General features: G+C 59.9%; 109 protein-coding genes, 1 other RNA gene, 1 pseudogene and 1 riboswitch (1 of these 112 cut by a window edge). Of the genes and pseudogenes, 67 read left to right on the top strand and 44 right to left on the bottom strand.

Features of this window, described 5'->3' with window-relative positions; genetic code table 11:
* The 3 genes from nadC to B060_RS0107795 form a co-directional block, all read left to right on the top strand.
* On the top strand, window positions 1-771 hold the 3' portion of the coding sequence (gene nadC, locus B060_RS0107785) for a carboxylating nicotinate-nucleotide diphosphorylase (protein ID WP_018081211.1). The gene continues 96 nt to the left of window position 1, outside the view; the window shows 771 of its 867 coding nt (coding positions 97-867); its start codon lies beyond the left edge, outside the window; the stop codon is at window positions 769-771.
* A 76-nt stretch (window positions 772-847) separates the two neighbouring features.
* Window positions 848-1102 carry a type II toxin-antitoxin system Phd/YefM family antitoxin gene (locus B060_RS0107790; protein WP_018081212.1) on the top strand — a complete coding sequence of 85 codons (255 nt, stop codon included), beginning with the start codon at window positions 848-850 and terminating at the stop codon, window positions 1100-1102.
* Window positions 1099-1353 carry a Txe/YoeB family addiction module toxin gene (locus B060_RS0107795; protein WP_018081213.1) on the top strand — a complete coding sequence of 85 codons (255 nt, stop codon included), beginning with the start codon at window positions 1099-1101 and terminating at the stop codon, window positions 1351-1353. The genes B060_RS0107790 and B060_RS0107795 overlap by 4 nt, the downstream gene beginning before the upstream one ends.
* Here B060_RS0107795 and B060_RS0107800 read toward each other — a convergent pair.
* The 6 genes from B060_RS0107800 to uvrC form a co-directional block, all read right to left on the bottom strand.
* Window positions 1350-2474, bottom strand: coding sequence for an acyltransferase family protein (locus tag B060_RS0107800; RefSeq protein WP_018081214.1), 1125 nt, complete (start codon window positions 2472-2474; stop codon window positions 1350-1352). The two genes, B060_RS0107795 and B060_RS0107800, sit on opposite strands and share 4 nt — an antisense overlap.
* 119 nt (window positions 2475-2593) lie before the next feature.
* The gene (locus B060_RS0107805) at window positions 2594-3583 is read right to left on the bottom strand and encodes an HlyD family secretion protein (protein WP_018081215.1); all 990 of its coding nucleotides are present in this window, start codon (window positions 3581-3583) and stop codon (window positions 2594-2596) included.
* 45 nt (window positions 3584-3628) lie between these two features.
* A complete protein-coding gene (locus B060_RS0107810; protein WP_018081216.1) occupies window positions 3629-4354 on the bottom strand; it encodes an ABC transporter ATP-binding protein in 726 nt (241 codons plus the stop codon).
* Window positions 4351-5490 carry an ABC transporter permease gene (locus B060_RS0107815; RefSeq protein ID WP_026172684.1) on the bottom strand — a complete coding sequence of 380 codons (1140 nt, stop codon included), beginning with the start codon at window positions 5488-5490 and terminating at the stop codon, window positions 4351-4353. Before B060_RS0107815 ends, B060_RS0107810 begins: the two co-directional genes overlap by 4 nt.
* A gap of 285 nt (window positions 5491-5775) precedes the next feature.
* On the bottom strand, window positions 5776-6402 hold the full coding sequence (pgsA, locus tag B060_RS0107820; protein ID WP_018081218.1) for a CDP-diacylglycerol--glycerol-3-phosphate 3-phosphatidyltransferase: 627 nt from the start codon (window positions 6400-6402) through the stop codon (window positions 5776-5778).
* A 75-nt stretch (window positions 6403-6477) separates the two neighbouring features.
* Complete coding sequence (uvrC, locus tag B060_RS0107830) at window positions 6478-8370, bottom strand: excinuclease ABC subunit UvrC (RefSeq protein ID WP_018081219.1); 1893 nt, start codon at window positions 8368-8370, stop codon at window positions 6478-6480.
* Between the two features lie 139 nt (window positions 8371-8509).
* Here uvrC and B060_RS0107835 point away from each other — a divergent pair, with 139 nt between their 5' ends.
* Window positions 8510-9709, top strand: a complete 1200-nt coding sequence (locus B060_RS0107835) for an XAC2610-related protein (RefSeq protein WP_018081220.1) — start codon at window positions 8510-8512, stop codon at window positions 9707-9709.
* A gap of 93 nt (window positions 9710-9802) precedes the next feature.
* Window positions 9803-10987 carry an acyltransferase family protein gene (locus B060_RS0107840; RefSeq protein WP_018081221.1) on the top strand — a complete coding sequence of 395 codons (1185 nt, stop codon included), beginning with the start codon at window positions 9803-9805 and terminating at the stop codon, window positions 10985-10987.
* A gap of 33 nt (window positions 10988-11020) precedes the next feature.
* On the opposite strand, the gene B060_RS0107845 is transcribed toward B060_RS0107840, so the two are convergent.
* Window positions 11021-11494 carry an NUDIX domain-containing protein gene (locus B060_RS0107845; RefSeq protein WP_018081222.1) on the bottom strand — a complete coding sequence of 158 codons (474 nt, stop codon included), beginning with the start codon at window positions 11492-11494 and terminating at the stop codon, window positions 11021-11023.
* A gap of 219 nt (window positions 11495-11713) precedes the next feature.
* Between B060_RS0107845 and B060_RS0107855 the strand changes: the two genes are divergently transcribed.
* Window positions 11714-12463, top strand: a complete 750-nt coding sequence (locus B060_RS0107855) for an SDR family oxidoreductase (protein WP_018081223.1) — start codon at window positions 11714-11716, stop codon at window positions 12461-12463.
* Here B060_RS0107855 and B060_RS0107860 read toward each other — a convergent pair.
* From B060_RS0107860 to B060_RS0107870, 3 genes are read right to left on the bottom strand one after another with little or no spacing between them, the layout of a single operon-like run.
* Window positions 12460-14016 (bottom strand): helicase HerA-like domain-containing protein, encoded by a 1557-nt coding sequence (locus B060_RS0107860; RefSeq protein WP_018081224.1) that lies wholly within the window; start codon window positions 14014-14016, stop codon window positions 12460-12462. The genes B060_RS0107855 and B060_RS0107860 overlap by 4 nt on opposite strands.
* Window positions 14017-14046: 30 nt before the next feature.
* Window positions 14047-15243 (bottom strand): acyltransferase family protein, encoded by a 1197-nt coding sequence (locus tag B060_RS0107865; RefSeq protein ID WP_018081225.1) that lies wholly within the window; start codon window positions 15241-15243, stop codon window positions 14047-14049.
* 6 nt (window positions 15244-15249) lie between these two features.
* Window positions 15250-16287, bottom strand: a complete 1038-nt coding sequence (locus tag B060_RS0107870; RefSeq protein ID WP_018081226.1) for a polyprenyl synthetase family protein — start codon at window positions 16285-16287, stop codon at window positions 15250-15252.
* 140 nt (window positions 16288-16427) lie between these two features.
* On the opposite strand from B060_RS0107870, the gene B060_RS0107875 reads away from it, so the two are divergent.
* Window positions 16428-17270 (top strand): tRNA1(Val) (adenine(37)-N6)-methyltransferase, encoded by an 843-nt coding sequence (locus B060_RS0107875; RefSeq protein ID WP_018081227.1) that lies wholly within the window; start codon window positions 16428-16430, stop codon window positions 17268-17270.
* Here the strand turns inward: B060_RS0107875 and B060_RS24055 are convergent.
* From B060_RS24055 to B060_RS0107890, 3 genes are all read right to left on the bottom strand, one after another.
* On the bottom strand, window positions 17236-19116 hold the full coding sequence (locus B060_RS24055; RefSeq protein ID WP_018081228.1) for an acyltransferase family protein: 1881 nt from the start codon (window positions 19114-19116) through the stop codon (window positions 17236-17238). The genes B060_RS0107875 and B060_RS24055 overlap by 35 nt on opposite strands.
* 92 nt (window positions 19117-19208) lie before the next feature.
* Window positions 19209-20303 (bottom strand): NADH:flavin oxidoreductase, encoded by a 1095-nt coding sequence (locus B060_RS0107885; RefSeq protein ID WP_018081229.1) that lies wholly within the window; start codon window positions 20301-20303, stop codon window positions 19209-19211.
* Between the two features lie 71 nt (window positions 20304-20374).
* Window positions 20375-21481 carry an Mrp/NBP35 family ATP-binding protein gene (locus tag B060_RS0107890; protein WP_018081230.1) on the bottom strand — a complete coding sequence of 369 codons (1107 nt, stop codon included), beginning with the start codon at window positions 21479-21481 and terminating at the stop codon, window positions 20375-20377.
* Between the two features lie 67 nt (window positions 21482-21548).
* Between B060_RS0107890 and miaA the strand changes: the two genes are divergently transcribed.
* The 3 genes from miaA to B060_RS0107905 all read left to right on the top strand — a co-directional run bounded on the left by miaA (window position 21549) and on the right by B060_RS0107905 (window position 26511).
* Complete coding sequence (miaA, locus tag B060_RS0107895; RefSeq protein ID WP_018081231.1) at window positions 21549-22430, top strand: tRNA (adenosine(37)-N6)-dimethylallyltransferase MiaA; 882 nt, start codon at window positions 21549-21551, stop codon at window positions 22428-22430.
* A gap of 74 nt (window positions 22431-22504) precedes the next feature.
* Window positions 22505-24484: an alpha/beta hydrolase family protein gene (locus B060_RS0107900; RefSeq protein WP_018081232.1), complete on the top strand. Its 1980-nt coding sequence runs from the start codon at window positions 22505-22507 to the stop codon at window positions 24482-24484.
* Between the two features lie 68 nt (window positions 24485-24552).
* Entirely contained in the window at window positions 24553-26511 is a 1959-nt protein-coding gene (locus B060_RS0107905; RefSeq protein WP_018081233.1) for an alpha/beta hydrolase family protein, read from the top strand.
* Window positions 26512-26513: 2 nt separating this feature from the next.
* On the opposite strand, the gene B060_RS0107910 is transcribed toward B060_RS0107905, so the two are convergent.
* Window positions 26514-27029 (bottom strand): hypothetical protein, encoded by a 516-nt coding sequence (locus tag B060_RS0107910; RefSeq protein WP_018081234.1) that lies wholly within the window; start codon window positions 27027-27029, stop codon window positions 26514-26516.
* Window positions 27030-27187: 158 nt separating this feature from the next.
* Window positions 27188-28183, bottom strand: coding sequence for an AraD1 family protein (gene araD1 / locus B060_RS0107915; RefSeq protein ID WP_018081235.1), 996 nt, complete (start codon window positions 28181-28183; stop codon window positions 27188-27190).
* Between the two features lie 146 nt (window positions 28184-28329).
* On the opposite strand from araD1, the gene B060_RS0107920 reads away from it, so the two are divergent.
* The 6 genes from B060_RS0107920 to B060_RS0107945 all read left to right on the top strand — a co-directional run bounded on the left by B060_RS0107920 (window position 28330) and on the right by B060_RS0107945 (window position 36537).
* A complete protein-coding gene (locus tag B060_RS0107920) occupies window positions 28330-29160 on the top strand; it encodes a FadR/GntR family transcriptional regulator (RefSeq protein ID WP_018081236.1) in 831 nt (276 codons plus the stop codon).
* Between the two features lie 224 nt (window positions 29161-29384).
* Window positions 29385-30578, top strand: a complete 1194-nt coding sequence (locus tag B060_RS0107925) for an aldose epimerase family protein (protein WP_035422771.1) — start codon at window positions 29385-29387, stop codon at window positions 30576-30578.
* Between the two features lie 9 nt (window positions 30579-30587).
* Window positions 30588-32387 carry an IlvD/Edd family dehydratase gene (locus B060_RS0107930; RefSeq protein ID WP_018081238.1) on the top strand — a complete coding sequence of 600 codons (1800 nt, stop codon included), beginning with the start codon at window positions 30588-30590 and terminating at the stop codon, window positions 32385-32387.
* Between the two features lie 31 nt (window positions 32388-32418).
* Window positions 32419-34074, top strand: coding sequence for a GH39 family glycosyl hydrolase (locus tag B060_RS0107935; protein ID WP_026172688.1), 1656 nt, complete (start codon window positions 32419-32421; stop codon window positions 34072-34074).
* Between the two features lie 179 nt (window positions 34075-34253).
* Window positions 34254-35549 (top strand): MFS transporter, encoded by a 1296-nt coding sequence (locus B060_RS0107940; protein ID WP_018081240.1) that lies wholly within the window; start codon window positions 34254-34256, stop codon window positions 35547-35549.
* Window positions 35550-35685: 136 nt separating this feature from the next.
* Window positions 35686-36537: an MCP four helix bundle domain-containing protein gene (locus tag B060_RS0107945; RefSeq protein ID WP_018081241.1), complete on the top strand. Its 852-nt coding sequence runs from the start codon at window positions 35686-35688 to the stop codon at window positions 36535-36537.
* 36 nt (window positions 36538-36573) lie between these two features.
* Here B060_RS0107945 and B060_RS0107950 read toward each other — a convergent pair whose 3' ends face one another.
* A complete protein-coding gene (locus B060_RS0107950; RefSeq protein ID WP_018081242.1) occupies window positions 36574-36972 on the bottom strand; it encodes a YccF domain-containing protein in 399 nt (132 codons plus the stop codon).
* 389 nt (window positions 36973-37361) lie between these two features.
* On the opposite strand from B060_RS0107950, the gene B060_RS0107955 reads away from it, so the two are divergent.
* The 8 genes from B060_RS0107955 to B060_RS0107990 all read left to right on the top strand — a co-directional run bounded on the left by B060_RS0107955 (window position 37362) and on the right by B060_RS0107990 (window position 43811).
* Window positions 37362-37559, top strand: a complete 198-nt coding sequence (locus B060_RS0107955) for a DUF4169 family protein (protein WP_018081243.1) — start codon at window positions 37362-37364, stop codon at window positions 37557-37559.
* A gap of 159 nt (window positions 37560-37718) precedes the next feature.
* On the top strand, window positions 37719-37952 hold the full coding sequence (locus B060_RS0107960) for a ribbon-helix-helix domain-containing protein (RefSeq protein WP_018081244.1): 234 nt from the start codon (window positions 37719-37721) through the stop codon (window positions 37950-37952).
* Window positions 37953-38168: 216 nt separating this feature from the next.
* Window positions 38169-40472, top strand: a complete 2304-nt coding sequence (locus tag B060_RS0107965; protein ID WP_026172689.1) for an ATP-dependent helicase — start codon at window positions 38169-38171, stop codon at window positions 40470-40472.
* A gap of 56 nt (window positions 40473-40528) precedes the next feature.
* Window positions 40529-41782, top strand: coding sequence for a cytochrome P450 (locus B060_RS0107970; RefSeq protein WP_081606814.1), 1254 nt, complete (start codon window positions 40529-40531; stop codon window positions 41780-41782).
* A 51-nt stretch (window positions 41783-41833) separates the two neighbouring features.
* Window positions 41834-42022, top strand: coding sequence for a hypothetical protein (locus B060_RS0107975; protein WP_018081247.1), 189 nt, complete (start codon window positions 41834-41836; stop codon window positions 42020-42022).
* A 3-nt stretch (window positions 42023-42025) separates the two neighbouring features.
* Window positions 42026-42631 (top strand): hypothetical protein, encoded by a 606-nt coding sequence (locus B060_RS0107980; protein WP_018081248.1) that lies wholly within the window; start codon window positions 42026-42028, stop codon window positions 42629-42631.
* Entirely contained in the window at window positions 42628-43446 is an 819-nt protein-coding gene (locus tag B060_RS0107985) for a peptidylprolyl isomerase (RefSeq protein WP_018081249.1), read from the top strand. The genes B060_RS0107980 and B060_RS0107985 overlap by 4 nt, the downstream gene beginning before the upstream one ends.
* Window positions 43410-43811, top strand: a complete 402-nt coding sequence (locus tag B060_RS0107990; protein WP_018081250.1) for a RusA family crossover junction endodeoxyribonuclease — start codon at window positions 43410-43412, stop codon at window positions 43809-43811. The genes B060_RS0107985 and B060_RS0107990 overlap by 37 nt, the downstream gene beginning before the upstream one ends.
* Here the strand turns inward: B060_RS0107990 and B060_RS0107995 are convergent, their stop codons facing one another.
* Together B060_RS0107995 and B060_RS0108000 are read right to left on the bottom strand one after the other, a co-directional pair.
* On the bottom strand, window positions 43812-46178 hold the full coding sequence (locus B060_RS0107995; protein WP_236621526.1) for a serine hydrolase: 2367 nt from the start codon (window positions 46176-46178) through the stop codon (window positions 43812-43814).
* Window positions 46179-46268: 90 nt separating this feature from the next.
* A complete protein-coding gene (locus B060_RS0108000) occupies window positions 46269-46811 on the bottom strand; it encodes an SspB family protein (RefSeq protein ID WP_018081252.1) in 543 nt (180 codons plus the stop codon).
* A 205-nt stretch (window positions 46812-47016) separates the two neighbouring features.
* On the opposite strand from B060_RS0108000, the gene B060_RS0108005 reads away from it, so the two are divergent.
* Complete coding sequence (locus tag B060_RS0108005) at window positions 47017-48354, top strand: globin-coupled sensor protein (RefSeq protein WP_018081253.1); 1338 nt, start codon at window positions 47017-47019, stop codon at window positions 48352-48354.
* 247 nt (window positions 48355-48601) lie between these two features.
* Entirely contained in the window at window positions 48602-49990 is a 1389-nt protein-coding gene (locus B060_RS0108010; protein WP_018081254.1) for an alpha/beta hydrolase, read from the top strand.
* Window positions 49991-50449: 459 nt separating this feature from the next.
* Here B060_RS0108010 and ssrA read toward each other — a convergent pair.
* Window positions 50450-50812, bottom strand: a transfer-messenger RNA (tmRNA) gene (ssrA, locus tag B060_RS26460).
* Between the two features lie 113 nt (window positions 50813-50925).
* On the opposite strand from ssrA, the gene B060_RS24060 reads away from it, so the two are divergent.
* Window positions 50926-51528, top strand: a complete 603-nt coding sequence (locus tag B060_RS24060) for a DUF4142 domain-containing protein (RefSeq protein ID WP_018081255.1) — start codon at window positions 50926-50928, stop codon at window positions 51526-51528.
* A gap of 70 nt (window positions 51529-51598) precedes the next feature.
* On the opposite strand, the gene B060_RS0108020 is transcribed toward B060_RS24060, so the two are convergent.
* Window positions 51599-51811, bottom strand: coding sequence for a DUF4287 domain-containing protein (locus B060_RS0108020; RefSeq protein WP_026172691.1), 213 nt, complete (start codon window positions 51809-51811; stop codon window positions 51599-51601).
* A 231-nt stretch (window positions 51812-52042) separates the two neighbouring features.
* Window positions 52043-52420, bottom strand: a complete 378-nt coding sequence (locus B060_RS0108025) for a VOC family protein (RefSeq protein WP_018081257.1) — start codon at window positions 52418-52420, stop codon at window positions 52043-52045.
* A gap of 127 nt (window positions 52421-52547) precedes the next feature.
* On the opposite strand from B060_RS0108025, the gene B060_RS0108030 reads away from it, so the two are divergent.
* Window positions 52548-53111 carry a TetR/AcrR family transcriptional regulator gene (locus tag B060_RS0108030; protein WP_018081258.1) on the top strand — a complete coding sequence of 188 codons (564 nt, stop codon included), beginning with the start codon at window positions 52548-52550 and terminating at the stop codon, window positions 53109-53111.
* Window positions 53112-53194: 83 nt separating this feature from the next.
* On the opposite strand, the gene exaC is transcribed toward B060_RS0108030, so the two are convergent.
* Complete coding sequence (gene exaC, locus B060_RS0108035; protein ID WP_018081259.1) at window positions 53195-54712, bottom strand: acetaldehyde dehydrogenase ExaC; 1518 nt, start codon at window positions 54710-54712, stop codon at window positions 53195-53197.
* Window positions 54713-54834: 122 nt separating this feature from the next.
* The gene (locus B060_RS27120; protein ID WP_157405625.1) at window positions 54835-55092 is read right to left on the bottom strand and encodes a hypothetical protein; all 258 of its coding nucleotides are present in this window, start codon (window positions 55090-55092) and stop codon (window positions 54835-54837) included.
* Here B060_RS27120 and B060_RS0108040 point away from each other — a divergent pair.
* The 5 genes from B060_RS0108040 to B060_RS0108070 all read left to right on the top strand — a co-directional run bounded on the left by B060_RS0108040 (window position 55069) and on the right by B060_RS0108070 (window position 59387).
* Window positions 55069-56052: a sigma-54-dependent Fis family transcriptional regulator gene (locus tag B060_RS0108040; RefSeq protein WP_236621525.1), complete on the top strand. Its 984-nt coding sequence runs from the start codon at window positions 55069-55071 to the stop codon at window positions 56050-56052. The two genes, B060_RS27120 and B060_RS0108040, sit on opposite strands and share 24 nt — an antisense overlap.
* Before the next feature lie 233 nt (window positions 56053-56285).
* Complete coding sequence (locus tag B060_RS0108045) at window positions 56286-57356, top strand: GIN domain-containing protein (protein ID WP_051081026.1); 1071 nt, start codon at window positions 56286-56288, stop codon at window positions 57354-57356.
* Window positions 57357-57461: 105 nt separating this feature from the next.
* Window positions 57462-57884, top strand: coding sequence for a hypothetical protein (locus B060_RS0108050; protein ID WP_018081261.1), 423 nt, complete (start codon window positions 57462-57464; stop codon window positions 57882-57884).
* Window positions 57885-58071: 187 nt separating this feature from the next.
* Window positions 58072-58236 (top strand): hypothetical protein, encoded by a 165-nt coding sequence (locus B060_RS27125; RefSeq protein ID WP_023447236.1) that lies wholly within the window; start codon window positions 58072-58074, stop codon window positions 58234-58236.
* A gap of 368 nt (window positions 58237-58604) precedes the next feature.
* Window positions 58605-59387 (top strand): EAL domain-containing protein, encoded by a 783-nt coding sequence (locus B060_RS0108070; RefSeq protein ID WP_018081264.1) that lies wholly within the window; start codon window positions 58605-58607, stop codon window positions 59385-59387.
* A gap of 4 nt (window positions 59388-59391) precedes the next feature.
* On the opposite strand, the gene B060_RS0108075 is transcribed toward B060_RS0108070, so the two are convergent.
* The 5 genes from B060_RS0108075 to B060_RS24065 form a co-directional block, all read right to left on the bottom strand.
* Entirely contained in the window at window positions 59392-59919 is a 528-nt protein-coding gene (locus tag B060_RS0108075; RefSeq protein WP_018081265.1) for a hypothetical protein, read from the bottom strand.
* Between the two features lie 102 nt (window positions 59920-60021).
* The gene (gene fumC / locus B060_RS0108080; protein WP_026172694.1) at window positions 60022-61422 is read right to left on the bottom strand and encodes a class II fumarate hydratase; all 1401 of its coding nucleotides are present in this window, start codon (window positions 61420-61422) and stop codon (window positions 60022-60024) included.
* Between the two features lie 264 nt (window positions 61423-61686).
* Window positions 61687-62079, bottom strand: a complete 393-nt coding sequence (locus B060_RS0108085; protein WP_018081267.1) for an energy transducer TonB — start codon at window positions 62077-62079, stop codon at window positions 61687-61689.
* A 50-nt stretch (window positions 62080-62129) separates the two neighbouring features.
* Window positions 62130-63992, bottom strand: coding sequence for an ABC transporter ATP-binding protein (locus B060_RS0108090; RefSeq protein ID WP_018081268.1), 1863 nt, complete (start codon window positions 63990-63992; stop codon window positions 62130-62132).
* A gap of 92 nt (window positions 63993-64084) precedes the next feature.
* On the bottom strand, window positions 64085-64876 hold the full coding sequence (locus tag B060_RS24065; RefSeq protein ID WP_018081269.1) for a hypothetical protein: 792 nt from the start codon (window positions 64874-64876) through the stop codon (window positions 64085-64087).
* A 122-nt stretch (window positions 64877-64998) separates the two neighbouring features.
* Between B060_RS24065 and B060_RS0108100 the strand changes: the two genes are divergently transcribed.
* A complete protein-coding gene (locus B060_RS0108100; RefSeq protein ID WP_018081270.1) occupies window positions 64999-65865 on the top strand; it encodes a 50S ribosomal protein L11 methyltransferase in 867 nt (288 codons plus the stop codon).
* 63 nt (window positions 65866-65928) lie between these two features.
* A riboswitch (yybP-ykoY riboswitch) is annotated at window positions 65929-66050 on the top strand.
* A gap of 81 nt (window positions 66051-66131) precedes the next feature.
* On the top strand, window positions 66132-67154 hold the full coding sequence (locus B060_RS0108105) for a sodium:calcium antiporter (protein ID WP_018081271.1): 1023 nt from the start codon (window positions 66132-66134) through the stop codon (window positions 67152-67154).
* Window positions 67155-67196: 42 nt separating this feature from the next.
* On the opposite strand, the gene B060_RS0108110 is transcribed toward B060_RS0108105, so the two are convergent.
* The gene (locus B060_RS0108110) at window positions 67197-68372 is read right to left on the bottom strand and encodes a hypothetical protein (RefSeq protein WP_018081272.1); all 1176 of its coding nucleotides are present in this window, start codon (window positions 68370-68372) and stop codon (window positions 67197-67199) included.
* Window positions 68373-68507: 135 nt separating this feature from the next.
* Here B060_RS0108110 and B060_RS0108115 point away from each other — a divergent pair, with 135 nt between their 5' ends.
* The 5 genes from B060_RS0108115 to B060_RS0108135 all read left to right on the top strand — a co-directional run bounded on the left by B060_RS0108115 (window position 68508) and on the right by B060_RS0108135 (window position 73148).
* A complete protein-coding gene (locus tag B060_RS0108115) occupies window positions 68508-68810 on the top strand; it encodes a 4Fe-4S dicluster domain-containing protein (protein WP_018081273.1) in 303 nt (100 codons plus the stop codon).
* 65 nt (window positions 68811-68875) lie between these two features.
* Window positions 68876-69454: a carbohydrate binding domain-containing protein gene (locus B060_RS0108120; protein ID WP_018081274.1), complete on the top strand. Its 579-nt coding sequence runs from the start codon at window positions 68876-68878 to the stop codon at window positions 69452-69454.
* Window positions 69455-69610: 156 nt separating this feature from the next.
* On the top strand, window positions 69611-71944 hold the full coding sequence (locus B060_RS0108125) for a glycoside hydrolase family 3 C-terminal domain-containing protein (RefSeq protein WP_018081275.1): 2334 nt from the start codon (window positions 69611-69613) through the stop codon (window positions 71942-71944).
* The gene (locus B060_RS0108130; protein ID WP_018081276.1) at window positions 71944-72372 is read left to right on the top strand and encodes a GNAT family N-acetyltransferase; all 429 of its coding nucleotides are present in this window, start codon (window positions 71944-71946) and stop codon (window positions 72370-72372) included. Before B060_RS0108125 ends, B060_RS0108130 begins: the two co-directional genes overlap by 1 nt.
* A complete protein-coding gene (locus B060_RS0108135; RefSeq protein ID WP_018081277.1) occupies window positions 72372-73148 on the top strand; it encodes a GDSL-type esterase/lipase family protein in 777 nt (258 codons plus the stop codon). The genes B060_RS0108130 and B060_RS0108135 overlap by 1 nt, the downstream gene beginning before the upstream one ends.
* A 34-nt stretch (window positions 73149-73182) precedes the next feature.
* On the opposite strand, the gene B060_RS0108140 is transcribed toward B060_RS0108135, so the two are convergent.
* Both B060_RS0108140 and B060_RS0108145 read right to left on the bottom strand, forming a co-directional pair.
* Window positions 73183-73509, bottom strand: coding sequence for a cell division protein ZapA (locus B060_RS0108140; protein ID WP_018081278.1), 327 nt, complete (start codon window positions 73507-73509; stop codon window positions 73183-73185).
* Entirely contained in the window at window positions 73509-73805 is a 297-nt protein-coding gene (locus tag B060_RS0108145; RefSeq protein ID WP_018081279.1) for a hypothetical protein, read from the bottom strand. Before B060_RS0108145 ends, B060_RS0108140 begins: the two co-directional genes overlap by 1 nt.
* Window positions 73806-73990: 185 nt before the next feature.
* On the opposite strand from B060_RS0108145, the gene tkt reads away from it, so the two are divergent.
* Window positions 73991-75985 (top strand): transketolase, encoded by a 1995-nt coding sequence (gene tkt / locus B060_RS0108150; RefSeq protein ID WP_018081280.1) that lies wholly within the window; start codon window positions 73991-73993, stop codon window positions 75983-75985.
* 306 nt (window positions 75986-76291) lie between these two features.
* Here tkt and B060_RS24070 read toward each other — a convergent pair whose 3' ends face one another.
* Window positions 76292-76756, bottom strand: coding sequence for an EF-hand domain-containing protein (locus B060_RS24070; RefSeq protein WP_018081281.1), 465 nt, complete (start codon window positions 76754-76756; stop codon window positions 76292-76294).
* A gap of 175 nt (window positions 76757-76931) precedes the next feature.
* The gene (locus tag B060_RS0108160) at window positions 76932-77387 is read right to left on the bottom strand and encodes an EF-hand domain-containing protein (RefSeq protein WP_018081282.1); all 456 of its coding nucleotides are present in this window, start codon (window positions 77385-77387) and stop codon (window positions 76932-76934) included.
* A gap of 209 nt (window positions 77388-77596) precedes the next feature.
* On the opposite strand from B060_RS0108160, the gene B060_RS0108165 reads away from it, so the two are divergent.
* The 5 genes from B060_RS0108165 (at window position 77597) to fba (ending at window position 83853) form a co-directional block, all read left to right on the top strand.
* Window positions 77597-78352 (top strand): response regulator, encoded by a 756-nt coding sequence (locus tag B060_RS0108165; RefSeq protein ID WP_018081283.1) that lies wholly within the window; start codon window positions 77597-77599, stop codon window positions 78350-78352.
* Between the two features lie 7 nt (window positions 78353-78359).
* Complete coding sequence (locus B060_RS0108170) at window positions 78360-79913, top strand: HAMP domain-containing sensor histidine kinase (RefSeq protein ID WP_018081284.1); 1554 nt, start codon at window positions 78360-78362, stop codon at window positions 79911-79913.
* A gap of 213 nt (window positions 79914-80126) precedes the next feature.
* On the top strand, window positions 80127-81149 hold the full coding sequence (gene gap, locus B060_RS0108175; RefSeq protein WP_018081285.1) for a type I glyceraldehyde-3-phosphate dehydrogenase: 1023 nt from the start codon (window positions 80127-80129) through the stop codon (window positions 81147-81149).
* Between the two features lie 224 nt (window positions 81150-81373).
* Window positions 81374-82549 (top strand): phosphoglycerate kinase, encoded by a 1176-nt coding sequence (locus B060_RS0108180; protein ID WP_018081286.1) that lies wholly within the window; start codon window positions 81374-81376, stop codon window positions 82547-82549.
* 266 nt (window positions 82550-82815) lie between these two features.
* Window positions 82816-83853: a class II fructose-bisphosphate aldolase gene (fba, locus tag B060_RS0108185; RefSeq protein WP_018081287.1), complete on the top strand. Its 1038-nt coding sequence runs from the start codon at window positions 82816-82818 to the stop codon at window positions 83851-83853.
* Between the two features lie 113 nt (window positions 83854-83966).
* On the opposite strand, the gene B060_RS0108190 is transcribed toward fba, so the two are convergent.
* A complete protein-coding gene (locus B060_RS0108190) occupies window positions 83967-85094 on the bottom strand; it encodes an RNA ligase (RefSeq protein WP_018081288.1) in 1128 nt (375 codons plus the stop codon).
* Between the two features lie 175 nt (window positions 85095-85269).
* Between B060_RS0108190 and B060_RS0108195 the strand changes: the two genes are divergently transcribed.
* From B060_RS0108195 to B060_RS0108210, 5 genes are all read left to right on the top strand, one after another.
* Window positions 85270-87042, top strand: coding sequence for an energy transducer TonB (locus tag B060_RS0108195; protein WP_081606815.1), 1773 nt, complete (start codon window positions 85270-85272; stop codon window positions 87040-87042).
* Between the two features lie 90 nt (window positions 87043-87132).
* Window positions 87133-87492, top strand: coding sequence for an ArsR/SmtB family transcription factor (locus tag B060_RS0108200; RefSeq protein WP_026172697.1), 360 nt, complete (start codon window positions 87133-87135; stop codon window positions 87490-87492).
* Window positions 87473-87766: an SRPBCC domain-containing protein gene (locus B060_RS27980; RefSeq protein ID WP_018081291.1), complete on the top strand. Its 294-nt coding sequence runs from the start codon at window positions 87473-87475 to the stop codon at window positions 87764-87766. The genes B060_RS0108200 and B060_RS27980 overlap by 20 nt, the downstream gene beginning before the upstream one ends.
* Before the next feature lie 39 nt (window positions 87767-87805).
* A complete protein-coding gene (locus B060_RS27985) occupies window positions 87806-87973 on the top strand; it encodes an SRPBCC family protein (protein ID WP_018081292.1) in 168 nt (55 codons plus the stop codon).
* 161 nt (window positions 87974-88134) lie between these two features.
* Window positions 88135-90240, top strand: a complete 2106-nt coding sequence (locus tag B060_RS0108210) for a TonB-dependent receptor domain-containing protein (RefSeq protein WP_018081293.1) — start codon at window positions 88135-88137, stop codon at window positions 90238-90240.
* A 2-nt stretch (window positions 90241-90242) separates the two neighbouring features.
* Here B060_RS0108210 and B060_RS0108215 read toward each other — a convergent pair whose 3' ends face one another.
* Window positions 90243-91352: a Fic family protein gene (locus B060_RS0108215; RefSeq protein ID WP_018081294.1), complete on the bottom strand. Its 1110-nt coding sequence runs from the start codon at window positions 91350-91352 to the stop codon at window positions 90243-90245.
* Window positions 91353-91520: 168 nt separating this feature from the next.
* Between B060_RS0108215 and B060_RS0108220 the strand changes: the two genes are divergently transcribed.
* From B060_RS0108220 to B060_RS26040, 5 genes are all read left to right on the top strand, one after another.
* Entirely contained in the window at window positions 91521-92051 is a 531-nt protein-coding gene (locus tag B060_RS0108220) for a hypothetical protein (RefSeq protein WP_155847847.1), read from the top strand.
* Between the two features lie 90 nt (window positions 92052-92141).
* Window positions 92142-92699 carry a 6-carboxytetrahydropterin synthase gene (locus B060_RS0108225; RefSeq protein ID WP_018081296.1) on the top strand — a complete coding sequence of 186 codons (558 nt, stop codon included), beginning with the start codon at window positions 92142-92144 and terminating at the stop codon, window positions 92697-92699.
* Window positions 92696-93052 (top strand): dihydroneopterin aldolase, encoded by a 357-nt coding sequence (folB, locus tag B060_RS0108230; protein WP_018081297.1) that lies wholly within the window; start codon window positions 92696-92698, stop codon window positions 93050-93052. The genes B060_RS0108225 and folB overlap by 4 nt, the downstream gene beginning before the upstream one ends.
* On the top strand, window positions 93045-93593 hold the full coding sequence (locus B060_RS0108235; RefSeq protein WP_018081298.1) for a DinB family protein: 549 nt from the start codon (window positions 93045-93047) through the stop codon (window positions 93591-93593). Before folB ends, B060_RS0108235 begins: the two co-directional genes overlap by 8 nt.
* Window positions 93594-93656: 63 nt before the next feature.
* A complete protein-coding gene (locus tag B060_RS26040) occupies window positions 93657-94064 on the top strand; it encodes a hypothetical protein (RefSeq protein ID WP_018081299.1) in 408 nt (135 codons plus the stop codon).
* Window positions 94065-94067: 3 nt separating this feature from the next.
* On the opposite strand, the gene B060_RS0108245 is transcribed toward B060_RS26040, so the two are convergent.
* The 3 genes from B060_RS0108245 to uvrB form a co-directional block, all read right to left on the bottom strand.
* Complete coding sequence (locus B060_RS0108245) at window positions 94068-94709, bottom strand: DUF3617 domain-containing protein (protein ID WP_018081300.1); 642 nt, start codon at window positions 94707-94709, stop codon at window positions 94068-94070.
* Window positions 94710-94872: 163 nt separating this feature from the next.
* Entirely contained in the window at window positions 94873-95253 is a 381-nt protein-coding gene (locus B060_RS0108250; protein WP_018081301.1) for a hypothetical protein, read from the bottom strand.
* Window positions 95254-95642: 389 nt separating this feature from the next.
* Window positions 95643-97853, bottom strand: coding sequence for an excinuclease ABC subunit UvrB (uvrB, locus tag B060_RS0108255; RefSeq protein ID WP_026172698.1), 2211 nt, complete (start codon window positions 97851-97853; stop codon window positions 95643-95645).
* A 655-nt stretch (window positions 97854-98508) separates the two neighbouring features.
* On the opposite strand from uvrB, the gene B060_RS24085 reads away from it, so the two are divergent.
* The 4 genes from B060_RS24085 to B060_RS0108275 all read left to right on the top strand — a co-directional run bounded on the left by B060_RS24085 (window position 98509) and on the right by B060_RS0108275 (window position 102902).
* Complete coding sequence (locus B060_RS24085) at window positions 98509-99618, top strand: cell wall hydrolase (RefSeq protein ID WP_236621655.1); 1110 nt, start codon at window positions 98509-98511, stop codon at window positions 99616-99618.
* Between the two features lie 346 nt (window positions 99619-99964).
* Window positions 99965-101689: a methyl-accepting chemotaxis protein gene (locus tag B060_RS0108265; protein ID WP_018081304.1), complete on the top strand. Its 1725-nt coding sequence runs from the start codon at window positions 99965-99967 to the stop codon at window positions 101687-101689.
* 218 nt (window positions 101690-101907) lie between these two features.
* Window positions 101908-102285: a hypothetical protein gene (locus tag B060_RS0108270; RefSeq protein WP_018081305.1), complete on the top strand. Its 378-nt coding sequence runs from the start codon at window positions 101908-101910 to the stop codon at window positions 102283-102285.
* Between the two features lie 242 nt (window positions 102286-102527).
* Window positions 102528-102902, top strand: coding sequence for a hypothetical protein (locus B060_RS0108275; protein WP_018081306.1), 375 nt, complete (start codon window positions 102528-102530; stop codon window positions 102900-102902).
* 88 nt (window positions 102903-102990) lie between these two features.
* Here B060_RS0108275 and B060_RS27565 read toward each other — a convergent pair whose 3' ends face one another.
* The gene (locus tag B060_RS27565) at window positions 102991-103131 is read right to left on the bottom strand and encodes a hypothetical protein (RefSeq protein ID WP_164468326.1); all 141 of its coding nucleotides are present in this window, start codon (window positions 103129-103131) and stop codon (window positions 102991-102993) included.
* 360 nt (window positions 103132-103491) lie between these two features.
* Between B060_RS27565 and B060_RS0108285 the strand changes: the two genes are divergently transcribed.
* A complete protein-coding gene (locus tag B060_RS0108285) occupies window positions 103492-104016 on the top strand; it encodes a retropepsin-like aspartic protease family protein (RefSeq protein WP_018081308.1) in 525 nt (174 codons plus the stop codon).
* On the opposite strand, the gene dusA is transcribed toward B060_RS0108285, so the two are convergent.
* A complete protein-coding gene (gene dusA, locus B060_RS0108290) occupies window positions 104000-105025 on the bottom strand; it encodes a tRNA dihydrouridine(20/20a) synthase DusA (RefSeq protein ID WP_031220993.1) in 1026 nt (341 codons plus the stop codon). The two genes, B060_RS0108285 and dusA, sit on opposite strands and share 17 nt — an antisense overlap.
* Before the next feature lie 123 nt (window positions 105026-105148).
* Between dusA and B060_RS0108295 the strand changes: the two genes are divergently transcribed.
* On the top strand, window positions 105149-106273 hold the full coding sequence (locus B060_RS0108295) for a site-specific integrase (protein WP_018081310.1): 1125 nt from the start codon (window positions 105149-105151) through the stop codon (window positions 106271-106273).
* A gap of 411 nt (window positions 106274-106684) precedes the next feature.
* On the opposite strand, the gene B060_RS0108300 is transcribed toward B060_RS0108295, so the two are convergent.
* Complete coding sequence (locus tag B060_RS0108300; protein WP_018081311.1) at window positions 106685-107002, bottom strand: putative quinol monooxygenase; 318 nt, start codon at window positions 107000-107002, stop codon at window positions 106685-106687.
* A 108-nt stretch (window positions 107003-107110) separates the two neighbouring features.
* Here B060_RS0108300 and B060_RS0108305 point away from each other — a divergent pair, with 108 nt between their 5' ends.
* Window positions 107111-107779, top strand: a complete 669-nt coding sequence (locus tag B060_RS0108305) for a TetR/AcrR family transcriptional regulator (protein WP_018081312.1) — start codon at window positions 107111-107113, stop codon at window positions 107777-107779.
* Window positions 107780-108145: 366 nt separating this feature from the next.
* On the opposite strand, the pseudogene B060_RS28415 reads toward B060_RS0108305, so the two are convergent.
* From B060_RS28415 to B060_RS28210, 3 genes and pseudogenes are all read right to left on the bottom strand, one after another.
* Window positions 108146-108436, bottom strand: a pseudogene (locus tag B060_RS28415) (hypothetical protein); the annotation flags it as partial.
* A 38-nt stretch (window positions 108437-108474) separates the two neighbouring features.
* Complete coding sequence (locus B060_RS26465) at window positions 108475-108756, bottom strand: ribbon-helix-helix domain-containing protein (RefSeq protein WP_081606816.1); 282 nt, start codon at window positions 108754-108756, stop codon at window positions 108475-108477.
* A 306-nt stretch (window positions 108757-109062) separates the two neighbouring features.
* Window positions 109063-109188 (bottom strand): hypothetical protein, encoded by a 126-nt coding sequence (locus B060_RS28210; RefSeq protein ID WP_018081314.1) that lies wholly within the window; start codon window positions 109186-109188, stop codon window positions 109063-109065.
* A 611-nt stretch (window positions 109189-109799) separates the two neighbouring features.
* Here B060_RS28210 and B060_RS0108320 point away from each other — a divergent pair.
* The 4 genes from B060_RS0108320 to B060_RS28420 form a co-directional block, all read left to right on the top strand.
* A complete protein-coding gene (locus B060_RS0108320; RefSeq protein WP_026172699.1) occupies window positions 109800-111272 on the top strand; it encodes a methyl-accepting chemotaxis protein in 1473 nt (490 codons plus the stop codon).
* A gap of 453 nt (window positions 111273-111725) precedes the next feature.
* Window positions 111726-112208, top strand: coding sequence for a GNAT family protein (locus tag B060_RS24095; protein WP_018081316.1), 483 nt, complete (start codon window positions 111726-111728; stop codon window positions 112206-112208).
* A gap of 153 nt (window positions 112209-112361) precedes the next feature.
* Window positions 112362-112862, top strand: coding sequence for a response regulator (locus B060_RS0108330; protein WP_018081317.1), 501 nt, complete (start codon window positions 112362-112364; stop codon window positions 112860-112862).
* A 463-nt stretch (window positions 112863-113325) separates the two neighbouring features.
* Window positions 113326-113480, top strand: a 155-nt coding sequence (locus B060_RS28420) for a transposase (RefSeq protein ID WP_157405626.1), incomplete at its 3' end; no start/stop codon positions are given.

The raw sequence follows: 113480 nt of genomic DNA on the forward strand, positions 1-113480 counted from the left end.
GCCGTGATTCAGCCCAAGGCGCGCTTCAAGGCGGAGTTCCGCGCGCGCAAGACCGGCATTTCCGCCGGTATCGATTGCGCCCGTCTGGCCATGACCATCATGGATCCGCAGATCCGTTTCGAGACCCTGTTGCCCGATGGCAGCGAAATCAAGCCGGGCGACGTGATTGCCCGCGTCGAAGGCAAGGCGCGCGCCATATTGGCCGCGGAGCGCGTGGCGCTGAACCTGCTGTGTCACCTCTCCGGTGTCGCCACCCTGACCTCGGATTACGTCAAGGTGGTCGAAGGGCTGAAAACCAAGATCGCCTGCACGCGCAAGACCCTGCCCCTGCTGCGCGGCCTGCAAAAGCACGCTGTGAAATGCGGCGGTGGCCATAACCACCGTTACGGCCTCGATGACGCCATCCTGATCAAGGACAACCATATCGCCATCTGCGGCGGCGTGGGCGAAGCCATGGAACGCGCCAAGGCCGGCGTCGGTCACACCATGAAGATCGAGATCGAGGTCGATTCGCTCGCGCAACTCAAGCAGGCCCTGCCCTATGGTCCGGACGTGCTGCTGCTCGATAACTTCACGCTCGATATGTACGCCGAGGCCGTAAAGCTGGCGGCCAATTCTGCCGAGACCTATGGCAAAACGATCCTTGAGGCTTCAGGTGGTGTCAATTTGGAGACCGTGCGCGCCATCGCCGAGGCCGGCGTCGATGTGATTTCGGTCGGCGCGCTGACGCACTCGGCGCCGAACTTCGATATTGGACTTGATGCGGTCTGACGACCGTTGGGGACTGGGCGCGGTTTGACATTTCCGCACGCTCATTGTACCATAATGCGTACAATTGAGGTTCGCCATGCAACATGTCACCTACTCCGCCTTCCGTGCCGACCTTGCCAGGATGCTGGACAAGGTAAACGATGATCATGCCCCTCTGCTGATCACGCGGCAGAATGGTGCGCCCGCCGTGGTCATGTCGCTGGAGGATTTCTCGGCATGGCAGGAAACGGCTTACCTGCGCTCCAGCCCTAAAAACGCGGCACGTCTGGATGCCTCCATCGCAGAACTCAACGCGGGTCGGGGCCTTCAGCGCGATCTGATTGAAGAATGAAGAAGACGTTTTCCACCCAGGCCTGGGAGGACTATCTTTATTGGCAAGCGACGGATAAGGCCGTCCTTAAGCGGATCAACGCACTTGTTAAGGATATCGACAGGCATCCTTTTGAAGGCATAGGCCAGCCAGAACCCCTGAAGCACAATTGGGCCGGCTATTGGTCACGCCGGATAGATCAGGAACACCGCCTGGTCTATGCAATATCCGACGACGCGATGCTTATCGCCCAATGCCGTTTCCACTATTAGATCCCCCCCTTGATAAAGGGCAGCTTCGAGACCCACTGGCTGAGCGGTTTATCGACAAGGGCGTCGAACAGGAAGGCCGTCACCAGGGCCGCGACAACGCCTGAGCCCCACAGCCCCCACTGTGCAGGTGTGCCCAGCGCGAAATGGTCGATCAGCTTCGGACACAGGCCAAACCAGATGGCGCCGACCAGAGAATGAGTCAGGAACAGCGCGAACGAGGCACGGCCCATGCGGTGCGTGACGATGGTTTCGTGGAAGGTGACGCCGCCCGAAACCGCCAGCACTGTGCCGAGCAAAAGCACTATAGCGTTATCGCTGTAAGGGTTGCGCGGCAACAGGCACAACAGGCTGATGCCGGTAAAGGCGCCGGCGAGGCTGAGCCAGAAAGCGGTTTTGGACAGGCGTAGGTCTGCCGTCATGCGTTCGATCAGATTACCCAGCATGAACAGAGGTATAGCGCGCAGCAAACCCCAGGCAAACGGCAGATCGACCAGCGGATGATACGCCAGCGTCAGAGCCAGAAGGTGCGCGACCAGCAGAACCCCGGCCGACATGGCCAGCATCACCTGCAGCGAGCGCTTATAGACCAGCGGCACATAAAAACTGAACAGGGCGTAGCAGACCAGCAGGGCCGACAAGGTCCAGGTCGGGGTGTTCCACGCTTCGGCGTGCATCATGCCCCAGCCATGCACCATGAAGGCCTGCGCGATAAAATCCACCAGGCCATATTTTTCCGCATGGTTGGGCGCGAAACCGGCTGCGGAAGACGCCAGCACAAAGACACCGAAGGTCAGGAGGACAAGAATATGCGACGGCCATAGCCGCGCGAACCGGCGCAGCAGGAAGTGCGAGCGGCGCATATGCGAGGTCACCAGACGCGAACCATAGGCACGCGACAGGATGTAGCCGGAAAGTAGAAGGAAGAAATCGGTGGCCAGCCAGCCCTGACTGAGCACGGGGAATAGCGTGCTCAGCGCGATCGGCGCGGTGCTGCCATAGTGAAACAGCAGGATGAAGCTGGCCGCCATGAAACGCAGCACATCAAGGCTGGCCCCGCCCGCTCTTGGCTGGGCCGTGGCCGCATGATGGATCGATCCAAAAGCAAAAGAGAAGGGCTTCACACGACCACGGTAACGTAGTTGCGTTAAAATTTGGGATATAAGGAAGTAAGACACCCACCACCGACGCGCTAAGGCGCGTCGGTCCCCCTCCCCGGCAAGCGGGGAGGTATAGGTTGGCCCTACTTCTTCTCAGGCGTGGCCGGCTTCGGCGCTTCGCGCTTGGCGCCCGCCACCTGCCCCGGCTTCATGAACTTCACCAGCACACGCTGGCCGATCAGGAAGGGGGTGTTGTCGGCCGAGACCACGACTTCGACGACGCGCTCATCACTGGCCTCGTTGCCGCCATCGGATTTCAGCTTGCGCGCGCCAAAGGTGGCAGCGATACGGATGACCTTGCCGGTGTAGAGTTTGCTCGGATCGGCCTCGGGGACGATTTCGACGTCTTGTCCGACCTTGACATCAGGAATCGAGCTTTCGACGATTTCCGAGCGGATGATGTGCGGGATCGCCGGTTCGAGATCGAACATGTTCGAAACGTTGAGGGTGGAAGCGCCGGCGCCCGGATTGGCATAACGGCGGATGATTTTGCCATCCATCGGCGCACGAATGATCGTCAGATCCTGTTGATATTCGGCCTGAGCCAGTTGCGAACGGGCCACGGCCACCGCCGCCTGCTGGGCCTCCAGCGTTGCCTTACCGCTTTCGATGGCGTCACGCGCCTGGTCGAGCTTTTGCTGCGCCACGAAATTGGTCGGGGCCAGCTTGGCCAGGCGGTCATATTCGCGCTGGGCGGTGCGGATATTGACGTTGGTCAGGGCCAGTTGGCTTTGCGCCTGCGCCACCGAGGCGCGGGAATTGTTAACGGCCAAAAGCGTGTCTTCATCTTCCTGGCGGGCCAGGATCTGTCCCTTGGTGACGACGTCACCTTCCTGCACGAAGACCTGCTCGACGATACCACCGCGGCGCGCCGCCACTTCGATGACACCGCCTTCGACATCGACCTTGCCGGCAGCGATGGCGGCATAGGGGCTGGGCGGAGCGACCACAGCGGGTTTGTCTCCGGGTTTGCCGCCCGGCGCGCCCGGCTTTTGACAGGCGGCGAGCGACAGACCCGTCAGGGCCAGAAGGCCGAAGGTCAGAGCGGTCGATGTAGCGAATTTACGAGACATGTGTTTTCTCTGTTTCCGTATTTTTTTAAGCAGGGCCATAATTTTTTAAGCAAGAACTGGCGGTTCCGAGACCATGTTGTCGCTCAGAATTTTACCGTCTTCCATGTGAATAACGCGGTCGGCATAGGCTTCGAGGCGCGGATCGTGGGTCACCACGACGACCGCCGCTCCGCGTTCCTTGGCCGCCTGATGCAGGAGCTTGATGACCACCTGACCGCTGACCGAGTCGAGCGCCGAGGTCGGTTCGTCGGCGAAGATCAGCGACGGCATCTTGGACAGGGCGCGGGCGATGGCGACGCGCTGTTTCTCGCCGCCGGAAAGCTCGGATGGCTTTTGCTTAAGGCGGTGACCAAGACTGACCGCTTCCAGAACCTCGACCGCGCGGCGATGGGCTTCGCTATGCGACACCTTCTGATATTTCAGAACCTGCTCGACCTGCTGCGTGGCGTTGAGCGCCGGGAACAGGTTGAAGCCCTGGAAAATAAAGCCGCAGTGATCGAGACGAAACTTGTCGATTTTGCCGCGCTTCTTCTTCCACAGGTTTTCGCCAAGCGCTATGACCTCGCCCTCATCCGGTTTCATCAGGCCGGACAGCGCCGCGATCAGGGTCGATTTGCCGGAACCCGAAGGCCCCATGACCATGGTGACCTGACCATGATAGGCGCTGAAATCGACGCCCTTGAGCACGGCCTGCTTGACCTTGCCAATCTTGTAGCTCTTGCCGAGTCCGGTGGCGCTGAGCGCCATTTTTCCATTATGTGTCTGGCTCATCGCAGCAGGTCCGCAGGTTGGCTCTTTTTCAGGACGCCGAGCGAGAACAGGCCCGACAGGATGGCGATCAGCATCAGGCCTATGGTCACCGGGATCACGATGAACAGAGGGAAATCCATCGGCACGGCGGCCGAGTGAGCGGCAAAGGCGACCAGACTGGTCAGGAAAACGGTCATTGTCAAACCGGCGACACCGACCCAGAAACTCAGTTCCATAATAATCAGCCGCAAGGCCCCCATCGAGACACCGAGCGCGCGCAGGCTGGCGAACTCCTTGATATTCGCCATGATGGCGCCTTGCAGGGTTTGCCAAGTGATGACGATACCGATGAAGATACCCACCAGAACGGCGAAACCGATCATCATCGAGATGCCACCTTCCTTAAGCATCGATTTCTGGCTGGACTTGGAAAGCTGGTCACGCGTCCAGGCCTTATATTGGCCATGGGACATGGCGTTGAGTTCGTCAGCGACCTGTTTGGCCTTGCTCGGGTCCTTGATCTTGACCACCAGCGGGCCGACGCGCTGACCTTCATCGACCACATAGATCAGCTTGCCCGTTTGATACGAGACGAAGACCTGAGAGTTGAACATGGAGGGATAGCCATCGACGACAGCACCAACCGTGACCGTGCGGCCGTTCATCTTGGCTTTATCACCGACCTTGACGCCGAGCTTGTTCAGGCTGGAGCGGTCGACCACAACGGTAAAGGGCTGCTGGAGCGCGGCAATGACCTCATCGCTGAAGTCCGTCGGCAGGGTAACGGCGCCCTTGACGGGATCGACCACGACCACCTGCACGCCGTCGCCCTTCGCGGGCTGGCCGTCCTTTGGGAAGTTGGACCAGAACGCCCAGCTACCGTTCAGCGGCTGCACTTCGAGCACATCCGGATGCTGGTAGATCGTGGGGATCAGGCGGCGCGGCTGGCCGGAATTGTTGCCGAACAGACCTTCGGCCTGCGGCGGCAGGATCATGACATGCGCCGGTGACTTATCCACCGTGGCGGTAAAGGACTTGGCCATCCCCATAAACATGCCGGACATGGCCAGAACGAGCAGGCCTGCCACGGCAAGGGCGATGACGGCTGCCATATACCGGCGCCATTCGTATAAAAGGGTCGATAGAGCTAGGGACATGTTACCACTTTTGAGTGCGCAATGCACGATGTTGGCAACATCTATAAGTTTTCGATAAAGGTCTAATTAAATCGGCGTAACCTAGATTACTGTGACCACATGTTGTGTTAGTGCCACCGTTTTTAGTGTTCGTTTCCGGACAGGCCGCGCGCCACTTTCCCTGAAATTTGAGGCTCAGGCGGTTAAAGTGTCAGCCTTGAGTTGAGGAGCAGCCGGCTAGCTGCCGCAGGTACATTTGCGTACCTGCAAGCGACGACGGCGCACGCATCGGCCAAGGAGGGCGCTTTAAATGTCTTTTTTGGCGGCGATGAAATAAGCAATGCCGGTCCACAGGGTGACGATGGCGGCGACACAGATCAGGATATAGGCGATGCTCTGCACCGGGCTGTACCAGACCGGGGGCAGATTGAAGGCAGCCCAGCTACCGGCCAGCAGCAGCGCTCCCAGAGCGATAAGCTGAATCGTGGTCTTGGCCTTGGCGAGGAAGCTGACCGGCACCTTGAAACCCTTGCCGGCGGCGGCTTCGCGCAAGGCGCTGACGGCAAATTCCCGGAACAGAATCAGGGCGCACGGCAGGCCAATCACCGGATCAGCGATATTGAAGGCGAACAGGCCAAGGATGGTGCCGCAGACGAGGATCTTGTCGGCGATCGGATCGAGGATAGCGCCCCAGGCGCTTTCGGCATTGAGCTTGCGCGCCAGCATGCCATCGAAGAAGTCGGTGACCGAGGCGATCACAAAGGCGTAGAAGGCCCAGCGCTGCATAGCGAACATATCGTCCGGCGCCAGATAGGTGCTGAAGAAGGGGATGCCGCCGGCCGATCCCGCCAGCAACAGGAACATCAGCACACCGAAAACCAGACGCAGCATGGTGAGGATGTTGGGGATCGGATTGACTTTTTCGCCGGTCATGAACGCATCGTTTCTTCAGTTAATCGTGTTGCGCGGCATACTAGACAAGAAAGGCGAGGCGCCAAAGTGTTTTATCTAACCGGCGTGGAAGAAATCATGGATCTTCTGCGCCAGAGTGGCGCTGATGCCCTCGATCTTCATCAGTTCGTCGACCGTGGCGCGGCCGACCTCGCGGCCTGAACCGAAGGCCGCCAGAAGGGCGCGCTTCTTGCGCGGGCCGATGCCCTCGATCTCATCGAGCGGACTCTTGGTGATAGCGGCGTCACGCTTCTGGCGGTTGGCGCCGATCGCGTAACGGTGGGCCTCGTCGCGCAGGCGCTGGAGGTAATAGAGCACGGGCGATTTCGGCTCCATCATGAAAGGCAGACGGCCCGGCATGAAGAAGCGCTCCATGCCTGCGTCGCGGTCAGGCCCCTTGGCGACGCCGACAATCGGAATATCCTCCAGCCCCAGATCCTTCATGACCGCCAGAACGGCATCGAGCTGCCCCTGCCCGCCATCGACCAGCACCAGATCGGGACGGCCGAAGTTCTTTTCACCTTCGGGTAAGTCCTTCTCCTTGATCAGCCGGGTGAAGCGGCGACGGAACACCTCGGACATCATGGCGTAGTCATCGCCGGGCATGGTGTCGAGATCGCGGATGGTGAACTTGCGGTACTGGCCTTTCAGAAAGCCCTCAGGCCCCGCCACCACCATGCCGCCGACCGCATGGGTGCCGCCCAGGTGCGAATTGTCGTAGACCTCAATACGCACCGGCGGCGCTTCCAGCCCGAAGGCCTCACATACACCCTGTAGCAGCTTCGACTGCGCGCTGCTTTCGGCCAGACGACGGCCCAGCGCCGCGCGGGCGTTGTTGAGCGCGTGCTGCACCACCTCGCACTTGTCGCCGCGCTGCGGCCGCAGCACCTGCACCTTACGATTAGCCTTGAGCGACAAGGCCTCCATCATCAGATCGGCCTCGTGCAGATCGTGCGACACCAGGATAAGTCGCGGCACCTGCCGGTCCTGATAGAACTGCCCCAGAAAGGCATCGAGGATGCTGCCGGCATCATCCTCCTGATCGACGCGCGGAAAATAGGCACGATCGCCCCAGTTCTGGCCGGCGCGATAGAAGACCACCTGCACACAGGCCGATCCCCCCTCGTTAAAGACGGCGAAGACGTCGGCCTCTTCCTCACGCAGATCGACCGAGGTCGACATCGAGACATGGCTGAGCGCACGGACGCGATCACGCAGACGCGCGGCGGTTTCAAACTCCATGTCATCGGAAGCCTGCATCATCTCCTTAGACAGGCGCTCGATCACGCTGCGGCTCTTGCCTTTGAGGAAGTCATGGGCCTGCCGGGCGAGGTCGTTATAATCCGCCAGAGCGATCACGCCGGTGCAGGGCGCCGAACAGCGCTTGATCTGGTGCAGCATGCACGGCCGCGTGCGACTGGCATAGACGCTGTCGGTGCAGGTGCGCAGCAGGAAAGCTTTTTGCAGGGTATCGAGCGTGTGGTTGACCGCCACGGTCGAGGCGAACGGGCCGTAATAATCGCCGGGGATCGTGTGGGCGCCGCGGTGCTTGGTGATCTGCGGCGCTTCATGATCCTTGCGCACCAGGATTTCGGCGAACATCTTGTCATCGCGCAGCAGCACATTGTAGCGCGGCTTGAGCGCCTTGATGAGGCGGGCTTCGAGCAGAAGCGCCTCGCCCTCGGTATCGGTGCGCAGCAGGACCATTTCGCGGGTGAGCGCCACCATGCGGGCGATACGCTGGGTATGGAAACGGCCTTGCGCATATTGCAGCACGCGCTTCTTCAGGCTTTTCGCCTTGCCGACATAGAGCACTTCGCCATCAGCGCCCAGCATGCGATAAACGCCCGGCTTATCGGGCGCCAGGGCGGCCTCGCGCCGGATCAGTTCCGCGCCGATCAGGGGGGCATCCAGGATAATCTCCTGCGCCGCACCGGCATCCGGGTTCATGTTGGAATCGCTGTTCACGCCGTACTCTATAATCAATGCCGCCTCGTCACAAATGGGATCGCCACGGGTGCGGTCAAGTCTTGTTGAAATTACATCGGTCATGGCCGATAAGGACCGTTCGTCCCCCAAGGAGTCCTCCATGTTTCGCGCCTGCCTGTCCGCCTTCTTCCTGTGCTGCCTTTTGCCCGCCGCCGCCCTGGCGCAAAACGAAAAGGTCGAATTCCCTATCTGGTCACGGACCTATGCCGGCACCCTCGGCAAGAAAACGGTGGAGGTGCAGTTAGAGCGCATAGCCGACACCATAAGTGGCAGCTACTGTTATGCCCCCTGCAAGGACGAGACACGCTACACCCTGCAACTGAAGGGCACGGTGACGGGACAGGTGGCGCAACTCAGTGAAACCATCGGCGTGGCCGCAAAAAGCGGCGCCTGGACGCTTTTTCTCACCGACGGCAGCGCCAAAGGCGCCTGGAAATCGCCCGACGCCAAGCGCGTTCTGCCGATGGTGTTGAACGAAACCAGCACGCCCCCTCCCTATGATATCCGACTGGTGGCCGACACCTTGCCCGACACGGACAACTCTTGCCCCACCCCGCCCGTGGTCCACGAAATCCGGCTCTACCGTAAGGGCAAGCTGGTTCAGGCCTTGCCGACCGAATCGCAAGGCACCTGCTCGATCTTCACGCCGCGCTTCGTCGATATGAATTTCGACGGCCACCTTGATCTGATGATCGCCCAGACTCTGCCGGCCGGCCCGAACATCCCTTACGATATGTGGCTGTTCGATCCGGCGACGCAGACCTTTGTCGCCGCCCCTGCCTCGCTGCTTGATGTCACCTCGCCGGAGTTTGATGCCGAGCATCACAAGGTATGGAACTTCTGGCGCGGCAGTTGCTGCGATCATGGCATCGATGTCTTCACATGGAAGAATGGCAATCTGGAGCCGGACGGCAGCGGTGAGAGCTATGTCATGCCGGTGCGCGTGGGCACCACCGACTATTATTGCTATGTCACGCCAGCCTATGTCGATGGTCGCGTCGGATATCCTGACGCCGCCATCAAGGATGCCAGCGGCAAGGTGGTCGTGCCCGGTGATCTGAAAGGCTGCGATGTCGGCCCTTACATGCTGGAGCGCACCCGCGTCGATGTCTGGCAAAAGAAGGCTGACGGCACGCTGGTTCTGACCGATACGCAAGGGGTAACCTGGCAGAAGACGCAGGTGAACGGCGCCACCCGTTACTGCCCGGTCGTGCCCTTTGTGAACAATGGCCAGATCGTCCCTGCCGCCCTGACCAGCGATCCCGACCTGTGCTCGGAAGACGATCCGAACCCAACCTAAAGCTATGTTACATCACGCATCCGTGATTGTGATTTGGTTCAGGCGTCACAATGCCTTATACGGGGGCGTTCCACGAACCGTTTCCGAGTTTCAATGACGCCCGCCGCCCTACCGTCGCCTGCGCCAAAAAAAGCTGAAATCCGCGCCCTGACCGGGCTTCGTGGGATAGCCGCCCTGTACGTGGTGTTCTTCCACGCCAATGGGCTGGTGGCGTTTCCGCCGCTGGTGAAACCCTTTATCCGTCACGGCTATATGTCGGTGGACCTGTTCTTTATCCTGAGCGGCTTTGTGATGGCGATCACCTATGCCGACTGGTTCCGCGACGGCTTTTCCTTCGCCAGCTTCAAAAAATTCCTGCTGGCGCGCGTGGCACGGATCTATCCGCTCTACATCCTGATGACCGTCATCACCGCGATTGCCATCACCACCGTCCTCAGCAGCACCTATCGCTTCGATGACAATGTGCTGCGCGCCCTGCCTTTCAACATCACCATGACCCACGTCTGGGGGCTGGCCTATGCCATTGTGCCGCCGTCCTGGTCGATCAGCACCGAATGGGCGGCCTACCTGCTCTTCCCCCTCAGCATCTGGCTGGCCATGTGGATGCCGCGTCGCTATGCCCTGCTGGGCGTGGTCGCGGCCTTTGGTGTGCTGGCCGCGGTCGCCTTCGGGCCGCAATGGATGACGCACCACGCGCAGGTCAGCGGTCGCCTCGATGTCGTCCATTCCTATGCGCCCGGCACCACCCTGCGCTGCCTGGCGTCGTTTTATATCGGCCTCGTCGCCTTCCGCTTCAAGGACCTGATCCCGTCACGCGCCAGCGGCGTGCTGGCGGTTCTGGCGCTGGTGCTGCTGTGGTACAAACCGACCGACCTGTGGCTAATTGCGGTTTTCGCCGGCCTGATCATGAGCCTGAGCCACGATGAGGGCTTCGTCGCCCGCCTGCTGCAAAGCCGCGTCGCCTACTGGCTAGGACTGGTGTCCTTCGCGCTCTATCTGGTTCACGACCTGATCCAGAAGATCATCCTGAAATCCCTGCCCGCCTGGGGGCTGGCGGGTGATCTGTCGCGCCTCAACTGGGCGCTGGTCTCCATCGCCTTGTCGATCGGGGTGGCGGCGCTGGCGCACTATTTCTATGAGAAACCGTCCCGCGTCTGGGCGCGCAACCTGATCAAGCAGATGGAAAGCCGTCCGCCGGTTTTCAGCCGCGCCAACTACGCCAAGGTCGTCAACTATGTGCGTTCGGTCGCCATCCGCCCGACCACGCCGGCGGAGTAAGTCTTACGTCACGACGCCGAACGGTAGACGAGTCTACCAGTTGGGATCGGCCGGAAAGCCAAGCAGCGCTTCCTGAATCCGGCGCAGGCTGCCGTCGTTGATATTCTCTGGCAGGGCATCGAGCGCGAAGAAGCCGACATTCTTGATCTCGCCATGCGAGGTCATCGGCACCTCTTCATACTGATCGACGCGAAACAGCAGCACATGGTCGCCGGGGAAAAAGCGCTCATTGCTATGAACGGACAACAGTTTCGGCACCTCGGTCGGGTTGACGCCCGCTTCCTCGCGCAGTTCACGCGCCACGGCGGCATGGGAGGTCTCGCCGCCATCGACACCGCCGCCGGGCAGCCACCAGCCTTCAAGATAGGTGTGCTCGATCAGGAGAACCTCGCCCTTCGGATTGACGACCAGCCCGCGCACGCCCAGCGTCTTGCCGCGCGTCGCCCGCGAATAGGCGAAGAACAGCGGCCGCGAATAGGGTTCTACGATGCGTTTCCAGTCTTCCAAGCGCGTTTTCCGATATCATGAAGAAGGGGCGCACTGTGGCGTCAATCGGCGATGGGCGCAAGATATGACCGTATTAAATCCCTCCCCCTTGTCTCGCCCGCGCAAGCCGTCTAACTATGGGTAAAATCCTTTCAGGGAGTTCTCACATGTTAGCCATCGCTATCCTCGGCTCGTTCCTTATCTTCATGGCCGTCATGAACGTCATCGATTTCGGCCGCATTGACTAAAACAGCCTTAGTTACCGGCGCCGCCAAACGTATCGGACGCGCCATCGCCATTGCGCTGGCCAGGGCCGGCTATGATATCGGCGTCCACTATGGCCGGTCGCGCGAGGATGCGCTTTCGCTTGTCAGCGAGCTTGAGGCGCTTGGCGTCCGCGCCCATGCCCTTGCGTGTGATCTCAATGATGTGGCCGGCGTCTCCGGCCTGATAGATGAGGCGCGCGCTGTGCTCGGGCCGCTCCATGTACTAGTCAACAACGCCTCTGTCTTTGCCGATGACCGTGCCCGCACGCTGTCCATCGAGAGCTGGCAGATGCACATGGACACCAATCTACTGGCGCCCGTGCTGCTATCTCAGGCCTTTGCCGCGCAAGCCGATATCCGCAGCGGCGCCTCGATCATCAACATGATCGACCAGCGGGTGCTCAAGCCCTCCCCGCCCTTTTTCAGCTACAGCATGTCGAAGGCCGGCCTGTGGCACGCTACGCGCACCCTGGCGCAGGCGCTGGCACCAACCATCCGCGTCAATGCGGTGGGCCCAGGGCCTACGCTGAAATCGATCCACCAGAGCGAGGCCGATTTCGCCCGTGAGGCGCGCTCAACCCTGCTGCAAAAGCCGACCTCGCCCGAGGAAGTGGCGGCGGCGGTGATCTATCTGCTCAATGCGCCGAGCGTCACCGGCCAGATGATCTGCGTCGATAGTGGCCAGCATCTCGGCTGGCGCACCGTCGATATGCTGGATCTCTAGCGCCGCCGCTTGGCGTTACCCATCATACCGCGCATCAACTGCCCGACGATAGCGATGCCAATGGAGCGGATGATCGGCACCGCCACCGAGGTAACCGTCTTCATGGTCTGGGCGGCAGCCTTGTCCTTGGCCTTTTGTTCGGCGAGCTGAGCCTTCTCATCGGCCACACGCTGGCGCTCCTCAAGCTTTGCAGCTTGAGCGGCCACTTTCGCCGCTTCTTTTTCAGCTATGGAAGGCGGTGGCGGTGGCGCATCGGCTTGGGCCTTAGCCATACGTGCGCTCAGGATTTCATAGGCCGACTCACGGTCCTTCAGCGCGTCATACACCCCGCCGACCGGTGATTTCGCCATGATGTCGGCGCGCTCCTGATCGGTGGCCGGCCCCATGCGCGAGGCCGGCGGACGGATCATCGTGCGATCGCAGATATTGGGGATGCCCTTAGGGTCGAGCAGCGACACCAGCGCCTCGCCGGTGCCCAGTTGTTGCAGCACATCGATCGTCTTGAACGTCGGGTTCTCGCGGAACGAATCCGCCGCCGCCTTCAGCCCTTTCTGCTCCGAAGGCGTATAGGCGCGCAGGGCATGCTGCACGCGGTTGCCAAGCTGGCCCAGCACCGTATCGGGGATATCGGCCGGATTTTGCGTGATGAAATAGATGCCGACGCCCTTGGAACGGATCAGGCGCACCACCTGTTCGATCTTTTGCAGCAGGGCCGGCGACGACTCATTGAACAGAAGATGCGCTTCATCGAAGAAGAAGACGAGGCGCGGCTTTTCCGGATCGCCGACTTCGGGCAGTTCCTCGAAAAGCTCCGACATCAGCCACAACAGGAAGGTCGAATAGAGCTTAGGATTCTGCATCAGGCGATCGGACGCCAGAATATTGATATAGCCCTTGCCGGCGATATTGGTGCGCATCAGATCTTCGAGACGCAGGGCCGGCTCACCGAAGAAGTGGGCGGCGCCCTGATTTTCCAGGGTCAGCAGGTTGCGCAGGATGGTGGCGACCGTGGTCGGCGACACCTGACCATAGACCTGGCTCAAATCCTTGGCGTTTTCCGAAATATGGTTGAGCATGGCGCGCAGATCGTTGAGATCGAGCAGTAGCAGGCCTTCCTTGTCGGCTACGGCGAAGGCGATATTGAGCACGCCTTCCTGTACATCGTTCAGTTCGAGCAGGCGCGCCAGCAGCAGCGGCCCCATCTCGGAAATGGTGGCGCGGATCGGATGGCCCTTCTGGCCGTAAAGGTCCCAGAAGATGACGGGTGCTGCGGCCGGCGTCAGGTCGAGGTCCATCGACTTTGCGCGTTCGATCAGCTTGTCATTCGGTGCGCCCGGCTGGCTGACGCCCGACAGATCGCCCTTGATGTCGGCGGCAAAGACCGGCACGCCGGCGTCGGAAAAGGCCTGGGCCAGAATCTGCAGGGTGATCGTCTTGCCTGTCCCGGTGGCGCCGGCCACGAGCCCATGTCGGTTGGCGCGACTGTAGAGCAGGATTTCCGGTTGCGTGGCTTTGCCGACAAACGCGCCAGCCTGGGTGTTGGTGTCCGCCATGATCTTGCTCCCTTTGAATCTCGTTTTGTTTTATCGCACGCCCGAAGATGGCGCCAGTGCGGGCCGCATGCGTTTTTGTAAGTAACGCCGCATCGGCATCTCGAAATAATGAAAGCTCAGCCAGCCCAGTCCGGCGGCGGCCGCCATAAAAGCCAAAAGCGCCAGCGGCGAGCTGAAAATCTGCGCCCGCTCGGCAAACGGCAGGCGCGCCATCGCCAGCATGATCGCCAGTTGCAGCGGGAAATGGATCAGGTAGATCGAATAGCTGATATCGCCGATCCACGAAATCTTGTGCAGACGGTCACGGCTGAGCCCTGCGGTACGCCAGTGATCCTGCATCAGGCCCAGCGCCAGCAGGGTGAGCGGCATGACGACATAGAGAAAGCCGACGACGCTGAAAATGGCGGCGAACAGGCCGGGTTCGAGCAGCACATTGATCGGGTGGAAGGCGCGCGCATAGCTGACGCCCCACAGAACCGGCAGCAAGACCGACAGGGCCAGCACAAGACGTTTGCGCCACGGCGCGTGCGCCGGCTTGCGCAGCGCCTGCACGGCGTAGAAGACCAACCCGCCCTCGTAAAAGCTCGGCACGCCGCGCACGAAATCGACCGTCGGATCGCTCAGAATACGGATGACCACACCCGCCCCGAACAGGATTGCCAGCACCCAGATGCGGTTGAGGCGCCAGGCGCAAAGCGCGAAGAACAGGGCATAGAGGAACACCTCGACAGAGATCGACCACGCCGGGCCGTTGTACGACTGCTCGGCAAAGGGCAGCCATTGCTGGATCATCAGCACGTTCAGAACGAAGTTGAGTGGCGTATCCTCATTATAGATGAAATCCTCGCCATAAAGGCTGCGATACGCCACTTGCAGCCCGACCACCGCAAGCAGGGTGACGATATAAAGCGGATAAAGCCGGGCAAAGCGGGCGACGAAAAAGCCCCACGGACCGGTGCGGCCTTCCTCGATCGCGCGGGCATAGAGCCAGAAGAAGACATAGCCCGAAATGGCGAAGAACAGTTCCACAAAGAACTGGCCGTACAGATAAAACGGCATCAGCACGGCGCTGAACGGCATATGGGCGTAGTCGAAACCGGCCGCGTCGCTGATCAGCAGGAAGTGTTTGTAATGAAAGAAAACGACCACGATCGCCGCCAGACCGCGCAGGATATCCAGTTCGTAAAAGCGGGCTTTCCTTGGGTGTAAAGGCGGGGCGACGGACAAGAGATTTTAGGTCTGGCGTTCGACGCTGTAGACTGCGAGGCTTTCCAACGCCTGACGCCACGCCCCCTGATCGAACAGGCTCAAGGCCGCACGCGCCATATCGGCATAACCGCGCGCCACGGAACGGGCGGCATCCAGCGCGCCGCTGGAGATCATCAGGCCTTGGGCGTGCTGGAAATCGCCCGGCTTTTGCTCACGTTTGCCAACCGTGCGTTCCCAGAAAGCCGAGTCGCTGCCGCTGGTGGCCGCCATAGCGAGGATCAGCGGCAGGGTCGATTTGCCCTCCGCGAAATCGTCACCGGCGTTCTTGCCGAGATCAGCGGCATCGCCCTGATAATCGAGGATATCGTCCTGAATCTGGAAGGCGAGACCAAGGTTCATACCGTAGCTGTAGAGCGCCCTGATCTTCTCTTCCGAAGCGCCAGAGGCCACAGCACCGCTTTCGGAAGCCGCCGAAAACAGGGCCGCCGTCTTCGATGAGATGATTTCGATGTAATCGGCCTGGGTCAGGGTCAGGTCGAAGGCCTTCATCAACTGGAGCACCTCGCCCTGGGTGATGATGGCCGAGGCCTTGGAGAGGATATCGAGCGAGCGCAGGCTACCGGTTTCGACCATCAGCTCAAAGGCGCGGGCGAACAGGAAATCACCAACCAGAACGGAAGACGGCGCGCCCCATATCAGGTGCGCGGCCACCTTGCCACGGCGCAGTTGCGAGGAATCGACCACGTCGTCATGCAAAAGGGTGGCGGTATGGATGAACTCGACCGCGGCCGAGAAATTGTGGTGGTGGGTATTGGTGGTGCCGCACAGGCGGGCCGCCGCCACGCACAGAAGCGGGCGCAGGCGCTTGCCACCGGCGGCGATCAGGTGCGCCGCCAGGGCCGGGATGACGGCCACTTCGGACCGCATGCGCGCGGTGATCAGGGCATTGATATCGACCATGTCGGGTTCGCACAGGCTGACCAGCGCCTTGACGTCCGCCTTGACGAGTTCTGGCGTGGCATCTGGCGCGGGACGTACAGTATCGATATTGGCCGAATCCAAGGCGGTTACTCCTGACATTAACTTTTAGGCCATAAACCGCCTTGACGGTACAGGCAATGCCCCGCGATACTATTTAGGCACTTAACTTGTGACAGTTCACGGCCTTGGCGCCGGAAAAATATCAGAAAACGATCCGGCGTATGACTGAGGACATCCCTCATTTTCTCACAGATGTGACCGAGACGCACCTCCTTGGGGGCCGCGTCAAAGTGATGCAGCCGCAAAAGGGCTATCGCATCGGCATGGACGGCGCGCTTCTAGCGGCCGCCTGCGCGTCGATTCCCAAGGTTAAGACCGGGCTGGAACTGGGCTGCGGCGTCGGCGGCGCCCTGCTGTCGCTGAAAGCCCGCTGTCCGGCGCTCCGGCTCAGCGGCATCGAGCGCGAAGCCGGCTATGTGGCGCTGGCGCAGGACAATGTGCGGCTAAACGCTGCCTCACACACCAACATTATCGAGGGTAACATCGGCCAGGGGTACAAGTCTCTTATTCCTCCCCTGCTTGCGGGAACCTTCGTTCCGAGGGAGGTGGCGGGCGAAGTCCCGCCGGAGGGGGCATCTTCCACTCTCCCCCCCTCCCGTTTCGATCTCGTTTTCTCCAACCCGCCCTATTTCGACGATCCCGACCTGTTGCGTGCGCCGCACGACACAAAACGCCCCGCCTGGATCGCCGATGACGGCCTGGACGCCTGGCTCGATTTCGCGCAAAGCGCCGTGGTCGATGGCGGCCATATCGTCTTTATCCATCGCGCCGACCGGCTGGCCGATATCCTCGGTGGCTTGTCGAAGAAGTGCGGCTCTTTCGTCATCCGTCCGGTTCTGCCCTTCGCCGACCGGTGCGCCAAGCGCGTGCTGGTCAAGGCGCAAAGGCTTGGCAAGACGCCGTTGCGACTGCTGCCGCCGCTGATCCTGCATGACGATGGCGAGCGCAAGCATACACCCGAGGTCGAGGCTATTCTGCGCGGAGACGAGGCGTTGAAATGGTAAGCCGATCCGCCAAAAGCCCTGCGCCCTTAAGGCTCAGATGCTGGCCGTTGAAATAGAGCACACCGGTTTTTGGTTCATAAACCCGACAACGCTCCGCATCGCACAGCACCTCCGAGGGCCGCAGAACCTCCAGACCGTGCGCGGCCGAGAAAGCATCCAGTTCGCTGATGGTGCGACCATTCACCGTCTCGAACTCCGTCCGGCTCATCCCGACGCCGGCCGGATCGCGCCCCAGTCGCATGGCCAGCCCGACCTGAGACGGCGGATCAAAGTCGTAGACCGGCAGCGGATAGACCAGCACCACCCGCTTGCCGGAAACCTGCAAATCGAGCGCGCTCAGTTGCAGGCCGGTCAGCATGGCAGCAGCCTTATCCGCATCATAGCGCCGATAGTTCAGCACCAGCACCACGGTTTTGATGTTGGGATCGGCTTTCAGATGCAGCAGCATGTCGGCATTGTGCGCCCGGCAGGCGCGGTTATAGGCGATGACGTACCCGACGCTCGGCGGACAGGCCGAGGCCGTGATCTGGCGCACGCTGGCGCCGGTGAGGCGGTCACCCAGGGCCCGCGCCAGTTCGGCGCCTTCGCTGTCGCCCCAGATGGCGACGGCGGGCGCGGCTTTCGCATCGCCGTAGATACAGGTGTCGCGATACGCGATGCGGGCATCCTTGCCGAGGTGACAATGGCGGCGGTCGTGATTGTAATCGTCCGTGGCGGCGAAAGCGGCCTGTTCGGCGGCATTGAAGCGCTGCGGCAGGCCCTTGGCGTCGAAAATCAACAAGGTGACGATAATCGACAGCGCCATGGCGCCCAGCGCCATCGGCCAGACAAACCGCAGGCGCTTTTCGAGAAACGGCTGTTCGATATAGCGCCGTGACAGGGCCGCCATGACAAAGCCGAGCCCCACCACCGGCAAGGCGATCCACACCGAACCGCCGAACATCAGCCGCGCATAGACCAGCAGCGGCCAGTGCCAGAGATAGAGCGAATAGGAGATATCGCCGGTAAAGGTCAGGGGTGGCGCGGCGATCAGTTTATTGCCCCAGCCGTCATGCGTGAGCAACAGCAGGGCCGCGCCGAGGCAGGGCGGCAAGGCCCACAGGCCGGGAAACGGCAGGCGGTCGTTCAGCAGGATCGGGCTGGCGATCATCAAGGCCAGCCCCAGCATCGACAACCATCGCCTGAGCGCGTCGCTTAAGCGCAACCGCGCCTGCGCCCAGACGCACAACGCACCGATCAAAAGCTCAAAAGCCCGTGTGGTCGGCAGATAGAAAGCGGCTTCGGGTTTGGTGGTGATCTGAGCCAGCATCAGCGACAGCAGCGCCAGCGCGCCCAGCACCGGCCACAGGAAGCGCCGCACAAACCTTTGCAAGGCCAAAAGGGCCAAGGGGAAGATCAGGTAAAACTGTTCCTCGACGCCGAGCGACCAGGTGTGCAGCAAGGGCTTGAGGCTGGAGGCGCTGTCGAAATAATCGGCCAGATGGGCAAAGGCAAAGTTCGACAGGAACAGGGTGGTGAAAAACTGGCTGTAAACCAGTTCGCTGAGCAGCTTCGGCGGCAGGATCAGCAGGCCTGAGATCAGCGTAAACGCCATCACGGCATAGAGCGCCGGAAACAGCCGCCGGATGCGGCGTTGATAGAAGTCGCGCAGGCGAAAGCCGCCGGCCTCCATGTCCCGCAGCAAGATCTGCGTGATCAGGTAGCCCGATATAACAAAGAAGATATCAACGCCGGCAAATCCTCCCGGCAGCGCCGCAGGGCTGACGTGAAACAGCACCACCGCCAGCACAGCGATGCCGCGAAGCCCCTGAATATCAGCGCGTTTATGCAAAGGCGTATCCGTCATGCTCCACGCTTAGCACGTGAACCCTGGCGGTAAAATATGTAAGCGCCCTCGCCCCGGCTTCGGAGCGAGGGCCAGGGCCAGGGCCAGGGCCGTTAGACCAGGGAGCCAAGCATGGCGCGTTCGAAGCCTTTGGTGTCCTCGCCGCGACCGGCGCGGATCTTTTCTACCCACTCCGGATCGGACAGCAGCGCACGGCCGACCGCCACCAGGTCAAATTCGCCGTCATCGAGGCGCTTGAGCAGGCCGTCGATCGAGGCCGGATGCGACACCTCGCCGCCGAAGCCGGCGATGAATTCACCCGACAAGCCGACCGATCCGACCGTGATGGTCGGTACGTTGGTGATCTTCCTGGCCCAGCCAGCGAAGTTCAGCTCGGAGCCCGCAAATTCCGGCTCCCAGAAACGGCGCTGCGAGCAGTGCAGGATATCGACGCCGGCATCGACCAGGGGCTGCAGCCATTGCTCCATCTCGGCCGGGGTGGCGGCGATCTTGTAATCGAACGCGCCCGGCTTCCATTGCGACAGGCGCAGGATGATCGGGAAGTCCGGACAGACCGCCGCGCGCGCCGCTTTCACGACCTCGGTGGCGAACAGGTTGCGCTCGGCGATGGTGGCGCCGCCCCACTTGTCGGTGCGCTTATTGGTGGCGTCCCAAAAGAATTCATCGATCAGGTAGCCGTGGGCGCCGTGCAGTTCGATGGCATCGAAGCCGATCCGCTTGGCATCACCCGCGGAGCGGCCGAAGGCGGCGATGGCGTCGGCGATATCGCTTTCCGACATCGCCGCGCCAACGCTGGCGCCATCAAGCCCAAGGCCCGACGGCGAATCCATCGGCGTCGGGCGGTAATCGGGCGTGTTGCCGAAGGCCGCACCCGTGTGCCAGATCTGCGGGGCGATCTTGCCGCCCTTGCCATGCACGGCCTTGACGACCTTCGCCCAGCCTTCGAGCGCTTCGCCGTAGATATTGGGGATGTTGGCTTCGTTCTTCGAAGCCGGACGCTCGATCACGGTGCCCTCGGTCAGGATCAGCCCGACCTTGCCCTCAGCGCGGCGCTCGTAATAATCGGCCACCGCCTGATTGGGGATACCACCCGGCGAGAAGTTGCGCGTCATCGGCGCCATGACCACGCGGTTCGGCAGGGTCAGGGACTTCAGCGAAAAGGGCGAAAACAGGGTGTCGAGGGACATGCAGCAGCTCCAGTGAATTGCATCTGTCGCTGATATGGTTACGGCATGGTGCGCTGCAAGAGGAACCGCACTTATTTCCACAAACCGTCGAGAACCTTCTGCGCCATCACCTTGAAACGCGACGCCATGGCGCCGTCGGGCTCCAGAGCCGTCAGCGGACGCGCTTCGTCGCAGCCCTTGCGCATCGCCGGATCAAGCGGCACTTCGCCAAGGAACGGGATTTTCAACGCCTCAGCCATTTTCTTCGCGCCGCCGCGGCCGAAGATCTCCAGTTCCGAACCATCGGGGCTTAAGAAATAGGCCATATTCTCGATCACACCCAACACCTCGATGCCGGTCTTGCCGAACAGGGTGACAGCGCGACGCGCATCCGAGAGCGCCATTTCCTGCGGGGTGGAGACCACCACCGCACCATCGATCAGCGTCTTTTGTGTCAGGGTAAGCTGCACATCGCCGGTGCCGGGCGGCAGGTCTATGACCAGCACGTCGAGCGGCTCTTCCGCCGTGCCCCAGCGGCTTTGCGTCAGGAGTTGAGTCAGGGCCTGCGAGGCCATGGGGCCGCGCCAGATCATCGCCTGATCGGGATCGACGAGAAAGCCGACCGAATTGACCTTGAGGCCAAAGGCTTCCGGCGGCACCATCAGCTTGTCAGCGCCAAATTCGGGCGGCTTGGAGATGCCGAGCATGACCGGCGCCGACGGCCCATAGATATCGGCGTCAAGGAAACCGACGCTTAAGCCCAATTGCTGCAAGCCGATGGCCAACCCCAGCGATACGGTCGATTTACCGACGCCGCCCTTGCCCGAGCCGACCACGATCACGCGCTTCACGTGGTTCGGCCGCACACCGGCGACCGGTGCTTTCGGACGGCTGTCCTCGACCGCCTTGTCGGAAAGCCTGGCCGAGGCGGCTTTCTGCGGCTGCGGATTGGGCGCCAGTTCGGCGGTCAGGACGACCTGCGCCTTCTTGACGCCATCGAGCCCCGCCAGCAGCTTTTCAGAGGCCAGACGGATCGGGCCGTACTGCGTGACGCGGTCCTGCGGCACTTCCAGCATGAAGCCAACGCGCTCAGGCGAAACGATCAGGGCGCGCACCAGACCAGCGTCGGTCAGGCCCTGCCCGCTCATCGGATCGATGATGGTGTTCAGCGCCGTCAGCACCGTTTCCTTGTCAAGCATCGAGGAACCTCTTAGGAGTTAAGTTGAGCTCCACATAGGCCCTTAGCCCCCTCGTTTAAAGTCCTAAATGCCCGAAACTCACCGCCCGCTTTATCTGCTCGCCGGCCCGACCGCATCGGGCAAATCGGCCAGGGCGCTGGCCTGGGCGCAAAAGACCGGAGGTGCAATCCTCAATGCCGACTCCATGCAGCTCTATGCCGATGTGCCGTTGCTGACGGCCCGGCCGGATGCCGCCGACACCGCGCAGGCGCCCCATCTGCTCTATGGTCACCTCGACGGACAAACCCTATGGTCGACCGGCGACTGGCTGCGCGCGGCCCGTCCCCATATCGCCGAAGCGCTGAGCGGCGGTCGGCCTTTGTGCATCGTCGGCGGCACCGGCCTCTATTTCAACGCGCTGGTGCACGGTCTGGCCGAGATTCCCGAAATCGACGACGCCGTGCGCCTGAAAGCGCGCGCCGCCTATGACGACATGGGTGAAGACGCTTTGCGCAACATCTTGCGGCAGCACGATCCAGAATCGGCGGCGCGCATCATGCCGAATGACCAGCAGCGCCTGGCGCGCGCCTATGAGGTGTGGCTGCAAACCGGCCGTTCCCTGACCGACTGGCAAAACCAGACCGTGCCGGAATTGCCTGAGACCACCTATCATCTCGACATCCTGCATCCGGACCGCGACTGGCTTTATGAACGCTGCGACCGCCGTTTGCAGATCATGCTCGATCACGGCGCCCTCGATGAGGTCCGCGATCTGATGGGTAAAGGCCTGACGCCCGACTGGCCGATCATGCGCGTGCTCGGCCTGACAGCGTTCGTCGCCTGTCTGGCAGGGGCCATGACGCTGGAAGACGCCCTCTCCCTGGCGCGGCAAAAAACGCGCAACTACGCCAAGCGCCAATCGACCTGGTTCCGTAACCAGTTCAAAAAACAAGATTATAAACTAGAATAATAGCAACCGCGCCTTGCACGCCGATCTGGAAAATTATACCTTCGGTCGACAAGACCTGTGGGGGGGGGATTTTCATGATATCGATCAACCGTCGCGCACTTGTGCGTTTTTCCGGTTCGGCCGCCGCTCTGGCCAGCCTGCCGTTCACCGTCCGCGCCGAAGACGCGCCGGCGACCACGGACGTGCCCCTGCCGCCGATCGACATTTTCGCCGAGTCGCCGCTGATCGATGAGATCGCCCTGTCGCCCGATGGCAAGCGCGTCGCCATGGTGACCCAATCCGGCGACGCCAAACTTCTGATGACCTTCAATGTCGATGACATAAAGCCGAAAACCCTCAGTCTGGGGCCGATCAAGGTCCGCAACCTGTTCTGGGGCGATAATGACCGGGTCGTCGTCATCGATTCCCAGACGACGTCACTGCCGCAATTCACCGGCAGAAAGCAGGAAATGTCGCTGGGCCGCGTCATCGATCTCAAGACCAACAAGCTGCGCACCTTGTTCGAGCGTAGGGAGGACTTCTATTCCATCGTCGTCGGTGGCGTGACCCGGGTCAAGGTCGACGGCGAATACCGGCTGATGGCGTCGAATTACCGCATGAGCGGCGAATATAATAGGTGCCTGTTCAGTTTCCCCCTCGATAAGGCCGGCGACAGGCTCATCTATGAAAGTTCAAAGGATACACAGAACTACGTCATAGCGCCCGATGGTTATGTCGTCGCCTATGCCGAATTTATCGACGACCGCAAAAAATGGACTCTCTATTATAACCGGGCGCCGCGCGGCAAGATGGGCATCTTCAAGCCGATCTATGAACTTAAAGAGGCGCTGGACTATCCGTCCCTGCAAGGCCTGGGACGTGATGGCGCGTCGGTCGTCGTCTATTTCAACAAGGGCGAGACCAAGGGCGAATACCACGAAATCAATGCCGAGGGCATTATGGGGCCGTCGCTCGATACCAGCGAAGACGTTGGCAGCACCGATGCCCTCTTCCATCCGGTCACAAGCCGCTTTGTCGGCTTCGCTCGCACCGATGATTGGATCAAGTACGATTACGAAGACACGTTGCTGAGAAAGCTGGCCGGTGCCCTGACAGCTGTCCTCGGCGAAGATTACCGCGCTGCCATCATCGAATTCGCCGAAGATCCGCGCAAGATGATCATTTATGGCGAGAACGCCCAGGACGCCGGCACCTATTTTTTCGTCGACCTCTCGACCGGAAACACCAGGCTTCTGGCTATGAATTACGATAAGCTGCCGACCGAATGGATCACCGAAAAAAAGCCGATCACCTACAAGGCCGCCGACGGTCTGGAGATTCACGGCTACCTCACCCTGCCGCCGCGAAAGCCCGCCAAGGCCCTGCCGCTCGTCGTGCTGCCGCACGGCGGACCACAGGCGCGCGACCGCATTGGTTTTGACTGGCAAGTTCAGGCCCTGGCCGCCAACGGCTATGCCGTTCTGCAGCCCAATTTCCGCGGCTCCTCAGGCTACAGCAGCCGTTTCGTCAACGCCGGCCATGGCGAATTCGGCCGCAAGATGCAGACCGATCTGTCCGACGGCGTGCGCGATCTGGTCAAGCAGGGCATCGTCGATCCGAAGCGCGTCGCCATCATGGGCGCATCCTATGGCGGCTACGCGGCACTGGCCGGCGCCACGCTCGATCCCGGCGTCTATACGTGCGCCATTTCGATCGCCGGGATTTCCGATCCCAAGAGCTTCAATGAGTTTATCGCCGAAAAAGCCGGCGGAAGCGACAGTTCCTCGGTTCTGTACTGGAAGCAATTCACGGGCGATCCGAAAAACTGGGACGCCATTTCGCCGGCACGTCAGGCCGCCAATGCTTCGTGCCCGATATTGCTGATTCACGGCACCGACGATACGGTTGTGCCGATCGAGCAAAGTCGCCGCATGGAAAGTGCGCTAAAAAAGGCCGTCAAGCCGGTCGAGTTCGTGACCTACAAGGGTCAGGATCACTGGGAAACTGTCGGCTCGGCGCGCGTCGAGATGATGAAGGCGGCCATGGCTTTCCTAGGTAAATATAATCCGGCTTAAGGTTTGCGGGAGGTTGCCATCTTCGGCCAAAAGGCGAAAACTAAGGCAATATTTGTGGGGGATTTTTCATGACGTCCAGTTTTAACCGTCGCCGTTTGTTGATTACTGCCAGCGCGGGCGCTTTTACAGCCATCCTTGGGCCGGAAGTTCTGGCGCAAACCCAGCAGGTTCCGCCTGTGCCGACACCCGAACAATGGGCGAAATCACCAGCGCTGGACCATGTCTGTCTCTCCGCCGATGGCAACCATATCGCCTATATTAAGGAAGACGGCGGCACCAAGTACCTGCACGAGTACAATATTGCCGACAACAAATTTCAAACCTTCAACCTCGGCAAGGCAAAGATTTCCGACCTTTTCTGGATCGACGACATTCACCTTGTTCTGTCGACACTGGCCACCGGAAAAGAAGACGCCTTCGCAGGCGGACGTAGTACGTTCCAGATTGTGAGCATCTACAATCTGCAAACCCAGACCATCAATGTGCCTTTCAGCCAGATCGAAGGTTTTAAAAGCTTCGTGATGGGCGGCGTGAATGTCGTTGCGCGCGATGGCAAACGCCAGCTTACGGCGGCCACCTATCCGATAAACTTTGATGAAGCCAAATATCTCTACAGCTTTGATCTGGATAAGTCGCTCAAATACGATTTGATGGATCGCGCGCCTTGGGAAACTCACAAGTGGGTTCTCACACCCGAAGGCGAGATGGTGGCCCGCAGTCTTTATTACCCCAAATCAAACACCTGGATTTTGCAATACAGGATGAATGGCGCCTGGAAAGACATCTATACTACGAAATCCGAAATTGACTATCCCACTCTGATTGGCCTTGGTCGCGACGGCTCATCCGTTGTTGTTTACAAAGAAGGTGAACGCGGGTTGGAAGGGAATTATTACGAAGTGACGCCAGAAGGCGTATTTTCAGCTCCTCTTCCTATCGAGGGAGCGAATTCAGGTCCTATTTTCGATCCCAAAACCTTCCGCCTATGTGGATATCGTGGCTATGACGGCTGGGTAAATTATCATTATGACAATCCCACCATGCAGGACCTAGTCAAAAAGGCTCAGGTCGCTATGACTGGTTATCGCATGATGATCACCGATTATGCCGATGATCCACGCAAAATGATCGTCTATTCGGAAGGTGACGATGATTCCGGCACCTATTATTATATTGATTTCGTCTCTGGAAAAAACATAACCATTGGAGAGGCTTACCCCGATATCCCGTTTGAGTGGATCGCCGTCAAAAAGGCAATCAAATACAAAGCAGCAGATGGGCTTGAAATCGAAGCCTATCTGACACTGCCCCCTAATCGTGAAGCCAAAAATCTGCCCTTGGTGGTCATGCCACACGGAGGCCCTATCGCGCGGGATGGCCTCGAATATGATCGTGAGGCGCAAGCCTATGCTTCGCGCGGTTATGCGGTTCTGCAACCCAACTATCGCGGTTCGGAAGGCTACGGCAATGCATTTATAACGGCCAGCTACGGACAATGGGGCAAGAAAATGCAGACAGATTTATCGGATGGTGTTCGCTATCTGGCAGCGCAGGGACTGGTGGATGCAAAGCGGGTATGCATCATCGGCGCCTCCTATGGTGGTTATGCCGCGCTGGCCGGCGTCACCCTTGATGCAGGCGTCTATAATTGCGCTGTCGATGTGGCCGGCCTTGCCAACCTGCGCACCTTCCTGGACTGGTCGCGCGATTATGATGCCGGGCAAAAGTCAACGACCTACAACTTCTGGAAAAGATGCTTTGGTGATGAAAGTAATCTTGATAGCGCCTCCCCTATCAAGAACGTTAAAAACGTCAATGTGCCGATATTGATCGTTCATGGCAAGGATGACACGGTCGTGCCAATCGAGCAAAGTACGAGCATGGTTTCAGCCCTGAAAACCGCCGGCAAGGATGTCACCTTCGTTCAATATGATCACACGGATCATTGGGAAACCAACGAAGCCTCGCGGATCGATATGTATAAAACGATTGTCGCCTTTATCGAGAAACACAATCCTCCGACATAGCCTCAAGGCATAGTCGGGGCCGGTGTTTCATCGCTGTTGCCGGCGGCGATATAGGCTTTGAGCGAGAAGCCTTCGGGGAAATTGACGCTGGGCGGGTAGGACAGATCGGCCACCCGCCAGCCCGGCGGCGTCGCCGTGAAGGCATAGATCACCGTGGTCGGTTCGTCGAAATTCTTGAAACGGGCAGTCACGGTTGCGCTGTCGCCACTCATGGGCGTGGCGGTGACCGTAACGTCGCTGATCTGAAAATCCTGACCGTTAGCGAAGACATCCCAGTCGATCAGCGGCAGATCGCCGTCCGGCGCACTTGTGGCGGCGGTATAGAGCGCCTCAAGGGAGTCGGTGAAGAAGGTCTTCTGGCCTTCGGTCGGTGATTCCGGCGCCTCGGTCGGTGGCGCCTGGTAGCCGGCGTAAAGTGTCTTGATGATGGTGACGGGATCGGGACCCGGTGTCGCCGCATGCGCGGTCTGAACGAGCAGGGTCGCCAGAGGCAGGACAAGCAAGGTGCGGCGCAGCATGACGGACTTCCCCCGAAAGCAGATTTCGGGAGCATAATCCAGACCACACCGCGCCGCCACGCACATTATGTAACCATTCCAGCAGCTCAAGCGCCGCATCGGCGGCGGCGGGCCTTGCCCTTGCCAAGATGCTTTCAGCACCTTGGAGGCAGACTATTTTAGAGCGCCTTGATGGCGACCTTTTCTTCGGCGCGGGTGATTAGCGGATTGCGCAGGCCATAGGCGTAGGGCGCGGCCGTGATCTCAAACACGTCGCCGTCCTTCGTCTGGATACCGTCGGCGAACGACGCCGTGGCCGTGCCGAAGCAATGGACATGCACATCGCCCGGCTGGCGGAACAGGTCGTATTTGAAGTGATGGTGCTCAAGGTTATCAAGCGAGTGGGACATGTTGTCCTCGCCCGAGATAAACGGCTTTTCCCAGATGACCTCATTGCCACGCCAGATGCGCGAGGTGCCGCGCACGTCCTTCGGCAGGTCGCCGGTCAGGATTTCGACGCCAAGCGACGCCGGACGCAGCTTGGAGTGGGCCAGCCACAGATAGTTCTGCTTCTCGGTGACGTGGTCGGAAAATTCGTTGGCGAGGGCATAGCCGATGCGGTACGGCGCGCCGTCGTCACCGATGACATAGATGCCGGCCATTTCAGGCTCTTCGCCGCCGTCTTCAGCGAAGGCGGGCGATTTCAGCTCGGCGCCGGGGCCGACGAGCGTGGTGCCATTGCCCTTGTAGAACCATTCCGGTTGTGCGCCGACGATGCCGGCTTCGGGCTTGCCGTTTTTCACGCCCATCAGGAACATGCGCATGGAATCGGTCTGGGTTTCGGCAGCCGCCGCGGCCTTGTGCATCTTGTCGCGACCTTCGGCGGAACCGAGGTGGGTCAGGCCGGTGCCGGTGACGTGCAGGTGAGCCGCGTCGGGGTGATCGATCGGCGCCAGGACACGGCCTTCCGACAGGGCAACCGCCACGTCGATCTCGTCGCCCAGGCCTTGCGTCTCGACCTGCGCGGCCAGGGAAGCCTTGGCGGCAATGGCCTTGCGGGCCAGTTCGTAGGTTGAGCTGACGCCATTAATGCTGCGCGCCGATCCATCTGCCTGCGCGGCCAGAACGCGGCGCTCGCCTTCCGGCGTGACAATCTGTATAAGACGCAGGGTCATTTAAAACTTCCTCTCTGTTGCGCACATGATCGAGGCCATGCACGCCATTAACTCAGACAAATGGCTATATTCTAAGCTCTTTAGCTTGTAAATTCACTTTGTCAAACAGACAATTCAATGTCATGTGTTGGGCTAAGGAAACACATATGCGAAAACCCATCCCTGCCTCTGCGTCAACCTCTGCCACCGATCCGAAGTCGACCGGCAGCCGCCTGAAAATCAGTCCGGCCCGCGCCTTGCGCGGCGATGTCCAGCATAATGCCGCCACCCATGGCCATACCATGTATCAGGGCCGCCTGCACGGCGCTCTGGCGCATCGCCTCGGCGTCGACATCCTTCGCGGCACGTTCAAGTCCGGCGAGATCCTGCCCAACGAAATCGAATCGAGCTCGAAACTCGATATTTCGCGCTCGGCCTATCGTGAGGCGATTCGCATTCTGGCCGCCAAGGGCATGGTCGAAAGCCGCCCCAAAACCGGCACGCGCGTCACCGAGCGCGAGCGCTGGAACCTGCTCGATCCCGAAGTGCTCGGCTGGATGTTTGAAACCGAGCCCAGTCAGGACTTTATCAAGTCGCTGTTCGAGCTGCGCCTGATCACCGAGCCGGCCGCCGCCGAACTGGCCGCCACCCGTCGCACCGAGGCGCAGATCGAGCAGATGCGCAGCGCGCTGGAGATCATGAAGCGCGAAACCTTGCAATCGGAGACAGGCCGCCGCGCCGATCTTGATTTCCACCACGCCCTGATCCAGGCCACCTGCAACGAGGCTCTCGCCTCGCTGTCGAGTTCGATCGAGGCCGCCGTCTCTTGGACCACGCGCTACAAGGCGCGCCACAACGCCCTGACGCGCGATCCGGTGCCCGACCATGAGCGCGTGTTCGAGGCCATCGAACGCCGTGACGCCAGCGGCGCGCGCTGGTGCATGGAATCACTGATCCGCATGGCCCACGAAGACACCCAGCGCACCTTTTCCCAGTAGTCGTCCCCCACATTTACAGGCGCAACAGGACGCACCGTCAAATTGTTGCTTTATTTTGTACGATATATGCTTTTTTTATTGTCTGACTAATGCCTGCGCGGTATGTAACGGTCAGAAAATCATAAACGCGCGCCCGGCCCTTCGTCATTTTTAGCCGGCGTGGCGATACAGGAATGGAAAGCCGGCGCCGCACCACGGCGTCATCAGTTCACAAGAAGGATGGTATGATGTTGGTTACGAAAAGATTTGCTCTGGTCGCCGGACTGGGCACGCTGATGCTGCTCAGCGCCTGCTCGGACAAGGCCCCCAAGGGCGATACGGCGGTCACGGCGGCTTCCGCCGGCGTCACCGCGACGCGCGCATCGTTTGGCGCGCTGTCCGATGGCACGGCCGTCGAAAGCGTCGAACTGAAGAACTCCAAGGGCATTTCGGTCAAGCTCATCACCTATGGCGCCGCCATGCAGAGCCTGCTGGTGCCTGACAAGGATGGCAAGGCCGCCGACATCATCATCGGTTACGACACGATCGAAGGTTACGAGAAGACCCCGAACTTCACCAATGTCACGGTCGGCCGTTACGCCAACCGCATCGCCGGCGGCAAGTTCACGCTCGACGGCAAGACCTTCACCCTGCCGCTGAACGACAAGACCAACACCCTCCACGGCGGGCCGAAGGGCTGGGACAAGCTCAACTGGACGATCAAGGACGTGAAGTCCGGCGCCAATGAAGCCTCGGTCACCTTTACCCTGACCTCCAAGGATGGCGATCAGGGCTTCCCCGGCACGGTCGTCGCCGACGTGACCTACACCCTGACCGAAAACAACGATCTGTCCTTCACCTACAAGGCCACCACCGACAAGCCGACCGTGGTCAACCTGACCAATCACGGCCTCTATAACCTGGGCGGCATCCCTGCCACCCGTCTGGCCACCGACGCCGAACTGAAGATCGAATCCGACGCCATCCTGCCGGTCGACAAGGCGCTGATCCCGACGGGCAAGGAAATGCCGGTCAAGGGCACGCCGTTCGACTTCACATCGCCGGCTCTGGTCACCGATCGCGTCAAGTCGACCGATCCGCAGATCGTTATCGGCAATGGCGGCATCGACCACAACTACGTCATCCGTGGCGGCCTGACCGCGGCGCCGAAGCTGGCTGTTACCCTCGAGGACAAGACCTCCGGCCGCGGCATGACCATCTCGACCACCGAGCCCGGCGTGCAGATGTATACGGGCAACTTCCTTGACGGCAAGATCGTCGGCAAGGGCGGTCAGAGCCTGGTGAAATATCAGGCCATCGCCTTCGAAGCCCAGCGCTATCCGGACAGCCCCAACCACCCGGCCTTCCCGACCACGCGTCTCGATCCGGGCCAAACCTACACCCAGACCACTGTCCATCACTTCTACACTGTAAAGTAAACCGACCCTATGTCCGATTCCGTTACCCCCCAAAAGCTCCGTTCACGCGCCTGGTTCGACAATCCGTCCAACCCGGATATGACGGCGCTCTATCTCGAACGCTACATGAACTTCGGCCTGTCGCTGGAGGAATTGCAGTCGGGCAAGCCGATCATTGGCATTGCCCAGACGGGGTCGGACCTTTCTCCCTGTAACCGCCACCATCTGGTGCTGGCCGATCGCATCCGCGAAGGCATCCGCGAAGCCGGCGGTATCGCGCTCGAATTTCCGGTCCATCCGATTCAGGAAACCGGCAAGCGCCCCACCGCCGGTCTCGACCGCAACCTGGCCTATATCGGCCTCGTCGAAGTTCTGTACGGCTACCCGCTCGACGGCGTCGTGCTGACCATCGGCTGCGACAAGACCACCCCCGCCTGCCTGATGGCTGCGGCCACCGTCAATATCCCCGCCATCGCCCTCTCGGTCGGCCCCATGCTCAACGGCTGGTACAAGGGCGAGCGCACGGGTTCGGGCACCATCGTCTGGAAGGCTAGAGAACTGCTGGCTGCCGGCGAGATCGACTATCAGGGCTTCATCAAGCTCGTCGCGTCGTCCGCGCCTTCGACCGGCTATTGCAACACCATGGGCACGGCCACCACGATGAATTCGCTGGCCGAAGCCCTGGGTATGCAACTCCCCTATTCGGCCGCCATTCCGGCGCCGCACCGCGACCGTCAGGAAACCGCCTACCTCACCGGCAAGCGCATCGTTGACATGGTGCACGAAGACCTGAAGCCTTCGGACATCCTGACCAAGGACGCCTTCGTCAACGCCATCCGCGTCAACTCGGCCATCGGCGGCAGCACAAATGCGCCGATTCACCTCAACGCTCTGGCCCGCCATATCGGCGTCGATCTCCAGGTCGAGGAATGGCAGGAATTCGGCGAAGAAGTGCCGCTGCTGGTCAATCTGATGCCGGCCGGTGAATATCTCGGCGAAGATTACCACCATGCCGGTGGCGTGCCCGCCGTCGTCAAGCAACTGATGAATCAGGGCCTGATCCATGAGAACGCCATGACCGTCAACGGCAAGACCATTGGCGAAAACTGCGCCAAGGCCGTGATCGAAGACGAAAAGGTCATCAAGCCTTACGATCAGCCGCTAAAAGAGCGCGCCGGTTTCCGCGTCCTGTCGGGCAATCTGTTCGATTCGGCCGTCATGAAGGTGTCGGTCATCTCGCCCGAATTCCGCGAGCGTTACCTGAACAATCCGGCCGATCCGCAGGCCTTTGTCGGCCGTGCCATCGTGTTTGACGGCCCCGAAGATTACCACCACCGCATCGACGACGGGTCGCTCAATATCGACGAGCACTGCATCCTTTTCATGCGCGGCGCAGGCCCCATCGGTTATCCGGGCGCCGCCGAAGTGGTCAACATGCGTTGCCCCACCTACCTGATCAAGCGCGGCATCCATTCGCTCGCCTGTATCGGTGATGGCCGTCAGTCCGGCACCTCGGGCTCGCCATCGATCCTCAACGCCTCTCCGGAAGCGGCGGCCGGCGGCAATCTCGCCCTGCTCGTCACCGGCGACAAGGTGCGCGTCGATCTCAACACCAACACGGTCAATGTCCTGATTTCCGATGAGGAACTGGCACAGCGCCGTGCGAAACTGGAAGCTGAAGGCGGCTACAAGTATCCCGCCAGCCAGACGCCGTGGCAGGAAATGCAGCGCCGCACCGTCGGTCAGATGGGCAGCGGCGCCTGTCTGGAAGACGCCATCCAGTTCCAGCAGATTGCCCAGACACGAGGCCTGCCACGCGATAACCACTAGGCCTTAGGTGGCCCCGAACAATGGAGGCCGCATGTCCATATTAAAAACCGCCTTGTTGACGGCCGCGCTCTTGATGGGTGCGGCCGTTTCCGCGTCCGCCGACAGCTTCCCCGTGAAGATATCGGTCGATGCCGCGAAAACGACCGGGCCGGTCGAGCCGATCTGGCGCTTCTTCGGCGCCGATGAGCCCAACTACGCCACCATGAAGGATGGCCGCAGCCTCCTCACCTCGCTCGGCGCACTCTCCCCCGGCCATGTCTATTTCCGCGCCCACAACCTGCTGACCTCGGGTGACGGCACGCCGGCACTGAAATGGGGCTCCACCAATGCCTATACCGAGGACGCGCAAGGTCATCCGGTCTATGACTGGCGCATCATCGACCGTATCTTCGACACCTACCTGGCGCGCGGCGTGAAACCCTATGTCGAGATTGGCTTCATGCCCGAAGCCCTCTCCACGCAGCCGCAGCCCTATCAGCACACCTGGCGGCCAGGCAGCGGCAGCCTGCGCACCGGCTGGGCCTATCCGCCAAAAGACTACGGCAAGTGGGAAGAGCTGGTCTATCAATGGGTGAAGCACTGCGTCGAGCGCTACGGCCATGACGAGGTGGCGAGCTGGTACTGGCAAACCTGGAACGAAGCCAACCTGCCGCAATATTACTGGGGCGGCACCCGCGGAGAGTTCTTCAAACTGCACGAGGTCAGCGTCAGGGCCGTGCGCCGCGCCCTGCCTGAGGCCCGCGTCGGCGGCCCGGATATGGCCGGCGCCAATGATGATTTCATGTCGGCCTTCATGGATCACATGGAAAAGACGGCGACACCGACAGATTTCCTGTCCTTCCATGCCAAGGGCGGGCCTGAATTCGTGGAGGGTCATGTCCGCATGGGGCTTGCCACCCAGCTCCGGGCGGCCGATCACGAATTTGCCGCCATCGCCGCGCGTCCGGCCTTCAAAGACAAGCCGATCATTATCGGCGAGTTCGATCCGGAGGGCTGCGCCGCCTGCCAGGGCCCGGCCAATGCCTATCGCAACGGCACCATGTATTCGAGCTATACGGCTGCCAGCTTCACGCGTGTCGCCGAATTGGCGCAGCGGCGCGGTGTGAAACTCGAAGGCGCTTTAAGCTGGGCGTTTGAATTCGAGGACCAGCGCTATTTCGCCGGCTTCCGCCAACTGGCCAGCAACGGAATCGACATGCCGGTGCTCAATGTCTTTCGCCTGTTCTCGCGGATGAAGGGACAGCATGTCGCCGCCCTGTCCGATCATCAGACGCCGCTTGATGCCGTCATGACCAGCGGTGTGCGCGATGATGCTGACGTCGGCGTTACAGCGGCACGCGACGGCGATCGCCTCAGCATCCTTGTCTGGCACTATCATGACGATGATGTCGCCGGGCCGGACGCGGCGGTGTCTCTGGCGCTTGACCACTTGCCGGCCGCCTTCAAAAAGGGCGCGGTCATGACGCGCTACCGTATCGACGCGACCCACGCCAACAGCTTTGCCGCTTATCAGGCCATGGGATCGCCCCTGGCGCCCGACAATGCGCAGTACGACGCCCTGAAAGCGGCGGCCTTACTGGCGCCCGATCAACCGGCTGCGCTAAACATAAACGCCGGCGAGACAAGTCTGAATTTCGAGCTGCCGCGTCAGGGCGTCACCTTGCTCGTAATCACACCCGTGAATTAGGCCGTGCCCGAAGGCGCCTGTGAGCCGCGGAAAGACAGGTGGCGTGACCTGCATCAGGTATATTCTTGCGCATTTTTACGCCCGCACCTTGACACCGGTGTCACGATCTTGCCTAATCATGTCTGACGCCAAGCCTTGAGGTGACGGCTTTATAAAACAAAATTACGTGCAGGAAGTCGATGTCACAGGTTCAGGAAGCCGCCGCCAGTCCGTCCACACCCAGTCAGAAACCGACCAATATCCGCTGGGTTATCTGCGGTCTGTTGCTGGTCGCCATGGTCATCAACTACACCCACCGCCAGACCTTCGCGCTGTTGAAAAGCACGGTCGGGGCCGAACAGGGCTGGACCGAAGAGACCTATGCCGACATCGTTTTCTGGTTCCAGTGCGCCTATGCCTTCGGCTATATCAGCTTCGGCGGTTTTATCGACAAGATCGGCACACGCGCCGGCTACACCATCGCCTTTGGTATGTGGACCCTCGCCCACACCTTGACCGGCTTCGTCACCAATTCGACGCAGTTCATGCTGGCGCGCTTTGGCCTGGGCCTTGGTGAATCCGGCGCCTTTCCGGCCAGCCTAAAAGGCATTGCCGAGTGGTTCCCGCAGAAAGAACGCGCTTTGGCTGTTGGTGTGTTCAACAGCGGCGCCGCCATCGGTGCCATTGTCGCCCCCCTGCTGATACCGCTCATCACCGCCGCCTGGGGCTGGCGCGCCGCCTTCTTCTCCACCGGCATCGTCAGCATGCTGTGGCTGATCGCCTGGCTCAGCATGTATCGCAAACCGCGCGACCATAAGGGCGTCAATGCCGCCGAACTGGCCCTGATCGAAAACGATCCGGCCGATCAGGTGGCCAAGGTCAAGTGGTTCAAGCTGTTATTCATCAAGGAAACCTGGATCTACGCCATCGCCAAGTTTCTCATCGATCCGGTATGGTGGCTCTATCTGTTCTGGCTGCCCGATTTCCTTGAGAAGAACTACAACCTCGATCTTAAGAGCTTCGGCCCGCCGCTCGTCGTCATTTACCTGCTGTCGGATGCCGGCAGCATCGCCGGCGGCTGGATGTCGTCGCAAATGCTCAAGATGGGCTTCTCGGCCAATGTCGCGCGCAAATCGACCCTGTTCCTGTTCGCCCTGTTCGTGCTGCCTATGCTGTTCGTCAGCGGCGTGAAGGACCTGTGGTTGGCCGTGCTGATCATCGGCCTGGCGGCGGCGGCTCACCAGGCGTTTTCCGCCAATGTCTATACCCTGCCGTCCGACCTTCTGCCGCGTTCGGCCGTGGCCTCGGTCATCGGGATTGGCGGCATGGCCGGCGCCATCGGCGGCATGTTCATGTCGAAATTCGTCGGCTTCCTGCTGGAAACCACCCACTCCTACGCGGTGATTTTCGCCATCGCCGCTTTCACCTATCTGGTCGCCTTCGCCTATATCCACCTTATGTCGCCGAAGCTGAAACGCAACGAAACCCTGACCTAGTGGCCGGGTTACATCACGGAAATATTATCGCCTTCGCCCCCACACATTACCGCAAGATACCCGCAAATTGATGTATTCCTTAAGGAATAGGGTGCAAACTCGCGCCTCAGGGCCATAGGCCCGTCGACAGGGGAGTATGGCGGTGTCGATACGCACGCGTGTTCTGATTCTGGTGGGCTGCTTTGCCCTGATGGCCTTTGTGGTAACGGGGCTCGGCCTCCTAACCATCGGCGACTACAACCGCATGATGAAGCAGTATGATCACGCCTATGATCATGCGTGGCGCGGCGAGCGTTTCAATCATCTGATCAGCAATTCGGTTATGGAGACCCGCGGCATCTATATTGCCCGCAATCCACAGGAACTCACGGGTTTCGTCACCAGCCTGAACCGCAATCTCGACGAAATGCAGACTCTTCTGGCCCAGTGGAAAGCCGATGCGACACCCGCGGAAAAGCCACGCCTTGAGGCGATCTCTGGCCAGATGGCCGGCTTCATCTCCCTGCGCCGTCAAGTGGCCCACCTGGCCACCAAGGGGGATGTCGAAGGTGCACGCGGCCTGAGCGACGGCAACCGCGCCGACCGCATCGCGTTTCAGGCGCAAGTCGATACCCTCGTTCAGGGTACACAGAAGGACCTCATCGTTGCGCAGAAAGAGGCGGACACATACAGCAAAAAGCGCGCGGGCGATTTCCTGCTGACAGCCCTGCTCGGTATCGCCGCCATCATGGCCCTGTCGCTGTGGATCGTGGCGCATTTCATCACCGATCCGCTCAAAAAGCTGGCGGCCGCCATTATCAAGACCTCGAAGGGCGAATATGACGATATGCCGGTGGCGGAGAGCGAGGGTGAAGACGAGGTGTCCTCGGTTTGGCGTGCCCTGGCCGTGCTGAAGGAACGCGCTATCGAGGCCGAGCAGTTAGCCGCCGCCAAGGCGCAGGCCGAGCACGAGAAAGAACTCAAGCTGCGCGAAATTCTGCTCGATTAGGACACTTATCCAAAGCGTCCGCGCTTTGGCTTCAATTTAGGGCTTGTCGACCACCATCTTGCCAACCGGCGCCAGAGCCAGTTGCGCCAGCTGGATGTCCTTGAAGGCGAACGGGATGCCGATGATGGTCACCGCCTCGGCGATGGCGACCATGATATGCGCCAGAGCGATGTACCAGCCGGCGAAGACAAACCAGATGATATTGAGGACAACGCCCAGGCAGCCGCCGCCTATGGCCGCCTCGCCCGTATAGGCCTCACGATCGACAATCTGCTTGCCGAAGGGCCAGAAGACGAAGCCGGCGATGCGCCAGGCCGAAAAGGCCCAGGGCAGGCCGACCACAGTGCAGGCCAGAACCAGTCCGCCGAACAGCCACAGGCACCCGGCGATGAAGCCGCCGAAGATAAACCAAAGAATATTGAGCAGAAGCGTCATGGGAGGGCCTTATAAAGGGATGGCGGCCTAAAGTATGCGCGCTTTGCGTCGCGCGTCATGTTAAATTTCCGTCATGAGGAAGCGCGGCTTAGCCGCGCCGGTCCGCGCATCCTATTACCGAGAAGGCCTTAGCGGCACACCTGGATTTACCTATAGTGATATGGACATGGACATCACGAGAGAATATACTAACATCTTACATGAATTCGTTTACTATATACATATCAATGCTTGGAAATACATCTGGCATGGCCTTCGAGATTGTAAAATAGTATACATATTTACTTGATATTGCGAATGATTAACTGCTAAAAATTGAACGGTGCGGTACAAATAATGTCTGTACGCAGACAATTGTAATAGGCATTTCGACGTAAAGGAAGCGCGCAATGGCGGAGATGATCAATCTCAACAAGGCTAGAAAAGCCATGATAAAACAACGTGAAGCCAGCAAGGCTGCGGAAAATCGCATAATTTATGGAATTTCAACCAAGGTTAGAAATTTGGAAAAAACCAGGCAAAAAACTAAGGCTGATAAACTGGCTCAAAAGCGCCTGAAACCTGACGACGATAATAAAATAAGTTGACGATGAACAATAAAGATCACAAATTTGACTAACCACAAGATAACAAGGTTATATAGTACCAGAGGTCAACATGAACAACCCTACCTTCGCGGTGGATAGGGGCACACCTTACCCAAAGCACTTCGTGGCGGCGGGCCTTCATGACAGAGGAGGAAAACAATGCCTGGCTTAAAAAAACGCTCCGTCAACCTGGCGGGCCACGCCACATCCGTAGCGCTGGAACCGGAATTCTGGGTGGTTCTCGAAACCATGTCCAAGGATCGCCGAATCAGTCTGGCGGCACTGATCGCCGAACTCGATTCCAAGCGGGGGGAAAGCCTTCTGGCGTCTTTCTGCCGCTTATCAGCCCTCGCCTACGTGCAAAGCGCCGGCGCCAAACGCAAAAAAAACTGAGCTTCCGTCCACTGTCTCCCCTTCGACACTGCGCATAGATAACGCGCCAGAGTTGAAACAGTGGTTTTTTTAAACCCTAAAACATAACGCTGTTACGCGGGTTTGGCATTGTGGTCCGAAGTCGCGCAACAAAAAACGTTCACTTTTTGTGCCGATTTCTGTGATCGGGGCTATTTGTCACTTGGCGCGGCGGCCAACTGCGATTAACTGAGGGCCATGACCACGTCCCCCTCCATAAGCCAGATGGCTGCCGTCAAGCCCGACCTCTTCACCGGGCTCAACACCGAACAGGAAGCCGCCGTCCGCACGGTGCAGGGCCCCGTGCTCGTGCTGGCGGGCGCCGGCACCGGCAAGACCCGCGTGCTGACCACGCGCATCGCCCATATCCTCGGACAGGGGCTGGCGCGACCGTGGGAAATCCTGTGCGTCACCTTCACCAACAAGGCTGCCCGCGAAATGCGCGAGCGCACACAAAAGCTCGTCGGCGCCTCGGCGGAAGGCCTGCAAAACCTCGGCACCTTTCACTCGATCGCCGCGCAGATCCTACGCCGCCATGCCGATCTGGTAGGCCTGAAATCGAACTTCACCATTCTGGACGACGACGATCAGGTGCGTCTGCTCAAGGGCATCTTCGAGCAGGAAGGTATCGACCAGAAGCGCTATACGCCTAAATCCTTTGCCTGGCAGATCGACCAGTGGAAGAACAAGGGCCTGACACCGGATAAGATTAAAGGTGGCGAGGGGGCTGAATTTGGCGGCAATAAAGGCATCAAGCTCTATCAGGCCTATCAGGATCGTCTGCGCATTCTCAATGCCTGCGATTTCGGCGACCTGCTGCTGCACAATCTCGACATCCTGACCAAGCACCCGGACATCCTCGAAACCTATCACCGCAAGTTCAAATACATTCTGGTCGATGAGTACCAGGACACCAACGTCTCGCAGTATCTGTGGCTGCGCCTGCTGACCAATACAGATCGCAACCTGTGCTGCGTCGGTGACGACGACCAGTCGATCTATGGCTGGCGCGGCGCCGAGGTCGATAATATCCTCAAGTTCGAGCGCGACTATCCCGGCGCCAAAATCATTCGGCTGGAGCGCAATTACCGCTCGACCGAGCATATTCTGGGCGCCGCGGCCGGCCTGATCAAGGCCAATACCGCCCGCCTCGGCAAGACCCTCTTCACCGACGAAAAGGGCGGCGACAAGGTGCAGGTACAGGGGCTGTGGGATGGCGCCGCCGAAGCGCAGTTCGTGGCCGAAGACATGGAGCGGCTGCATAAGGGCACGCGCGATAACGATCCGCGCAAGTGGTCCGACATGGCCATTCTGGTGCGCGCCTCCTTCCAGATGCGGGCGTTTGAAGAACGTTTCGTCATGCTGCAGATCCCCTACACGGTTGTCGGCGGCCCGCGCTTCTTCGAACGCGCCGAAATCCGCGACGCCATCGCCTACCTGCGCCTGATCCAGTCGCCCGATGACGATCTGGCGTTTGAGCGCATCATCAATGTGCCCAAGCGCGGCATCGGTGACGCCACCGTGCAAAAACTGCTGCAACAGGCCCGCCTCGCTGGCGTCTCGGTCATGACCGCCGTGCGCGACCTGATCCAGACCGATGAACTGCCGGCGCGCGCCAAGACGCCGCTGGTCGGCTTCATGCGTGATTTCTCGCGCTGGCTCGATCTCAGCAAGGACGCGCAGGCCAGCGTCCTGCTCGATACCGTCCTGACGGATAGCGGCTATTTCGACATGCAGCGCGCCGACAAGACCTCCGGCCAGACGCGGCTCGACAACCTCAAGGAACTGGGCAACTCTATGGCCGCCTTCGATGATCTGGCCGCCTTTCTCGAGCACGTTTCGCTGGTCATGGATCTGGAGCGCGACAATGGCGGCGACAGCGTACGCCTGATGACCCTGCACGCCGCCAAGGGGCTGGAATTCCCCGTCGTTTATCTGCCGGGCTGGGAGGAAGGTATCTTCCCGTCGCAGCGCTCGATGGACGAAGGCGGGCTGAAATCGCTGGAGGAGGAGCGCCGTCTCGCCTATGTCGGCATCACGCGCGCCCGTCAGGAAGCCAAGATCAGCTTCGTGGCCAACCGTCAGGTCTATGGCCGTTGGACCAACCAGATTCCGTCGCGCTTCGTGGATGAACTGCCGATCGAGAACGTCGAGGCCACCTCGCAGACCGGCTATCAGTCGGCGGGCTGGCAATCGCAGCAGAGCCGCTGGGACCGCGCCGGCTATGAACCGAACTATACCAAAAAAGCCGAGGCGCCAGCCTATGGCGGCGATCTGGCCGGTGTCGATATGCGCCGGCTGGAGCCCAAGGCGCGCCCAACTCCGCACCGCCAACCGGCGCCCGCCAAGCCTTCGGCCAAGAATTTCAAGCTCGGCGAGCGCGTCTTCCATATGAAGTTCGGCTATGGCCTGATCGTCGAGATCGAAGGTAACAAGCTGATCGTTAATTTTGAGACCAGCGGCGACAAGAAGGTTATCGACAGTTTCGTGGATCGGGCTTAAGCATTAGGTTCGCACCTGCGAACAGCGGCTGGGGGGTCGCTTAGGAGAGCGCCTTCATGCCCGATGCGTCTACCAGTCCGATGCCGCCACGGTTTATGCTTTTTGAATATTCCGAGCTTAACCCCGCCTTCCGCGACAACCCGCATACCCTGTTAGATCCGCAACGTTCCGCACGTCCGGTCGAGCACGACGGCATGTTGCCGGCGGTGCTGATCACATCCTATGCCGCCGGCCGCGAAATCCTGCGTGACGCCCATCTGTCGCGCAATTTCAACAATGCCGCTCCTAACAACCCCGTCATCGCCAATGTCCGCCGCCTCAATGAGGCGGTCGAGGCCGAATTCGGCCGCCACGATTCCATCGTCACGCTCGATGGCGCCGACCATACCCGTGTGCGCACGATTATCGCCGAGGCCTTCCTGAAACGCGCCGCCGCCCTGCAGGCCACGGTGGCGCGCATCATCGCAGAACGGCTTGACGCCCTGACGGGGCGCGACAGCTTCGATGTGGTAGCCGATTATGCGGCGCAAATCCCCATGCGGGTGCTGGGCGCGCTGATGGGCTGCCCCGATGCGACGCTGGACGATCTGAAACGCTGGACCGAGGCCGGGCAACTGGCCTTCGATCCGACCAAGTCCGCCGAGCAGGAGCACCTGGCGCTGGAAGGCCGGCGCGGCATCTTCGGTCATTTCCGCCAGCTTATGGCCGAGCGTCGCACAGAGCCGCGTGATGATTTCGTCAGCGACCTGCTGGCGGCGCAGGCGCGCGGCGCGCCGATCGACGACAACGAAATCCTGCACAACCTCTTCGCCGTGCTGGTGGCCGGGCACCTGACCACGGCCGACCTGATCGGCAATGGCGTCGCCTTGCTGCTCGATCACAAAGAGGCGCGCGACGCCATCCTGGCCGATCCGGGGCTTATCCAGCCGGCGGTCGAGGAAATCCTGCGTCATGAGCCGCCGATCTCCTTCACGGCGCGCTTTCCGAAGAGCGAGGGGGCGATCGCCAGATGCCCGTACCACGCCGGCGACGCCCTGGTGGTCAGCCTGATCGCCACCAACCGCGACCCGGAAAAATTCGACGATCCGCACCGCTTCGACATCACGCGCCGTCCCAATCCGCACATGGCCTTTGGCGCCGGCGCCCATATCTGCCTCGGTGCGCCACTAGCCCGCATGGAAGGCCAGATGGCGCTGCTGAAACTATTCGAGCGCTTCCCGAACCTGCGGCGCGTCGAGGCTTCCGCGCCGGAATGGCGCGCCGTGCCGGGCGTGCGGGGGCTTGCGCGCCTGAACGTGGCGACAGGGTGATATTTTGGCGGCGCGCTTGATTTTTTACCGGTTCAGGCGGATATTGAGCCTATGAATATGCCTCTGATCCAGAAATCGGCCGCCGCCAAGCGCCGTTCTACAAGCGGAACGCGCCGGCCTGAGGTGCTGGGCGTCACCAAGGACGGTGTAAAAATTCTGAAGCCTGTTCGCGCACCGACCAATTTCACGGTTGAAGAAGTGCGTGAGGCCGTGGCCAAAGCTTTGGGAAAAAGCGCCTGATCCATGAATTCTGAGGACGTTTTTATAAACTGTCCGTTTTCGGATGATTATGATTCTTTCTTCAAGGCGATCCTGTTCACCGTTATTCGCAGCGGCTTTAATCCGCGGTGCGCGCGCGAGGAAGATGACGGCGGCGATGTCCGGTTCGACAAGATTTGCCGCATTATCGAAGATTGCAAATACGGTATCCACGACATATCCAAGACGGACTCCGATGGTGATCCGCCGCTGCCGCGCTTCAACATGCCTCTGGAGCTGGGCCTGTTTCTCGGGGCGAGAAAATATGGCGATGCGGAGCAATCGCTTAAAAAGGCGATCATTTTTGACCGCGAAGCCTATCGCTATCAGAAATACATATCGGATATCTCCGGTCAGGATATCCACGCCCACAATAATGATGTCGATCCGTTGATTATTGAGGTGGCGGCATGGCTTCGGCGCGCCTCCAAACGCAAGACCGTTCCCGGCGGCACGGCCATTGCCGATGAGTATGCGGTCTTCATGAAAAACCTGCCCGTCATGCTGGCGGCCCGACAGATGCAGCCCCAGGACCTGACCTATGATGACGACGTTACGTTTATAGCCGAATGGCTGGTGAGAAACGCATGACACTTCTGAAAATGGCCATCCTCATGGCGCTTGTTCTCCCTGCCCTGCCCGCCCAGGCTTCAGACCCCGACTGGCTGACCGTCAATCCGGACAACACCCTGGTCATTGATACCGATAAAGGCCGGCTGATCATCGAGTTGCACCCGGAAGTCGCCCCCAAGGCGGTCGAGCGCATCAAGCTGCTGGCGCGGCGCGGCACCTATGACGGCTTGCTGTTCCACCGCGTCATTCCGGGCTTCGTGGCCCAGACCGGCGATCCCGGCAATGTCGATGGCGGAAAGACCGAACTGCCCAACCTCAAGCCCGAATTTCGCTTCCGCCTCAAGGCCGATGTGCCGCATACGGTCGTGGCGCGTCCCGGTGGTCTGGATGTCGGTTTCATGGGCGCTCTGCCCTATGTGTCGGTCGATGAGAAGCGCATGGGCGCCAATCCCGATCAGGCCGTCCACGCCTGGGGCAGCTATTGCAACAACACCATGGGCATGGGCCGTGACGATACCCCGCTCGATTCCGCCAATGCCGAAATCTTCTTCATGCTGGCCCCGACGCAGCGCCTTGACCGCGACTACACACCGGTTGGCCAGGTGATCATCGGTGGCGACGTGCTGCAGAAACTGGCGCCGGGCGAACCGCCGGCAAAGCCGGATTCGATGCTAAACCTGCAGATCATGGCCGATATGAAAACGCCGCCGCAAGTACTGGTGATGAACACCAAAAGCGCCGCCTTCAAGGCGCTGACCGACCGCGTGCGCGCGGAAAAAGGTGCCGATTTCTCGATATGCGACGTCACCGTGCCGGCGCGGGTGATGCCGTGACGGAGTGGATCCTTTCCGGCAAGGTCCGGGCGCGCGAGACGGCGGATGGCATCGAGATCGTGATCGATGGCCTGACCACACAGGCGAAATATTACAAGCCGCTGGTCTATGAGTTTTTCAGAAAAGAGTGGCCCAAAAATCCTGATGCCAGCCGTGCGGCCTGGGGCGATTATGCGGTAGAAATCCGCATGGAGCATATCGGCGATCCGCCCTGGATGGACCTCGACAACCTCGCCAAGGCCCTGCTCGACGCCATCAAGGGCTTTGTCTTCCACGACGATTCACAGGTGGCGCGTCTTCTGGTCGAACGCCATCCCGGCGAGCGTGAGCAGATCCATATCCGCGTCTATGCGATCCGGCGCTGATTACCAGCTCCACGGCTCCAGAGCGCCCCAGGCCGTCAGCACGATGATGTAGAAGCCCCAGAACAGCAGCAGAGCGCCATGCGCCGCCTTCTGCCACATCGGCCAGCCATCACCATGGCGGCCGCGTTCGTTATAGACGAAGTAGTAGGTGGCGAACTGATAGAGCGTGCCGAGCGCGGCGATAAAGGCCAGGGTCGAGGCCAGGCGCACCTGCCCGCTCGGCCACTTGGTGAACAAGGCGCCGGGATCATCGGCCAGTTGCGAGCGCCAGTGATGGAAGACGAAGATCGACGCCAGCCACAGTATCGACAAGCCGGCCGAAATCAGCGTGGCGCGGCCCTGCTCCTCGCTCGGATGCTCATGGCGCGCCGGCCCCTTGGCGAGCGATAACCACACAAAGATGCACGACACCATCATGAAGGCGGTCAGCACGGTCACCATGCCGGGATTGTGAATCCAGCTCACCCGCTCGTAACGCGCCTCATTGGTGGCCGTTTCGAAGGCGCTGACATGGGTGCCGTCGGCGTTGAACAGGAAGTGCAGTCCGCCGGTCTGCTGCGCCGGCCCGCCATCCTCGCTATCCTGCTGCGTAAAGAAGCCGGGTGCCGAGGCCGGCACGAAGGCCGACAGGCCGTTCTGCGTGTTGAGGATCAGGCGGCCATCGGCATCGACCGTAACCGACACCGTGTTGAGCAGGCGCGTGATCGCCCCTTCGAGACCGCCATAGGCACGGCGGCTGGAGACATAGTGTCCCTTGATGGCGTCGTAATAGGCCTTGTTCCGCTCATAGGCCATGCTCGGTTGCGGCATCAGCGGCGGCCGCACCAGATCGCCCGACAGGTGATCGAGCAACAGGTTGGGGAAGCTGGCAGCCAGCGCGCTGCCGGTCTGGGTGTTGGTGCTGATAAAGATGCCGAGGTTCATTTCCGGCACCAGGATCATGTTGGAATTGAACCACAGGGTCGCGCCGCCGTGGCCATAGGTGGTGAAACCGGCGGGGCTTTCGCGCACCATCAGACCCGACGCCCAGCCGTTATAGCCTTCGGGCATTTTCATAAGCGGCTGGCGGAAAGCGTCGGCGGAAGCGGCGTTGAAAAGCTGGATGCCGTCGTTCTGGCCATTGCCGAGCATCATGGCCATCATGCGCGCCATGTCCTGCGCGGTCGAGGAAGCGCCAAGCGCGCCAGACAGGGAGATGGCGTGATCGAAGGGTTGGGGCTCATAGGTGGCACCGTCCCAGATAAAACCGTCCGACAGATCGCGCGTCAATTGCGGTGACAAAGGCGCCGGCAGGGATTCCAGATTGGTCGCGCCGACGTCGTAAGGCTCGCGCAGGGTGCTGTGCTCCATGCCGAGCGGCTGGAAGATGCGCGTTTCCATCAGGGTCGGCACATCGCGAGCGTGCGCCGTCTGTTGCAGGGCGCGCGCGGCCAGGCCGGCGCCATAGTTGGAATAGGAAGAAAACTGGCCGGGTTCGCGGACGCGACGCGGCTTGTGCAGGTGGAAATAGCTGTCCGGCCCGATCAGGCGCGAACCGTTAAGCTGGAACAGATGCCCAAGGCTGGTGTCTTCATAGCCGCTGGTATGATCCATCAAGGCGCGCAGGGTGATGTCCTTGTAACGCGGATCGCGGACGTAGATATCATTGGGCAGGTAGTCACCAAACGGCGCGTCCAGCTTGATGCGACCGGCCTCGATTTCCTGACGCGCCACGATCCAGGTGAACGTCTTGGTCACCGAGCCGATGCGGAACAGGCTGGTATTGGGATCGACATGGCGCATGGGCGACAGGCGGTCATAGCCGTAGCCCTTGATCAGCAGCGGCGTATTGCCCTGAACGATGGCCACCGTGGCGCCCAGCACATGATCGCGCTGCATCAGGGTGCGCACCACCGAGTCGGTGAAGGTCTCGATATCGTCGGGGCTGATCGGGGTGCTGGCCGGGACGGCGCCAGAGACTTGACCAGCGCGTGGCGACAGGCTGGGGGTCACCATCGGCGCTGGCCTGGCGGTCACGCCCCCCGGTATCGTGGTGACATAACCGATCGGTGCATCCGGATTGGCCGGCATTGTGCGCACAGGCCCTGCGGGATTGGGCGGGATAACGGTTGTGCGCGGCTTCAGTCGGGGACGCGGTTTCGGCGCTTCCGAACTGGCCTCCGCCGATGCGCTCGACGGCATATAGGGTTTGAGTTCGGCGGGCTTAAGTTCGGCGGGCTTAGTTTCCGGTATGGGAGTGGCAGCATCAATGGTTTGCGGCACCGCCGGTGCGGCAAACCCCAGAGCGAGAAAGAGCGACAGCGCGAGGCTCGTGCCGCGCGTCAACGTGCTGAAATTTTGTCCGATAGTGAGAGCCCGCCTGGCCATCCGTGCTTAAATCCCGATACGCATGCACCCCAGAGGCGAAAATAGGCGATTCTGGCAGTTTACGTACGGTCTTTTTTGCCGCCTGACGCTTTATTTTTTGCGGAACTGGTCGAGCGAGACGATCTTGGGCGCATCGCCCTCTTCCGTCTCGGTTTTCGCAACGGCAGGCTTGTTGTCCGAAGCCGGCGGCGGGGTGAATTCCGCGACGATATCGCCGATTTCTTCGCCGTCTTCCAGGTCCTGCGTCAGGGCCGCCGGATCATCGACCTCGAACTCCAGCATAAACTGGGCGTGCGGATCGTGGAAGCGGGTGATCGCCGTATAGGGCACGGTCAGGATCTTCGGTGCGCCGCCAAAGGTCAGGGTGACGCGGAAGAAATCATCGGTGACGCGCAGGTCGCGGAACTGATGCTGCAACACGATGGTGATATCGTAAGGATAACGCGCCAGCAGATCGGGCGGCACGGAAACGCCCGACGCACGGGTCAGGAAGGTGACGTAGAAATGATGCTCGCCCGGCAGGCCATCGGGCGACGCCGCGCGCAGCAGGCCTTGCCGGATAACGCCGCGCAAGGCGTTCTGGGTCAGGTTGGCGTAATCCATCTGGTCGACGATCATCTGATCTTCGGACATCTATCCATGTTTCCGTTTGAGTGTGCAGGTGCGTTGAGACTTAGCACTTCTGCGCCGAAACAAAACAGCAAATTGCCGTGAAGGGCTAAAAAAGCCGTACGCATCTGTCTAATTTGCAGAGTTAGCCCCTTGATAGACTTTCGTTAACCAGACTCAACTAGAAGGGGAGATAACACAGTTTTTTTTGAGTAGCGGAGCCTGCCCTATGACCGATAATCATTCGGACCACCAGCACAGGCTTGCCTTCGCCCGCATCGCCCCAGACGACATTACCCAGTTGCGGCAGGTGTGGCCGCTTATCGAACCGTCACTGCCGCGTATCCTCAAGGCCTTCTATGCCCACGTCGGGCAGGAACCGAATCTGGCCAAGATGATCGGCGATAATGAAAACCGCCTGCAAGGCGCGCAGATACGTCACTGGAAGAGCCTGTTCAACGACGGCTTCAATACCGGCTATTTCGATAACGCCCTGCGCATCGGCCAGACGCACCATCGCATCGGTCTGGAGCCCAAGTGGTACATCGCCGCCTACCAGTTCGTGCTCGATGAACTGGCCGTCACGCTCACCAAGGCCAATGCGTTTAGGCCCAAGGCACTCAGCCGTGCGCTGATCGCGGTCAACAAGGCGGTGTTCATGGATCTCGATGTGGCGATCTCGACCTATCAGGCCGCCAGCGAAAACGCCATTATGGAACGCGCGCGCCAAACCGACCGCGCCATCGATCAGTTCCGTCATGAATTCGAGACCATCGTCGCCTCCTTCACGGATAGTTCTACCGCCCTGCAGACCACATCTCGCGATCTGGGCCAGGTGGCCAACAGCGCGCAATCGACCTCCGGCACCGTGACCGACGTCGCCAACCGCGCCTCGATGGATTCACAATCGGTGGCCGCCGCTTCAGAAGAACTGACCAAGTCGATCCAGGAAATCAGCAGCCAGATCAACGGCGCCTCGACCGGCATCCGGTCGGTGGTCCATATGGCCGAGGCCTCCACCGCCGAGGTCAGCCAGCTTTCCGGCGCCGTGACCAAGATCGGCGATATCTTAAGCCTGATCCAGGGCATCGCCTCGCAAACCAATCTGCTGGCGCTCAACGCCACCATCGAAGCGGCTCGCGCGGGGGATGCCGGCAAGGGCTTCGCGGTCGTCGCCACCGAGGTCAAGGCGCTGGCCGACCAGACTGCGCGCGCCACCACCGAGATTGCCCTTCATATCAAGGAAGTGCGTGGCTCGACCGACCGCGCCGTGGCTTCGATCGGTGATATCGTCAATGCGGTCGCCGAAGTGGAAAGCTCGAACACCTCGATCGCCGCCGCTGTGGAGGAGCAGAGCACCGCCACCAACGAGATCGCCGTCAGCATCCAGCACGTGTCCGACGCCTCATCGAGCCTGTCCGAACATATGGTCAGTCTGGATACGGCCGTGCGCCAGACCCAGACCGCGACCGCGTCGGTCGACGCCTCGGCGCAATCCCTGGCCACGCAATCGGGCGAACTGCGCCGTCATGCCGAGCAGTTCTTTACCAATCTGCGCGCGTCGTAACCCGCTCGCGACGCAAGACGCTTCCACGATGGCGTCGCACGCCAAGCCCTGCTTGTGATAATACCCTGCACCTCATTCAGGTCCGCTAGTCGATACGGCGCCAACTTGCGCCATCAACTGACCCGTGAGATGCTTTGGGCGTTTCCCGGAGATCGCACTTACGTTCGCGCAGGCTGAACCATTTCCTTCATTTGCAGCTGCACTCGTTTTGTGATTGTATTTGGATTGGTTGTATGGGGTGACAGTAATGGCCAGGCGTGGACTGCTGATCATTTTGATGTTTGTGCTGTCGGCCATAGTGCCCGCCTATGCGAAAACAGGAGTTCAGGTACTGGATCGAAAGGCCATGATGGCTTTGGTTGATCTGCCATCTGAAGATTTTGCTGCAGCCAGGAACGTGCGTCGGGCTTCGGCCGAGGCTGAGCTTGCACCCCCGTCGACCGGATCTGAGCGCCGGATGGTCTTGTGGCAGTGGGCGACGGGGATGGTCGATTATCCCTATTTTCACTGGCGCGAAACGGGCAAGAGCGTGCCCGACGACTGGGCGCCTAAAAAGGCGGCGATTGCCAGCGTGCGGTTCGATGATCCCTCAGCGCTGGATGTTCCGGTCTATCGCGACTTTATCGACGCATGGCTGCACGATGGAGCCGGTGTTTTGCTTAGGTCCGATCCGAAACGGCGGCAAGGCGATAATGTCTGGCTGCGTGCGCGCTTTGACATGTTGGCCTTGGTCCCCGACAGACAGATCGGCATCACCAGCATGAGCCGCGTGCTTACGGCACATATTGACGATAATGGTGCCCGCGATATTGGAACGCAGATTGAAGCCTTGGCCGTTAGGGGCGCACCGCCTGAGGCCATAGCCACGTTTCGCAAAGCAGAGGCCGATGAAATGGCTTCCCTGCGGGATTATATCGCCGTGGTCTATAAGCGGGTGAACGGGGTCGATCTCTTCCTTCATATATCCCGCCCGGAAGGGGGAGCAGGCCTGCACCCTGTTGCCTTGTGGCTTCATGGTGGATCATGGGAAACGGGTCACTGGAGCTATTGTCCGGTCTTTTGCACCCGACTGAAAGAGCTGGGTTTCAGCGTCGTTCAGGTCGAATACCGAACGGCGCAGCGCTTTGATACGACGCCGCTTGATAGACTCAAAGACGGCAGTGACAGTTTGAACTGGCTAAAACACCATGGTCGTGAAATGGGGCTGGATACAGACCATTTGCTGGTCGCCGGGTTTTCCAGTGGCGCCTCGTTAGCCGTACAACTGGCGCAAAGGCCGGCATATGGGGTGAAAGGCGCGCTCCTGCTTTCGGGTTGCTATGATCTGACGGAGGAGAGCTGGTACGTTCGTACGGTCTCGCCTTTGGCGGATGTGAAGGCCCTGTCACCGGTCTATGCGGTGACCAAGGCCACGCCCCCCTTGCTTTTGTTTCACGCGCGCGACGATAAGCTCTGTTCCTATTCGGCGGCAAATGCTCTGGCGGAAAAATCCAGCGCCTATCACGACATGACACGGCTGATCGATTTCGAAGAGGGCGGGCACTTCTTCGTCTTCACGTCCCCGCTCATCCGTAAAAGGCTAAAAGAGGAAACCGGCATTTTTGTGCGGGGACTTAGGCTTAACACAAACCCTTGAAGTCTATACTTACGGCTACAGGCACAAATTTCGCTTCAACTCTTTAAGGCAGACTCAACACTCAGTTTTTCCGGAGGCTTCTTATAAAACATCGCATTATTTTGAGGGTGTCAACCGTCGTCGAATAGGGGGACGGTCGAGAAATGTTCTCTCTTCCAACACCAAATCGGCGGTCAGGTGCATACCCGCAAAGGTCCGTTACGAAGCTTTACAAAAAGAATGAATCTTTGGCCGCTTTGGCGCAAAGCGGAACACAAATCTAACTTGTACGAATGAAAAATTTGCCGAAGGCAAAAGCCGGAGCCTTCCCAGGCCGCAATACCGCGTCCCTTCTTGCCAGCCCGCCCCTGTTAAAAGCCGACCGAAAAATCTCCTAAATGCGATTACGAATTGCCTTTAGGCAAGGGCGACTGCCCGCCGCGCGCGTTCGCGCGTATCTTCACTGCTATAAAATGAAAAGGTGCTGGCCTTCTGTTGCAAGGCGGCCAGCGGGCCCCGCCTGAGAGGCTTATTTCCCAGGAGTTGTAGGCTGGATTAACCAGGCCGCATTACGCAGCGATGGCTTGATCCGAAGCGAAGTTATCGTTCGCAGTTAAAAAATGAGGCGATCACAGAGCCTCACACTGAGGGAAAGCTTCACCTTTACACGCCTGTCGATGCTGATCGGCCCCATAACCTTCCCGCGAAACCGGGAGAATAATGGTGGAGCCGCCGGGAATCGCACCCGGGTCCAGTTCGCTTATTACGTGGGCGTTTATCCCCATAGTCAAACCGAAGCCTGACCCACTCAATATAGGCGCTCTGCCCGGTGATGGGAAGAGATACCTCCGCTCTTTACCGATTTTTTGCCATGAGGCGCGCGACCCACGGGGTAAATTTATGCCGCGGCGGGTAAGCCTTGCGACACCTTACAGCCTCCAGCACAGGAAACATCCATGCCCACCTACAAGCAACATCGCGCCGCCGCCATCGCCTCCGGTCTCATTCTCGCTGTTTCGCTGACCGGCATGGTGGCGTGCAGCAAGTCGACCACCGACAAGGTGGAAGACGCCACGGCCAATGTCGCCGCCGACGCCTCCTCGGCCGTCAGCAGCATCGGCGCCGATATGGATGCCAACAAGACGCAGGACTTCGTCACCAAGGCCGCCGTCGCCAACATGTTCGAGATCAAGACCAGCGAACTGGCCGTCAAAACCTCAAAGAATGCCGACGTCCTGACCTTCGCCAAGATGATGGTCAAGGATCACACCGCCGCCGGCAAGGCGTATGAAACCGCCGTAGCCGCCACTTCCGGCCTGACCCCGCCGGTCGCGCTCGACGAAGATCACCAGAAGAAGCTCGACGATTTGGCCACCAAGACCGGCACCGATTTCGATAAGGCCTATATCGATATCCAGCAGAGCGCCCACTCGGAAGCGGTCAACCTTTTCGAGGATTATTCGAAAAACGGCAAGGACACCGCCCTGCAGGCCTTCGCCGCCAAGACCCTGCCGACGCTGCAGGCGCACAAGGACAAGATCGACGCCTTCAAGGAATAGATCTTTCCTCATTTACGCAAAAAAGATGCCCGTTCCTGCAAAGGAGCGGGCGTTTTACGTTGAGGCTGGTCTAAACCTTATCCTCGGCCAAGGCGTGCGCAACAATAGCGTTGGCGTGGCCATGGCCCAGGCCGTGCTCGGACTTGAGGATCGCCACGAGTTCCATGTGCTTTGCCGGGTAGTGCGCGCGCACGATACCCTGCCAGTCTGCGATGGGACGGCCATACTTTTTCTCTATCGAGGGAAAATAGGAAGCCGGGCCTTTGATCGGTGCGTCTGTCATGCCGTGATCAAACCGATTTTCGGCATAGTTGCCAATTCGGTCGCAGGGGGGGGCAAACAAGGGCGGCCGTTTCGTTCCAGGCCTGACTGTCGCGCTCACAACCGAGCGCCTGGTGCCGCCGAGCCTAAATGCCGACACGGATATGAGGCTCCCAAGCGAATACGTGGCCGCAGCTTTGACTTTCAAATTCACCGGAGAGTCAGATAAACGCGCTTGTCCCTCAACCTGGTGTCATTGTCCGTCAGGCGCATCAAATTGTGCGAAAAACAGTAAAATGCCCGCAGGATCCAGGACGTGAGTGGCCCACGCGCCATAGGCTTCGCGCCGTGGTGCGTGAACGGTAACCTCGTTGAAGCCTCCTTCCATCTTGACGCGGCTCGCGGTCTCGAACCACTCTTGCGCGCTATCGACAACCAGATGGAGCATGGTGTTGTGCGCCCAGGCCTCGACAAACGCATTTTGAAGAAAAAAGTGGGAGGCTCCCAGTTCCATAAGCGCGAGATCGGCATCCTGGTAGGATGATGTCCATCCCAGACGTGTGTAGAAATCAATCGAGCGACGAAAGTTCTTGGTCGCAATAAAGGGGCGTTGATCCTTGATGGTGGGCATATACGAACCGTTTCTCTAGAAGGGTTAATGAGCCAGGACAGGTGATTTCAGGGATAATATCAAAAGAGGTGCATCCCAAGGCCAACTATGGCAAAGACAATGTTCAATACCGGACAAAGGCTACAAAATGTCTGCCCTTTACGTTCTTGATCGCCGTCAGGACAGGACGCGCAAGGCCATAAGAAATGCCTTCATCGAACTGATATTCGAAAAGGATTTCCAATCCGTCTCGATGGCGGCGGTAGCCGACCGTGCCAACATCGGTCGGTCAACCCTCTATGAGCATTTCCGCACAAAGAATGACCTGCTGCGCGACAATCTGACGACGCCCATGTCGGCGCTGGCATCGATTGTCGGCTCCCGTGATGTCCCCGCGCACCTGTGTGGATGGTTGCGGCACTTTCGTGAAAAACAAGCCCTTGGACGTGTTCTGTTCTTTCTGCCCACGCGTGATACCGTTCTGAGCGTGCTGACGGGACTGATTGAGCGCAGGCTGGCCGAGGTCGCCGCACAGCCCTCCTGCCTACCGCTCAACCTAGTCGCTGCGCAGATCGCTGCGGCGCAATTCGCGATGCTCACGCCCTGGATATTGGGACAGGTTGCTCTGCCTGTGACAGCCCTTGCCACAGCCCTGCACCGTTCGACTAAGGCTCTGACCGACACCATAACGGGCCATCCAGGCAACAGCTGAGTCACGGAAATCGTTCTATTTTCAAGCCGAAACGCCCGCTTCCATAAAAAAGCGGGCGCAATGGGCAGGAAAGATACGAAAGCCTAGAAGAAGCCGACCTTCGCGGGGGCGTAGGACACCAGCAGGTTCTTGGTCTGCTGATAGTGGTCCAGCATCATCTTGTGGTTTTCACGCCCGATGCCGGATTGCTTGTACCCCCCAAAGGCGGCGTGCGCCGGATACTGGTGGTAGCAGTTGGTCCACACCCGGCCGGCCTGGATGCCGCGGCCGGCGCGATAGGCGGTGTTCATATCGCGTGACCACACCCCAGCGCCCAGACCATAGATCGTGTCGTTGGCGATCTCGATGGCCTCTTCCACGGTCTTGAAGGTGGTCACCGAAACGACCGGCCCGAAGATTTCCTCCTGGAAGACGCGCATCTTGTTGTGGCCTTCGAAGATGGTCGGCTTGATGTAGAAGCCGTCCTTCAGGTCGCCGCTCAGGATGTTGGCGTCGCCGCCGGTCAAGACCTTGGCGCCTTCGCTCCTGCCGATATCGAGATATTTCAGGATCTTATCATACTGCTCTTTCGACGCCTGCGCGCCGATCATGGTGCCTGTATTGAGCGGATCGCCCTGGGTGATGGCCTCGACGCGCTTGATGGCGCGTTCCATGAAGCGATCGTAAATCGACTCCTGCACCAGGGCGCGCGACGGGCAGGTGCAGACCTCGCCCTGATTGAGCGCGAAGAAGGCGAAGCCCTCCATCGCCTTGTCGAGGAACGCGTCGTCCTCGGCCATGACGTCGGCGAAGAAGACGTTGGGTGACTTGCCGCCCAGTTCGAGCGTGATGTTGGTGAGGTTGTTCGAGGCATAGCCCATGATGGCCTTGCCGACCGCGGTCGAGCCTGTAAAGGCGATCTTGGCGATGCGCGGGTTCTGTGCCAGCGGCTTGCCGGCCTCAAGACCCGTGCCGCTGACGATATTGAGCACGCCCGGCGGCAGCAGGTCCTGAATGAACTCCATCAGCACGAGGATCGAGGCCGGGGTCTGCTCGGCAGGCTTCAGCACGATGCAGTTACCGGCGGCCAGGGCCGGGGCGATTTTCCACGCCGCCATCAGGATGGGGAAGTTCCACGGAATGATCTGCCCGACCACACCCAGCGGTTCATGGAAGTGATAGGCGACCGTGTCGTGATCGAGCTCCGAAACGCCGCCTTCCTGCGCGCGGATACAGCCGGCGAAGTAGCGGAAGTGATCGACCGCCAGCGGGATATCGGCGTTGGTGGTTTCACGCAGGGGCTTGCCGTTATCCCAGGTTTCAGCCTCGGCGATGACGGCGAGATTGTCCTGAATGCGCTGGGCGACAGCGAGCAGCAGGTTGGAGCGCTCGGTCACCGAGGTGCGGCCCCACTTGTCCTTGGCGGCGTGGGCGGCGTCGAGCGCCAGTTCAATATCCTCGGCCGAGGAGCGCGGCACTTCGCACAGCTTCTGGCCATTCACCGGCGAGGTGTTGTCCATATATTTGCCATGCACCGGCTCGATCCACTGACCGCCGATGAAATTGCCATAGCGCGTCTTGAAGGGCACGCCGGCTTCAATATTGCGTTCAAACTTGGTCATGGAGACTCCTGTTGTTTCCTATAGGGCGCGATAGGGCCTCGCGTCTTGGGCCTGACGCTGCGCCTGTGTGCGGCGCAACAACAACTGTCATCCGGTTTCCTGAGCGGTGTGTGAGGCGGATTTCACCCCGTATAACGGCGTTTGTCGCGCCACACGACAGAGTTTGGAACGGTGTCGCAGTTTGCAACACAGGCGGCGCATTTTGGATCAAAACTATCGTGAGCGCTCAGATTGCGCTTGCGCGCCGCCCGCAAAAGGCTTTCCCTCACCCTATAAAAAAACAGGGATGCGACTTGACGACGCCTGATCCACAAAAAATCCAGAAAGCCCGTGAAGTCTTCTTCGCGCACAAAGGCTTGCCCGTTGATCAGATCGGCCATTCCATCCTGCGCTCGTGGATACGCTGCGCCGATATGGGGCTGGATGAGCGCAGCCTGCCGCGCGTCGATGCCCCTACCGCTTCGGAAATCCGCCTGCTGCACGAGAAGCACGAAGCCCTGCGCCGCATCTCGCGTCCGGAACTCGACGCGCTCTATACCGAAGCCCGCGAAATCTCCGGCATCGTTATCCTGACCAACGCCAAGGGCGAGATCCTGGACGCCGTCGGTGACGCCGGTTTCGCCGACAAGGCCGCCCAGGTGGCCTTGCGCCCCGGCATATTGTGGAGCGAGGACGGCACGGGCACCAACGCCATCGGCACCGCCATCGCCGAGCGCCGCGCTGTGGTGGTCAATGGCGGCGAACACTATTTCCAGAGCCATCAGGTGCTGACCTGCGCCGCCACGCCGATCATCGATCCGCGCGGCGCCGTCATCGGCGTGCTCGATATTTCCGCGCCGGCCACGCAGCAGAACGGCCAGGTCATCGGTCTGGTCCGCATGGCGGTCGAGCAGATCGAACACCGCCTGTTCCGCGGCGGCTTTGACGGCTGCCAGACCCTGCGCTTCCAGACCGACCCCAACCTGCTCGGTGTCGCCCGCGAAGGCATATTGGTGGTGAAGGACGGCGTGATCGTGGCCGCCAACCGGCGCGGCCTGTCGCTGATCGGCCGCACCTGGGACGGGCTTGACCATATGCACGTCGAGGAGATCTTCGACACCTCCGCCGCGCACCTGGCTTCGGGCCGGCTGAAAGCGCAGGACGGCCGCGAGTTCTTCGCCCAGTTCGATGGCGAGGCTACGGGGACATCCCAGCCAGTCGTGCCGCAGCAAAGCCTCGAAGACATCGAACTGTCGAGCATCCGGCAGGCTCTGGCGGCGCACGGCGGCAATGTCAGCGCCGCCGCCCGCCATCTGGGCATCCACCGCAGCACGATCTATCGTCGCATCCAGGACATGTAGGCCCTGCCGCGCACGGCTTGAGCGCATAAAATGTCGCCTTTACGGTTACATCTCGTTCATGAACCCCTTTTAATTTGATTTAAAAGCAACCTTCCTTCACTTTAGCGTCAAGTTCGGTCGCTATAGACCGATGTTTTCCGGCTTTTGGCTCACCCTAAAGCTCTGCTCTGGCGCACTTTTCCTTAAACGCGACATTGAGTGAGGCCCGCGCCGAAAGTCCTTTGGAGGCCAGTATGCGTAACGATGTTCTCAAATTCTCCCTGGGCGCGGTCGGCGTCCTCGCCCTGTTGACAGCCGGCACCGCCTCGGCGCAGGGAGCCGCCAACAACGACGGCCCTCAGATCGAACTGCGCGACATGGTGGCCCGCGTCGTTATCACGCCCGAAGACCGCAGCGACGTCGATATCCGCGTGCGCTACGGCAAGGTCAAGGTGCCGACCCTGATGGTGTCGCAACGTGGCAATGTCACCGTGCTCAACGGCCACCTCAGCAATCCGGCGCGCGGCACCGGCTTCAATTTCCGCATCAATATCCACGACGACGACGATGTGTCGGTCAACGGCGGCAAGGTGCATATTTCCGGCATCGGCATGGTGGATGTATCGGATCTGCCACTGGTCTTCGTTCGCGTCCCCAACAAGGCCGTGGTCAAGGATTCGGCCTATAGCTTCGGCCGCATCGGCCCCAGCAAGTCGCTGGACTTCATCATGAACGGCAGCGGCGAATGGGCCATTGATCCCGTCGGCGGCCAGCTCAGCATCATCAACAGCGGCTCGGGCACCATCAATGTCTCCACCGCCGGCGACAGCATCGTCGACAATATGGGCTCCGGCGACATCAACCTCGGCACCGTGCGCAATCTCAAGGCCGTGCTGACCGGCTCCGGCAATTTCAACGTCAGCCAGAGCGCCAATACCCTGCTGCAGAACCAGGGCTCAGGCGACGTCACGCTCAGCCGCACCGGCGCCATCAAGGCTCAGCTCAATGCGTCCGGCGATTTGTCGCTTGGCAATGTCATGGGCGGGCTGACCGTGATCAATAACGGCTCCAGCGATATCAATGTCGGCCGCGTGGCAGGCCCGGTCACGCTCGATCTGGCCGGTTCGGGCGATGTCTCGATCTCGGAAGGCCAGGTCTCTGACTTCATGCTCAAGGGCTCCGGCTCGGGCGATGTCTCCTACGGCGGCATCACCAACACGGTCAATGTCGATTCCAACGGCTCGGGTGATGTCAGCATCGCCAAGGCCACCGGCGCCGTCGTCACCAAGGTGGTCGGCTCCGGCGAAATGCACATCGGGCATTAGCCGCCTTAAATCTATCCTCTACGCCCAGCGCCGCGCTTCCATGGCGCTACGGCCTATCCGCGGCCTTTTATCCCCCGCTGTTCAGGCGAGGCGTAAGGTGTGGGCATGACCCAGCCCCTCACCCCGTCCCACATCCCGCTCCCCGACCGACAGCGCCTGCGCCAACGCCAGCGCGCCGCGCAGCTTATCGCCGCCTTTGAGGCGACGTCACAGCAAACCGTCACCGAGATCAACTGCGCCGCCCGCGCCCTGATCGTGCTCGACCGCATGCTGACCCAGCTATGGACGGAACCGGGCGACACACCCGTTCGTCGCGCGAAGAACATAGCTGGCAGCGCGCCCGCCAAAGACGACCAGACACCCGACGAAAAGACATCGGACGAAGATACCCGGAGCCAAGATACCGGTAGCGAAGAGACAGGCAGCGCACCGCCGCCTCTTAACCGCCGGCAGCACCGCGCCTTAGCCGCACGCACACGCATCACGCCCCAGGCAACGCCGTCAAGCCTTCGCTGTGAGAGCGGATAATGGGGCGCTTTACCCCCTGCGACAGCCTGCCGCACACATTTCATCCGAAACGACCGCCGGATTTCAGGAAAATTTCCGAACTTTCACCACCACACGCTTAAGTCTTGTTGCGCCGCACAATAATCCGGCAACGTTAACGTTTTGTAATTTTAAGTATTTGATTTTAAACACTTATTACAAATGATTCATGACATCCAATTCATTTGAACTCCGCACGTTGAAGGCGCATATGGGGGTCATCGCAACACACACCAAGGAGATATCCACCATGACCACCCAAGTTTACACCGCCACCGCCCTCGCCGCCGGCACGCTCTTCATGATCGTCGCGCTCATCACCCTCGGCCTCTAACTCAACCTCAAAAAGGAACATCACCATGACCCATTCCATCGCCCCTATCGCCACCGTAACCGCCCTCGCCGCCCTGACCCTGTTCATGCTGGCCTCGCTGTTCACCGTCGGCATGTAAGCCGCAACACCCTCATTCCATAAGGTACACGACCATGACTCTCTCGATCCCCACCGTTTCGGCCCTGGCCGCTTTCACCGCCTTTATGACCTTCGCCCTGCTGAGCCTCGGCCACCGCTAGGCACCTTTTTGTATCTACGCATAAAATAAGGCGCGGAGAGCTCACCTCCCGCGCCTATTTCTTTGCCTTAACGCAACCTTGAGTTTTTTCGGCTAGGTTTTCAAAATAGATCCGCCGGAGTATGCGTTCATGAACCCCAAACTGTCCTGTCAAGGATGCCGTGATGGCGCCGACCTGCCCTTCGCCTTCACCATGGCTTTCCAGCCGATCCTTGACGCTAGCGAAGGCCGCATCTGGGGTTATGAAGCGCTGGTGCGCGGGCCGGAGGGGCAAGGCGCCGGCACGGTGCTTGATGAGGTCACGCCGCAAATGATGTACAGGTTCGATCAGGCGTGCCGTGTGCGCGCGATCGAACTGTTCGGTCAACTATCGCCGCATGACGACACGCGCCTGTCGATCAATTTCATGCCTAATGCCGTCTATGAGCCGTCGACCTGCCTCCGCGCCTCCCTGGACGCCGCGGCCCGCATTGGGCTCAATCCCAAACGCCTGGTGTTCGAATTTACCGAACATGAGCGTTTCACCGACACGGCCCATATTTCGAACATCGTCGCGGAATATAAGCGCCTAGGTTTTATGACGGCGCTTGATGATTTTGGCTCCGGCTATGCCGGCCTGAACCTGCTGGCCAATCTCCAGACCGACCTGATCAAGATCGATATGGAACTGATCCGCGATATCAATGCCGACAGCGTGCGTCAGGCGATCGTAGCCGGTATCAAGTCGATCGCGCGGGCGCTCGATATCCAGGTCATCGCCGAAGGGATCGAATCCGAGGCCGAACTGACGACCTTGCGCGCCGCCGGTATATCGCTGTTTCAGGGCTATTATTTCGCCAGACCGCAGATCGAGGCCTTGCCCATGGTCGAGGGCTTTACGATCCGCTCCGCCGCACAAGCCCTAAGCGCTTAACGGATTACTCCATATCTATCCTGTAGCTGCACCCCGCCAGGGTCTTGCCGGGATGGGAATCGACGTTGGAAACGTTCAGGCTGACCTTGGTCTTCCACTTGAAATCGCCCTCGCTTTCTTCCGTCTCCGAAATAATGCGCTCGCCCATGAACTTGGTCTCGGTCGCATAGGCGGGCTCGACCTCCAGCGCCTTGGCCACCGCCGCCGCATCGGGCGTATCCAGCACCGCCATAGGCCCTGAATTGGTGAAGACGACGGTCTGCGTCTTGTACCCAAACACCTCGATCGGCGCGCCCAGTTTATACTGGCTCAGGAACGGATTGCCGGACTCGACCTTGGTCATGCCTAGCGGATGCTCCGGCGCCTCGTCGGAGTTCATCCAGAAGGCCACGCCGTTATAGGTGGGCACATCGGCCTTGCATTCGATCAGGTCGGCGATACGGACCGTCGACGGGTCGAAATCGTCTTCTTCCTGCGCAAAGGCGGGGCTGGCCAAAGCGGTAACAGCCGACAGTAGTATCAGTCGTTTCATCATTATCTCTCATTTGCCCGGCCCTCGCCCATAAGGCACGAAAAAGGCGCAGGTGACCAGCCCCCCCCCTGCGCCTCTATCATTCGGTATAAATAAGCCAGATTAACCCGGCGAGACCATGTTTTCCGGACGGACGAACTGGTCGAACTCTTCATTCGTCAGGTAACCGCCACCCACGGCTTCTTCGCGCAGGGTGGTGCCGTTCTTGTGGGCGGTCTTGGCGATCTTGGCGCAGGCGTCATAGCCCAGGCGGCCATTGAGCGCCGTCACCAGCATCAGCGAATTTTCCAGACCGCGCTTGATGTTGTCGAGGCGCGGCTCGATGCCGACCACGCAGTTGTCGGTGAAGGACACCGCCGCATCGGCCATCAGGCGCACGCTTTGCAGGAAGTTGTAGGCCATGACCGGGTTGAAGACGTTCAGCTCGAAATGGCCTTGCGAACCGGCGAAGGTCAGCGCGGCATTGTTGCCGAAGATCTGCACGCAGACCTGCGTCATCGCCTCGCACTGGGTGGGGTTGACCTTGCCCGGCATGATCGACGAGCCCGGCTCGTTTTCCGGCAGGGCCAGTTCGCCCAGACCCGAGCGCGGGCCGGAACCTAAGAAGCGGATATCGTTGGCAATCTTGAACAACGAGGCGGCCACCGTATTGATGGCGCCGTGGCTGAAGACCATGGCGTCATGCGCTGCCAGAGCCTCGAACTTGTTCGGCGCTGTGGTGAAGCCCATGCCGGTGATGGCGGCGATCTTCTCGGCCACGCCCTCGGCGAAACCGATCGGGGCATTGAGCCCGGTGCCGACGGCCGTGCCGCCCTGCGCCAGTTGCATCAGCTTCGGCAGGGTCTGCTGGATTCGGTCGATGCCGTTGGTCAGTTGCTGGGTGTAGCCGCCAAATTCCTGACCGAGCGTCAGGGGGGTGGCGTCCTGCGTGTGGGTGCGGCCGATCTTGATGATGTCCTTCCACGCTTCGGCCTTGTCGTTCAAAGCATTACGAAGCGTTTGCAGAGCCGGCAGCAGGCGGTGAACGATCTCCTCGGCGCAGGCGACGTGCATGGCGGTCGGATAGGTGTCGTTCGACGATTGCGACATGTTGACGTGGTCATTGGGGTGGACGGGCTTTTTCGAGCCCATCTCGCCACCCAGCATCTCGATGGCGCGGTTCGAGATCACCTCGTTGGCGTTCATGTTCGATTGCGTGCCGGAACCGGTCTGCCAGACGACCAGCGGGAAGTGCTCGTCGAGCTTGCCTTCCATGACCTCGTTGGCGGCGGTGATGATGGCCTTGCCGATGGCGGGATCAAGCTTGCCGAGCGCCATGTTGGTTTCGGCGGCGGCGCGCTTGACGATGCCGAGCGCACGCACGATCGGCAGGGGCTGCTTTTCCCAGCCGATCTTGAAGTTGCCTAAGCTCCGCTGGGCCTGCGCGCCCCAGTACTTTGAGTTATCGACCTCGATGGGGCCAAAGGTATCGGTTTCCGTGCGGAAGGTGGGCTTCTGGGTCATTTTCGGTGTCTCCGTTGGAGGTGTCGGATCGGCAGGGCCGGCTAAAGGCGCTTGGGGCTGCACGGTGAAATCCGTCGCCGTGATGCGACGTTTCTTCTTCGATCCGGACAGCCAGTCTAACAGGCCCATAACGCCCTCCTTACTGTAAAAACTTGCGCCTATCCGTTATGTCCACAGGACTTAAAGCGCAATGAATTTATGCGTAACGGGGGTATGTTTTGTGCTTATACCTCCCCACCTCTGGTGAGGAGGTACAAGAGAAAGTTACCTTTCATCCAGAGGTTTATATACCCAAATATATTTGAACTTCTTCCACCACCCCCCAGCAGGTTGAGCCCTCATTTCTTCAGGTGTTACCTTGGCACGCTTGAGAAACAGCATCGCAGTAGCCTTGCCGAACTCCATGTCAGGCGGCGTCTCTTCAAGGACGGCACAGCGGCTAAGTGTGCCACCCGCCTGAACCTGACAATCTATCACTGCCGAGCCATCGGCATGAGCCATTGAAGCCTTTGGTGGATAATAACTTATCCGCATGCGCATTTTTCGGGCTTCTTCCGGATAATAGAAGACAGCATCGGCAGGAATTTCTGGAGGTAATGGCGCAGACTCTTCTGCGCTTCCCATAAGTGTTGCAACCAAGGCTAAGGCTATAAACATCTTTCCCTCTCAACTCTAAACTTAGATCTTAGTTTATCGTAAACCTGATGTCACCCCACACTCTCCGCCAGAAAACCACCGGTCTGCCGCGCCCAAAGCCGCGCATAGAGACCGCCAGCCGCAATCAGTGCCTCGTGCGTACCGGTCTCGATAATGCGGCCGCCATCAACCACCACCAGACGGTCCATGCGGGCGATGGTCGAAAGCCGGTGCGCGATGGCGATGACCGTCTTGCCGGTCATCAGTTCGAGCAGGCTTTCCTGAATCGCCGCCTCCACCTCGGAATCGAGCGCCGAGGTCGCCTCATCGAGCACCAGGATCGGCGCGTTCTTCAGCAGCACCCGCGCGATGGCGATGCGCTGGCGCTGGCCGCCGGAGAGCTTGACGCCGCGCTCGCCGACATGGGCGTCATAGCCGGTGCGTCCCTGACTGTCGGTCAGGGCGGGGATAAAACCCGCCGCATGGGCGCGTTCGGCGGCGCGGTCGATCTCGGTCTGCGTGGCGCCGGGCGAGCCATAGGCGATGTTGTCGCTAATCGAGCGGTGCAGCAGCGAGGTATCCTGCGTCACCATGGCAATATGGGCGCGCAAAGATTCCTGACTGACGCCGGCGATATCCTGCCCGTCGATCAGGATGCGCCCGCTCGACAGATCGTAAAGCCTCAGGAACAGGTTGACGAGCGTCGACTTGCCGGCGCCGGATGGCCCGACCAGTCCGATCTTTTCGCCCGGCGCTATGGCCAGGTCGAAATCGGAAATCGCCGCCGCGCCACTGCCATAGCCAAAGCCGACATGCTCGAAACGGACCTCGCCGCGGCGGATATCGAGCGGCGGCGCTTCGGCTGCATCCACCACCGTATGCGGACGCGAAATGGTCTCGATGCCATTCTGCACCGAGCCGATATTCTCGAACAGGCTGGTCACCTGGAACATCACCCAGTTCGACATGCTGATCAGGCGCTGGGTCAATGCCCCGACCAGTGCAATGGCGCCAACCGTGATCTGCCCCTGGCTCCACAGCCAGATCGCCAGCCCCGCCATAACCAGAAGCAGGATGGAATTGAGGAAGCTGGTGGCGGTATCGAGCCCGGTGATCAGGCGCTCCTGCACCTGCCATTTTCGGCTGTTGTTCAGCAAACCTTCGCGCACATAGTCGTCCTCGTGGCGGGTGCCGGCAAAGAGCTTGACCGTCTGGATATTGGTGTAGGTATCGACGATTCGCCCCACCAGCGCCGAACGGGCCTCGGCGCCTTCGCTGGCCGCCACGCCGAGCTTCGGCACGAAGAACGTACAGACCATGCCATAGACAATGCTCCAGACCACGAGCGGGATCACCAGCCGGTAATCGGCCTCGAAGAACAGCACGATGGCGCTGCCGAAATAGATGACGACATAGAGCATGGTGTCGCACAGGGTCGTCAGGGTGTTACGAACGGCCGAGGCGGTTTCGACCACCTTGGAGGCGACGCGGCCGGCATAGTCGTTGGTGAAGAAGCCGATCGACTGGCGCACGACGTGGCGGTGCGATTGCCAGCGGATCAGGTTGGGGAAGTTGCTGGTGATGGCCTGACGCAGAAACAAAGAGTGGACCAGACCGATCAGCGGCCAGGCGATGCCGAGGATCAGCCCCATGCGGATGAAATCGGCGCCGTGCGTCCGCCACAGATCGGCAGGCCGGGTGTGCGTCAGGTAATCGACGATATCCGCCATGAAGCGGAACACCGCCACCTCGGTGATCGTGAAGAGAAAGCCGGCGATCAGGATGGCCACGAACAAAGGCCACGCCTGTTTGAGATATTGCCAGAAAAAAGGCAGCAGCTTATCCGGCGGCGGACCGTCTTCGTGAGGACCGAACGGATCGATCATCCGCTCAAAGCGGCTATAGAGGGCGTTCATCAGGGACATGGGCTGCATATGCCCCTTCAACCGGCAAAAAGAAACCCCGCCAGTGATACACTGACGGGGCATTTCAAACTTATGGGTGCAGGGTCGTGCCCCTGCGAACCTTACTTGGCGCCGAAGAGACGGGCCCAGAAACCGGGCTTCTTCTTGGCGGCTTTCGCGGTGCTGGCAATAAAGTCGCTGGCCTTTTCGGTCACATCGGCAGCGACGTCGTCGGCCTTCCTCGCAAGATCGTCGATGGCCGGCTTGGCAGCCTTCACGGCGTCGTCGATCTTGTCACGGGCGGCGTCCACGGCGGCCTCGGCCTTGGCGGCGGCTTCCTTGATCACCGGCTCGGCGGCGGCCTTGATATCGGCCACCTTTTCGGCGACGTCAGCCTTGGCCTCATCGGCAGCAGCCTTCACGGTCTCGACCGCCTTGGCGACCTTGGCCTTGGCTTCGGTGACGGCCTTGCTGGCGGCGGGCTTCTTGGCGGCGGCGGCCGGCGCGGCGGCAACGGCCTTGGTGGCCTTCGTCGTGGCGGCAGCGGCGGCCTTTTTCACGGTCTTGACGGCGTCTTCAGCCTTTTTCTCGACCTTCTTGGCCTGAGCAACGACCGGCTTCTTCACATCGGCGACCAGCGACTTGGTGGCGGCGGCGGCCTTCTTCGGCGCGGCCTTCACGGCAGCCGCTGTCTTGGTGGCGGCGGTTTTCGTCGCGGCAGCGGCCTTGGCAGGGGCGGCTTTCACAGCCGTAGCCACCTTCTTGGCGGCCGGCTTTGCGGCAGAGACAGCCTTTTCAGCGGCGGCCCCAGAAGCCTGGGCCGGTGCCTTGCGCGCCAGGGTTTTCTTCACTCCGGCGTCTGCCGCGATCTCTTTATTTTCGCCCGTCGTTGATTTTGTGGTAGCTCTCGCCATCGTCTGTCCTTAAATGCCCCGATCAAGTAGCGACATCCCCGGATGTCGGCCTTGAAAATGAAGTTACCCGAATCGGCCGATCAAATCAAATCAAGCCGAATCATTTCTTATCGCAGAGTAATATGACCTATAACCCGCAGCAAATCATAGCCCGTGGCCCGCGCTTAATCTCAGAATCGGCTGCCGATGCCATCGATGGCGATCTTCTGCTCGAAGGCGCGACCTATTCTATTCTCGAAGAAGACGAAGACCGCGACGTCTGGCGCATCGATGCCTTCCCGACGACTGAAGAAGAAAGCACGCGTCTTCAAGAGGTTCTGGCCAATTTCCCGCAACTCGTCGTCATCGCCGAGCAACTGGCCGACGCCGACTGGCTGGCCATGGCGCTGTCGGGCCTGCCGCCGGTGCGCGCCGGTCGCTTTTTCGTCTACGGCATCCATGACGGCGGCAAAAAACCTCATAACACGGTCAATCTGCGCATCGAAGCCGGCGCCGCCTTCGGCACCGGCCACCACGGCACCACGGTCGGCTGCCTGCAGGCCTACAGCGATCTGCTGAAAAAGCGCGGCTTCAAGCGCGTGCTCGATGTCGGCGCCGGCACCGGCGTGCTGGCCATCGCCGCCGCCAAAACCGGCACGAAAACCGCGGTCGGCACCGATATCGACGCCAACAGCGTGCGCATTTCCAACGAAAATTCCGCCCTCAACAAGTGTAACGCCCGCTTCGTTTACGCCAATGGCCTCGATCACCGCCTTGTCCGTCAGGACGCGCCGTATGATCTGGTCTTCGCCAACATTCTGGCGCGCCCCCTCGTCAGCCTGTCCATGCCGATCCGTGGCGCGCTCAAGCCGGGCGGCCTCGTCATCCTGTCGGGCCTGCTGCGCACGCAGGAGCGTTTCGTCAAGGCCGCCTATCTCAGCAAGGGCTTCCGCTTTATCCGCCATATCCACCGCGACGCCTGGTGCACCCTGGTGATGCAGAAGGTCTGACGGCGGCTTGCTGCACCCGCACAAAAACCGCTTTCCAAATGGCGGGAAATCCGCCATAAGGCGCGTGTTGTCATTGGGGAGTAGCCGCCTTCGCCTTCGCGAAGGGATCACGTCAACATAATTGGAGCGCCGCTCCATGGTGTGATCACCGAAGTTGCAAACTTCGTCAGGCGAGACCTTTGGCTATGTTGCGAATTGCCTTTGCCGGGCAAGCCGTACCATTGCCATTGGTTTTTTGTCCTGCTTGCCCGGCTCACCGTGACTTTATGCTCCTGACCCTCGCCCTCTTCCTTGGCTCGGCCATCGCCATCTATCTGGCGTGCGAATTTTTCGTCAACAGTATCGAATGGTTCGGCAAACGCATGAACCTCGGCGCCACCGCCGTAGGTTCCGTGCTGGCCGCCTTCGGCACCGCCCTGCCGGAAAGCGCCGTCACCTTCACCGCCGTCGTCTTCGGTAAAACCGCTGCGCAGAAGGATATCGGCGTCGGCGCCGCCATGGGCGGACCGCTGGTGCTGGCCACCCTCGCCTATGGCGTGGTCGGGCTGGCGCTGTGGCTCAACCGGCGCAAACGCAGCCAGGCCGCGGCCGCCCGCATCTCGCACGAGGTGGCGATCGACGCCCGGCGCCTTGGCCGCGACCAGTTGAGCTTCCTCGCCATCTTCGTCGTCAAGGTGACGCTGGGCCTCGTGGCCTTCACCTTCAAGCCCTGGCTGGGCGTGCTGTTCCTTGCCGCCTACGCCCTCTATGTCTGGCGCGAAATCACCACCGCCGAAACCAGCGAGGAAGAGGAAGACCTGGAGCCGCTGAAAATCCGCCCCGGCAATCCGAGCCTGATGTGGGCCAGCCTGCAGGCCACGCTGGCGCTCGGCGTCATCGCCTTTGCCTCGCATATCTTCGTCGGTCAGGTGGAGGCTATCGGTGAGGCCATGGGCATGGCGCCCCATCTGGCCGCCCTTCTGCTCAGCCCGGTCGCCACCGAACTGCCGGAAATCATGAACGCTATCATCTGGGTGCGTCAGGGCAAGGAACGGCTGGCCCTGGCCAATATTTCCGGCGCCATGATGATCCAGGCCACCATCCCCAGCGCGCTCGGCATCTTCTTCACGCCGTGGCGCTTCGATGGGCCTCTGCTGGTGTCGGGGCTCGTCACCGGCCTGACCATCGTTGTGCTGTGGGTGATGTTCCGCAAGGGCAAGGTTGATAGCCGCGCCCTGGCCGCCATCGCTTTGCTCTATGGCCTGTTCGCCGGCTACCTGCTGTTCGGCAAGACGCTGGGCCTGCCTTAGAGCATCGCTCTGATCCAATTAGATCGATGCTCTAAGGCTAAACTAAAGCAAGGTGGCGCCCGCATTGTTTTGCGGCGTCGCCACCTCAACACTGAGCAGGCTTTCCTCGAAATCGACGAGGATATCGGCGAATTCCGCCGGCGTCACACGGGCATGCGCCATTTTGGCGCCCATGCGGTAGGTCCAGAATGAACCGATATGGCTGAGGATTCCGATGCACTCGCCCAGATCGAAGAACATCGACGGGCCGTTCAGCAGGAACTTGCGGAAGGGCACCGGGTCGGAGCCTTGCGTCAGGGCCTGATAGGCGTCGTCATAGATGCGCAGGGTTTTGCGCGTGGCGACAATGGCCATCATGATCTTTTTGGCGAGCCGCGGACGAGCCTCCTCAAGATACTCGCGCGTGCCGGCGTCGGCCGGACCGATGGTGCGATAGCTTTTCAGCCCCTCGACTACCTGACGGATCTCCTCCTGAAGCTGGACCTGCCGCCATTTGAAATAGAGGAAGCCGCGCCACGAGAACATGCCTTCGTTGAAGTCCTCGTCGCTCATGCGGAAGGTCTGCTTGAGCGGTTCGAGATCGCTGTCGAGATTGTTGGCGAGAATCTTGGAGGTCAGGCGCATGGCCGCGGCCTCCATGCCGGCGCCAAAGGCCGTCATGACCAGGCGCTCGATCTCTTCGTTGGCAAAGCCGACCATTTCCTTCAGATCGTGCGGCGAGATTTTCAGGTAGCACGGATCAGGGCGGAAGCCGAAACGCGCCAGATGTTCGCGCACCAGAAAGGGATCGAGCGAGGGGATATTATCGATGTGCTGCAACAGTTGCAGATCGGTGTTGGTGGCCATGTCGGGGCTGTTGAAGAAGGACTTCACGAACGACAGGTAGCCGCTTTGATTGACGAAGATCGACCGGCCGCCCAGGCGCAGGTCGGCGGGATCAAACGGCAGGATCAACTTGGTGGCGGTGCGGCGCGGGCCGGCGAACAGTCCACGCTCGCCGGCGCGCAGGGTATGCTTGATCACCAGCGCCTTGTTAAGCTGAGAATGCTTGAAGAAGGGCTGGGCGCGATAGCCGTCGGTGCGGCCGCTGACGGTAAAAATCTGCGACAAGTTCAGGACGCGGCTGGTCGAGGCCGTTTCGCCAAGATTGACCAAATTGCGGACTTCACGTGCACTCTGATTGTTGGTTTTGCTGTGGGATGCAGCCCGCGCGTTCATAAAAATAGACTTTCTGTCCAAATAACCCGATAGCTGTGGCTTCTGCCGGTAGCGCTGTGCGGGTGGGTGGGTGCTCTTAACCTTAAATGCAAAGCGTTAAAGGCACATAAATTTTCTATAAAGACCCTTCGTAAAATGGCTAACGCTTCGCAAAAAACCACTTCGGCCTGCAAGCAGGAACCGGGTATATTCGCACCGGAAATCGACCGCGGCCGCTGCGAAGGCAAGGCCGATTGCGTCGTTATCTGCCCGTATGACGTGTTTGAACTGGATATCCTGCCGCCGGAAAGCCGCACTGGCCTTGGCAGGCTGGCGAAGATCAAGGGCTTCGTGCATGGCTGGAAACAGGCCTTCGCGGTCAATGCCGATGCCTGCCGCGCCTGCGGCCTGTGCGTCTCGGCCTGCCCGGAAAAAGCGATCACGCTCGTCAGACGATAATCACGCTTGACGCGAGCCTGCCCATTGGTCAGTGGTAGCGCTAAAATAAAAACGGGAGACGCACCATGAAACGCTACATTACGGCTGTCCTGATCGCATCCTTCAGCCTGCTCGCACCCGCCGCTCATGCCGCAGCTCTGGCCACTATCGACGTCATCGGCAAGGCGATCAATCATCCGGCTGCGGATCAGTGGAGCATCTACGGTACCAGCGAAAAGCACGAACTGGTCAAGGACAGCGGCGTCAATGGCGGCGCGGCCTTCCAGGTCACCTCGGCCGGCGCCGCGCTCAATCCATGGGATATCCAGGCCGGCGTCACCACCTCGAAAGCGGTCAAGAAGGGCGATGTCATCCTGCTGGCCTTCTGGGCGCGCGCTGTCACACCCCAAACCGTCAACGTCCCCGCCGTCGTGCAGCAAACCAGCGCGCCCTACACCCGGATTGGCGCGGAAAACCTGACGATCACAGCGGACTGGAAACTCTATTACGTCAGCGGCCCCGCCGATCAGGACTACGCCGCCGGCACGCTCGGCGCCAGCGTGCAACTGGCGAACGGTGCCCAGACTGTGGCGCTGGGCCCCGTCTTCCTGCTGAACTATGGCCCGGGCTACAATCCGAAGTACCTGCCCCATAATATTCCCTGATGCGGCATAGCTTAGCTTCGCATCTCAAAGTGATTTTTCGCTTGGGGCAAGGCACTTTTCGGCTATAACAGCCGCGCCAGTACGATTTCGATCGCAATAACCAGCGGCGCCAAAAAAGGTGCCCATGTGCAATGTAAACACTCGGGAGATACACCTATGACAGCCTCACGCCCTCTGCTCGAAAAACTGGCGACCACCACGGCGCTTGCCGGTGCGCTTATCGCGCTCGCAGCGCTTGCCCCTGTTGCCGCGAACGCCCAACTGACGAACAACGCCCCCGGCGCCGCGGCGGCCAAGACCGACGTGCCGGCCGACCAGCCCTGGATGAACACCAAGCTCAGCGCCGAAGCCCGCGCCGACCTGATCCTCAAGGAAATGACGCTGGCCGAAAAGCTGCAACTGACCTTCGGTTACTTCTCGACCGACAACAAGTGGCAGATCACCCCCCTCAAGAATTACGTCTATCCGAAGGACGGCCGGCCCTTCTCGGCCGGTTTCGTGCCCGGCATCCCGCGCCTCGGTATCCCGAACCAGTGGCAGAGCGACGCCGGCGTCGGCGTCGCCACCCAGACCGTGCCTAAGGAAAGCGTAACGGCTGAGTTTCCGCGTGGCCGCACCGCCCTGCCGTCCGGCATCGCCACCGCCGCCACCTGGAGCCCTGAAACGGCCTTCGCCGGCGGCGCCATGATCGGCAACGAGTCCTTTCTCTCGGGCTTTAACGTCCAGCTCGCCGGCGGCATGAACCTGCTGCGCGAAGCCCGCAACGGCCGCAACTTCGAATATGGCGGCGAAGACCCGCTGCTGTCCGGCGTCATCACCGGCAACGAAATCAAGGGCATCCAGTCGCAGAACGTCATCTCGACCATGAAGCATTTCGCCTTCAACGGTCAGGAAACCAACCGCTTCACCATGGATCACCAGATCGAGGACAAGTCGGCGCGCGAATCCGACCTGCTCGCCTTCCAAATCGCCAATGAAATCGGCCAGCCCGGTTCGGTGATGTGCGCCTATAACCGCGTCAATGGCTTCTATGCCTGCGAAAACGACTGGCTGCTCAATCAGGTTCTGAAGACCGACTGGGGCTTCAAGGGCTATGTCATGTCGGACTGGGGCGCCACCCACTCGACCATCCCCGCCGCCAATCACGGTCTTGACCAGCAATCGGGCTGGGCCTTCGACCGCTCCAACTATTTCGAAGGCGCGCTGCGCGAAGCCGTCAATAACGGCTACGTCTCCGAAGCGCGCGCCAATGATATGGCGAAGCGCATCCTGTGGGCGATGTTCGAGGTCGGCCTGTTCGACAAGCCGGTGAAGGGCGACCAGTCGAGCACGATCGACTTCGTCAAGAACGGCAAGATCAGCCAGACCGACGCCGAGGAAGCGATCGTCCTGCTGAAAAACACGCTAGGCCTGTTGCCGCTCAGCAAGACGGCCAGATCGATCCTCATCGTCGGTGCCCATGCCGATGTCGGCGTCCTGTCGGGCGGCGGTTCTTCGCAGGTCTATCCGATCGGCGGCTCGGCCGTGCCCGATGAATTTGGCAAGGGTTTCCCCGGTCCGAAGGTCTGGTATCCGTCGTCACCGATGAAGGGCCTTCAGGCCCGTACCGCCGCCACCGTCAGCTATCTCGATGGCAAGGACGTCAAAGCCGCCGCCGCCGCCGCGAAGAAGGCCGATGTCGTCATCGTCTTTGGTGAGCAATGGACGGGTGAATCGATCGACGCCCCCGATCTCAACCTGCCCAACAATCAGGACGCCCTGATCGCGGCCGTCGCCAAGGCCAACAAGAAGACCGTCGTGGTGCTGCAAACCGGCGGCCCGGTGGTCATGCCGTGGCTGGCCAAGGTCGGCGCCGTGGTCGAGGCCTGGTATCCCGGCACGTCCGGCGGCGAGGCCATCGCCCGCGTCCTGACCGGCGAAGTCAATCCGTCCGGTCACCTGCCGGCCACCTTCCCGGCCTCGCTCGACCAGACGCCGCGCCCGGTTCTGGAAGGCGATCCCAAGCTCGATCAGGATTCGCATCCGATGGGCAATTACAACATCGAAGGCGCCGCCATCGGGTACAAGTGGTTCGACAAGAAGGGCTATAAGCCGCTCTTCGCCTTCGGTCACGGCCTCTCCTACACCACCTTCGCCCTGTCGGGTCTGACCGCAGCCCCCGAAGGCAAGGGCCTGAAAGCCAGCTTCTCGGTGAAGAACACCGGCGCTGTCAGTGGCAAGGACGTGGCGCAGATCTATGTGTCCGGTAACGGCTGGGAAGCGCCCAAGCGTCTGGGCGCCTTCAAGAAGGTCGAGGTCGCGCCCGGCCAAAGCCAGTCGGTTTCGGTCACGGTCGATCCGCGCCTGCTGGCGACCTACGACTCCGCCAGCAAGACCTGGACGGTTGCCGCCGGCGATTACAAGGTGATGCTGGCGACCTCGGCGACCGAGATTGTCCAGACCGTGACCGTGCGTCTCGACGCGCAAACGCTGAACGTCAAAGGCGAATAGTGCTCAAATTCGAGGTCATGACGGACAAGGCGCGGATTGATTTCGACGCGGTCTATCGTTTCCTCAATGAGCAATCAGAATGGAGTGAGGGCATTCCGCGCGACCTGTTCGACAGGGCGATGCGGAATGCCCTTTGCTTTGCCGGCCATCTCGAAGGCGAGCAGATCGCCTTTGCCCGCGTCATCACCGATTACGCCACCTTCGCCAATCTGGTCGATGTCTTCGTGGTACCGGAGTATCGCGGTAACGGCTACGCCACGCGCCTGCTGGAAGCGGTGTTCGCGCATCCGGACCTGCAGGGCCTGCGCCGTTTCACGCTGGCGACGCGCGACAAACATGCGCTCTATGTCAAGTTCGGTTTCCACGCCCCGCTGATGCCGGAAACCCTGATGGAGCGGTATTTTCCGGATATGTACAAGGCGACCTGATGCGCTACCTGATCGTGATTTTGGCCCTCTTTTTCGCGCCGGCCGCTCTGGCGGAAGACTACCAGAGTTCGCCACCGCGCCAGTCGGCGGTCGATAAAGACTGGGGGCCGTGGCTTGGGCCCTATCGCGCCGGCATCGTCGCCAAGATGGGTGAGGATTTTGGCGAACAATATATCTACGCGTCGCAAAACGCGGCCCTGCCACCACCGGCGCTTTCTGAAAAACGCGTGGTTTTTATCGGCGATTCGATCACCGACCGCTGGAATCTGGCGAGGTTCTTTCCCGGTAGGCCTTACGTCAATCGAGGCATCGGCGGACAGGTCAGTCCGCAGATGCTGGTGCGCTTCCACGCCGATGTGGTAGCGCTGAAACCGAAGGCCGTGGTGATCCTGGCCGGCATCAACGATATCCACGGCGCCTTGCAGGTCGAGACGGAGGCGCAGATCGCCGCCAATTACCGCGCCATGGCCGAGATCGCCGAGGCCAACGGCATCCAGCCGATCTTCACCCTGCTGATGCCGGTCAATAACTATACGCTCAACGCCGCCACCATGCTGGAGGAACGCAGACAGGAGCGCGTCGCCTGGCTCAATGCGTGGCTGTCGGGCTTCTGCGCCGATCACGGCTATGGCCTGATCGATTACGGACCAAGCTTACGTGATGACAAGGGCCTGCTGAAAGCGGAATACACCTCCGACGGCATCCATCCGAACAACGCGGCCTACGCCGTCATGGCACCACTGGCCGACGCCGCCATCGGGAAGGCGTTGAAATAATTATACCTCCCCGCTTGCCGGGGAGGTATATGCCTTAAGCCTCCATAAGTCTTTCAAGGCGCGCGGCGGCATCGGCAATGGCAAAGGCCGCCTTGCGTTCCATCTCATGCGCGCCGGCGTTCATGCGGGCATTGACCGAGTTGGCCTCATCCAGTTGCGCGCGCAGATCCTGCATTTCGTCGATCATCAAAAGCGCCGCCATCAGGAACAAACGCACCTCGCCGATGGCGCCGACATCCGACACCACCATCTCGACATGCTCGTCGAACTTGCGCGCCAGTTCCTGCACGCGGCCTTCCTGACCATCGGCGCAGCCGACCGTATAGGGCTTCTGGTTGACCCTTACCGTGACCTCACCCATTACGCCGCCTCGCTGTTCAGCATCTGGCGGATATTGGCCGCCGCCGCCCCCAGCGCCGCATGCGCTTCGGTGGCCGCCGCCGCCAGTTCGGCATTGGAGATACGCGCCTCTTCCAGTTCGGCCAGCACACGGTCGTATTCGTCATTGACGCCGGTCGCTTCACCGCCATTGAACGCCGGCAGGGGCTCGCCCGATTGCAGGGCGCGCACGCGGGCTTCCAGCGCTTCAAGGGCGCGATCAAGCCGATCCACCGCCAGATTCAGGCTGCCACCGGGATGATTGGGCGTATGTTCCATGACCGATCTCCTTACGTTTCTGGTCCGATTTACCCCGCCCGTCATAGATTTGACCTATAAATGGGGCAAGAATCGCACCGCATACGCATTAATTTCTACACTTAGCCGGCAACATCGGCTAAAGGCGCAGTCAAGCTTTTCAGCAAAATCCCATGCCACGTTAATACATTAATAGAGACTCACCCATGTCCACAAGCGTTCTTGACAAAATCCCCGGCGCCAAGCCGTCCGGCGTCCTGATGGCCGATGCGATCCGTGTGCTTTCGATGGAAGCCGTCCACCGCGCCAAGTCGGGTCACCAGGGCATGCCGATGGGTATGGCCGATGTCGCCACCGTCTTGTGGACCAAGTTCCTCAAGTACGATCCGTCGCGCCCCGATTGGGCCGACCGCGACCGTTTCGTGCTCTCCGCCGGCCACGGCTCGATGCTGATCTATTCGCTGCTCCACCTGACCGGCTACAAGTCGGTGTCGATGGAAGACATCAAGAGCTTCCGCCAGTGGGGCTCCACCACCGCCGGTCACCCGGAATACGGCCACACCGCCGGCGTCGAATGCACCACCGGCCCGCTCGGTCAGGGCCTGGCCACCGCGGTCGGCATGGCTATGGCCGAACGCCACCTCAATGCCCGCTTCGGTGACGATCTCGTCAACCACAAGACCTGGGTCATCGCCGGTGACGGCTGCCTGATGGAAGGCGTCTCGCACGAAGCGATCTCGCTGGCCGGCCGCCTCAAGCTCAACAACCTGATCGTGCTGTTCGACGACAACAACGTCACCATCGACGGTTACGCCACCGTGGCCGAAACTGGCGACCAACTCGCCCGCTTCAAGGCCGCCGGCTGGGCGGTCAAGGCCGTCGACGGCCACGACCACAAGAAGATCGCCGCCGCCATGCGCTGGGCGCTGGAGCGCAAGAAGCCGGTCATGATCGCCTGCAAGACCGCCGTGTCGCGTCGCGCCGGTGACAAGGAAGGCGACAAGCACGGCCACGGCTACAATCTGATGGACGATGAAATCGCCGCCGCCCGCCGTCATATGGACTGGCTGCACGAGCCCTTCACCCTGCCCGACAACGTGAAGAAGGCCTGGCTGGCCGCCGGCCGCAAGGGCACCAAGGTGCGCAAGGACTGGGAAGCCAAGGCGAAGTCGAACGCCAAGTTCGCTGAACTCAGCAACGCCATGTCAGGCGAGTTGCCGGCCGACGCCTTCAAGGCGCTCGATGCCCACATTGCCGACGCCATCGCCACCCAGCCGGCCGACGCCACCCGCTCCTGCTCCGGCAAGGCGCTGGCGGCCCTGACCCCGACCCTCGAGTCCATGATCGGCGGCTCGGCCGACCTCACCGGCTCGGTCAATACGCTGGTCAAGGGCATGACGGCTTTTGATATCGACAACTACGCCGGTCGCTACGTCCATTACGGCGTGCGCGAATTCGGCATGGCCGCGGCGATGAACGGCATGGCCCTGCACGGCGGCGTCCTGCCCTATGCCGGCACCTTCTTCGTCTTCTCCGATTACAGCCGTCCTGCCATCCGCTTGGGCGCGCTGATGGGCGCCAAGGTCGTTCACGTCATGACGCACGATTCGATCGGCGTCGGCGAAGACGGCCCGACGCACCAGCCGGTCGAGCATCTGGCGTCCTACCGCTCCATGCCCGGCCTGCACGTCTTCCGTCCGGCCGATATGATCGAGGCCGCCGAATGCTGGAAGGCCGCCATCACGGCCAAGGGTCCGTCGATGCTGGTCCTGTCGCGCCAGAAGGTGCCGGCCGTGCGCAACACCGGCGGCGACCTGTCGGCCAAGGGCGCTTACGAGCTGAGCGCAGCCTCGGCTGACGCCAAGGTGACGATCTTCTCGTCCGGCACCGAGGTCTCCATCGCCATCGCCGCGCAAAAGCAACTGGAAGCCGACGGCATCCCGACCCGCGTCGTCTCGACACCGTCGTGGGATCTGTTCGAGGCCCAACCGGACGCCTACAAGGCCTCGGTCATCGGCGCCGCGCCGGTGCGTGTGGCGGTCGAAGCCGCCGCCAAGTTCGGCTGGGAACGCTTCATCGGTGAGAACGGCGTGTTCGTCGGCATGTCGAGCTTCGGCGCTTCGGCCCCTGCCGATCGCCTCTATAAGGAGTTCGACATCACCGCCGAGGCCGTCGTCGCCAAGGCCAAGGCCGCACTTTAAGGCAAGACACGACAAAAAATTAAATCCCCGTCCGATTTCGGGCGGGGATTTTTCATGCCTGAATATTGGCCTGAAATATTGCGCTCAAACATAATTCCAAAATGCGATGACTAATCGCTTTTTGGCAAGGGCGACCGGATCACCGGCATAGCGCCCGCCGCGCACGCCTTAGAAGCGTGCTAACGCTTCGCTTCTTGAGCACAGTGCGCGTAAACCTCTTTTGCAAAAAGAGCTGTGACGGCGGCGGCCGTCACAGCTCCGATCTGTCATGTCCGCTCCGGGGAGATACGGTCATGACAGAAACCCTCAGCGCCCTTGCAGGGGCGCCGTATCCTTGCGGTGATGACGCCAGCCCTTGTGGCCCTTCGCCATTTCCGCCGCATCAAGGACACCGTCCTTGTTGATGTCAGCCTTGTCGAAACGCGCCTTAGCGGCGGCTTCGGCTTCGGCCCAGGACAGCTTGCCGTCCTTATCGGTATCGAGGCGGGCGAGACGATCGGCCTGCTTGGCAGCGCGACGCGCCTGCCAGCCGGCCTTGATCTCGTCCTTCGTCAGCTTGCCGTCCTTGTTCGAGTCGATCTCGTCGAAGGCCTTGGCAAGGCGTCCTTTGGCTTCGGTCTTGTCGATCGCGCCATCGTGGTTGGTGTCCATGGCGTCGAAGCGTTGGCCATGGCCCTGCGGAGTCGCAGGGGCAGAGGTCTGGGCTAAGGCACCGCCAGCGAGGGCGGCGCCGAGCACCAGCAGAGAAACAATCGTCAGTTTGCGTGACATGGATTGCGTTCCTTAAGGTTTGAAAGAACAGTCCCCATTTGTGCCGTTATCCAGTCAAACGATGGCTGCGAAACTTTCCGTCGCCGCTTTTTGCATAAAAAAAGACCGGAGCTTTCGCCCCGGCCAGGTTATGCCATCCACGGCATCTCATCTCAACGTAACGCGCTGATCTGAATTACTTTTCCGGTGGCGGTGGCGGCGGACCATCCTCGCCTTCACGGCCGCGCGGCGGCCGTGCCTTCAGCTCTGCCGCGCTTAGCGAACCGTCATGATCCGTATCAAGCCTACCAAACAGCGCCTTGGAGCGTGCGGAAAATTCGGCAAAGCTGACCTTGCCGTCGCCATCGGTATCGAGCGTCTTCAGATCGGGCGGCCCCATGTGGTGCCGGCCCCTGTGGCCGCCCCAGTGGCCGTGACCGTGACCTTCCGACCTTTTAGCCTTAAAGGCGTCGAATTCGGCCTGACTGATCACGCCGTCCGAATTGGTATCGATATCGCTGAACAGCGGGCGCTTCGGCCCTTCGCGTTCAGCCCCTGCGGGCGCCTTGCCATCGGACCCCTCGGCCAGGGCCGGCAGCGCGCACAGGGCGGCGGCAAGACCGAGACCGATCCTAGAAGCAGATTTAAACATGCTGTTTTCCTCATGTGAAGCTGAAGACCCGATCGACAATGACGGGTCTCACAGGTCATCATGATGCGCGTGCCATATTGCCCGGCGATGTCATGCCAGCGGACAATTGGGCGAAACTAAGATTTAATATTACAGTGATGACATTGGAAAGCCGTAAGCGTGCGTCACTCAGGACACACCACACACGGCCCTTTTCGTCAGAGTGTTCCATGTCCTCAGCTCTCCCGTCTTCCGCGCCTTCGTCCCAAACAAGCGAACCGCAACTCGCCGCGCCCTTACGCATCCTCGTGGTCGATGACGACCAGGACCTGCGCGAACTGATCAGCAACTTCCTCGGGCAGAACGGCTTTGAGATTCACACCGCCGCCAATGGCCGCGACATGGAAATGGCGATGGCGCGCGGCGATATCGCGCTCGTCGTGCTCGATTACATGATGCCGGGCGAAGACGGCCTCAGCATCTGCAAGCGCATCAATGAGCAGGGCGGACCGCCGGTCATCATGCTGTCGGCGCGTGGCGAGGAAATCGACCGCATCGTCGGCTTAGAGCTCGGCGCTGATGACTACATGGCCAAGCCCTTCCATCCGCGCGAACTGCTGGCCCGCGTCCGCGCCGTGCTGCGCCGCCGTGAAAGCAGCGGTTCGCGCGGCGAAAAGTCGCCGTTCTCGCACTTCTTCAACTGGCAGCTCGACAACATCAAGCGTACCCTCGTCCGCCCGGATGGCGTTCAGGTGGCGCTCTCCAACGCCGAGTTCGAACTGCTGCGCGTTTTCCTCGATCGTCCCGGTCGCGCGCTGTCGCGTGACCAGATCCTCGATTACCTGCACGGCCCCAATACCGACAGCTTCGACCGCGCCATCGATGTGCAGATCTCGCGTCTGCGCCGCAAACTGAGCGACGACACCAGCGAAGACATCATCCGTACCATCCGCGGCATCGGCTATATGTTCAAGCCGCTGAAGTAGGCCCTGATTGTCCGAAAAGCTTAAACCGCAAGCTGGCCGTCCGCGCCTCATCTCCCTGCCGATCTTCTGGCAGGTGATGGGCTTAAGCCTCGCCGTGCTCATTCTGGCCATCGTCATACCGGCGCTGGTGGTGCTGAAGGCGCCCGAACCGCCGCCGTCCGGCTATTCACTGAGCGAGGTGGTCACCGCCCTGCGCACCGGCGAGGCCCGGCTACAGAACGGCCACCGGCTGAAGGCCCAGACCCTGACGGCCGCGCCCGATTTCATCACCGTCGAAGAAACGCACGGCCAGCGTCTGTTAAGTTTCCAGACCACCATCGCCCAGCGCCTTGCCGGCGAACTGAATGTGCCGGCCGATACCATCACCGTCCGCTTCCCACCACGCAAACGGTTTAACGGGCCGATGCGTGATTATAATGCCGTCCACATGATGGGGGATGGCAAGTTCGGCGTCCCCCCGGATAATGATGGCCCGCGCCCTTACAATCAGCGCGATGGCGGCCCGTTCGGCGACCTGCCGCCGCCGGGAGAGATACCCCAGAACAGGCATGCCGCGTCTTCCGGCGCCGCGCCCCTGGCCTCCTTTGGCGCCGAGCGCACCGACACCTTCTACCCCGCCTTCAACGCCGCCTGGAAGCTGAAGGACGGCACCTGGCGCGTCATCACGCCGCCCAAGGCGCTGATCGAACCTTGGCAGGCGCGCCTTCTGCTCGGTTTTGGCCTGACTGCCCTGCTCATCCTGCCACTGGCCTGGTGGCTGTCGCAGCGCCTGTCACGCCCGATCATCGCCTTCTCCGAAGCCGCCGCCAAGCTCAGCGTGGAAGACAACGCCCCGCCGGTGCTCTCGGTCGGGCCGCGCGAGGTGCGCGCCGCCGCCGATGTGCTCAATGAGATGCAGACGCGTATCCGCAAGCAGGTCGAGAGCCGCACAGCCCTGATGGCTGCCATCGCCCACGACCTGAAAACCCCGCTGGCGCGCATGCGGCTGCGCATCGAAGACCTGCCCGGCCCCTTGCGCGAAAAATTGAGCGGCGACATCGCCCACATGGACGGTCTGATCCGCTCGGCCATGAGCTTCACCAGCGCGCACAAGATGAACGAGACCCTGCGACCGCTAGACCTGTCGTCACTGGTTGAGAGCCTGTCTGAGGACCTGTGCGCCGTCTGCACGATGGAGCCAGCCCTGATCGAAGACAACATCATGGTCAAGGGCGACGGCGTGGCGCTGAAACGCATCATCACCAACCTGGTTGAAAACGCCGCCCGCTACGCAGGCGGCTGCCGTATCGAACTGTCGTCACGCGCTCACAAGGCCGAACTGCGCATCGTCGATGACGGCCCCGGCCTGCCGCTGGAAGCCTTAGAGACAGTGTTCGAACCCTTCTACCGGCTGGAATCGTCGCGCAACCGCGATACCGGCGGCACCGGTCTTGGCCTTTCGGTGGCGCGCGCCCTGACCGAAGCGCAAGGCGGTAGCCTGACAGCGGCCAACCGCTACGCCGGCCAGCAGGTGATTGGCCTCGAACTGCTGCTGGTCATGCCGACGCTCAGCCTGAAATAGGCACTGCGATCTCGTTGCGTTTTCGACCATCCGACAGAGGTTTTATGCATGCCTTGTAAGGATCGAGACTGGAATTGGGTTGATAGCGCTATCATATAGGTGAGTGCGCGAATTAAGGCTTGACTTCAAAGCCTTAAGGCGAAAAAAACACCGCGTCCACGCTCAGGCGCGATCGCCCGCAAAGGGCGCTGCATTTCAGAAAAGGATTCCCCCATGGCTTTACGTGTCGCCATCAACGGTTTTGGCCGCATCGGTCGTCTTGTCCTGCGTTCGATCATCGAACACGGCCGTACGGATATCGAGGTCGTCGCGATCAACGATCTGGGCCCGGTGGAAACCAACGCGCACCTGCTGCGCTATGACTCGGTGCACGGCCGCTTCCCCGCCGAGGTCAAGGTGGAAGGCGACAGCCTGATCATCATCGCCAATGGCAAGACCTATGGCCCGATCAAGGTGACCGCGATCAAGAACCCGGCCGAGCTACCGCACAAGGATCTCAAGGTCGATATCGCCCTGGAATGCACCGGCATCTTCACCAGCAAGGAAAAGGCCCTGGCGCACATCGAAGCCGGCGCCAAGAAGGTCATCATTTCGGCCCCCGGCGACAACGCCGACAAGACCATCGTCTATGGCGTCAACCACGACACCCTGTCGGCTGACGATGTCGTCATCTCCAACGCTTCGTGCACCACCAACTGCCTGGCGCCGGTCGCCAAGGTGCTGTCGGACCTGTGCGGCATCGAGCGCGGCTACATGACGACGATCCACTCCTACACCGGCGACCAGCCGACGCTGGACACCATGCACAAGGACCTGTATCGCGCCCGCGCTGCCGCCCTCAGCATGATCCCGACCTCGACCGGTGCCGCCAAGGCCGTCGGCCTTGTCCTACCGCACCTGAAGGGCAAGCTCGACGGTTCGTCGATCCGCGTGCCGACCCCGAACGTCTCGGTCGTCGATCTGGTCATCACGCCGTCGCGCGCCGTCACCAAGGAAGAGATCAACGCTGCCATCATCGCCGCCGCTGACGGCCCGATGAAGGGCGTGCTCGACTACAGCGACGCGCCGCTGGTCTCCTCGGACTATAACCACAATCCGGCGTCTTCGACCTTCGCCCTGCCGCAGACCCAGGTCATCGAGGGCCAACTGGTCCGCGTCCTGTCGTGGTACGACAACGAGTGGGGCTTCTCCTCTCGCATGGCCGACACCGCCGTGGCGTTCGGCAAGTTCCTCTGATAGCTTCAACCCCGCTGAACCTGTTCAGCGGGGTTTTTCATCTTTTCCAAAGCAAGAGACCCCACCACCGCATCTAGCGCTGTCGCGCGTCGTGCGGTCCCCCTCCCCAACAAGTGGGGAGGATCAAGAATATCTGTACCTCCCCACTTGTTGGGGAGGGGGACCGCGCCTGAAAGGCGTGGTGGTGGGGCATCTCACTTTCTTTCCTCTTCGCGGAGCCTTCCATGCCCTTCAAAACCCTCGATGACGTTTCCGATCTCAACGGCAAGACCGCGCTGGTGCGCGTCGATTTCAACGTGCCGGTCGAGGATGGCCGCATCACCGACGACACCCGTCTGCGCGTCGCCCTGCCGACCATAAAGAAGCTCCTCGACAAGGGCGCCAAGGTCGCCCTGCTGGCCCACTTCGACCGCCCCAAGGGCAAGGTCGTGCCGGCCATGTCGCTCGCCTTCGTGGCACCTGCCCTTTCAGCCCTGCTGGGCGAAGAGGTCGCCTTCGCGGAGTGCCTCGATCAGCGCTATGAGGGCGCCGCCCGCGTCGTGCTCTATGAAAACGTCCGCTTCCATCCCGGCGAAGAAGCTAACGACGCCGGCTTTGCCAAACAACTGGCCGCGCTTGGCGATATCTATGTCAACGACGCCTTTTCCGCCGCCCACCGCGCCCATGCCTCGACCGAGGGCGTTGCCCACCTGATCCCCGCCTATGCCGGTGAATCGATGCGCCGCGAACTGACCGCGCTGGACAAGGCTCTGGGCAACCCCGAGCGCCCGACGCTCGGCATTGTCGGCGGCTCCAAGGTCTCAACCAAGCTCGACCTGCTGAAAAATCTCGTAGGCTCGCTCGATGCCCTGGCCATCGGCGGCGGCATGGCCAACACCTTCCTCTACGCGCAGGGCCACGATGTCGGCGGCTCGTTGTGCGAAAAGGATCTGAAGGACACTGCGCTGGAAATCCTGCGCGAAGCCGAAACGAAGGGCTGCAAGATCATGCTGCCGCTCGATATCGTGGTAGCCCAGGAGTTCAAGGCCAATGCCCCGCACCGCACGCAATCGCTGAACGCGCCGTTATCCGCCGAGGACAAGATTTTCGATGCCGGTCCCTTGACCGTCGAGGCCCTCACCACAGTGATGGAAGGTTCCAAGACCCTGATCTGGAACGGCCCTCTGGGTGTGTTTGAATTGCCACCCTTCGACGCCGCGACCGTCGCTGCGGCGAAATTTGCTGCATCGCAAACCAAATCGGGTAAGCTGGTGGCCGTGGCAGGCGGTGGCGACACCGTGGCCGCCTTGAACCATGCCGGTGTGGCCGACGACATGACGTTTGTCTCGACCGCCGGCGGCGCTTTCCTGGAGTGGATGGAAGGCAAGGTTCTGCCGGGCGTCGCGGCGCTGGAAGCGTAATTGGAACAGTAATTGCAGGGTTACTGTCGACTTTAAAATTTATATTCGGGCGGTCTAAAACAGGTCAAAGACCAAACCGCCCGAACCACGACCGGCCCCGCCACAGGGCCGTCAGCGCTCACCACAGGTATTGGCCCCGCTGTGGTGAGTCGAAAATGACTGGCTTCTGAGCCTCGCAGCGGAGCGTACTTCGGTACGTGAGCAGCGAAGCGGAAGAAGACGGGCGTTTGCAGACCACCACAGAGGGGCCAGAAAAAGGGAAAATAATGGCTCGCATCAGCTTACGACAACTCCTCGATCACGCCGCCGAACATAGCTACGGCGTCCCCGGCTTCAATATCAACAATATGGAGCAGGGCATCGCCATCATGGAGGCGGCGCGCAAGACGGCCTCGCCGGTGATCCTGCAGGCGTCGCGCGGCGCCCGCGCCTATGCCAACGACCTGATGCTGAAGCGCATGATCAATGCGCTGGCCGAAATCTACCCCGAAATTCCGCTATGCATGCACCAGGACCATGGCAATTCCCTGGGCACCTGCGCCTCGGCGATCCAGCACGGCTTCACCTCGGTGATGATGGACGGCTCTCTGATGGCCGACGCCAAAACCCCCGCCGATTACGAGTATAATGTCGACGTCACGAAGAAGGTGGTCGAGATGGCCCATGCCTGCGGCGTGTCGGTCGAAGGCGAACTGGGCGTGCTTGGCTCGCTGGAAACCGGCATGGGCGAGGCCGAGGACGGCCACGGCGCCGAGGGCGTGCTGTCGCACGATCAGCTCCTGACCGACCCCGACCAGGCCGTCGACTTCGTCGCCAAAACCGGCGTCGATGCGTTGGCGATTGCGATGGGCACCAGCCACGGTGCCTACAAGTTTTCGCGCAAGCCCGATGGCGGCGTGCTGGCCATGGGCGTGATCGAGGAAATCCACAAGCGCCTGCCCAATACCCACCTCGTCATGCACGGTTCCTCGTCGGTGCCGCAGGATCTGCAGGACCTGATCAACGAATATGGCGGCGAGATTCCGCAAACCTGGGGCGTGCCGATCGAGGAACTGCAACGCGGTATCCGTTCGGGCGTGCGCAAGATCAATATCGACACCGACCTGCGCCTGGCCATCACCGCCGGCATCCGCAAGACCATGGCGGAAAACCCCGCCGGCTTCGATCCGCGCGGTTACTTCAAGCCGGCCTATGCCTTGATGCAGAAGGTCTGCGAAGAGCGCTTCGAACAGTTCGGCACGGCGGGCAATGCCCCCAAGATCAAGCCGGTCGGGCTCAGCGCCATGGCGCAGTTCTATCTGTAAGGATCGCTTGTTTTGAGCGCGCTAAAGGTCACCGCAACGCGGTGGCCTTTTTGCTGGGTACAGGGAAAGGCGTTACGTGATATTTCCCAGATAAAGGCATGAAAAAATCGGCTTCAGCCGTCGAGCGCTTCGGCCAGGGTTTCTCCCATCAGCGAACGCAGGCTGAAGTCTTCGCGCAAATGGTTACGGCGATAGAAATCGATGAGGTCGATATCCTTGCCGACATATCGCTTCATCAACGGCTTGAACAATGCGTGCCCCTGATGGTCGATGGCGAACGCCTTTTGGTCGAGATGCGCGCTCACCTGGTAAGCCGCCTCGATCTCGTCATTGAGCGCCAGCAGGTTGGCCTTGATGCGGCTTTCTATGGCACAGACCTCTGTCAGGTCTAAGCCGAGCTCCCGCAAGGCGCCCTTCAAGTCATCGAGCTCTTCGTCCAGTGTCAGTGACGCCACGTCACGTTCGCGCAGTAGGGTTGCCGCGCGATGCAACCGCAGATACCACGGACACTTGACCTTGGCCATGTCGCCGTTGGCAAACTGCAGGACGTAGCCCTCGCTCTCGTACATGGTTTCCAGCGAGGCAAACATGGCTTCCAGAGTCAGGTCCTTGCGTTCGGCGACGCGCGGCACCCGGTACAGCGAGACCAGGCCGTGGACCTCATGATCAGGATCGAGCAGCACGTAGGCGCCGCTGACGTTATCGCGGACATGCAGTAAGCGAAGTTGCGCCATCTCCTGCGGAACGACAATGCGAGCGCCGGGATGGGTCAGCTCAAACACGGCCGTCAGCCCGCGCCGCGCCACTTCATGGGCAAAGGCTGCGACATCCGCATGAGCCGGGTCGGCCAGGTAGGCCTCGGTCAGGCGGACGACGTCGGAGTCGAACGACTTTTTGGAGCGCCACACCACCTGCCCATCATGCCAAGCCGTGGCAATCATGCTGCCGTCGAGCTTGTCGTAAATGGCGACCACGTCGTTCCGCTGCAAAATTTGCTCTACCCGCTGGCCTTCTCTTTCGCCCACATTGAAGAACTTGTGCAGCGGCCGTGATGCCACCGCCCCGTGGCGGTCAAAGACGATCCCCCGGCACTCAAGAGCTTCCTTCGTATCGAAGGTATCGTTGTCCATAAACATGTAGCAGCCCAGGGTCAGCCCGTTGGGCTGCTCGAAAAAGCGGATTTCCTTGCGATGGGCAACCGCGCCGCGAACCTCGTCTATGTGCTGAATGACTTTGAACATCTGGTATCCCTCCACCTGGCTTTATGATCCACCAAGGCGTCCGTGGCAAGAGCTTGCAACCTTAAGCTTTTCTACCCCAAAGCCGCGATTTCGTTTCTCGCCAAAGGCGTTATTTAATCTTCCGCCGCCACCCTGAATGGTAGTATGGTGCATCATCATACGTAAGTGAGGTCAGATGCCACGCTCTGTATTATCCATTGCCAGCGTGTCCGCACTTGGGATGTTCCTGATATCCTGTCCTGCCTGGGCCGAAGAGTTCAACCGGCCTAAGGCCACGATGTTGATGACCCCGCAGGCTGTCGATTACACCGCCGAAATGGTGCTTAGCCATCCCGGGCAGAAGAACGATGACCGCACCATGATCTACCGGTCGGGGAAGCTGCAGCGCGAAGAAAGCATCGCAAAGGGCGGTATCGTTCTTTCTAGCTATGCAGATCTGGCGACGGGTTTATCGTGGCGTGTCGCGCGGCAATCGAATGGCAACATCCTCTCTCTGTCTGTCGCAGCCAGGCGCCCCGGCGAAGGCTACACGCTTAAGAAAACGTCCAGGACAGATAAACTGCTTAGCGAGACCTGCACCGTGTGGAGGCTGGTTTTTCATAGGAAGCCCAGGCCTGAGGACGGGTATGAAGAAGACTGCGTGACCCTGGATGGTGTCTTGTTATGGCATAAGATATTTTACCATGATGGAGGCGTCATGGACACGACGCGCGCCGTTGCGATAACGCGCCGACCGGTAAAAAAGTCTGAAGTCACACCGCCCGCACGTGTCCTGAATTTGGCGTCCTATGGGAACTGGCAACCCGGAAACGGCCGCCTGCCAAATGACGAAGTGCTGCTTCAGGGTGGCCAGTTTAAAGATAGTCCGCCGAACCAGATGATCCTCCAGCGGCGCATGGGCGTCCTGTGGTTTGAGTATGATCGAAACCCGCTTTACCAGCAGCACATATATCGAAATGCCACGCACCAGTTACGCGTGACCGAAGATGCAAGCGGTGCGCTGATGGACATTGACATCATGCCGCGGAAGGACCGGCGGCAATCTATAACCTCACAGAAATTACAGACTTTTGAGACTATTCTGGGGGAGCGGTGCCAAATGTTCAATATGGCCCCCCACATAGTGGATCGTGGCGAAAAGCAGTGTCTCACGCCGACCGGGCTGTTGCTTTTCAAGACCATCTGGTCCGAGGGCTGGAGCGGAGGCGTGCGGGCTGTGCGCCTCACGCGTGGCCAGGTCAAGACGGCCGACATGTTGCCACCGGCGGATATTCTTACCGGCAAATGGGTGGAGCAAGGCGCCCTGCCAAAACCGCCTCCGAAGCCTGAGCCACCCAGCCAACGCAATGGTGACTGGTTCACTCAGCCTTCCGAGCTGTCAAAACAGAAATTTTACCCGGCACGAGCCCTTGCCGAAGAGATCGAAGGGAACGCAAGGATCAAGTGCACCTTTGGCGTCAGCGGATTCTTGAAGTTCTGCGAAATCCTTGAGGAGAAACCGGCAGGGTATCGTTTCGGCAAGGCAACCGTCGATATGTTCCGGACGCAAAGCAAGAAAAAGGCGGGGACGTACAGGCCAGGCGACTTCACGATGATCCGCTACGACTGGAGGCTCCCAGATGACATCGCCAACGACGGCTCTTTCCTTCGCCGCTTAAATTCCAGCGAGGTTCGCGCTCTTATAACCAAGTCGAAAATTAAAGGCGCGGAACCCGGCTACCAAGGGTTTGGGCCAAACGGCTATTACGTCGTTCAGGATCAAAAAGGTGTCGTAACTTACGGAACCTGGCTTGAAACAAATGGGCAGGCATGTGTGCGTATGGCCAAGGCAGAAAACAACCTATGCTTCTACGTATTGATCGACGCATCTTCCCAGTATTATTTGAGTGAACGCGTACTTCCTGGTCCTTATCGCTTGAGGCAGGTTACAATTACACGAACGCAATAGGCCCGCCCTCTCACACGGTCAGAAGGCACTGCTTCATCTCCGCACACCGCTCTTGCATGTTCTGAAGAGGCGGGCCATATGCTGAACCAAATGGTTCAATATATAGCCCGCCTCGATACAGCGTTCGCCGCGCTCTCGGACCCCACCCGCCGCGGCGTTCTGGAGCAACTCGGACACGCCGATGCGTCGATTACCGACCTGGCCGACCGGTTCCACATGACCCTGACCGGCATGAAGAAGCACGTCGGCCTTCTGGAGCAGGCGGGTCTGGTGACCACGGAGAAGGTCGGGCGCGTGCGGACCTGCAGGCTCGGCCGGCGCAGACTGGAAGAAGAAGCGGCATGGATCGAGCGGCACCGTCAGCTACGGGCCGCGCGCTTCGATGCCCTGGATGCAATTGTCGAAGAATTAAAACAGAAGGAGGCAGCCGATGAGCAAACGTCAGGATAGCCGCACGACAGCGGAGCGCAAGTCCGAGCGCGAATTCGTTGTCACGCGGACGGTCAATGGCCCGGCGCGCATCGTGTTCGAGGCCTGGAGTAAGCCGGAACTTTTCCGGCGCTGGTGGACACCGAAGTCGTTCGGCATGACCATCGTGTCATGCGAAATGGACGTCCGCACCGGCGGCACTTACCGCCTGATGATAAGCCACCCGTCCGTCGAACAGCCGATGACGTTCTTCGGCCATTACCTGGACGTGGTGCCGAACGCCCGCATCGTCTGAACCAATGAGGAAGGCGACGATGAGGGCGCCGTCACCACGGTGACCTTCGAAGAGCGCGGCGGCACGACCCTGGTCACGTGGCACGATCTCTATCCGTCAAAGGCAGCGCTCGACGAGGCCCTGGTGACGGGGGCGACCAGCGGGTTCGGCGAGCAGTTCGACCAGTTGGAGGACATCCTCAGCGGGCTGGACACGGGCTGCGCGTGACGTCGTTGCTCGGCGAACGGTAACGCGGTAGCCGTTACCGACCTGCAAACCCCTCAATCTTAAGCTTTTCTTAACCAAAAACCACCTGACGGGTGATTCGGAATGTGCTATGTCCCGAGCGCGCGTTTTCATTAGGGGCGACGCGCTTCCCGGATCTCATCATGAAACGCTCGCTCATTCTGCTGAGCCTGAACCTGTGCGCGGGCATGCCCGCTTTTGCGCAGGAAACGGCCAAGCCTGCCGACACCACGGTGGTCACCGTCACGGGCAAAAAGCCCGACGTGGTGCGCAAGATCGACAGCACCATCTATAATCAGGGCGACAGCGCCGCCAGCCAGAGCGGCACGGCGGCCGATGTGCTCAATACCGTGCCCTCGGTCAATGTCAGCCCCGATGGCGACGTGAGTTTACGCGGCAATGGCAATGTCCAGATCTATATCAACGGCAAGCCCTCGGCCATGATGAAGGGCGAGAACCGCGCCGCCACCCTGCAATCCATGTCCGGCGGCGATATTGCGAGCGTCGAGGTCATCACCAACCCCTCGGCCAAATATGACGCCAATGGCGGCGCCATCATCAATCTGGTGCTGAAATCGGACCGCAAGCCCGGCGCCAACGGCATGCTGATCGCCAATCTCGGCAATGACGTCCGCCGCAACGCCACGCTTTCGGGCAACTATAATAACGGCAAGCTCAATCTTAGCGGCCGCCTCGGCATGCGCGACGACGTGCGCCAGACCCTCAACCGCGACGACCGCACCTGGCGAAATCTGGCCGATGGCACCTCCGGCCGCAACACCGTATCGTCCGCGTTTTTCGGCCGCCGCCAGTCCACCCGCGTGCAGGGCGAAATCGAATATACGCTGAACGACACCGACACGCTCAATTTTGAGACCTCGGCCAGCCACCGCTATTCCAACAACCACTGGCAGGAGTTCCGTCAGGATTTCAACAGCGCCGGCGACCTGATCCGCGACTATGTCCGCCCCAAGACGGGCCCCAACCAGCAGGACGACATCGAGGCCGAGGCATCCTTCACGCGCAACGCCGCCAATGGCGACAAGCTCACCCTCACCGCCAACCATTCGCTGACCAGCAACCGCAACGACCGCACCATCCGCAATATCTACAGCCTGCCCGTCCAGCCCGACCGGATCGAGCATTTCTTCGGCAAGACGGTCACCACCAGCGACGACCTGAAGGGCGATTACAACCATCCCTTCGGCGCGACGCAGGAGATCGCCACAGGCTTCGATATCCAGAGCGAGAACAACCGCTTCGACACCCTGAAAGGCGATATCGACCCTATAAGCGGCGCCGAGACGATCGAAACTGGCCTGACCAACCGCTTTATCGTCACCGAGCGCCTCTACGCCGGTTACGTCACCTGGCAGGGACGCTTCGGCAAATGGCAGTTCCAGCCCGGCGCCCGGCTGGAAGGCGTGGTGACGCGCGGCCACCAGATCACCAGCGCCATGCAGACGCGCTCCGCGTTCGGGAATCTGACCCCGACCCTGCACGCCGCCTATATCCTCAGCGACGAAAACCGCTGGAAACTGAGCTATACCCGCAGCCTCCAGCGCCCCGATGCCCGCGACCTCAACCCCTTCCTCGCCTACACCGATCCGCAGAACCTGCGCTCCGGCAACCCTTACCTGAAGCCGCAAACCGTCAGCGCGCTCGAAGGCGGTTACGAGCACAGCCGCGGTGATAATAGCTGGTCGGCAACCGCCTATTGCCGCGAGAGCGAGCGCACCATCACTGACTACAGTTATTTTCTGTCGGCCGATGTGCTCCTGACCACCAAGCGCAACGCCGGCAATGGCCGTTCGGGCGGGGTATCGGCTGAATCCTCCGGCAAGTGGGGCGAAAAGTGGAAGTACAGCCTGTCGGGCAATGTGTTTTACGCCGAACTCCAGGCTGATGATATGTCCGGCACCCTGCGCCATTCGGCGGTGTCTGGCACGGCGCAGGTCTCGCTCGATTACAAGCCGACCACGGCTGACAGCCTGCATCTGGACGGCAATCTGTCCGGCGACACCATCACCGCGCAGGGCACGCGCTCCAGCATCAGCGCCGTCAACCTGTCGTGGAAGCGCAAGCTGAAACCGCGCCTCAGCCTGACGGTGAGCGCCAGCGACATCTACAATGGCAGCCTGGTGCGCACCACGATGCAGACGGCGTCGGTGTCATCGGTCGGCGCCAATCTGAGCGGCGGTCGGGTGTTCTTCGTCGGGCTCAGCTATGGGTTGGGCGGGGCGAAGTAACCCTAATTCCGCGCCCGCAAGGAATAGCTGGTGCTACGTCCGCCGCTTGAGTCGCGGACAAGAAGTCCGCGCTGTACGAGATCGGTCATATCACGCAACGCCGTGTCCTGCGACGATTTGGTGAGGGTGGCCCATTTTGACGAGGTCAGCTTGCCTTCGAAGCCATCAAGCAGCCGGTTGATCATGGCGCTCTGCCGCTCATTAACGGCCTGCGACTTGGCGACCTCCCAGAAGCGGGCCTTGATAAGCACCTTTCCAAGGGTCACGTCCGCACCGTCTATGGCCCGTCCCAAACAGGCCAGAAACCATTCAAGCCAGGGGGTGATGTCGAGATCGCCCTTCTGTGTGGCTTCTAGAATGTCATAATAGCCTTTGCGCTCAGGGCGGATTTGCGCCGACATGCTGTAGAAGCGCTGCGGACTGCCTTCCGACCGCGCCAGCGCCATATCGGCAATCGCGCGGGCAATCCGCCCGTTGCCATCCTCAAAGGGGTGGAGGGTTACAAACCAGAGATGCGCCACGGCGGCCTTGATAACGGGATCTGTCGGCTCCCCCTGCTCGAAGCCCTGAAGAAAGGCCCTCATGCCGCCATCGAGTAGATGCGCAGGCGGCGCCTCGTAATGAACACGTTCCTTGCCAAGCGGGCCTGAGACCACCTGCATGGGACCAGAGGCTTCGCCACGCCAGGCGCCAACCGCGATCTTTGTCATCCCGCTGCGCCCCGTCGGAAAAAGGGCGGCGCGCCAGTCGAACAGCCGCTCTTCGGTCAGGGGGGCGCGAAAATTCTGTGTGGCGTCGAGCATCATCTCCACCACGCCCTCGACATGGCGATCCGCCGCTATCAGCCCGCCGACATCCATGCCGAGCCGGCGCGCGATGGAGGAACGCACCTGTTCCCGATCCAGCGCCTCCCCCTCGATCTCGGAGGATTTCATGACGTCCTCTGTGAGGGTCGCCAGCACGGCCTCGGCGCGCAGGTTGAAGCCAAGCGCTTCCATGCGGCCGATCAATCGGCCCTGCCGGTGACGCACATCGGCAAGCTGGCGGGCTAGTGCCCCCTCGTGCCAGCGGAAAACGGGCCAGGTATCGCGCTGATGGATATATGTTGGCATTCCACATTCTCCGCACCTAACGCGGAGAATGTGCCACCTAATGACCGCAAAAACAAGACAACCTCCGCACTACATGCAGCGATTGACCCGCTATTCGCCGTATGGTCGACTTCTCGACAGCTGAAATACGGCTATCCCCGCCACTATTTCCCGGTGCATTCTATCCGAATGGCTCTGGATGACCGCACAGCACAGGAACACTTGACCCCGGAAGCGCGGCGCGGGCTTTTGCGCGCCTTTACCGACCGGATGCTGCTGAAAATCACCGCCATGGATGATCCCGAAGACATGCCGAGCGTCGAGCGTGCTGTACGCGTGGCCGCCGTGATCGAGTGCATCTACAGCCGCTGCGACCGCGCCGCCCCCGATCCCTTTCAACAACAAGCCGAGCGCGCCCGCCAGGAAAGCGAAGCCATCAAGGCGCGCGTCGCTCTGGCCAACACCCTGGAATGGGGCGAAAAGCGCCGGCGCGATCTCGGCCCCTGGTGGGACGCCGCCCAAAACGCGACCCAAAACGCGGCGGCGCTGCCAACACCCCAGCCGGCCAGCGCCGGAACCCCTGCCCCTGCGGGCGCGAGCGCACTTAAGCGCTCAAGAGCCGAGGTCGACAATATCGACTATACCGGCGCCATCCTGAAAGCGCGGGCCGATCTGGGATTGACAGCGCCCTCTGCGAAGAAGCCCCCGCCGCCCGCCTGACGCGGCACCGCCCAAGTCGCCCGCATTGACTTTGCCCGCATTGACTTTGGCGCCGCTTTGCTGTTTGAACGCCCTCAAAGGTTTTCAGGCATGCAGCTCCAGTTCAAACGCCGCTTTTCCATGGCCCATCGTCTGCGCTTCGATCACAATTCGAAGTGCATGACGCCGCATGGCCATAACGAATTCGTCGTGGTGAACCTGCAAAGCAAGGGCGGACGCCAGATCGACTGGGGCAACGCCAACTATGCCGCCAGCTTCGCCGATCTCAAGCGCCACTGGCACGGCTTCGTCGATGACAGCCTCGACCACGCCTTCCAGCTCGGCCACGATGACCCGATGCTCGGCTATTTCCAGCAGCATGAGCCCGAACTGCTGACGCGCCTGCTGGTGATCGAAGGAGACCCTACCACCGAGGCCGTCGCCACCGCGCTCTATATGAAGCTGAACGCCATTCTGGCCGCGCACCTGCCCGATTTCGAATGTGTGCGCTTCGAGATCGAGGAAACCCCGACTAACAGCGTGGTGCTGGGGCCGGACGATATCGCCGCCTGCCCGATCCGGCTGGGCGACTGGTGCCACCGCGCCGATATGAGCCTCAACGATCTATTGCCGCCCTCAAGCTGGCCCCAAATCGGGAGTGCGTCATGAGCCTGATATCGCGCCGCGTATTCGTCAAAGCGCTGAGGGTCGAGGCCGCCATCGGCATCTATGACCATGAGCATGGCCGCACACAGCCGCTGATCATCGACGCCGTGTTCGATCTCCAACGCCACGAGATCCACGGCCTGAAGGATACGCTCAACTACGAACTGGTGGGCCAGATCGCGCGTGATTTCATTGCCCGCGGCCATATCAAGCTGGTCGAAACCCTGGCCGAGGACATGGCGCGGACGCTCGCCGCCCTGCCGCATGTGCTGCGCGTCGAGGTGTCGGTGATCAAGCCGGAAGCCCTGTCGGATGCCGATCAGGCCGGCGTATGCGTGGTGTACGAAAATGACTGAACTGGCCTTTAAAGACCACCTGCGCCTGATGGCGACCTATAACAGCGTGATGAACGCGCGGCTGATCGCGGTGCTCACGCCATTGTCCGACGAGGCTCTGCTGGAATCGCGCGGCGCCTTTTTCGGCTCGGCGCTCGGCACGCTCAACCATCTGGTCGTGGCTGACCTGATGTGGCTCAACCGCTTCCGGCCGCAGCCCTATGGTCAGGTGCTGATGGCGCTCGACGCCCTGCCAAAGCCGGCGGCGCTGGCCGATCTGCTCTACCCGACTATGGCCGCCCTGACGCCGGTGCGCGAAGAGCTGGACGGCCTGATCCTGCGCTTTATCGATCAATTGAGCGATGCCGATATCGCTTCGCCGCTCAGCTACAAGAACGCAAGCGGCGTGCCCTTCACCAAGACGCTCGGTCTGGTGCTGAGCCACGTCTTCAACCACCAGACCCATCACCGCGGTCAGGTTACCACCCTGCTCAGCCAGATGGGGCTCGATATCGGCGTCACCGACCTGGCACCGCTGGTGCCTGATCTGACGGCGGCATAAATACCGCTATGCAGCATTGGTAAGCTGGGGTAGGCTTTGCCGACCTTCACACGGATACCCGACATGCCCGCCAAGTCCACCGCCGGATCACTGCTGAAAACCTTTCTCGCCGATGTGCGCCTGCTGGCCTTCCTCAACTATGTGCTGCTGTTCTTCACCACTATGACCTTCGGCCTCAGCGCCATGATCGTCATGCTGATCGCCAACTTCGCCGAGGACAAGGCGCCGGAATGGCTGAAAGGCCATTATGAGTTCCAGAAGCGCACCTTCTGGTACAGCATACTGCCGGTGCTGCTGACCGCCGTGCTCTATACCTTTACCCAGCGCCACGCCATCAGCGGGCCGGTCACCTTCGTCATGCTGGGTCTGGTGCTGCTGTGCCTGGCCTATACGGTGGGCCGCGCCATCACCGGCTTCAACCACCTGCTCTATGGCCGCCCGGTGCCGAACAGCAAGGGCTGGCTGGTTTAGCCCCTAGTCAACCACGTCAGCCGGTTCGCCCATATCAGAAGCGGCCGTGGCCGAGGCGCCGCCGTCACGCCGGATGCCGGACATGTCGAACAGGTTCATCTTGACGCCGTCATTGAGGATATCGCCCGCCTTCTGCTCTTTGGTGCAGGCGCCGACGCGCTTTGATGTCACCACATAGTTGGTGACCCGGTTCATCTGCGGCAGGTTGCCGCCCGTGGTCTGCGAACGCACGCGCATCTCGTAGGAACGGCTGTAATCGCCGGTGATCGAGCCGGAATATTCGGTCACGACGCCGGAGCCCATGGCGCATTCGGCAAGCAGCCCCCAGGTGTTATCGCCTTGCGGACTGTAGGTCTTGTTCGAGCAACTGCCGCCGGACAGATCGGTGCCGAGGATGCCCAGATGCTGATCGGTCAGGGTGTCGATGCAGATTTTCAGCACCTGCGCCGCATCGGGACTGCCCTCTTCGCTCAGGCGGGTTTCCCAAAGACCCGGTATGCGGGCCGGCAGCGGCTGGCTGGGTTTGGCGCCAACGACCGGGGCGGGCGCCACAGGTGCCGGCGGTTCGGGCTTCTTCTGACAGCCAGCCAAGGTCGCGGTGAGGCCGGCGACCAGGGCGATACGGCTAAAGCTGGCCTGCAACATGACACTTCCCCAGTATCCCCCTGCCGGTAAGCGGCCGTATAATGGCTTCGCAGGCAAGGATTGCAAAGCGCATCATCCGCAGGAGATAAGGTCAGGATAAGGGAAAAGGCTGGTCTGTGCCAGCGTATAGTCCTGACGCAGAAAAGTTTTTAGTTAACGCCGCTTAACGTTTCTTGGAGATAACCTGGAGGGTTTGCAGGGTGCGCGGCAGCTCATCAGCCAGACGACGGCAGATTTCGCGCGCGCCAATCGAATAGACCTCGCCGCCGTCAGCGATTTCCATGGCGGCCTTGGCGGTGGCGTCGAGCAGCACTTCAAATTCGGCGATCTGTTCGCGGGCCAGCGCACGGGCTTCTTCCTGAAGGCGGCGGACGCGCTGGGTGCGCGTTTCACGTACCGAGGTTGTGGCGGGCACATCGTCGATATAGGCAGGCATATGGGCAACCGTGGTCGGCAGGCTCATCACCTTGTCGCCATCGATCACCTGGCCAAGCGCCAGTTCCTTCTTGCCGAGCGCTATCTCTTTGGAGACAGGCGGCACCACATTTAATCTTGTTCGACGCATCTCGATCAACCCCGGTGTGACATATGCAACACGTACACTAGATTAGGCATTCAGCTCAGGCACATAGTCAGGCATAGTTCGGGCAGCATCGGTGGTTCCGGTTAACAAGCTGTTTAAATCAACAACCTGGACCTGTTCCCGACAGCGCATGTGCCCCCAGCGCCCTTAGGGCAAAGGTCACCCGAAACCGTATAAAAATCCAGTATGAATATGTTTCAGAGACGCCAAACGCCGCTGATTTATCCACAGTGTGTGATCCATATAACGCGCTTTGGTTAATATCAGCCCTGAGAATGGCTGACAGGCGAAAACAGGCAAGGTGCCGGTCGCGTGATTGGGATTAGAGTTGCGCGATCAGTCGCCCAAACTTAATCGCTCAGCATATCCTTGGCGAATTCGAGATCGAGCGTCTTGAGCCGCTTGATCTCGTCACGCATACGGGCGGCGGTCTCGAATTCGAGATTGCCCGCCGCCTCGCGCATCCGCGTTTCGAGATCGCGCAGGGTGGCCTGGAAGTTGGAACCGAGGAAGGGCTTGGTGTCCTTCTCCGCCACGCCCATGGGGATATCGACACGGCCGCTCTTTTCAAACGGTGAGTCGAGGATATCCGAAATGCCGCGCTTGACCGATTCCGGCGTGATGCCATGCTCGGCATTATAGGCCATCTGCTTTTCGCGGCGGCGCGAGGTTTCGGCCAGCGCCCGCTCCATCGAGCCGGTCATCTTGTCGGCATAGAGGATGACGCGGCCATCGACGTTGCGCGCGGCGCGGCCGATCGTCTGGATCAGCGAGGTCTCCGAGCGCAGGAAGCCTTCCTTGTCGGCGTCGAGAATGGCGACGAAGGCGCATTCCGGAATATCGAGGCCTTCGCGCAAGAGATTGATGCCGATGAGCACATCGAAAGCGCCCAGCCGCAGATCGCGGATGATCTCGATCCGCTCTAGGGTTTCGACGTCACTGTGCATATAGCGGACTCGGATGCCTTGCTCATGCATATAGTCGGTCAGGTTCTCTGCCATCTTCTTGGTCAGCACCGTCACCAGCGAGCGGTAGCCCTGTTTGGCGACCTCGCGCACCTCGGCGATGACATCATCAACCTGGCTGAAATTGTCCTTGTGGACCGGACGGATCTCGACGGGTGGGTCGATCAGGCCGGTCGGGCGAATAACCTGCTCGGCGAAGACGCCCTGAGTGCGCTCCATCTCCCATTTGCCGGGCGTGGCCGACACATAGACCGACTGCGGGCGCATGGCGTCCCATTCTTCGAACTTGAGCGGACGGTTATCCATGCACGACGGCAGGCGGAAGCCATACTCAGCCAGAACCGATTTGCGCGCAAAGTCGCCGCGATACATGCCGCCGATCTGCGACACCGAGACGTGACTTTCGTCGACGAACAGGAGGCCGTTATCCGGCATATATTCAAAGAAGGTCGGCGGTGGCTCGCCCGGCCCGCGGCCGGTCAGGTAGCGGCTGTAGTTTTCGATGCCGGCGCAGGCGCCCGTCGCCTCGATCATCTCAATGTCAAACGTTGTGCGCTGCTCAAGACGCTGGGCTTCCAGCAGCTTGCCTTCGCCATGGAGTTGCTCAAGGCGCATCTTCAGTTCGGCCTTGATGCGGTTGACGGCCTGATTGAGCGTGGGGCGCGGGGTCACATAGTGGCTGGCGGCATAGACCTTGACGTCTTTCAGGTCCTGCATCTTCTTGCCGGTCAGGGGATCGAATTCCTGGATCGACTCGATCTCGTCGCCGAACATATTGATGCGCCAGGCGCGGTCCTCATAGTGAGCCGGGAAGATTTCGATGACATCGCCGCGCCGGCGGAAGGTGCCGCGCTCAAACGCCTGATCGTTGCGCTTATATTGCAGGGCCACCAGATCGGCGCGCAACTGGCCCTCATCGATCGACTGACCGACCTTCAGTTCAAAGGTCATGGCAGTGTAGGTCTCGACCGAGCCGATACCATAGATGCAGGACACAGAGGCGACGATGATGACGTCATCGCGTTCCAGAATGGCGCGGGTGGCAGAGTGACGCATCCGGTCGATCTGTTCGTTGATCGACGAATCCTTCTCGATGAAGGTGTCGGTGCGCGGCACATAGGCTTCCGGCTGGTAATAGTCGTAGTAGGAGACGAAATACTCGACCGCATTATCCGGGAAGAAGGCCTTGAACTCGCTGTAAAGCTGGGCGGCCAGGGTCTTGTTGTGCGCCATGATTAGGGCCGGACGCTGGGTCTGCTCGATGATCTTGGCCATGGTGAAAGTCTTGCCCGAGCCTGTGACGCCCAGCAGCACCTGATCGTGCTCGCGATCGGCGATGCCTTCGAGAAGGGTGGCGATGGCGGTCGGCTGGTCGCCGGCCGGCTCATAGGGCGCGGCAAGCCGGAACTTGCGCCCGCCTTCCGACTTTTCCGGTCGCTCAGGCTTATGCGGCACCCACGTTGCCGGCACGTTTGTTGCGCTACCGCTATGCTGCTTGAGCGCCGCCGAGTCAAAATCCGCCACAAACGCGCCGGAGTTATCGGAAAAGCCTTGATTTTGGGGGGCCAAGCCTTGATTTTTGGGGGAACGTGCCATGAACACAACATAAGCCGGGGTAAAAAAAATGAAAGAGGCGCATAAAAAAGAATGTGAACCTCCGGCAGATATATCCACACGCCGGATTTAACGCCTTAAGCCGTCAGAACTTGTCAGCTGGGTTGTCATACGAGTCGGATTTCCGCTTGGATTCCAGCCGGTTATTTTGACCGCCAACCTTACGTTCACGGAAAGTCACTCCAAAAACTGATGAAGGCGCCCCTTAAAGCTTCGTTAAGTTAAGCTTTTCTGAATAAGATTTTGACTATAAAGCATTGGCAAATAATAAAGATCGGATGGTGCGTATAATCGATCGGTCGATTACTTCGCTCATCCTGTCAATATAAAGATTCTAACCTGCACGTCATTACCCCCCTTTGCTTACCTATCCCCAACAAGATCGTAAGCGTAACTATCAGTCTAAAAGCATCAATGGCAAATGAACACATTTTGGCCACAATTGCCGCCTAGATAGCGGCTCGCCCAGCGGGTCCTATCTGTCCTGCTGGCGTCAGTCTCTGGTCTGTAATTTGCATAGAACTATGCTGGAATTACGAACCGGAAGGCTACTCGGAGGGCACATAACGCCCTTGTCACAGAGGACCAGATAGTTTTGACGTCAACACTTTTAGCGCGCTATCGCATGCGCGCCCTCATGGCAGCGAGTTCTGTAGGTCTCCTGGTCGGCGCGTCGGTTGGCGCAGCCTGTCTGGGCAACCACATGGCTCGCGAGAGCGGCCAGCGGCAAGACGCCGCCCGCCTCATGATGGCAAGCCAGGATGGTACGGTAGATATGGCGGCGCTCGATGCTTCGGGCACTGGCCGCGTCGATACCAGCGCGCTGAACATCGCCATGCGCTTTTCGCGCTTCGCCGATTCCGGCACCGAAAACACCCTGCTCGCCCAAAACCTGACCACCATTCGCACGTCGAGCGATATGCGCAGCCAGCGCGACCTGCCAGACACCCAGTCAGGCGCGTCTGTCGTCCGCGCCAGCCTCGACACAACCTCGTCGATGAACAACCTCTCCACACCCGCCGTTCGCGCCGCCGCAGCCATGAATTTCAAGGCCGCCACCCGCAGCGACAGCGACTGCCTGACACAGGCCGTCTATTATGAAGCGCGCGGCGAAGGCACCGACGGCATGCGCGCCGTCGCTCAGGTCATCCTCAACCGCGTCCGCCACCCCGCCTATCCGAAGTCGATCTGCGGCGTCGTTTATCAGGGCGCCACGCAGCGCATCTCCTGCCAGTTCAGCTTTGTCTGTAACGGCGCCATGGGCGCGCCGGTCGAAACCTCAGCCTGGCGGCGCGCCAAGAAGGTCTCGGAAGCCGCTCTGGCTGGCTATGTGATGCCGTCGGTCGGCACCTCGACCAGTTTCCACACCACCGGCGTGAAACCCGGCTGGTCGGGCACCATGGAACGGGTCGCCCAGATCGGCACCCATATCTTTTATCAGTTCCGCGGCCGTGGCGCGCGCATCGCCGGCACAGCGGATGGCGTGAGACCATCGGACACCATGCCGCAAGTGACGGCCCCTGCGGCAACGGCTGTTATTGCCGAAGCCCAAACGCCGGCCCAGACACCGGCCCAGACCACAGCCCTGCTCAACACCCTGTCGAAAATGCAGGGGACGTCGGTCAAGCCGGTGCAGACCGCCGCGCAGGTCCACGGCAAGACGGCGCAGGAGATCGTGTCCGAGGTCGCGCTGCCGGCCAAGACCGCACCAGTCGCAACAACGTCCGCTAAGGGCGTTTCTCAATAACGCTGATTTCTCAGTAACACGGGGGATATTTCAGACATAAAAGCGCTGGCCCTGCGGCCGGCGCTTTTATGTTAGCCGTAGAGCGAAGCAATATATTACCGCACGCACACAGACTTGCGGAAACTAGATAGTCCTTTTTACACACGCATCTCAATTGTCATATTTTACGCGTTTGGCAGCCGCCGTTAGGATTTCAACAACCTTAATCTGACACGTTGCCCCAAAGGCGCGTCTTTACCAAGAGTCGCAATGGGCTTGACTATGCCCGTTTGCGTTCCGAAAACTGGCAAAGCCTCTCATGGATCAACATCTTCTTAGTCATACGCAAGTTTGTCAGGGGCCACTAATGACGAAAATCAGTGCAGCCAGCACCTCCGGCGGGTTCAAGATCTCGAACTGGTCGTTTACCGTAAAATTCATGGCGCCGGCTGCGGTCGCCACCGCCCTGATGGCCGTTCTGGCGTTCGGTGCCATCACCATCATGAACGGTCAGGGCAAGACCATCGACGACATCAATATGAACGCCCTGCCGCAGGTCGTCGAACTCGGCGATATCAAGGCCTCCATCAAGGAAGCCAATGGCCAGCTCTATAACGCCCTGACCAAGAAGGCCACCGACCCGACGGCCAACGCCTCGGCTCAGGTCACCAAGGTGACCGAAGATCTCGGCAAGATCGAAGCCCGCGTCAAGGCAGACGGCAGCAAGGCTACCGACCCGGCGCAAAAGAAGCTGCTTGGCGACCTCGCCAAGGAAGTCAAGACCTACAAAGAAGCCGTAGAATTCGCCGGTCAGGTGATGGACGTCGATTTCCCCTCGGTCGGGCCGATGATGTCGCAGTTCGACGACGGCTATAAGAAGATGTCGGAACTGAGCGACCAGTTGATCAACGCCAATGTCGCCGCCGCCAAGACGTCCGCCGCCGACGCCAAGACGGCGCAAACCGCCGGCATCAGCATGTTGACCATCTTCGCTGTCATCATGGCGGTGATCTCGGGCGGCATCGCCTACATCTTCTCGCGCGTCACCGTGACCGGCATCAACCGCATCGCCAAGACAACCGAAGAACTGGCCAACGGCAACTTCAACGTCGATATTTCGGCGCTCGCCCGTCGCGACGAACTGAAGTCGGTTGTCGACAGCCTCAACATCTTCAAGTCCAATGCGCAGGAAAAGATGCGCCTTATGGAAATGGAAAAGGCGACCAACGCCACCCGTGAAGAACGCGCCCGTCAAATGGCCGAACTGGCAGATCGCTTCCGCCACGAAGCTCAGGACATGCTGGATGCGCTCGGCAATGCCGCTTCGGATCTCGACGCCAACGGCCGTACTCTTCTGACCATCGCCCAGGAAAACGAGCGCCGTTCGCAATCGGCTGTGTCCTCGATCCGCAACTCGGCCGACAACGTTCAGAACGTTGCCTCCGCCACGACCGAGCTTTCCGCCTCGATCGGCGTTATTGGCGACCAGGCCGTCCGCTCGGTTGAGATCGCCGCTGAAGCCGTGTCGGAAGCCGACCGCACCAACGCTTCGATGGCCGAACTCAGCCGCGCCGCCGACCAGATCGGTGAAGTGGTTGACCTGATCAACGCCATCGCCCAGCAAACCAATCTGCTGGCCCTCAACGCCACCATCGAATCGGCACGTGCCGGTGAAGCCGGTAAGGGCTTCGCGGTTGTCGCCTCGGAAGTGAAATCGCTGGCCCAGCAAACCGCCAAAGCCACCGACGAAATCCGCGAGCGCATCAAGGACATCCAGTCGGCCGCTTCCAATGGCGTCAGCGCCATCAAGGGCATCGGCGAAACGATCAAGCACATGAACGAGATCGCCTCGTCCATCGCCGACTCGGTTCACCAGCAAGGCGACGCGACCAACGAAATCGCCCGCAACGTCAACGAAGCCTCCGACGGCACCTCGATGGCCTCCAGCTCGGTGGCGCAACTCTCCGCTTCGGCCGCAGATACGGAAAAGGCCTCCACCGAAATGCTCGGCGCCGCCAACCAGCTGACGCAGCGCACCGAAGCCATGGGCGAAAATATCCGCCGCTTCCTGTCGGAACTTACGGCCGCTTAAAAGCTGAACGCACCTGATGCTGAAAAGAAGACGGAGACACCTCGTTGTGTCTCCGTTTTTTTTGCGCCGAATCACCTCGATCCACAAAATTTGACGCAGCGCAATATTGATTCATACGAAATTAAACCTTCGGATGTACATCAGCGGTTACGGGCCTATCTTACCTTGCAAGGCCCCTCAGAAACCAAGATCATTGTCCCAGCGTGAAAGTTTGCAAAATGCATAGCTCGATTTCCAAAACCCTTCTGGCCGGCGCTCTCGCGCTCTCCTTCGCCTCAACCGCCGCCTTCGCGGATTGTGATGAAGTTCAGGAAACTCAAGTCGGCAAGGCCATCGCCGCTGCCGCCAGCGCCAAGATCGCTGCCGTGGTGCCGACCCAGTCGAAGCAAATGATCAACCTGGAAACCTGCGACAGCGTGGGTGGCGGCCTGGCCGCTGAATTCAAGTTCAACGTCATCGGCGCGGACGGCCTGTACTGGGTCACCGGTTCGGCCAAGGTTGCCGGCGGCAAGGTCGCCGACATGAAGATCGGCGGCATGAGCCCCAACCTGGCAGCCGCCTCGGCCAAGGCTGGCGTGAAGCTCGCTTCCAACTAAGATTGACGGGGCGCCTGACGCCCCGGGTAATGTATTTGCAAAGAGGGTGCGGGCTATTGGCCTGCACCTTTTTTTTTATTTTGTTTCAAGATTGTAGTTGGCATTAACCTTTGCGGCGTTGCGCAGCAAGGAATGCAACGGCGCCGGTTAAGCCTTCCCAAGAGAATTCTCTGATTTAACCGAATATTTTCCTATCTTTTGTACAGTTATCCTCATCCTGAAGAACCTCAAGGAGAGAACAGATGATCAAGAAAACCCTTATTGCCGCCGCCGCCATCATGGCCATGTCCACGGTCGCCGCCGTCGCCGCCCCCTGCTCGGACGAACAGGAATCCGCTGCCGGCATGCTCGCCGCTGGTGTTGGCAAGGCCGCCGTTTCCAAAGTCGTTGCCGTCACCGGCAAACAGATGGTCAACATCGAAACCTGCGAATTCCGCGCCGGCGCCTATCAGGTCGACTACAAGTACAACTTCCTTGCCGCTGACGGCCTCTACTGGGTCGAACTGTCGGCCAAGTTCGGCGCCGATGGCTCTGGCGCCACCAGCAGGGTGACCAAGGCCAGCCCCAACATGGCCGCCGCGGAAGCCAAGGCCGGCGTCAAGCTTGCCGCCAACTAAGACCTGATACCTTGTGACCTCAGGGTCAAACGAAACCCCTCATGACCACGTCATGAGGGGTTTTGCTTTTTAACTATGAAGGATGGACCTACTTCCGTTGAATCGGTTTGAAGTCCTGCGGGCGACTGACTGCGCGCGTTTCCTTGCCGCGTGGACTGGCGAACAGCCCTCCGAACAGCGCGAAGGATGTCATGGCGTGTTGTTTCTTGTCTTGATCTTGGTCATGCATGGGTTGCGTCTCCTTTTCCAAATGCGTTTGATGGACCAGAAGACGCGGCGCAGCTCGCAGGGGTTTTCACCCTCTCAGTCGTCGTCGCGTCGTAGGGATACTATGCCAGAAATTTTTACAGACGCAACAACTAATCCGAACACGGATCATATTATTACAAATTAAAATACTATGTAATTGTTTTTATTAATATTAATATAGGTTAATTCTGGCATAAAACTTCACTTTCTACAAAATAACTCGAGAAAAATTCTCCCACCCGATTCATTCTAAAGCAACCCTCTTCGGTTAATTTAGGCCTGTCTCAAAAGGAGACCGCCGGCACATGTCCTGACCGGTGATCCGCGGAGCGTTAGCGTCATGATCAAATCAGCTATTGTTTTAGGCAGCGCCGTCTTTTGCGCCGTGCTCGCCGGAACAGGCATCCTGTCGCTCGGCGAACACGCTGATAAGGCCGATAGCGTCCAGGTGGCATCCTATAGCGCGCCGGAGACCGTGGCGGTCAGCACCACCGCCAGCCAAGGCCATGTCACCGCTATTCCGAAATCGGCCAATGGCCATTTTTACGCGACCGCCGTCGTCAACGCCAAGGCCGTACGCTTTCTGGTCGATACCGGCGCCAGCATGATCGCCCTCACCCCCGCTGATGCCCGCCGCCTCGGCTTCACCGATCTGGTTTATGACGCCGAGGTCAGCACCGCCAACGGCAAGACCGCTGTGGCGCGCATCACCTTAAGCTCCGTCACCGTAGGCCAGAGCACGGTGCGCAATGTTGAGGGCGTGGTGGTCAAGGAAGGCCTGTCGGACTCCCTACTCGGCATGAGCTATCTCGGCAAGCTGAGCCGCATGGAAGTCACGCAATCGAGCCTTATTCTGCATCCTTGAGTTCATAGGCTTCACGGCGCGCTTCCGAAGCCGCCAGAGCCTCGCGCACCGCCGCAACCGCCCGATCCATCACCTCAAGGCCTGCGCCCGGCGCGATCGAATCGACCGTCATGATGCGGCGGAAGGCCCGCGCGCCCGGAAGACCATGCATGATGCCGAGCATATGCCGCGTCATGTGGGTCAGCGGCACACCGGCCGCAAGCTGTCCGGCCATATAGGGGCGATAGGCCTCCAGCGCCGCGAACGGCCCGACATCCACACCCTCGCCAAAGAACATACGATCAACCTGCCCCAGCAGCGCCGGCTCGTGATAGGCGACCCGCCCCAGCATGACGCCATCGACGTGTTGCAAATGGCCTTGCGCCGCTTCCAACGAACCGATCCCACCGTTGATAGCGATGGTCAGCTCCGGGTAGCTGCGCTTCAGTTCATAGACCAGGTCGTAATCAAGCGGCGGCACATCGCGGTTTTCCTTGGGCGACAGCCCCTTCAGCCAGGCCTTACGCGCATGGACGGCGAATGAGGTCACGCCGGCTTTTTTGCAAGCCTCGACCAGGGCGAACAGGCTGTCGCGCGCCGCCTGATCATCAACACCGATGCGGCATTTAACGGTCGCCGGCAGGTGCGTGGCCTCGATCATGGCCTGCATGCAGTCCGCCACCAGTTGCGGTTCGCGCATCAGGCAGGCGCCGAAACTGCCCGACTGGACGCGATCGGACGGACAGCCGCAGTTGAGATTGACCTCGTCATAGCCCCAGTCCTCGGCGATCTTGGCGCACTGCGCCAGCTCCGCCGGCTCGGAACCACCCAGTTGCAGCGCCACGGGATGCTCGACCTCGGAATAGCCGAGCAGGCGCTCACGGTCGCCATGGATCACCGCCTTGGTGGTCACCATCTCGGTATAGAGCAGGGCATGGCGCGTCAGGGTGCGATGGAAGGCCCGGCAATGCCGGTCCGTCCAGTCCATCATGGGTGCAACACTAAAAGTATGTGCTTGATTTTTAATCATTTTTTCAATACTATCAAAGACTAAAAGGAGAACGATTGCACTCGAAAAATCGCTCAAAAACGGCCAAATACTACCATCTACGATCTCTCACTGCACGCATTTTGCACTCATTCGGAACTGTAAATGGCTACCTATGCAAAGCAGAAGTCAGGCCGCTGGCGGGCTCAGGTCCGAAGGAAGGGGCATGAGCTCAGCGAAACCTTCCTTTTGCGTCAGGACGCAGAGGCGTGGGCAAGGCGTGTAGAATGCGAGATCGATAATGGCAAAACGCCGACATTAAGGAACATCATCGGCATCAAGACATTCGGCGGCCTTATAGACCTTCATCTCGAAGATATGAAGGAGGTAGGGAAACAAATCGGTCGCTCAAAGGCTTTCAGCATGACCCTCCTCAAAAGGGAGCTAGGCGAGATCCGGTACGAAAACCTGGACAGGGAGCGAATAATTCAGTTCGGACGCGCCAGAGCTAAGGATGGCGCCGGTCCGCCAACCTTGAGCATTGATATTGGATATATCCGTACAATCCTGTCTCATGCAGCCGCCATTCATGGCCTTCCAACTACGACAGAACATGTGGACCTTGCCCGTATCGCATTAAGCCGACTTGGGCTTGTTGGCAAAGGCAAGGAGCGGGACCGGCGGCCTACGGAGGATGAGATCGCGGCCCTTCTCAAATATTTCGCTAGTGGCGGGCGGACTTGCTTTCCAATGGGACGCATCATTAGCTTTGCGATCGCGACGGCCATGCGGCAGGAGGAAATCTGTCGCGTAACCTGGGCTGATTTGTCTCCCAGGATGCGAACCTTGGTCATTCGAGATCGAAAAGATCCGAAGGAGAAGAAGGGTAACGACCAGACGATCCCCCTGCTCTCAGTTAGCGGCTTCGACGCCTGGAAGCTTGTCGAAGCGCAGAGGCTGTCGGGCGATGGCAATCATCAGCGCATTTTCCCCTACAACGGTAAATCGGTCGGTACCGCATTTCGCAGGGCCTGCGTCGAGTTGGGTATCGAAGATCTGCACTTCCATGATTTCCGGCACGAAGGCACAAGTCGCCTGTTCGAGGCTGGCTTTGAAATCCCTCAGGTCGCCCTCGTCACCGGTCACAAGGACTGGAAGATGCTTAAGCGGTACACGCACCTCAAGCCGCAGCATTTGCACATTATCGCCAAGTCATTGCCGGCGCAAACACCAACGAATTATGACTGGGATGAGCATTTTAATGACAGTCAAATTTCAAAGGCAAACTGATGCCATGAATAGCAAGAAGCATAGTTCACAAGCTGTGCGGGCGTGTTAAGCCGCGCCCCCCAAACATACTGATATATCTCAGATCGGCAAATTTTACCAGTTTGTGCCGACCAGCTATTGTGCGTTAAAACACCGAAAACACGCACTTTTCGCGTTAAATAGCGGAAAAACGCGCAAGCCCCTCGTAATACACTGACTTAAATAAAAAACCGATTTGCGCCAGCGGCACGTTCTTGTGGACATCTACTGCAGCTCTATGCATGGCATAGTTTTTTTGAATCCAACATACTCAACGCACGGCGCCATCCTGCCGTTGGTGGCAACGATGGCGCGCGCCCGACCACGATGTCAGGTTAGTGGCCCGCGTCAAGCATCATCGAGAGAGGACCATGTTCGACGTGCCAGCCCCCTTTAGCTCGAGGAGACAATGTGAACATCGACGCGCATGGACGCGTCTAGGCCGTCGTCGTTGGCAAGGAGGTCCAGAATGCGCTGGTGTGGCTCGTCGTGGACCGGGTTGGAGTAGTGCCGATCAAACGATGCCTGGTCGCGGTAGAACTCGAATGCCCACATCACGTCGGCGTTGCCGTCGTCACGGCTGAGGACCCAGTCTACGGGACCGTCCGGGTCGCCCGTGAAGTGGAGTTCGGTGCATAGGTGGAACAACTCTTCACCCTTGCCGGGCTTTGCCTGGAACCGCAGCACTACACCGGGTTGATTTTTCTGCATGGCGCCATCTCCTCGAATGATGGAACGACTTCCGTTCCTCAAAATTGCATGGAACAATGTTCCATAATTAGCACTTGGAACAACGTTCCACGCATGTCAAGATAATTCATGACTAAGAAATCCGAACGGCGCGTCGACGCGCTCTCAAAACAAGGAATCATCGACGCAGCCATCGGCATCCTCGATTCGGACGGCGAAGCCGCCTTGACCTTCCGCGCCTTGGCGGCACGACTGATGACTGGCGCTGGCGCCATCTATTGGCACATCTCCGACAAGGACGAGTTGCTCGTTGCCGCCGTCGCACATGTGGTAGGCCGGGCGTTGCGCAATGTAGCGGAATCCAATGACGCGCGTGGGGCGATTCGTGCTTTGTTATTAGGCGTATTTGACGCCATTGAAGCTCATCCTTGGGTTGGCACTCAGTTGGCACGCGAACCGTGGCAGCCGGCGATGGGTCACGTTTTCGAAGGTATAGGCAGTCGGCTCGCGGCGTCGGGCGTCCCTGCATCGCGCCAGTTTGAGGCTGCGTCGGCACTCGTCAATTACATCTTGGGCGCGGCCGCTCATCGGGCCGCCGCCGCGCGGGCATTGCCGCGCGGCACGGACCGGACGGCCTTCCTAGGGTCGGTCGTGGCCCGATGGGTAGGAGACGATATTGGAGCGTACCCTTTCGTGCACAGCGTGGCTGGACAATTGCGCGATCATGACGACCGCGCACAATTCTTAGGTGGTATAGACCTTATTTTGGCGGGGCTTGATTGGCAAATCGTCACATAACCATCTGAATTTATAAATAAAATGCGCTACGTAAATGACGCATTCCGCATCCTTAAAAGATGCGGAATCATTCGGCGCATTGGTTGCGTGTCTGCAAGGCGGGACGCCGGAAATCGCCCAGTTTCCTTGGCATAATAACAACAGCAATGGGCGGTAGCTTCGTCTCCGACTTTTGACAAGTGGGTCTGTTGCGAACCCTTTATCGTCATGATCACAACACTATCGCCAGTTAGGCTCTTTGCAGTTGTTTCTATCCGAAAATGACGGGGGAACGAGTTCCTCTCCCCAGATACGCTTACGTGCTCTCTGAGGTTCATCCTGGAAAGGCGGATTTCGGACCGCAAAATAGCTATCGATTGCCGCCTTTCAATCGTCGGTCCTTGCGTGGTCGCTATTGTGTATAATCGCTCGGGCCATGCCGCTGAAGATCGACTCTATCACATTCAAAAATTGAGCGCCGGCTGGCAGCGGTGCCGTTTCGACACGAGGTGCGCCCTTTCCGGCGACATTTGCATTGTGATCGTTAATGCGTTGACGGAGTTGCTTGGACACGTGCCAAGAGGCCGCATCCCACGACAGATATAGGGTTCTGCAGTCCGCATACTGCTCCAAAAGCACGTCCATTAATCGGAGTATCTCGGCGGTATTTTTACGAGTGCTATAAAAGCAATCTTACTGTTTAGGTGATTGGCCCGTCAGGGCGTATCCGAACCGATCTGACGGCGAGCTAGCGCTTTGGGTGACCGCCTGCCCAGGCCCGCCTCGAGAGTACCCTGATAATATCGAAGGACCGCCAGGCGGCAAGATGAAGCCAAAAGAGATGCTCCACGTATTTCGTCAATCCCTCGGACGATACAGGTAACACTGGTCCCGCGTTTTGCAGCGATAGCGTCCATTCCTGCCCAAAATTCGGGTTCTATCGCTAAGGATGTTGCATGTCCGCCAAGGACAAGGGATCGTTTCTTAAGGCCAGGCATCGCGCGGCTCTCCCATATCGAGCTATGTGGTAAACGAACAGAATTCGAAGCGTATACGCGTACAATGCGGAACTGGACCGGTACTTGGTGACATTTCTCACGCGATCGATCGCTCTAGCAAAGCGATAGAAGGTCCCGGTCGCCCCATAGGCATCGTCCCTTTCGGGTCTGCCATAGGTTCGAACGCCTGGGCCCTCCCACCTACGATACTATCACTTTCGACCAGAATCGAGTGAAAGCCCGCAATTCCTCCACTCGTCTAGCGTCGAAGGCGTGAGCGTTTTTCCAGCTGAAGTCCTCTGGTACTTAACCGGCCGCCACGATGCTTTTCATGAAGGTCTGCGCTTCAGACCCGTGTTTGTCAAATGATGCTGATACGGCCTCAGCTGTTACGATAAGCCAGTCGTTGCTTTTGCCGAAGGCGGCAGCCATGCTCAGCCTACGCTCGCTGGCAGGATTGTCAGGGCAAAAAATACCAGATCATCCTAGCCGTAGTTGGCGCCACGCCAGGTCGCGCTCGTTAGCGTGTCGCTGAAGTTAGGTCGGGCCGCTGCCCCCGCCGCCTTGACAACGGTTAACGCGCCACACCGGAAGGATGTCGTACGAGTATGAAGGTAAGGCCGCCCTCAGTGGAGTGTACGACAACGATTGCTTCCTGCAGCCATGCGTCGGAAAGTTTAACTGTCGCTCCGAAGGCAGCGCTCACACTCGTCGTGGTCGCCTCTGTTACCATTTGCTCACGTACGTTAGACATTCAACCTTGATGATTTTTGGCTGCTGCGATTAACTTAATTTGGGTAAGTAGCGTTTCTGTCGAAGGTATTCACGGCTGTGAACACGCGAACGGCCACAGCGGCATCTAACCAAGTCAAGATTGCGGATTCAAGGAAACGGCACAGTTCGGGACCGATGTTTTTTAGTTAAGAGGCTGTGAATTTTTCAGCACGCTCAATTCAAAAATTAATAATATCACCATACTTACGTGAGTATTTATTGGAAACTTTCATGAAAATTATAATAATAGTCGCAGAAAGAGTTCAGTAATGAGTAAATTCAATCTTTTTCCAAAAATCAGATTTGATTCAACTAAAGCAAAACTTGATGCCTTAAATCGCTCTTTGGCTATCATTGAATTTTCTATGGACGGTACAATTCTGGACGCCAACGAAAACTTTCTGCGCGTCATTGGGTACGATCTCGGCGAGATCAAAGGAAAGCACCACAGTTTGTTCGTTGATCCTACCTTTGCAAAGAGCGCTGAGTACGAGCGCTTCTGGCAAGATCTGAGAGGCGGCACATTTGCCTCCGGGGAGTTCCTCAGATTTGGCAAAGGCGGCGCTAAGGTCTGGCTGGAAGCGACGTATAATCCGGTCTTCGATGAGCATGGCAAGCCTGAGCGGGTTGTTAAGTTTGCGTCGGATATCACGGCTAAGAAGAACGAAACCAGCCGCTTGATGACCATGATCGACGGCATGCCAGTGGCCGTTATGACGGTCGATCCGCAGAACGATTTCCGTATCAATTATCTCAATGCCACCTCTATAAAGACGCTGGGCGCAATTGAGCAGTATCTGCCCGTCAAGGTGGTGGATATGTTGGGTGCCTCCTTCGACATTTTCCACAAAAACCCATCGCACCAAAGACAGATGCTGGCCGACGATCGCCATCTGCCGCACAAGACGAAAATCAGAATAGGACCCGAAATTCTCGAACTGCAAATCACCGCCATCAGGGGCGCTGAGGGCGAGTATATTGCCCCTATGCTGACCTGGGCTATCATTACCAACCAGGAAAACATTGCGACTGATGTGTCCGAGGTTGTCGCCGCGGTCTCACAGGCGGTTGGCGATATGCAGCGTTCTGCCGACGGTCTGACGAGGGCCGCCGAGAACGCCAGCGAGCGGGCCTCCTCAGCTGCGGCTAGTTCGGAACAGATGACCGGCGCCATCCACGAAATCTCCGGACAGGTCAGCCGCGTATCTGACCGCGCGCAACAGATTGCGATACAGGCCGCCACGACGGATGCGACTGTGCGCCTGCTCGCTGAGAATGCGCGAAAGGTCGATGTGGTCGTGGCCATGATCAAGTCGATCGCAACACAGACCAATCTCCTCGCTTTGAACGCGACGATTGAGGCGGCGCGTGCCGGCGAAGCTGGAAAGGGGTTTGCCGTGGTTGCCAGTGAGGTCAAGGCGCTCGCAGGGCAGACGGCCAGGGCCACGGATGAAATCACCCATCAGGTAAACGCTATTCAGGGATCGACTGAAGAGGCCGTTTTGGCTATCGGGACCATTACCCGGGCTGTGGATGAGCTGTCGAACCTGACAACCGCCATGGCTGGCGCCGTCGAGGAGCAGGCGGCGACCACACAGGAAATGGCTGGAAATATCAGCGGTGTTTCCACGGCCGCCGCAGCGACGGGAGAGCTTGCCGGCAGCGTGAGCGCCATCGCCATGGTCCTGGCCGGACATTCCGATGGACTGAAGGGCAGCGTTGAGCGATTCCTAAAAGCGTGATGCTCAGAAACAGTCTTCCATTAGAGCCTTTTACTCATGTCTTATAAATTCATCCAAGCTCACGTGGGGGGACCGATAGGACCAAAGGCGACAGAAAGCTCGACACAAACTGGTTGAGCTATCCGACCACTTGGGTATTACGAAGTCACTCCGGCATCGTCATCGGTACCGACGTAGGCCACCTCGGGCATGTCTCCAAATATACCATATCGGGCATCCCTAAAAACAAAAGCATGAGTAGTTTCCGAGGCTGGCGAACCGGCCACATCTGCATTAACCATGGACAGGTGTTATGACTGGACGTTCGCCAAGAAGTTCACGACTGGGCCGGACTCAACAAATAGATGAAACCGTAAGCGAGATTTTGACATGAGACGTCACAAAAGGTGACGGGTTAGACACCGAAGGGATGCCGCAAGAGAAACGGACTAAATTGGCGACGGGGGCCTTCTCATGATCACCACCTTCGAAGGCGAAACACCTACCAGACACGGTTACAAAGCCATTGAGGTGTGGAGACGACATGGCATCGCCGAACGTGAACATAGACCGGTCGCATCTGAGGTCGCCAATGCCGGTCTTTGGAAATGGGCGATTCATACCGCGGAGGACCGTCCGGTCGGTGTCATTCGTTTAAATACCGACACCAAGATCCTGAACCTAGGCTTTCGCTTTTATGGGCCTGGTCTGACGCTCTTCATAAGGCCTGCCTTTCGTGGACATGATTTTGCCCTCGAAGTGATAAAGGGCCTTATGCACTGGGTGAAAACGCACAGGCTCTTCAAGATTATCCACGCCTGTCACTACGCCGATGACAAAGTCATAGCCGAAAGCCTGATCGCCGCTGAATTCCTTTACACGGGGTGTAAAACCTACGAACCTTCGGCGCCAGACGGAACGTTGAGGCTCGTCCTTCACATGATCCGAATATTGTAGATCATGGTGCAGTTATCGCGAATTCGTCAAGATCGCCGGAAATCCGTTTGGCAGGTAACCTCCATCACCTGTTGAACCAAATAGAAACGCACAAGATTACGGCCGTCTTGACGAACCCACTCATCCAAAACGTTTAGTCTCCGGAAGCAGCAAATGACCACCATAGCCGAACGTACTAAATTTCCCCAGGTGCTGTTGATAGAGGACAACCACGGTGATGCGATCCTGGTCCAGCGTGCCTTCAAAGCTGCTGCCATTCCAGGCAACGTTGCGGTCGCAAGAACGGCCGAAATTGGGCTTAGCATTTTGCGTCGCGAAGGCGGCTTCGCAAATGGTCGGTACCCTGATATTATTCTGCTCGACGTCGATCTGCCCTATATGGGCGGCAGCGAATTTCTGGAAGTGGTCAAGGCTGACCCGGAACTCAGGCTCATCCCGGTTATTGTCATGAGCAGTTCTAAGGCCGAGATAGATTTGCAAGAGACCTACATGGCCTACGCCAACGGCTTCGTCACCAAGCCATTTATCCCGTCCGAATATGATCAGGTGATAAAGACCATCGAAGACTATTGGTTTCAACTCAACGAAACTCCTGAAACCCATGGTCCTGTTCCGCCATTGCTTCAAGAGAAAGAGACCCTGCCGATAGCATGAAACCCGCAACGCAGGGGCTATAATGCGGGTAAATCAGTCCACGTTTTTCTACAATGCACTCCCCCTCTCTGGTCAGGACCAATGTGACTTCGGCCGCCTCCCTCCTGCCCCATCTGTCATGGGCTAAGGTGGACGCAGACGACGGTGACGTTGATCGCGATCTGAAGCTAATCCTATGCGAACAGGACTTCAGGAGTCTTTGCGGCCATCCACGGCCCGAACATGGATATAAATATGTCTCGGATTTCGACGTATTGCAATCGCTCGAAGACAAGCCGTATCCAACAGCGGTCTACTACCATGGCTATGACAACGATGGCCGCTGCGTTAAGGTTTGCGTCATTCGCGATACCACTACGCCTCACTAAACCGTATCCCTCCGTAAGAGGCCACATTCCAATTGATCTTTGAATCTGTGATGCTGCGCTGTTAGTGACGTCCTTACGAGTGCAGGCTGCAAATTATGACGCGTGGAATTCTATTAAATGGCCCGGAACGGCGGCGGAAATGGCATGATAGTCAGCGTCGCGAGATTGTCTCTCTGGCGTTTTCGCCTGGTTCGAGCGTGACAGAAGTAGCCCGGCAGTTCGACGTGGCGACAAGCCTGATTTACAGATG

The sequence above is a fragment of the Asticcacaulis benevestitus DSM 16100 = ATCC BAA-896 genome (genome assembly GCF_000376105.1).
GTDB lineage: Bacteria > Pseudomonadota > Alphaproteobacteria > Caulobacterales > Caulobacteraceae > Asticcacaulis > Asticcacaulis benevestitus.

Coding starts and splice junctions, on each gene's coding strand:
- B060_RS0107790 (WP_018081212.1), top strand. CDS start 848: ATGCAACATGTCACCTACTCCGCCTTCCGTGCCGACCTTGCCAGGATG.
- B060_RS0107795 (WP_018081213.1), top strand. CDS start 1,099: ATGAAGAAGACGTTTTCCACCCAGGCCTGGGAGGACTATCTTTATTGG.
- B060_RS0107805 (WP_018081215.1), bottom strand. CDS start 3,583: ATGTCTCGTAAATTCGCTACATCGACCGCTCTGACCTTCGGCCTTCTG.
- B060_RS0107810 (WP_018081216.1), bottom strand. CDS start 4,354: ATGAGCCAGACACATAATGGAAAAATGGCGCTCAGCGCCACCGGACTC.
- B060_RS0107815 (WP_026172684.1), bottom strand. CDS start 5,490: ATGTCCCTAGCTCTATCGACCCTTTTATACGAATGGCGCCGGTATATG.
- pgsA (WP_018081218.1), bottom strand. CDS start 6,402: ATGACCGGCGAAAAAGTCAATCCGATCCCCAACATCCTCACCATGCTG.
- uvrC (WP_018081219.1), bottom strand. CDS start 8,370: ATGAACCCGGATGCCGGTGCGGCGCAGGAGATTATCCTGGATGCCCCC.
- B060_RS0107835 (WP_018081220.1), top strand. CDS start 8,510: ATGTTTCGCGCCTGCCTGTCCGCCTTCTTCCTGTGCTGCCTTTTGCCC.
- B060_RS0107840 (WP_018081221.1), top strand. CDS start 9,803: ATGACGCCCGCCGCCCTACCGTCGCCTGCGCCAAAAAAAGCTGAAATC.
- B060_RS0107860 (WP_018081224.1), bottom strand. CDS start 14,016: ATGGCGGACACCAACACCCAGGCTGGCGCGTTTGTCGGCAAAGCCACG.
- B060_RS0107875 (WP_018081227.1), top strand. CDS start 16,428: ATGACTGAGGACATCCCTCATTTTCTCACAGATGTGACCGAGACGCAC.
- B060_RS24055 (WP_018081228.1), bottom strand. CDS start 19,116: ATGACGGATACGCCTTTGCATAAACGCGCTGATATTCAGGGGCTTCGC.
- B060_RS0107885 (WP_018081229.1), bottom strand. CDS start 20,303: ATGTCCCTCGACACCCTGTTTTCGCCCTTTTCGCTGAAGTCCCTGACC.
- B060_RS0107890 (WP_018081230.1), bottom strand. CDS start 21,481: ATGCTTGACAAGGAAACGGTGCTGACGGCGCTGAACACCATCATCGAT.
- miaA (WP_018081231.1), top strand. CDS start 21,549: ATGCCCGAAACTCACCGCCCGCTTTATCTGCTCGCCGGCCCGACCGCA.
- B060_RS0107900 (WP_018081232.1), top strand. CDS start 22,505: ATGATATCGATCAACCGTCGCGCACTTGTGCGTTTTTCCGGTTCGGCC.
- B060_RS0107905 (WP_018081233.1), top strand. CDS start 24,553: ATGACGTCCAGTTTTAACCGTCGCCGTTTGTTGATTACTGCCAGCGCG.
- B060_RS0107910 (WP_018081234.1), bottom strand. CDS start 27,029: ATGCTGCGCCGCACCTTGCTTGTCCTGCCTCTGGCGACCCTGCTCGTT.
- araD1 (WP_018081235.1), bottom strand. CDS start 28,183: ATGACCCTGCGTCTTATACAGATTGTCACGCCGGAAGGCGAGCGCCGC.
- B060_RS0107920 (WP_018081236.1), top strand. CDS start 28,330: ATGCGAAAACCCATCCCTGCCTCTGCGTCAACCTCTGCCACCGATCCG.
- B060_RS0107925 (WP_035422771.1), top strand. CDS start 29,385: ATGATGTTGGTTACGAAAAGATTTGCTCTGGTCGCCGGACTGGGCACG.
- B060_RS0107930 (WP_018081238.1), top strand. CDS start 30,588: ATGTCCGATTCCGTTACCCCCCAAAAGCTCCGTTCACGCGCCTGGTTC.
- B060_RS0107935 (WP_026172688.1), top strand. CDS start 32,419: ATGTCCATATTAAAAACCGCCTTGTTGACGGCCGCGCTCTTGATGGGT.
- B060_RS0107940 (WP_018081240.1), top strand. CDS start 34,254: ATGTCACAGGTTCAGGAAGCCGCCGCCAGTCCGTCCACACCCAGTCAG.
- B060_RS0107945 (WP_018081241.1), top strand. CDS start 35,686: ATGGCGGTGTCGATACGCACGCGTGTTCTGATTCTGGTGGGCTGCTTT.
- B060_RS0107950 (WP_018081242.1), bottom strand. CDS start 36,972: ATGACGCTTCTGCTCAATATTCTTTGGTTTATCTTCGGCGGCTTCATC.
- B060_RS0107955 (WP_018081243.1), top strand. CDS start 37,362: ATGGCGGAGATGATCAATCTCAACAAGGCTAGAAAAGCCATGATAAAA.
- B060_RS0107960 (WP_018081244.1), top strand. CDS start 37,719: ATGCCTGGCTTAAAAAAACGCTCCGTCAACCTGGCGGGCCACGCCACA.
- B060_RS0107965 (WP_026172689.1), top strand. CDS start 38,169: ATGACCACGTCCCCCTCCATAAGCCAGATGGCTGCCGTCAAGCCCGAC.
- B060_RS0107970 (WP_081606814.1), top strand. CDS start 40,529: ATGCCCGATGCGTCTACCAGTCCGATGCCGCCACGGTTTATGCTTTTT.
- B060_RS0107975 (WP_018081247.1), top strand. CDS start 41,834: ATGAATATGCCTCTGATCCAGAAATCGGCCGCCGCCAAGCGCCGTTCT.
- B060_RS0107980 (WP_018081248.1), top strand. CDS start 42,026: ATGAATTCTGAGGACGTTTTTATAAACTGTCCGTTTTCGGATGATTAT.
- B060_RS0107985 (WP_018081249.1), top strand. CDS start 42,628: ATGACACTTCTGAAAATGGCCATCCTCATGGCGCTTGTTCTCCCTGCC.
- B060_RS0107990 (WP_018081250.1), top strand. CDS start 43,410: ATGCGACGTCACCGTGCCGGCGCGGGTGATGCCGTGACGGAGTGGATC.
- B060_RS0107995 (WP_236621526.1), bottom strand. CDS start 46,178: ATGGCCAGGCGGGCTCTCACTATCGGACAAAATTTCAGCACGTTGACG.
- B060_RS0108000 (WP_018081252.1), bottom strand. CDS start 46,811: ATGTCCGAAGATCAGATGATCGTCGACCAGATGGATTACGCCAACCTG.
- B060_RS0108005 (WP_018081253.1), top strand. CDS start 47,017: ATGACCGATAATCATTCGGACCACCAGCACAGGCTTGCCTTCGCCCGC.
- B060_RS0108010 (WP_018081254.1), top strand. CDS start 48,602: ATGGCCAGGCGTGGACTGCTGATCATTTTGATGTTTGTGCTGTCGGCC.
- B060_RS24060 (WP_018081255.1), top strand. CDS start 50,926: ATGCCCACCTACAAGCAACATCGCGCCGCCGCCATCGCCTCCGGTCTC.
- B060_RS0108020 (WP_026172691.1), bottom strand. CDS start 51,811: ATGACAGACGCACCGATCAAAGGCCCGGCTTCCTATTTTCCCTCGATA.
- B060_RS0108025 (WP_018081257.1), bottom strand. CDS start 52,420: ATGCCCACCATCAAGGATCAACGCCCCTTTATTGCGACCAAGAACTTT.
- B060_RS0108030 (WP_018081258.1), top strand. CDS start 52,548: ATGTCTGCCCTTTACGTTCTTGATCGCCGTCAGGACAGGACGCGCAAG.
- exaC (WP_018081259.1), bottom strand. CDS start 54,712: ATGACCAAGTTTGAACGCAATATTGAAGCCGGCGTGCCCTTCAAGACG.
- B060_RS27120 (WP_157405625.1), bottom strand. CDS start 55,092: ATGGCCGATCTGATCAACGGGCAAGCCTTTGTGCGCGAAGAAGACTTC.
- B060_RS0108045 (WP_051081026.1), top strand. CDS start 56,286: ATGCGTAACGATGTTCTCAAATTCTCCCTGGGCGCGGTCGGCGTCCTC.
- B060_RS0108050 (WP_018081261.1), top strand. CDS start 57,462: ATGACCCAGCCCCTCACCCCGTCCCACATCCCGCTCCCCGACCGACAG.
- B060_RS27125 (WP_023447236.1), top strand. CDS start 58,072: ATGACATCCAATTCATTTGAACTCCGCACGTTGAAGGCGCATATGGGG.
- B060_RS0108070 (WP_018081264.1), top strand. CDS start 58,605: ATGAACCCCAAACTGTCCTGTCAAGGATGCCGTGATGGCGCCGACCTG.
- B060_RS0108075 (WP_018081265.1), bottom strand. CDS start 59,919: ATGAAACGACTGATACTACTGTCGGCTGTTACCGCTTTGGCCAGCCCC.
- fumC (WP_026172694.1), bottom strand. CDS start 61,422: ATGACCCAGAAGCCCACCTTCCGCACGGAAACCGATACCTTTGGCCCC.
- B060_RS0108085 (WP_018081267.1), bottom strand. CDS start 62,079: ATGTTTATAGCCTTAGCCTTGGTTGCAACACTTATGGGAAGCGCAGAA.
- B060_RS0108090 (WP_018081268.1), bottom strand. CDS start 63,992: ATGCAGCCCATGTCCCTGATGAACGCCCTCTATAGCCGCTTTGAGCGG.
- B060_RS24065 (WP_018081269.1), bottom strand. CDS start 64,876: ATGGCGAGAGCTACCACAAAATCAACGACGGGCGAAAATAAAGAGATC.
- B060_RS0108100 (WP_018081270.1), top strand. CDS start 64,999: ATGACCTATAACCCGCAGCAAATCATAGCCCGTGGCCCGCGCTTAATC.
- B060_RS0108105 (WP_018081271.1), top strand. CDS start 66,132: ATGCTCCTGACCCTCGCCCTCTTCCTTGGCTCGGCCATCGCCATCTAT.
- B060_RS0108110 (WP_018081272.1), bottom strand. CDS start 68,372: ATGAACGCGCGGGCTGCATCCCACAGCAAAACCAACAATCAGAGTGCA.
- B060_RS0108115 (WP_018081273.1), top strand. CDS start 68,508: ATGGCTAACGCTTCGCAAAAAACCACTTCGGCCTGCAAGCAGGAACCG.
- B060_RS0108120 (WP_018081274.1), top strand. CDS start 68,876: ATGAAACGCTACATTACGGCTGTCCTGATCGCATCCTTCAGCCTGCTC.
- B060_RS0108125 (WP_018081275.1), top strand. CDS start 69,611: ATGACAGCCTCACGCCCTCTGCTCGAAAAACTGGCGACCACCACGGCG.
- B060_RS0108135 (WP_018081277.1), top strand. CDS start 72,372: ATGCGCTACCTGATCGTGATTTTGGCCCTCTTTTTCGCGCCGGCCGCT.
- B060_RS0108140 (WP_018081278.1), bottom strand. CDS start 73,509: ATGGGTGAGGTCACGGTAAGGGTCAACCAGAAGCCCTATACGGTCGGC.
- B060_RS0108145 (WP_018081279.1), bottom strand. CDS start 73,805: ATGGAACATACGCCCAATCATCCCGGTGGCAGCCTGAATCTGGCGGTG.
- tkt (WP_018081280.1), top strand. CDS start 73,991: ATGTCCACAAGCGTTCTTGACAAAATCCCCGGCGCCAAGCCGTCCGGC.
- B060_RS24070 (WP_018081281.1), bottom strand. CDS start 76,756: ATGTCACGCAAACTGACGATTGTTTCTCTGCTGGTGCTCGGCGCCGCC.
- B060_RS0108160 (WP_018081282.1), bottom strand. CDS start 77,387: ATGTTTAAATCTGCTTCTAGGATCGGTCTCGGTCTTGCCGCCGCCCTG.
- B060_RS0108165 (WP_018081283.1), top strand. CDS start 77,597: ATGTCCTCAGCTCTCCCGTCTTCCGCGCCTTCGTCCCAAACAAGCGAA.
- gap (WP_018081285.1), top strand. CDS start 80,127: ATGGCTTTACGTGTCGCCATCAACGGTTTTGGCCGCATCGGTCGTCTT.
- B060_RS0108180 (WP_018081286.1), top strand. CDS start 81,374: ATGCCCTTCAAAACCCTCGATGACGTTTCCGATCTCAACGGCAAGACC.
- fba (WP_018081287.1), top strand. CDS start 82,816: ATGGCTCGCATCAGCTTACGACAACTCCTCGATCACGCCGCCGAACAT.
- B060_RS0108190 (WP_018081288.1), bottom strand. CDS start 85,094: ATGTTCAAAGTCATTCAGCACATAGACGAGGTTCGCGGCGCGGTTGCC.
- B060_RS0108195 (WP_081606815.1), top strand. CDS start 85,270: ATGCCACGCTCTGTATTATCCATTGCCAGCGTGTCCGCACTTGGGATG.
- B060_RS0108200 (WP_026172697.1), top strand. CDS start 87,133: ATGGTTCAATATATAGCCCGCCTCGATACAGCGTTCGCCGCGCTCTCG.
- B060_RS27980 (WP_018081291.1), top strand. CDS start 87,473: ATGAGCAAACGTCAGGATAGCCGCACGACAGCGGAGCGCAAGTCCGAG.
- B060_RS0108210 (WP_018081293.1), top strand. CDS start 88,135: ATGAAACGCTCGCTCATTCTGCTGAGCCTGAACCTGTGCGCGGGCATG.
- B060_RS0108215 (WP_018081294.1), bottom strand. CDS start 91,352: ATGCCAACATATATCCATCAGCGCGATACCTGGCCCGTTTTCCGCTGG.
- B060_RS0108220 (WP_155847847.1), top strand. CDS start 91,521: ATGGCTCTGGATGACCGCACAGCACAGGAACACTTGACCCCGGAAGCG.
- B060_RS0108225 (WP_018081296.1), top strand. CDS start 92,142: ATGCAGCTCCAGTTCAAACGCCGCTTTTCCATGGCCCATCGTCTGCGC.
- folB (WP_018081297.1), top strand. CDS start 92,696: ATGAGCCTGATATCGCGCCGCGTATTCGTCAAAGCGCTGAGGGTCGAG.
- B060_RS0108235 (WP_018081298.1), top strand. CDS start 93,045: ATGACTGAACTGGCCTTTAAAGACCACCTGCGCCTGATGGCGACCTAT.
- B060_RS26040 (WP_018081299.1), top strand. CDS start 93,657: ATGCCCGCCAAGTCCACCGCCGGATCACTGCTGAAAACCTTTCTCGCC.
- B060_RS0108245 (WP_018081300.1), bottom strand. CDS start 94,709: ATGTTGCAGGCCAGCTTTAGCCGTATCGCCCTGGTCGCCGGCCTCACC.
- uvrB (WP_026172698.1), bottom strand. CDS start 97,853: ATGGCACGTTCCCCCAAAAATCAAGGCTTGGCCCCCCAAAATCAAGGC.
- B060_RS24085 (WP_236621655.1), top strand. CDS start 98,509: ATGGCAGCGAGTTCTGTAGGTCTCCTGGTCGGCGCGTCGGTTGGCGCA.
- B060_RS0108265 (WP_018081304.1), top strand. CDS start 99,965: ATGACGAAAATCAGTGCAGCCAGCACCTCCGGCGGGTTCAAGATCTCG.
- B060_RS0108270 (WP_018081305.1), top strand. CDS start 101,908: ATGCATAGCTCGATTTCCAAAACCCTTCTGGCCGGCGCTCTCGCGCTC.
- B060_RS0108275 (WP_018081306.1), top strand. CDS start 102,528: ATGATCAAGAAAACCCTTATTGCCGCCGCCGCCATCATGGCCATGTCC.
- B060_RS27565 (WP_164468326.1), bottom strand. CDS start 103,131: ATGCATGACCAAGATCAAGACAAGAAACAACACGCCATGACATCCTTC.
- B060_RS0108285 (WP_018081308.1), top strand. CDS start 103,492: ATGATCAAATCAGCTATTGTTTTAGGCAGCGCCGTCTTTTGCGCCGTG.
- dusA (WP_031220993.1), bottom strand. CDS start 105,025: ATGATTAAAAATCAAGCACATACTTTTAGTGTTGCACCCATGATGGAC.
- B060_RS0108295 (WP_018081310.1), top strand. CDS start 105,149: ATGGCTACCTATGCAAAGCAGAAGTCAGGCCGCTGGCGGGCTCAGGTC.
- B060_RS0108300 (WP_018081311.1), bottom strand. CDS start 107,002: ATGCAGAAAAATCAACCCGGTGTAGTGCTGCGGTTCCAGGCAAAGCCC.
- B060_RS0108305 (WP_018081312.1), top strand. CDS start 107,111: ATGACTAAGAAATCCGAACGGCGCGTCGACGCGCTCTCAAAACAAGGA.
- B060_RS26465 (WP_081606816.1), bottom strand. CDS start 108,756: ATGCCTGGCCTTAAGAAACGATCCCTTGTCCTTGGCGGACATGCAACA.
- B060_RS28210 (WP_018081314.1), bottom strand. CDS start 109,188: ATGGCTGCCGCCTTCGGCAAAAGCAACGACTGGCTTATCGTAACAGCT.
- B060_RS0108320 (WP_026172699.1), top strand. CDS start 109,800: ATGAGTAAATTCAATCTTTTTCCAAAAATCAGATTTGATTCAACTAAA.
- B060_RS24095 (WP_018081316.1), top strand. CDS start 111,726: ATGATCACCACCTTCGAAGGCGAAACACCTACCAGACACGGTTACAAA.
- B060_RS0108330 (WP_018081317.1), top strand. CDS start 112,362: ATGACCACCATAGCCGAACGTACTAAATTTCCCCAGGTGCTGTTGATA.